Source organism: Planctobacterium sp. R6, assembly GCF_055755215.1.
Map to the genome: position 1 here is coordinate 1 of NZ_JBVTQY010000004.1, position 115,343 is coordinate 115,343.

94 protein-coding genes, 1 pseudogene and 1 riboswitch (1 of these 96 running past the window's edge) are annotated in these 115,343 nt (G+C 46.9%); of the genes and pseudogenes, 48 read left to right on the forward strand and 47 right to left on the reverse strand.

Annotation, left to right across the window (positions count from 1 at the left end; all coding sequences use genetic code 11):
* Positions 1-469: helix-turn-helix domain-containing protein (locus AC0J20_RS03905; protein WP_473020700.1), on the reverse strand; the 469-nt coding region annotated here is incomplete at its 3' end.
* A 326-nt stretch (positions 470-795) separates the two neighbouring features.
* Complete coding sequence (locus AC0J20_RS03910) at positions 796-1,587, reverse strand: substrate-binding periplasmic protein (protein ID WP_473020701.1); 792 nt, start codon at positions 1,585-1,587, stop codon at positions 796-798.
* A gap of 422 nt (positions 1,588-2,009) precedes the next feature.
* Here AC0J20_RS03910 and AC0J20_RS03915 point away from each other — a divergent pair, with 422 nt between their 5' ends.
* Positions 2,010-2,687: a TMEM175 family protein gene (locus AC0J20_RS03915; RefSeq protein WP_229530586.1), complete on the forward strand. Its 678-nt coding sequence runs from the start codon at positions 2,010-2,012 to the stop codon at positions 2,685-2,687.
* A gap of 67 nt (positions 2,688-2,754) precedes the next feature.
* Here AC0J20_RS03915 and AC0J20_RS03920 read toward each other — a convergent pair whose 3' ends face one another.
* Together AC0J20_RS03920 and AC0J20_RS03925 are read right to left on the reverse strand one after the other, a co-directional pair.
* Entirely contained in the window at positions 2,755-3,828 is a 1,074-nt protein-coding gene (locus AC0J20_RS03920; RefSeq protein WP_473020702.1) for a methyl-accepting chemotaxis protein, read from the reverse strand.
* Positions 3,829-3,909: 81 nt separating this feature from the next.
* Positions 3,910-4,656 (reverse strand): class I SAM-dependent methyltransferase, encoded by a 747-nt coding sequence (locus AC0J20_RS03925; protein WP_473020703.1) that lies wholly within the window; start codon positions 4,654-4,656, stop codon positions 3,910-3,912.
* A gap of 92 nt (positions 4,657-4,748) precedes the next feature.
* Between AC0J20_RS03925 and gloB the strand changes: the two genes are divergently transcribed.
* A complete protein-coding gene (gene gloB, locus AC0J20_RS03930; RefSeq protein WP_473020704.1) occupies positions 4,749-5,510 on the forward strand; it encodes a hydroxyacylglutathione hydrolase in 762 nt (253 codons plus the stop codon).
* Between the two features lie 31 nt (positions 5,511-5,541).
* The gene (locus tag AC0J20_RS03935) at positions 5,542-7,212 is read left to right on the forward strand and encodes a lytic transglycosylase (protein WP_473020705.1); all 1,671 of its coding nucleotides are present in this window, start codon (positions 5,542-5,544) and stop codon (positions 7,210-7,212) included.
* 116 nt (positions 7,213-7,328) lie between these two features.
* Here the strand turns inward: AC0J20_RS03935 and bioD are convergent, their stop codons facing one another.
* Genes bioD through bioB form a run of 4 tightly spaced genes read right to left on the reverse strand, consistent with a single transcriptional unit; the run spans position 7,329 to position 11,151 of the window.
* Positions 7,329-8,018, reverse strand: coding sequence for a dethiobiotin synthase (bioD, locus tag AC0J20_RS03940; RefSeq protein ID WP_473020706.1), 690 nt, complete (start codon positions 8,016-8,018; stop codon positions 7,329-7,331).
* A gap of 14 nt (positions 8,019-8,032) precedes the next feature.
* Positions 8,033-8,908 (reverse strand): methyltransferase domain-containing protein, encoded by an 876-nt coding sequence (locus AC0J20_RS03945; protein ID WP_473020707.1) that lies wholly within the window; start codon positions 8,906-8,908, stop codon positions 8,033-8,035.
* Positions 8,902-10,083: an aminotransferase class I/II-fold pyridoxal phosphate-dependent enzyme gene (locus AC0J20_RS03950; RefSeq protein WP_473020708.1), complete on the reverse strand. Its 1,182-nt coding sequence runs from the start codon at positions 10,081-10,083 to the stop codon at positions 8,902-8,904. The genes AC0J20_RS03945 and AC0J20_RS03950 overlap by 7 nt, the downstream gene beginning before the upstream one ends.
* Before the next feature lie 6 nt (positions 10,084-10,089).
* Positions 10,090-11,151 carry a biotin synthase BioB gene (gene bioB / locus AC0J20_RS03955; protein ID WP_229530578.1) on the reverse strand — a complete coding sequence of 354 codons (1,062 nt, stop codon included), beginning with the start codon at positions 11,149-11,151 and terminating at the stop codon, positions 10,090-10,092.
* Between the two features lie 123 nt (positions 11,152-11,274).
* Here bioB and bioA point away from each other — a divergent pair, with 123 nt between their 5' ends.
* Entirely contained in the window at positions 11,275-12,558 is a 1,284-nt protein-coding gene (gene bioA / locus AC0J20_RS03960; RefSeq protein WP_473020709.1) for an adenosylmethionine--8-amino-7-oxononanoate transaminase, read from the forward strand.
* On the opposite strand, the gene AC0J20_RS03965 is transcribed toward bioA, so the two are convergent.
* From AC0J20_RS03965 to AC0J20_RS03975, 3 genes are all read right to left on the reverse strand, one after another.
* Positions 12,543-12,920: a hypothetical protein gene (locus tag AC0J20_RS03965; protein WP_473020710.1), complete on the reverse strand. Its 378-nt coding sequence runs from the start codon at positions 12,918-12,920 to the stop codon at positions 12,543-12,545. The two genes, bioA and AC0J20_RS03965, sit on opposite strands and share 16 nt — an antisense overlap.
* Positions 12,921-13,003: 83 nt before the next feature.
* Positions 13,004-13,456 carry a GNAT family N-acetyltransferase gene (locus AC0J20_RS03970; RefSeq protein WP_229530575.1) on the reverse strand — a complete coding sequence of 151 codons (453 nt, stop codon included), beginning with the start codon at positions 13,454-13,456 and terminating at the stop codon, positions 13,004-13,006.
* Positions 13,457-13,472: 16 nt separating this feature from the next.
* Positions 13,473-14,051 (reverse strand): pyridoxine/pyridoxamine 5'-phosphate oxidase, encoded by a 579-nt coding sequence (locus tag AC0J20_RS03975; protein ID WP_473020711.1) that lies wholly within the window; start codon positions 14,049-14,051, stop codon positions 13,473-13,475.
* 99 nt (positions 14,052-14,150) lie between these two features.
* Between AC0J20_RS03975 and AC0J20_RS03980 the strand changes: the two genes are divergently transcribed.
* Positions 14,151-14,948, forward strand: coding sequence for a PhzF family phenazine biosynthesis protein (locus AC0J20_RS03980; protein WP_473020712.1), 798 nt, complete (start codon positions 14,151-14,153; stop codon positions 14,946-14,948).
* Positions 14,949-14,970: 22 nt separating this feature from the next.
* Here the strand turns inward: AC0J20_RS03980 and AC0J20_RS03985 are convergent, their stop codons facing one another.
* The 4 genes from AC0J20_RS03985 to smc all read right to left on the reverse strand — a co-directional run bounded on the left by AC0J20_RS03985 (position 14,971) and on the right by smc (position 23,251).
* Positions 14,971-15,795, reverse strand: a complete 825-nt coding sequence (locus AC0J20_RS03985; RefSeq protein WP_229530572.1) for a flagellin N-terminal helical domain-containing protein — start codon at positions 15,793-15,795, stop codon at positions 14,971-14,973.
* A 539-nt stretch (positions 15,796-16,334) separates the two neighbouring features.
* Positions 16,335-18,362, reverse strand: a complete 2,028-nt coding sequence (gene ligA / locus AC0J20_RS03990; protein ID WP_473020713.1) for an NAD-dependent DNA ligase LigA — start codon at positions 18,360-18,362, stop codon at positions 16,335-16,337.
* An 84-nt stretch (positions 18,363-18,446) separates the two neighbouring features.
* A complete protein-coding gene (zipA, locus tag AC0J20_RS03995) occupies positions 18,447-19,724 on the reverse strand; it encodes a cell division protein ZipA (RefSeq protein WP_473020714.1) in 1,278 nt (425 codons plus the stop codon).
* A gap of 59 nt (positions 19,725-19,783) precedes the next feature.
* A complete protein-coding gene (gene smc / locus AC0J20_RS04000) occupies positions 19,784-23,251 on the reverse strand; it encodes a chromosome segregation protein SMC (protein ID WP_473020715.1) in 3,468 nt (1,155 codons plus the stop codon).
* Positions 23,252-23,430: 179 nt separating this feature from the next.
* Between smc and cysZ the strand changes: the two genes are divergently transcribed.
* A complete protein-coding gene (cysZ, locus tag AC0J20_RS04005; RefSeq protein WP_473020716.1) occupies positions 23,431-24,174 on the forward strand; it encodes a sulfate transporter CysZ in 744 nt (247 codons plus the stop codon).
* A gap of 17 nt (positions 24,175-24,191) precedes the next feature.
* On the opposite strand, the gene AC0J20_RS04010 is transcribed toward cysZ, so the two are convergent.
* Positions 24,192-25,130, reverse strand: coding sequence for a GGDEF domain-containing protein (locus AC0J20_RS04010; protein WP_473020717.1), 939 nt, complete (start codon positions 25,128-25,130; stop codon positions 24,192-24,194).
* A 440-nt stretch (positions 25,131-25,570) separates the two neighbouring features.
* Here AC0J20_RS04010 and AC0J20_RS04015 point away from each other — a divergent pair, with 440 nt between their 5' ends.
* The 3 genes from AC0J20_RS04015 (at position 25,571) to AC0J20_RS04025 (ending at position 29,090) form a co-directional block, all read left to right on the forward strand.
* A complete protein-coding gene (locus AC0J20_RS04015) occupies positions 25,571-25,855 on the forward strand; it encodes an RNA recognition motif domain-containing protein (protein ID WP_229530566.1) in 285 nt (94 codons plus the stop codon).
* 256 nt (positions 25,856-26,111) lie between these two features.
* Positions 26,112-28,466: a carbohydrate binding family 9 domain-containing protein gene (locus AC0J20_RS04020; RefSeq protein ID WP_473020718.1), complete on the forward strand. Its 2,355-nt coding sequence runs from the start codon at positions 26,112-26,114 to the stop codon at positions 28,464-28,466.
* Between the two features lie 309 nt (positions 28,467-28,775).
* Positions 28,776-29,090 carry an isoamylase early set domain-containing protein gene (locus tag AC0J20_RS04025; protein WP_229530564.1) on the forward strand — a complete coding sequence of 105 codons (315 nt, stop codon included), beginning with the start codon at positions 28,776-28,778 and terminating at the stop codon, positions 29,088-29,090.
* A gap of 52 nt (positions 29,091-29,142) precedes the next feature.
* On the opposite strand, the gene AC0J20_RS04030 is transcribed toward AC0J20_RS04025, so the two are convergent.
* Positions 29,143-30,387 carry a cystathionine gamma-synthase family protein gene (locus AC0J20_RS04030; protein ID WP_473020719.1) on the reverse strand — a complete coding sequence of 415 codons (1,245 nt, stop codon included), beginning with the start codon at positions 30,385-30,387 and terminating at the stop codon, positions 29,143-29,145.
* 326 nt (positions 30,388-30,713) lie between these two features.
* Between AC0J20_RS04030 and AC0J20_RS04035 the strand changes: the two genes are divergently transcribed.
* The 7 genes from AC0J20_RS04035 (at position 30,714) to AC0J20_RS04065 (ending at position 37,547) form a co-directional block, all read left to right on the forward strand.
* Positions 30,714-31,487: an NRDE family protein gene (locus tag AC0J20_RS04035; RefSeq protein ID WP_473020720.1), complete on the forward strand. Its 774-nt coding sequence runs from the start codon at positions 30,714-30,716 to the stop codon at positions 31,485-31,487.
* Positions 31,488-31,607: 120 nt separating this feature from the next.
* Entirely contained in the window at positions 31,608-32,798 is a 1,191-nt protein-coding gene (locus tag AC0J20_RS04040) for an amino acid aminotransferase (protein ID WP_229530561.1), read from the forward strand.
* A 54-nt stretch (positions 32,799-32,852) separates the two neighbouring features.
* Complete coding sequence (locus AC0J20_RS04045) at positions 32,853-33,644, forward strand: FRG domain-containing protein (RefSeq protein ID WP_229530560.1); 792 nt, start codon at positions 32,853-32,855, stop codon at positions 33,642-33,644.
* Positions 33,645-33,691: 47 nt separating this feature from the next.
* The gene (locus AC0J20_RS04050) at positions 33,692-33,967 is read left to right on the forward strand and encodes an eCIS core domain-containing protein (RefSeq protein ID WP_473020721.1); all 276 of its coding nucleotides are present in this window, start codon (positions 33,692-33,694) and stop codon (positions 33,965-33,967) included.
* 246 nt (positions 33,968-34,213) lie between these two features.
* The gene (locus AC0J20_RS04055) at positions 34,214-34,978 is read left to right on the forward strand and encodes a substrate-binding periplasmic protein (protein ID WP_473020722.1); all 765 of its coding nucleotides are present in this window, start codon (positions 34,214-34,216) and stop codon (positions 34,976-34,978) included.
* Positions 34,979-35,156: 178 nt separating this feature from the next.
* Positions 35,157-36,554, forward strand: coding sequence for an asparagine--tRNA ligase (gene asnS / locus AC0J20_RS04060; RefSeq protein ID WP_229530557.1), 1,398 nt, complete (start codon positions 35,157-35,159; stop codon positions 36,552-36,554).
* 732 nt (positions 36,555-37,286) lie between these two features.
* Entirely contained in the window at positions 37,287-37,547 is a 261-nt protein-coding gene (locus tag AC0J20_RS04065) for a helix-turn-helix domain-containing protein (protein WP_229530556.1), read from the forward strand.
* 47 nt (positions 37,548-37,594) lie between these two features.
* Here the strand turns inward: AC0J20_RS04065 and AC0J20_RS04070 are convergent, their stop codons facing one another.
* Positions 37,595-37,801 carry a hypothetical protein gene (locus tag AC0J20_RS04070; protein WP_473020723.1) on the reverse strand — a complete coding sequence of 69 codons (207 nt, stop codon included), beginning with the start codon at positions 37,799-37,801 and terminating at the stop codon, positions 37,595-37,597.
* Between the two features lie 215 nt (positions 37,802-38,016).
* Between AC0J20_RS04070 and AC0J20_RS04075 the strand changes: the two genes are divergently transcribed.
* Positions 38,017-38,568 carry an NAD(P)H nitroreductase gene (locus tag AC0J20_RS04075; RefSeq protein WP_229530554.1) on the forward strand — a complete coding sequence of 184 codons (552 nt, stop codon included), beginning with the start codon at positions 38,017-38,019 and terminating at the stop codon, positions 38,566-38,568.
* A gap of 57 nt (positions 38,569-38,625) precedes the next feature.
* On the opposite strand, the gene AC0J20_RS04080 is transcribed toward AC0J20_RS04075, so the two are convergent.
* Positions 38,626-40,227 carry an FG-GAP repeat domain-containing protein gene (locus tag AC0J20_RS04080; protein ID WP_473020724.1) on the reverse strand — a complete coding sequence of 534 codons (1,602 nt, stop codon included), beginning with the start codon at positions 40,225-40,227 and terminating at the stop codon, positions 38,626-38,628.
* Positions 40,228-40,341: 114 nt separating this feature from the next.
* On the reverse strand, positions 40,342-42,372 hold the full coding sequence (locus tag AC0J20_RS04085; RefSeq protein WP_229530552.1) for an oxidoreductase: 2,031 nt from the start codon (positions 42,370-42,372) through the stop codon (positions 40,342-40,344).
* A 139-nt stretch (positions 42,373-42,511) separates the two neighbouring features.
* Here AC0J20_RS04085 and sppA point away from each other — a divergent pair, with 139 nt between their 5' ends.
* Together sppA and ansA are read left to right on the forward strand one after the other, a co-directional pair.
* Positions 42,512-44,371: a signal peptide peptidase SppA gene (gene sppA / locus AC0J20_RS04090; protein WP_229530551.1), complete on the forward strand. Its 1,860-nt coding sequence runs from the start codon at positions 42,512-42,514 to the stop codon at positions 44,369-44,371.
* A 285-nt stretch (positions 44,372-44,656) separates the two neighbouring features.
* Positions 44,657-45,667 carry an asparaginase gene (gene ansA / locus AC0J20_RS04095; RefSeq protein ID WP_473020725.1) on the forward strand — a complete coding sequence of 337 codons (1,011 nt, stop codon included), beginning with the start codon at positions 44,657-44,659 and terminating at the stop codon, positions 45,665-45,667.
* A gap of 74 nt (positions 45,668-45,741) precedes the next feature.
* Here ansA and AC0J20_RS04100 read toward each other — a convergent pair whose 3' ends face one another.
* The 7 genes from AC0J20_RS04100 to AC0J20_RS04130 all read right to left on the reverse strand — a co-directional run bounded on the left by AC0J20_RS04100 (position 45,742) and on the right by AC0J20_RS04130 (position 54,254).
* Positions 45,742-48,549 (reverse strand): DUF349 domain-containing protein, encoded by a 2,808-nt coding sequence (locus AC0J20_RS04100; protein WP_473020726.1) that lies wholly within the window; start codon positions 48,547-48,549, stop codon positions 45,742-45,744.
* Positions 48,539-48,820, reverse strand: coding sequence for a YeaC family protein (locus AC0J20_RS04105; RefSeq protein ID WP_229530548.1), 282 nt, complete (start codon positions 48,818-48,820; stop codon positions 48,539-48,541). The genes AC0J20_RS04100 and AC0J20_RS04105 overlap by 11 nt, the downstream gene beginning before the upstream one ends.
* Before the next feature lie 10 nt (positions 48,821-48,830).
* Complete coding sequence (locus AC0J20_RS04110) at positions 48,831-49,160, reverse strand: hypothetical protein (protein WP_229530547.1); 330 nt, start codon at positions 49,158-49,160, stop codon at positions 48,831-48,833.
* Between the two features lie 99 nt (positions 49,161-49,259).
* The gene (locus AC0J20_RS04115) at positions 49,260-50,936 is read right to left on the reverse strand and encodes an alanine/glycine:cation symporter family protein (protein ID WP_229530546.1); all 1,677 of its coding nucleotides are present in this window, start codon (positions 50,934-50,936) and stop codon (positions 49,260-49,262) included.
* 30 nt (positions 50,937-50,966) lie between these two features.
* Positions 50,967-52,094 (reverse strand): M14 family metallopeptidase, encoded by a 1,128-nt coding sequence (locus AC0J20_RS04120; protein WP_229530545.1) that lies wholly within the window; start codon positions 52,092-52,094, stop codon positions 50,967-50,969.
* 75 nt (positions 52,095-52,169) lie between these two features.
* Positions 52,170-52,700: a TlpA family protein disulfide reductase gene (locus tag AC0J20_RS04125; RefSeq protein ID WP_473020727.1), complete on the reverse strand. Its 531-nt coding sequence runs from the start codon at positions 52,698-52,700 to the stop codon at positions 52,170-52,172.
* Between the two features lie 105 nt (positions 52,701-52,805).
* Entirely contained in the window at positions 52,806-54,254 is a 1,449-nt protein-coding gene (locus tag AC0J20_RS04130) for a glyceraldehyde-3-phosphate dehydrogenase (protein ID WP_229530543.1), read from the reverse strand.
* 200 nt (positions 54,255-54,454) lie between these two features.
* Here AC0J20_RS04130 and AC0J20_RS04135 point away from each other — a divergent pair, with 200 nt between their 5' ends.
* The gene (locus AC0J20_RS04135) at positions 54,455-55,273 is read left to right on the forward strand and encodes a DUF2989 domain-containing protein (RefSeq protein ID WP_229530542.1); all 819 of its coding nucleotides are present in this window, start codon (positions 54,455-54,457) and stop codon (positions 55,271-55,273) included.
* A gap of 119 nt (positions 55,274-55,392) precedes the next feature.
* Here AC0J20_RS04135 and msrB read toward each other — a convergent pair whose 3' ends face one another.
* From msrB to malQ, 5 genes are all read right to left on the reverse strand, one after another.
* A complete protein-coding gene (gene msrB / locus AC0J20_RS04140; protein ID WP_473020728.1) occupies positions 55,393-55,779 on the reverse strand; it encodes a peptide-methionine (R)-S-oxide reductase MsrB in 387 nt (128 codons plus the stop codon).
* Between the two features lie 11 nt (positions 55,780-55,790).
* Positions 55,791-57,317, reverse strand: coding sequence for an NADP-dependent phosphogluconate dehydrogenase (gndA, locus tag AC0J20_RS04145; RefSeq protein ID WP_473020729.1), 1,527 nt, complete (start codon positions 57,315-57,317; stop codon positions 55,791-55,793).
* 169 nt (positions 57,318-57,486) lie between these two features.
* Positions 57,487-59,550 carry a glycogen debranching protein GlgX gene (gene glgX, locus AC0J20_RS04150; RefSeq protein ID WP_473020730.1) on the reverse strand — a complete coding sequence of 688 codons (2,064 nt, stop codon included), beginning with the start codon at positions 59,548-59,550 and terminating at the stop codon, positions 57,487-57,489.
* Between the two features lie 2 nt (positions 59,551-59,552).
* A complete protein-coding gene (gene glgB, locus AC0J20_RS04155) occupies positions 59,553-61,742 on the reverse strand; it encodes a 1,4-alpha-glucan branching protein GlgB (RefSeq protein WP_473020731.1) in 2,190 nt (729 codons plus the stop codon).
* 59 nt (positions 61,743-61,801) lie between these two features.
* The gene (malQ, locus tag AC0J20_RS04160) at positions 61,802-64,006 is read right to left on the reverse strand and encodes a 4-alpha-glucanotransferase (protein WP_473020732.1); all 2,205 of its coding nucleotides are present in this window, start codon (positions 64,004-64,006) and stop codon (positions 61,802-61,804) included.
* A 384-nt stretch (positions 64,007-64,390) separates the two neighbouring features.
* Between malQ and gap the strand changes: the two genes are divergently transcribed.
* The 9 genes from gap to AC0J20_RS04205 all read left to right on the forward strand — a co-directional run bounded on the left by gap (position 64,391) and on the right by AC0J20_RS04205 (position 73,690).
* On the forward strand, positions 64,391-65,386 hold the full coding sequence (gene gap, locus AC0J20_RS04165) for a type I glyceraldehyde-3-phosphate dehydrogenase (protein ID WP_229530536.1): 996 nt from the start codon (positions 64,391-64,393) through the stop codon (positions 65,384-65,386).
* A gap of 83 nt (positions 65,387-65,469) precedes the next feature.
* A complete protein-coding gene (locus AC0J20_RS04170; RefSeq protein WP_473020733.1) occupies positions 65,470-66,372 on the forward strand; it encodes a D-hexose-6-phosphate mutarotase in 903 nt (300 codons plus the stop codon).
* A gap of 267 nt (positions 66,373-66,639) precedes the next feature.
* A riboswitch (cyclic di-GMP riboswitch) is annotated at positions 66,640-66,734 on the forward strand.
* A gap of 21 nt (positions 66,735-66,755) precedes the next feature.
* Positions 66,756-67,256 carry a hypothetical protein gene (locus tag AC0J20_RS04175; RefSeq protein ID WP_229530534.1) on the forward strand — a complete coding sequence of 167 codons (501 nt, stop codon included), beginning with the start codon at positions 66,756-66,758 and terminating at the stop codon, positions 67,254-67,256.
* Positions 67,257-67,543: 287 nt separating this feature from the next.
* Positions 67,544-68,041: a Csu type fimbrial protein gene (locus tag AC0J20_RS04180; protein WP_473020734.1), complete on the forward strand. Its 498-nt coding sequence runs from the start codon at positions 67,544-67,546 to the stop codon at positions 68,039-68,041.
* 488 nt (positions 68,042-68,529) lie between these two features.
* On the forward strand, positions 68,530-69,030 hold the full coding sequence (locus AC0J20_RS04185) for a hypothetical protein (RefSeq protein ID WP_473020735.1): 501 nt from the start codon (positions 68,530-68,532) through the stop codon (positions 69,028-69,030).
* Between the two features lie 50 nt (positions 69,031-69,080).
* A complete protein-coding gene (locus AC0J20_RS04190) occupies positions 69,081-69,581 on the forward strand; it encodes a hypothetical protein (RefSeq protein WP_473020736.1) in 501 nt (166 codons plus the stop codon).
* Positions 69,582-69,700: 119 nt separating this feature from the next.
* Complete coding sequence (locus AC0J20_RS04195) at positions 69,701-70,417, forward strand: fimbria/pilus periplasmic chaperone (RefSeq protein WP_229530530.1); 717 nt, start codon at positions 69,701-69,703, stop codon at positions 70,415-70,417.
* Positions 70,407-72,782 carry a fimbria/pilus outer membrane usher protein gene (locus tag AC0J20_RS04200; RefSeq protein ID WP_473020737.1) on the forward strand — a complete coding sequence of 792 codons (2,376 nt, stop codon included), beginning with the start codon at positions 70,407-70,409 and terminating at the stop codon, positions 72,780-72,782. Before AC0J20_RS04195 ends, AC0J20_RS04200 begins: the two co-directional genes overlap by 11 nt.
* The gene (locus AC0J20_RS04205) at positions 72,779-73,690 is read left to right on the forward strand and encodes a hypothetical protein (RefSeq protein WP_229530528.1); all 912 of its coding nucleotides are present in this window, start codon (positions 72,779-72,781) and stop codon (positions 73,688-73,690) included. The genes AC0J20_RS04200 and AC0J20_RS04205 overlap by 4 nt, the downstream gene beginning before the upstream one ends.
* Positions 73,691-73,763: 73 nt before the next feature.
* Here the strand turns inward: AC0J20_RS04205 and AC0J20_RS04210 are convergent, their stop codons facing one another.
* Genes AC0J20_RS04210 through zwf form a run of 5 tightly spaced genes read right to left on the reverse strand, consistent with a single transcriptional unit; the run spans position 73,764 to position 79,407 of the window.
* Positions 73,764-74,420 (reverse strand): bifunctional 4-hydroxy-2-oxoglutarate aldolase/2-dehydro-3-deoxy-phosphogluconate aldolase, encoded by a 657-nt coding sequence (locus AC0J20_RS04210; RefSeq protein WP_229530527.1) that lies wholly within the window; start codon positions 74,418-74,420, stop codon positions 73,764-73,766.
* A 4-nt stretch (positions 74,421-74,424) separates the two neighbouring features.
* On the reverse strand, positions 74,425-75,378 hold the full coding sequence (locus tag AC0J20_RS04215) for a glucokinase (protein WP_229530526.1): 954 nt from the start codon (positions 75,376-75,378) through the stop codon (positions 74,425-74,427).
* Positions 75,375-77,204 (reverse strand): phosphogluconate dehydratase, encoded by a 1,830-nt coding sequence (gene edd, locus AC0J20_RS04220; RefSeq protein WP_473020738.1) that lies wholly within the window; start codon positions 77,202-77,204, stop codon positions 75,375-75,377. Before edd ends, AC0J20_RS04215 begins: the two co-directional genes overlap by 4 nt.
* Positions 77,205-77,213: 9 nt before the next feature.
* Complete coding sequence (gene pgl, locus AC0J20_RS04225; protein WP_229530524.1) at positions 77,214-77,894, reverse strand: 6-phosphogluconolactonase; 681 nt, start codon at positions 77,892-77,894, stop codon at positions 77,214-77,216.
* A gap of 22 nt (positions 77,895-77,916) precedes the next feature.
* Positions 77,917-79,407 carry a glucose-6-phosphate dehydrogenase gene (gene zwf / locus AC0J20_RS04230; protein ID WP_229530523.1) on the reverse strand — a complete coding sequence of 497 codons (1,491 nt, stop codon included), beginning with the start codon at positions 79,405-79,407 and terminating at the stop codon, positions 77,917-77,919.
* Positions 79,408-79,663: 256 nt separating this feature from the next.
* Here zwf and AC0J20_RS04235 point away from each other — a divergent pair, with 256 nt between their 5' ends.
* The 7 genes from AC0J20_RS04235 (at position 79,664) to AC0J20_RS04265 (ending at position 87,678) form a co-directional block, all read left to right on the forward strand.
* Entirely contained in the window at positions 79,664-80,509 is an 846-nt protein-coding gene (locus AC0J20_RS04235; protein ID WP_229530522.1) for a MurR/RpiR family transcriptional regulator, read from the forward strand.
* Positions 80,510-80,699: 190 nt separating this feature from the next.
* Entirely contained in the window at positions 80,700-82,136 is a 1,437-nt protein-coding gene (gene pyk, locus AC0J20_RS04240) for a pyruvate kinase (RefSeq protein WP_473020739.1), read from the forward strand.
* A gap of 126 nt (positions 82,137-82,262) precedes the next feature.
* Positions 82,263-83,381 carry a paraquat-inducible protein A gene (locus AC0J20_RS04245; RefSeq protein WP_473020740.1) on the forward strand — a complete coding sequence of 373 codons (1,119 nt, stop codon included), beginning with the start codon at positions 82,263-82,265 and terminating at the stop codon, positions 83,379-83,381.
* Positions 83,378-85,039, forward strand: a complete 1,662-nt coding sequence (gene pqiB / locus AC0J20_RS04250) for an intermembrane transport protein PqiB (protein WP_473020741.1) — start codon at positions 83,378-83,380, stop codon at positions 85,037-85,039. The genes AC0J20_RS04245 and pqiB overlap by 4 nt, the downstream gene beginning before the upstream one ends.
* 7 nt (positions 85,040-85,046) lie before the next feature.
* Entirely contained in the window at positions 85,047-85,655 is a 609-nt protein-coding gene (locus tag AC0J20_RS04255; protein ID WP_473020742.1) for a PqiC family protein, read from the forward strand.
* Positions 85,656-85,709: 54 nt separating this feature from the next.
* On the forward strand, positions 85,710-86,834 hold the full coding sequence (locus AC0J20_RS04260; protein WP_229530517.1) for a GGDEF domain-containing protein: 1,125 nt from the start codon (positions 85,710-85,712) through the stop codon (positions 86,832-86,834).
* Positions 86,835-86,964: 130 nt separating this feature from the next.
* Positions 86,965-87,678 carry a SapC family protein gene (locus AC0J20_RS04265; RefSeq protein ID WP_229530516.1) on the forward strand — a complete coding sequence of 238 codons (714 nt, stop codon included), beginning with the start codon at positions 86,965-86,967 and terminating at the stop codon, positions 87,676-87,678.
* A 262-nt stretch (positions 87,679-87,940) separates the two neighbouring features.
* On the opposite strand, the gene AC0J20_RS04270 is transcribed toward AC0J20_RS04265, so the two are convergent.
* Positions 87,941-88,651, reverse strand: coding sequence for a 1-acyl-sn-glycerol-3-phosphate acyltransferase (locus tag AC0J20_RS04270; protein ID WP_229530515.1), 711 nt, complete (start codon positions 88,649-88,651; stop codon positions 87,941-87,943).
* A 194-nt stretch (positions 88,652-88,845) separates the two neighbouring features.
* Between AC0J20_RS04270 and AC0J20_RS04275 the strand changes: the two genes are divergently transcribed.
* The 5 genes from AC0J20_RS04275 to AC0J20_RS04295 all read left to right on the forward strand — a co-directional run bounded on the left by AC0J20_RS04275 (position 88,846) and on the right by AC0J20_RS04295 (position 92,557).
* Positions 88,846-89,289: a hypothetical protein gene (locus AC0J20_RS04275; protein WP_473020743.1), complete on the forward strand. Its 444-nt coding sequence runs from the start codon at positions 88,846-88,848 to the stop codon at positions 89,287-89,289.
* A gap of 320 nt (positions 89,290-89,609) precedes the next feature.
* Positions 89,610-90,218: a glycine zipper 2TM domain-containing protein gene (locus tag AC0J20_RS04280; protein WP_473020744.1), complete on the forward strand. Its 609-nt coding sequence runs from the start codon at positions 89,610-89,612 to the stop codon at positions 90,216-90,218.
* A gap of 157 nt (positions 90,219-90,375) precedes the next feature.
* On the forward strand, positions 90,376-90,567 hold the full coding sequence (locus tag AC0J20_RS04285) for a PepSY domain-containing protein (RefSeq protein ID WP_229530512.1): 192 nt from the start codon (positions 90,376-90,378) through the stop codon (positions 90,565-90,567).
* The gene (locus AC0J20_RS04290) at positions 90,564-91,238 is read left to right on the forward strand and encodes a response regulator transcription factor (protein ID WP_229530511.1); all 675 of its coding nucleotides are present in this window, start codon (positions 90,564-90,566) and stop codon (positions 91,236-91,238) included. The genes AC0J20_RS04285 and AC0J20_RS04290 overlap by 4 nt, the downstream gene beginning before the upstream one ends.
* The gene (locus AC0J20_RS04295) at positions 91,235-92,557 is read left to right on the forward strand and encodes an ATP-binding protein (RefSeq protein ID WP_473020745.1); all 1,323 of its coding nucleotides are present in this window, start codon (positions 91,235-91,237) and stop codon (positions 92,555-92,557) included. Before AC0J20_RS04290 ends, AC0J20_RS04295 begins: the two co-directional genes overlap by 4 nt.
* A 24-nt stretch (positions 92,558-92,581) precedes the next feature.
* Here the strand turns inward: AC0J20_RS04295 and AC0J20_RS04300 are convergent.
* From AC0J20_RS04300 to pdsO, 3 genes and pseudogenes are all read right to left on the reverse strand, one after another.
* Positions 92,582-93,190, reverse strand: a pseudogene (locus AC0J20_RS04300) (class GN sortase).
* The gene (locus AC0J20_RS04305; RefSeq protein WP_473020746.1) at positions 93,183-95,312 is read right to left on the reverse strand and encodes a VIT domain-containing protein; all 2,130 of its coding nucleotides are present in this window, start codon (positions 95,310-95,312) and stop codon (positions 93,183-93,185) included. Before AC0J20_RS04305 ends, AC0J20_RS04300 begins: the two are co-directional and overlap by 8 nt.
* A gap of 10 nt (positions 95,313-95,322) precedes the next feature.
* Entirely contained in the window at positions 95,323-96,093 is a 771-nt protein-coding gene (gene pdsO, locus AC0J20_RS04310) for a sortase-associated OmpA-like protein PdsO (protein WP_473020747.1), read from the reverse strand.
* A gap of 274 nt (positions 96,094-96,367) precedes the next feature.
* On the opposite strand from pdsO, the gene AC0J20_RS04315 reads away from it, so the two are divergent.
* The 4 genes from AC0J20_RS04315 (at position 96,368) to AC0J20_RS04330 (ending at position 100,246) form a co-directional block, all read left to right on the forward strand.
* A complete protein-coding gene (locus AC0J20_RS04315) occupies positions 96,368-96,505 on the forward strand; it encodes a hypothetical protein (protein WP_229530505.1) in 138 nt (45 codons plus the stop codon).
* Positions 96,506-96,522: 17 nt separating this feature from the next.
* Positions 96,523-97,215: a proteobacterial dedicated sortase system response regulator gene (pdsR, locus tag AC0J20_RS04320; RefSeq protein ID WP_473020748.1), complete on the forward strand. Its 693-nt coding sequence runs from the start codon at positions 96,523-96,525 to the stop codon at positions 97,213-97,215.
* A 23-nt stretch (positions 97,216-97,238) separates the two neighbouring features.
* Positions 97,239-99,389, forward strand: a complete 2,151-nt coding sequence (gene pdsS, locus AC0J20_RS04325) for a proteobacterial dedicated sortase system histidine kinase (protein ID WP_473020749.1) — start codon at positions 97,239-97,241, stop codon at positions 99,387-99,389.
* Positions 99,390-99,475: 86 nt separating this feature from the next.
* Complete coding sequence (locus AC0J20_RS04330; protein WP_473020750.1) at positions 99,476-100,246, forward strand: type 2 periplasmic-binding domain-containing protein; 771 nt, start codon at positions 99,476-99,478, stop codon at positions 100,244-100,246.
* On the opposite strand, the gene AC0J20_RS04335 is transcribed toward AC0J20_RS04330, so the two are convergent.
* A complete protein-coding gene (locus AC0J20_RS04335) occupies positions 100,243-101,304 on the reverse strand; it encodes an AI-2E family transporter (protein ID WP_229530501.1) in 1,062 nt (353 codons plus the stop codon). The genes AC0J20_RS04330 and AC0J20_RS04335 overlap by 4 nt on opposite strands.
* Positions 101,305-101,456: 152 nt before the next feature.
* Here AC0J20_RS04335 and folX point away from each other — a divergent pair, with 152 nt between their 5' ends.
* Both folX and AC0J20_RS04345 read left to right on the forward strand, forming a co-directional pair.
* Positions 101,457-101,822, forward strand: coding sequence for a dihydroneopterin triphosphate 2'-epimerase (folX, locus tag AC0J20_RS04340; protein ID WP_229530500.1), 366 nt, complete (start codon positions 101,457-101,459; stop codon positions 101,820-101,822).
* A gap of 2 nt (positions 101,823-101,824) precedes the next feature.
* Positions 101,825-102,745, forward strand: a complete 921-nt coding sequence (locus tag AC0J20_RS04345; protein ID WP_473020751.1) for a TIGR01777 family oxidoreductase — start codon at positions 101,825-101,827, stop codon at positions 102,743-102,745.
* Positions 102,746-102,764: 19 nt separating this feature from the next.
* Here the strand turns inward: AC0J20_RS04345 and AC0J20_RS04350 are convergent, their stop codons facing one another.
* Positions 102,765-103,109: a MerR family transcriptional regulator gene (locus AC0J20_RS04350; protein ID WP_473020752.1), complete on the reverse strand. Its 345-nt coding sequence runs from the start codon at positions 103,107-103,109 to the stop codon at positions 102,765-102,767.
* A gap of 83 nt (positions 103,110-103,192) precedes the next feature.
* Here AC0J20_RS04350 and AC0J20_RS04355 point away from each other — a divergent pair, with 83 nt between their 5' ends.
* Positions 103,193-104,068 (forward strand): alpha/beta hydrolase family protein, encoded by an 876-nt coding sequence (locus AC0J20_RS04355; protein WP_473020753.1) that lies wholly within the window; start codon positions 103,193-103,195, stop codon positions 104,066-104,068.
* A 37-nt stretch (positions 104,069-104,105) separates the two neighbouring features.
* On the opposite strand, the gene AC0J20_RS04360 is transcribed toward AC0J20_RS04355, so the two are convergent.
* From AC0J20_RS04360 to AC0J20_RS04375, 4 genes are all read right to left on the reverse strand, one after another.
* On the reverse strand, positions 104,106-108,569 hold the full coding sequence (locus tag AC0J20_RS04360) for a S8 family serine peptidase (RefSeq protein ID WP_473020754.1): 4,464 nt from the start codon (positions 108,567-108,569) through the stop codon (positions 104,106-104,108).
* A gap of 209 nt (positions 108,570-108,778) precedes the next feature.
* Positions 108,779-112,756, reverse strand: a complete 3,978-nt coding sequence (locus tag AC0J20_RS04365; protein ID WP_473020755.1) for a reprolysin-like metallopeptidase — start codon at positions 112,754-112,756, stop codon at positions 108,779-108,781.
* Between the two features lie 191 nt (positions 112,757-112,947).
* The gene (locus tag AC0J20_RS04370; RefSeq protein WP_473020756.1) at positions 112,948-114,171 is read right to left on the reverse strand and encodes a hypothetical protein; all 1,224 of its coding nucleotides are present in this window, start codon (positions 114,169-114,171) and stop codon (positions 112,948-112,950) included.
* On the reverse strand, positions 114,158-115,343 hold the 3' portion of the coding sequence (locus AC0J20_RS04375) for a DUF6844 domain-containing protein (RefSeq protein ID WP_473020757.1). Its footprint extends 239 nt past the window's final position; the window shows 1,186 of its 1,425 coding nt (coding positions 240-1,425); its start codon lies off the right edge, out of view; the stop codon is at positions 114,158-114,160. Before AC0J20_RS04375 ends, AC0J20_RS04370 begins: the two co-directional genes overlap by 14 nt.

A 115,343-nucleotide genomic window follows, 5' to 3' on the forward strand; every position in this document is an offset into this window, starting at 1 on the left:
CACTCACCTCATCATCAAGCTTTTTCCGTTCCAGCGCTTGCACCTGGGACTCAGTCAGGATGATGTTGTTATCAGAGGCCATTTTGGCTTCTAATGCTGCCAGACGGCCTTTGAAATTAGCCAGGTCATGACGAAGCCAGATTGAACGTACACCGCTTGGTGAAACAAACACTCCTTGCTTCCGTAACTCGTTACTGGTTCTTGACTGGCCATGAGCTGGATATTCTATTGCGTAATCAATCACAGCCATCTCAATGGCTTCATCAACTCGATTCTTAACATTAGGAACACGACGGTTCTGATTGAGTAATGCTTCTACGCCACCTTCCTCTGAGGCTTCTTTGTACCGATAAAAAGTATCGCGTGATATGCCCATGACTTTGCAGGCTTGAGTGATATTACCTAATTCTTCCGCCAAATTAAGCAAACCGACTTTGTGTTTTATTACTGGGTTGTTAGTATGCAACATGAGAGTTACCTTTTTGTTTAAGTTGGATTCGACACCCATACCTTAAACTGGTAACTCTCTCTTTTAAAAGGGAAATGTCAGATTAGATTGGAACTTCTAAAGTTTAAAGCTCCCGGCACAAAAATTCATATCTCTAAATTCAATCAGACTGCCTAATGGACGGATTTGAGGACAATCCCCCCGCACTCTGAATCTGACGTGCTCTCCAATTAAACCTAATATATTACTTTGTAAATTTCGCCTGCTTTACATTTTCCAGTCATTGATTTTATGTAACTTAGCGAATTATTTCAGCGAACCTGACACCATTGTTCTTTGTGGTTCATTCACCATTCTGTTAACCCGTACTTTTCCAAAATGATGCGCAGTTTCCCCTGTGCTTTCAATTGGGCAACTCCAACGTCCAACAATTTAGCAAGTTGCTTTGATTCAGGTCGGTTTGGAGAAAATGCAATATACACGGGGTCAATACTGACTCTTCCTGCGGGCTTAATTTCGTTTTTATTTGGATGGTAAAGTAAGTGATTCAACATCACAGCCCTTTCCTCCACTATCACATCTACCCGTCCCAAGATTAGTGATTGAAGGATCCGCTCCAGGGCATCTTGACCTGAGATAGAGTGCAATGTTGCTTCGTTTAGTTTGTTGCTTTCAATGTACTTATCCAAGTCTTCGCCATAAGAGTAGCCCTGAATTACCCCCACCCGAAGGGCTTGCAAATCGGTAATTGATTGGTAAGCAAAATTAGACGTATTTGGCACCCAAAAAAGATTTTCCGTCATACCTAATGAGTTTTCCGGGAATACAAAACCGGGCGCATCGCCCTTAAGTGCTCCTATAATTCCATGCACCTTGCCTATGCGTGCATTCCGCACCGCCCGAGACCAATTGGTTTTTTCGTATATAACTCTATAGCCATGTGGAGAAAATACATCTTTAGCAATTTCCACCATAAAACCCGGAAGTTCCGAATCAGGATGACAGTTGTACGGGCACCACTCATCTGCCAGGAGGAAAATTGTCTTACCTGGTGCCGGTGAGCTTTCTTGCGCCAAACAAGGAATCATCAGGAACAGAAAACACACTAATGTCGTGAGTAAACGCTTTAGGGGATTCATGGAAACTCAGTTCACTTGATTTCAGAATTTAATTATAGCCCATCCAGAAAAACGAGCATTCAATGATGAAACAAGAAAAAGTCATGGATAACGCGCAGAAAACCAGAAGATATAAGACATAGCTAAGTTCCCCTGCTCCACTAAACCAAAATAGCATCCAAGGCCTACGGGACGGTAATTTTCACAATTCTCATGTTAATTGGAGCAATAGTAAGCCCAGCAATATGCCATGAAAAACAACTTACTTATATGGACCGAACATTACGAATAGCAAAACAGGTGCTTAAAAATAAAGATATTTAACCCAGGGATAAAATCGCGCAAACTCAGCTCCCGGATACTTTCCCTCCCCCTTCTCGTTCACCTGTGGCAAACTAAGTTCCGAGAAAAACAAAAATTACAACCAATAAGGGAACATACTCATGTCAGAGTTTCGTGGCGACAGCATGAGCCGCATAGAAACCTTTGTTGCAGCGGCGTTTGCCTTTGCAGTTTCTATGCTGGTAATTTCAGTAGATTCGATCCCCAGCACATTTGCTGAGTTACAGGATGCAGCCAAACACATCCCTGCCTTTGCGGCCAGCTTTGCGATCCTGGCCTGGATTTGGCACGAGCATGCTACCTGGTGCCGCAAATATGGTCTGGAAGACAACAAAACCATCTTTCTAAGTTGCCTGTTGGTGTTCCTGGTGCTGGTGTATATCTACCCATTACGACTGATGATGCAAGGTTTAATGGGCTTTGTGTCGCAAGGATGGTTCCCCTTTAATATGGATTTTAAAGCAGTCTGGCAGGTGCGTTTTCTGTTTGGATTCTATGCCGTTGGATTTTTTATGTTAAGTCTGACCTTTGCCGGTCTATATGCGCATGCCGCCAGCATGGCTAAAGAAATTCAATTGACCGAAGATGAAGGGTTTATCGCTAAAACAGAGGCGTGGTTATGGCTCAGTTCCGCCAGTATTTGTGTTTTAGCTTTAGTGTTGGCGATATTTGTGCCTACTAAATGGATTGGTTTTACAGGTTTTACCTACTTTTTGTTGTTCCCGCAAAACTACATTTTAAAAGATAAGCTGATTAAAAATGGTCTGAAAACAGCGTAGAGTTTTTAGGCTTAACAAGGTGCAAATCCGGTTGGAATTGCACCTTAGTTTTAGTGAAGATGAACAATCAGAGTTTGTTGCTTAAGCGCACCAGTGAGGACAGAAAATCATCTGCGGCACGTTCCATTTTTTGCACTGATTCAAGCGTATTATCGTTGACGCCGTGCGCTGCAGACGACACCACCTGTTTTGCCACGTCGTAGAATTTCTGCATAGTTTGCTGACTGGATTTAAACTCACTCAGTTTACCGTATTTATCCTGACCTTCGCGCTGCATCCAGCGTCCCAACTCAGAATCTTCTTTGCCCGGAACTGTGCCCCGGCCTCGCCCAGACAGACTTTCATAAACCAGCCCTTTAGCGTGAAACACCTCGACCTGGCCGACTGCCAGTAAACTCTTGTCCGAAGTAGATAAAATGGTGTCGCGCATAGTGCCAGACATACTCAGCACCTGCGACACCTTGCTTTTAACTTCACGGGTTTTTTCCACCAGCACCCGCGACTTTTCCGAAACGTCGTTAATATTCGATTCGATGTTACGCGTGCCTTCTTCAATTTTTTCTACCAGGTTATTGATTTCCTGAGTGGATTCAGAAGAGCGCATTGCGAGGTTTCTGACTTCTTCTGCTACCACGGCGAAACCGCGCCCGCTTTCACCGGCCCTGGCTGCCTCAATGGCGGCATTCAGTGCCAGCAGGTTAGTTTGTTCAGCGATAGAGTTAATCACACCAACAAAGTTGCTGATGCTGCTGGCCAGGCCGGAAAGCTCGCCCGCATGGGTAACGCCCTTGGCTGCTATGCTGTCAATTTGACTGAGACCACCAACAGCCTCATCTAACATTTCAGCGGAGCCACTGAATAAATCTTCGGTGTTCGCCAGACTGTCGGACTGTGATGCCAGTACATTGGCACTATCCTGTAACAGATCCCGCATATTGCTCAATTGAGCATTACCGCGTAACAGGCTTTCCGCCAGCTTGCTCTCGCCGGTATCTTTTTGTTGTGTTTCAGACAACAGCAGTTCGGTATCCGACAACTGTTTTTCCAGTGCCGAAAGGCGTTGATTTAGCGTTTGATTTTCATCGGTTAATTGTTTGATTTGACGCAGGTCGTCTTCGTTGCTTTTTTTTAACCACCACATAGGGCATTTTCTCTAGTTATTGAAACAATGTACGCGTGTTTTTACTTATCGTCTGAACTCGGGAAAGCATCAGACATTTTTTTAATAATTTCGTTCTTTTACTCGCAGGCTGGCACCGACAGGCGAGAACTTCCGCACGGGTTTCCAGGCCGGTTTTATTAAAGATAGTGGGTATTCTCGTTTTTTCCCGACAATCACATAAACAGAAGAGAAAAAAGATAAGTATTTTTCTGCATGTATGTGCCACTGTCTGGTTTTATTGAGGTCTTTACTGTACAGCAACTCTGAAAACAAGAAACGCTTTTCCTGGGTCACCTGATACCCCATTAAAGAGAGCCAGTCTATAACCCGTGACCGACTGAAAAAACGCGCATCATGTAAAGCGCTGTCTTTTTTGATGGGTAGCCAACGCGCCACGCCCGCCATACTGTAAGGATTAAAGCCCACAATCACCAAATGTCCATTGGGAATTAGGCAATGATCCACCTCCCGCAGCACCTGATGTGGATCGCTGGCATAATCCAGCACGTGAGCCATCAGCACCGCATCTACACTTTTTTCCCGATAGGGTAAATGAGTGGGCAAAGAAACCACCCCACCCTCCGGGTTTTGCTGATAGGTATGTGACACCTGGTGCTTTATGGGACAACTCTTTAACGACAACGACTGGCTCAGGCCCCCCAGTTTGATCAGGTGATAGCCAAAGCACTGCTGCATAATGTCAGACAATTGCTGCTCATACACTGCTCGCAACGCCTCTGAGTGAGGCATAGCTTGCCAGGATTGCGGAGCAACCAGTTTTTTATTAGTAAATGCTGGCCTGAACAACGTTATTCCGAATAAATCAAATTAGCAGTCTGAACTCAAGAACGTTATATTATGGCAACTTTGCCAAGAACTATAGTATTTTTAAACAGTATATGATCAGCGTTTTCCCAATTCCGGCCTTTACCGACAACTACATTTGGTGCCTGCACAACGACACCCATGCTGTCGTTGTAGACCCGGGTGACGCTGCACCTGTCCAAGCTTTTTTACAACAACAGCAACTGACGCTTACTCATATTTTGATTACTCATCACCACCCGGACCATATTGGCGGTGTGGCTGAATTGAAAAAGGCCAATGTGACGGTTATTGGCCCGGTGTCCCAACGTATAGCACATATCGATAAAGCAGTGAGTGAAGCAGATACCATCAAGCTTGAACCGTTAAACATCGCGTTTCAGGTAATGGAAGTTCCGGCACACACCAGGGAGCATATAGCATTTTATGGTGAGCCTGGTTTGTTTTGTGGTGATACCTTGTTCTCTGCCGGATGCGGCCGACTGTTCGAAGGTACTCCACAACAAATGCATCAGGTTTTACAACGCTATGCCCAGCTGCCGGAGCACACCAAAGTCTATTGCACCCACGAATACACTCAGGCAAACCTGCGATTCGCATTAGATTTATTGCCTGATGACGAAGCACTGTTGCAATATGCCACTCAGGTTAACCAGCTGAGACAGCAAAAAACCCCCACTTTACCGACAACTATTGCCCGTGAAAAAAAGGTAAACCCGTATCTGCGAGTTTCAGAACGGTTGTTGGCTGAGGCGGTGCAGAGAAAAACCGGAGCATTGCCGGTTAATGACACGGAAACCTTTGCCGCAGTCCGTCATCTAAAAGACCAGTTTTAATGAATATGCCACTAACCTACAGGATTATTGCGTGACCTACAGAATTCTACTTCCCTTACTATTACCTTTTGTTATTCAAGGTTGCCAGGTTACATCTCCGTTTGAAATCAGTGAGACTGACAACCCCAACTTCCTGGCGGCAGAATACACCGATGAATGCGACATTACCCCTGATGTAGCCGATCTGACCTTCGAATGTGATGAAAATAGTGAAGGTACGCACCCGATCATTCACCCGGTCACCGAGCTGGAAGAGCTGATTAGCTCTGTACCCCAGGTGGAAGAAGTGACAGAAGAAGATGTAATAGAGCGCAATGACCTATGGCAACAGGTACGCGACCAGCTATCTATGGACATTCCCGATGACAGACGTATCTGGAATCAACAAGCCTGGTACCGCAAGCATCCCGAATATATGCAACGGGTTAACAAACGCGCCGCCCCTTTCTTTAAACACATTGTTGCCAAATTAGAAGCAGCAGACATGCCAATGGAATTGGCACTATTGCCCATTGTCGAAAGCGCATTTGACCCCTTTGCCTACTCACATGGCCGGGCCGCGGGCACCTGGCAGTTTATTCCGGGAACAGCCAAACGTTTCGGTATTAAACAAACCTGGTGGTTTGATGGCCGCAGAGATGTCATCGCGGCCACCGATGGCGCCATTAAATACCTTACCTATTTGCACAAGTATTTTGATGGCGACTGGTTGCATGCCATTGCCGCCTACAACAGCGGCGAAGGCCGGGTAAGAAATGCCATCAGACGCAATAAAAAAGCGGGTAAACCCACAGACTTCTGGCATCTTGATCTACCGCGCGAAACCCGCGCCTATGTACCTAAACTATTAGCCTTGTCTGATTTGTTGAATCGGGCAGATGAGTTGGAGTTTGTCTGGCCTACACTGAAAAACGAAGACGTGACGCAAATTGTTGATGTGGGCTCACAAATTGATCTTGCCATGGCGGCAGAATGGGCCGGTCTGACAGTAGAGCAATTACATTCGTTAAACCCGGGTTTTAACCGCTGGGCCACCGATCCAAATGGGCCACATCGGCTGTTATTACCCGTTGATAAAGTTGAACAGTTTGAAATTGCACTGGGAGAAAAGTCAGAGAGACAACGGCTCAACTGGGTCAGACACAAAATTAAATCCGGTGAGAGCCTGTTAAAACTGGCAAAGAAATATCACACGTCAGTTGATGTTATTCAGCAGGTCAACGAATTGCGCGGTAACGTGATACGGGCAGGTGACTTCCTGATGATACCGGTCGCGCTAAAATCACTGGATTATTACTCTCTGTCACAGGAACAGCGGTTGTTGGCCAAACAGTCCGAAAAGCGCGGTTCATATCAACTACAACACGAAGTCAAAAGCGGTGATACTTTGTGGGATATCAGTCGTGAGTACAACGTTAATTTACGCAGTCTTGCCAGATGGAATGGTATGGCACCAACCGATCCCTTAAAACCGGGGAAAAAGCTGGTAATTTGGGTGAATAAAGTCAGTGAAATGCAAACCGATAATGCCGTAGTGCGCACCGTTACCTATACGGTGCGAAAAGGCGATTCACTGGCCCGTATTGCTGGCAAGTTTAATGTCGCTGTGAGTGATCTGACAAAGTGGAACCAGTTGAATAAGAACAAGTATTTGCAACCCGGTCAGAAATTGAAAATCTTTGTGGACGTTACCCGGACCTAGCCGGGCTCCACGCTAAATCACCCCACACCACCTGGCTGGCCGATTTTTGCGCCTGCAGAATCGGCTTTCACTGCATCATCACTCCTTACTATCCCGCGCCCGGTTTGAGGCGCTTCTCAGGCCACCATATCAAATTGCAACAGTGGTGTTACGTCCAGGTAATGTGCGGCTTCTTTAGGGCCTTTCACCAGAGGAACTTCCCCGAGAAAAGGCATGTCCAGATGCTCTTTTAACGCCTTAACATTTTCGGTTAAAAATGGCATACCCGCGTCAACATGATTGGCGACCCATCCGGCAATCTGTAAGCCGTCTTGCTGGATGATTTCAGCGGTCATACAGGCATGATTGATACAGCCTAAACGCACACCGACCACCATGACCACCGGAATGTCGTATTGCCGCACAAAATCAGACATAAACCGCTTTTCACCAATGGGTAATCGCCAGCCACCAGCGCCTTCGATAATGGTCAGATCCGCCTGTTTTTTTAACAGTTTTTCATAACTGTCAGCGATGGCTTTTAAACAAATTTTTCGCCCAGCGCTTTGCGCTGCAAGATGTGGGGCTACAGCCTCTCTGAAAGCGAAGGGATTCACTTCTTCGTACCTGAGATTAATGGTACTGGCGTCTTGTAAACACAGCGCATCTTCATTTCTCAGGCCTTGCGGTGTATCCACGCAGCCCGAAGCGACGGGCTTGAATCCCACGCAGGTTTTACGCTTTTGCTCGTAAATGTGCATTATCGTGCGTGAAATAAAGGTTTTTCCCACTTCGGTATCAGTACCGGTTACGAAAAAAGCGCTCAAGCTATATTCTCCGATTAAGGTTTGCAAAAACTAAGAAAAGCAATCTGCCAGGTTAACGGAAATCGTCCGTTTACAGCGAAGCTCTTCTGATATTGTTCATTCAGTGTGGTCAGCTTGCGTTTATTCAGGCGCCCCTGATTTTGGCTATTTAACACCACGCCGGCACCGATATCCTTTATAGAGTGCAGTACTTCGAAAATATTACTGTGCCATGAAGTAAACGCCTGTTGCTGAATTGTCACCTTAAAACCGGCGGCGGTAAACGCCTGATGCCAGACGTCAGCGGTCATAAAGTGATTGACCGGCGATGGCTGGGAAAGGCAATTCCAGCTGTCGTTTAATTCCATTAAGGAGCCATCCACCACCACGGCAATAACGCCACCACCCTGTTGCGACATCACCCGAAAACTTTCACCAGCCACCCTGACAGGGCTGTTTAGCCACTGCAGCGCCATACTGCTGTATAGTAAATCGACACTGCTGTCAGCAAGCGGTAACGCTTCGGCATCAGCTACCGCCCAGCGGATCGCACTGTTGTCATTTTGTGCTTTGGCATATTTAATCATGCCTTCGGATAAATCCAGCCCCACTACCTGTTGTGCAAAAGGCACTAAACGACGTGTGTAAGTGCCGGTGGCACAGCCAATATCAATCGCCTGCGTACAGCCCCTGTTGCAGTGCTTGCTTGTCAGGGTCAGGGCATAGTCGGCAATCTCCCGTTGGATCAGTGCATGGCTGTCATATTGGGCAGCGGCTTCGCCAAATCGACAGGCAATGGCCTGTTTAACAGATGCTGACTCAGCATTGTTTACTGGCGTTGAAATCACCTCGTTTTCCTGAAAGGTAGCCTCTGCGCAACAGTCTGACTGCGTACCATTTGCCATTAACATTGCAACACAGCTCCATTCACTTCATGTAGGGCGTTCGCCAGGCAGGTAACCATTGCGCTGATTTGATTCTCATTGTGTAAAGCTGTCAAGGTAATGCGCAAACGATCACTGTTTTTAGGTACGGTGGGATACCGAATCCCCGTTACCCAAAAGCCCTGCTGCTGCAAAATTTGACTGATGTGCATTGTCGCCCCGGGTGAACCAATAATCACCGGTTGAATCGCAGTATCTGAATCTGCCACAACAATGTCGTTTTGCTTACAAGCAGTTTTAAATGCCGCAATGTTTGATTGCAATTGCGCCAGTCGCTGTGGTTCTGCGTCCATCGTTTTTAAACTGGTAAGTGTGGCATGCGCATGCGCGGCCGAAAATGCGGTACTGTACACATAGTGGCGGGCAAAGTTTTGCAGGAAACTGATCAATGTTTTAGAGCCTGCAACAAAAGCGCCTCCGGTGCCAACCGCCTTGCCAAAGGTCGCCATAACGATTTGAGGTTTATGCCGCGAGCCGTTCGCGGCGATAGAAAACTGCTCGGGCCCCAACACACCAATACTGTGCGCATTGTCCAGCATCAGCCAGCTATTATGGCCTTGTGTCAGATTCAGCAATGCCGACAAGGGAGCCTTGTCACCATCCATACTAAATACCCCTTCGGATACCACCAGGATATCCTTAACACCCTGACGGCTTGCCGAGCTTAACAGTTTTTGTAAATGAATCGTGTCGTTGTGTTTGAAGCGCTTCAGTGTCGCTTCTGCCGACATTGCCCCATCGATCAAAGAAGCATGACTGAGTTTATCCGCCAGAATTAAACTCTCAGGTTCCCCCATCAGGGTTTTACACACGGCATAGTTAGCGGCAAATCCCGAGCTGAACAACATTGCACTTTCTTGCCCGGTGAGTTGGCAAAGATAATCACACAGTGCCTGATGATGTTGGCTAAAGCCGGTAACCACAGGCGATGCGCCAGCCCCCGCAGGTAACGCCTGAGCAAACGCACTCATCACCTTTGGATGCTGGCTCATGCCCAGATAATCATTGCCGGAAAAATTCAGGTACCACTTACCCTGTATCTGTAGTGATGCCCCCTGCATGGCGTCAACAATCACCGTTTGTCGCAGCAAATCTTGCTGTTGACGTTCAGCAAGGGCTAACTGAATGCGCTCGAATGGCATTGAAGTTTACAATGCCGCGTCGTAAAACAATTTGTCTTGTTTTTGTTCCTGAACAGCCTCAAGCAGCACAGCTTCGTGGGCTTCGTCTGAATAATCCCGGCCTTTCTCCGCGTTAATACCCAGCTTTTTAAATAACAATAAATCTTTGTCTGTCTCGGGGTTAGGTGTGGTCAGTAACTTGCAGCCGTAAAAGATAGAGTTCGCGCCTGCCATAAAACACATTGCCTGCATTTGTTCATTCATAGCTTCGCGCCCGGCAGACAGTCGAACATGTGACTTCGGCATCATGATTCTCGCCACAGCAATAGTGCGTATAAATTCAAAAGGCTCCAGATCTTCCTGATCCTGCAACGGTGTGCCCTCCACTTTCACCAACATATTGATAGGCACACTTTCAGGGTGTTGCTCAAGATTTGCCAACTGCATCAATAAACCGGAACGGTCATTGGCGCCTTCGCCCATTCCAACGATACCACCGGAACATACATTCATACCGGCTTCCCGCACGTTACTCAGGGTGTCTAAACGCTCCTGATAGGTTCGGGTAGTAATGATTTCGCCGTAGAATTCAGGAGAGGTATCCAGATTATGGTTGTAATAATCTAAACCGGCCTGCTTTAATGCCAGCGCCTGATCACGGTTTAACATGCCCAGGGTCATGCAGGTTTCCAACCCCAGCGCTTTCACCCCTTCGATCATTTGCACCAGATAAGGCATATCCCGTTCTTTCGGGTTACGCCAGGCGGCTCCCATACAGAATCGGGTTGAACCTGTGGCCTTGGCATGTCTGGCCGTTTCAAGTACTTTTTCAACTTCCAGCAACCGCTCTTTTTCCAGACCTGTATCATATCGGGCACTTTGCGGGCAGTATTTGCAGTCTTCCGGACAGGCACCGGTTTTAATCGACAACAGCGTGCTTACCTGAACCTGGTTGGGATCAAAATGCTGACGATGAACCGTTTGTGCCTGAAACAACAAATCGTTAAAAGGTAAATTAAATAGAGCATTCACTTCAGCCAGCGTCCAATTGTGACGCAATTGAGAAGCAGATTCGTTTTGTCTGACCATGGAGTTTCCTGTAAACACGCTTTCTTTTTTGCCTGCTTAGTCTAAAATCGCCATTTAATTTGTCAACTTAAAGAATAGCCCAAAGTTTACCTTTGGTTATTTTTTAATCAAACGGTGAGTATTTTGTCTTCTATTGATGTTCAGTTCGACACGCAACATATCTGGCACCCTTACACTTCGGCCATCTCCCCATTACCCTGCTACCCGGTCAAATCAGCGTCAGGGGTGCGCCTTACCCTGGAAAATGGCCATCAGGTTATTGATGGTATGGGCAGTTGGTGGGCGGCAGTGCACGGCTACAACCACCCGATTTTAAACGCCGCGGCACAAAACCAATTAGAAAAGATGGCCCACGTCATGTTTGGCGGCCTGACTCATGAACCAGCAATTGCACTGTGCAAGAAATTGGTGGAGATGACTCCGGAAGGATTAAATCGGGTATTTTTAGCGGACTCGGGGTCTGTCGCGGTAGAAGTGGCAATGAAAATGGCAGTGCAATATTGGGCCTGCCAGGGCAACCAAAATAAACACCGTTTTATCGCCCCACGCAATGGTTATCACGGTGATACTTTTGCCGCGATGTCAGTGAGCGATCCCACCAATGGTATGCATTCGCTATTTGAGCCGGTACTCAATCAACAGTTGTTTGCACCGGCCCCTCAAACCCGTTTTGGTCAGCCCTGGAATGAAGATGAAATGGGGCCGCTTATCGACATGCTGGAACAACACCATCACGAAATTGCTGCCATGATTCTGGAGCCGGTTGTTCAGGGTGCAGGCGGTATGCGCATGTATCACCCTGAATACCTGCACCGCGTCAGACAATTGTGTGATCAATTCGATATCCTGTTAATTTGCGATGAAATTGCCACCGGCTTTGGCCGTACCGGAAAACTATTCGCCTGTGAACATGCCGGTATCAGCCCTGATATTTTGTGTTTAGGCAAAGCGCTGACCGGCGGATATATGACGTTATCAGCCACCTTATGCAACGATGATGTGGCCATGGGGGTGTGTCAGGGGCAACCCGGGGTATTTATGCACGGCCCGACTTATATGGGTAACCCGCTGGCCTGCGCAGTAGCAGATGCCAGTCTGGGTATCCTGCAACAAGGACATTGGCAAACACAAGTCAATCGCATTGAACAGCAATTATTGCATGAACTGGCTCCCTGGAAACACTCAGCAGCAGTGGCTGATGTCAGAGTGTTAGGTGCCATTGGTGTCATTGAAATGCGTTCAGCCGTGGATGTCGCCACCGTTCAGCGCTTTTGTGTTGAACGCGGATTATGGGTAAGGCCGTTTGGCAAACTGGTGTATATTATGCCGCCTTATATCATCTCCGAGGATGATTTGGGTCAGGTAACTCAGGTGTTAAATCAACTGGTGCATCAACTTACCGCCTGATACACACCAATCACAAACGCCGTTGCTATAACGACCAGGAATATTAAGCCGCTGGCCCAGTTTTCGTTCTGGCGGCGGCTGCGATAGCGACGTAACAGCAACATGCCCAAACCAAACAGGATACACAAGGCAAACAGGGCATACAGCCATGGCAGCAAGGCATCATTCCACTCTTCTCTGCCGGTGACCCCCCAATAGCGCTGAACACCGGAAACCCGCTCTGGCCGGGCATAGTGAAACACTACCAAACCACTGACAAACAAAATCCAGGATACAATGCTACCAACACGACTCAAGCGGAAAAAAAAGTCGTGCTTTTTAGAAGTAACTCTTCGGTTGATACCATCCCATTTGTCAGCCATAACTCTGCTCTAACTGCTATTACTATTGTAACGGCAACTTTCGGAAAATATTTACGCCTCTGCTATCGTCACAATACGCCGGACTATTCCGACAGCTGTTTATAAATATCCGGACAGTGAATTTCCATGTGCGTGTCCGGCTTCTGCAATGCTGCAAAACCAAATTTTTCATACAACCCTCTGGCATCACTCGAGGTCAGTGTCATTCTTCTGAGCCCCTGCAAATGCGGATGCGCCATAGTAAAGCGCATCAGTTCCCGGGCGATTCCGTTGCCGCGATAAGCCGGCACCACAAAGACATCTTTGATATTGGCGTAAGTGGCATAATCCGTAATAACCCGCACAAATCCCACCTGGTGATTGCCTAAATAGGCACCAATACACAGAGAGTTTTCCAGCGACACCACTACGCGCTCCAGTGAAATATCTTTGGCCCAGTAACTTTGATTCGCTAAAAAGTCATGGATCAGTTCCACATCCAGTAACTGTTTATCGTCGCTTAATTCAAGTTTTTGCTGAGCATGGTTATCGGTCATCAGATTTACGCTGTATTCAGGGTTGTAAAACCTGATAATGCCATTGAGAACCTGTCTTTGTGAAGCATTCCCTGTAGTGTAATCGCGAGGCCTCAAAGCGCAACAGTTCAATTTGCTGTGGTATTACCCGATAGCCTCCCCAGTTTGCAGGTCGGGGAACCATCTTCTCCTGCCACTGAGCTTGTGCGTTTTTAAAGTTTTCCTGAATAGCCTGAAGCGAATCAGCAGGCAGGCTTTGCTGCATATGAGCCGAAATAATGCGGGCACTCTGATGTCGAGATTGCCAATATTTATCGGCCAGTGAAGAATCAATCTTTTCCGCCACACCAAACAGGCGAACCTGGTAATCCACCGGTTCCCACCAGGCAGTCATGGCGACTTTCGGGTTGCGCGCTATATCCCGGCCTTTTTGTGAGTCATAGCCGGAACAAAACAAAATGCCTGCTTGACTGATTTCTTTCAGGTCCACAAAACGCCCATCGGGGAAGCCCTCAGCATTTATGGTGGAGACACAAACCGCACTTTTTTGTTGTAGTAACGGGTTGTTTTTTGCCTGAGACCAAATCGTCTGTAAGCGTTCAATCGGATCGTACATTTTTACCTTCCATTGCTGCGAAAACGTCGTCGAAAATAGTACACTAGCATTTTTTATTTACTGTAACTTATTGTAAACATTTACTAATCGAGAATGCTGATGCTGCAAGAAATGCATATTATAGACGCCTTTACCAACCGCCTCTTTGCGGGCAATCCCGCTGCAGTAGTTATTCGCGATTCCTGGTTATCAGCGAATCTGATGCAACAGATAGCCAGTGAAAACAATCTTGCAGAGACGGCCTTTCTGGTTAAAAACTCAGAGTCTGAGTACAGCATTCGCTGGTTTTCTCCACTGACTGAAATCGATTTTTGTGGTCATGCTACCCTAGCGGCCTGTTGGGTATTATTTGATGCCACACCGGCGCTAAAAAGACTGCAAATACACACACAGACGGTGGGAACGTTAGATATTACTCAATCTGACGATGGCAAAATTAGCATGCGCTTTCCGGTGCGCAAATTGGAATCGGAGCCGGTCATTCCAATGGCGCTGGAAAACGCTCTGAAGCCAAAACCCACTCAAATATTCAGGAGTGTTCAGGCCTGGCACGCTATTTATGAATCGGAACAACAGGTCTTTGAATGCCAGCCAGATCTGGAATTGGTAAAACAACTGGCACCGCTGGATCTGGTCGTCACAGCTCCCGGGACGGAATACGACTTTGTATCCCGGTACTTTTGGCCCGCCAATGGCGGTGATGAAGATCCGGTAACCGGCTCCATTCACGCCAGTCTGGCCCCCTATTGGGCGAAGCGCCTGGGCAAATCACAATTAGTCGCTCATCAGGCGTCAAAACGAGGCGGTACATTATATTGCGATGTACAGGGGGAATGGGTTTATATTTCCGGGCAGGGCCAGCGCTACTTACGCGGTGTGATACAGATACCGGACTAATGCCGACTGAAAGCGGCTATGTTCAGATCAATAGTTGCAGAGCCGTTTGCGGGTAACTGTTTGCCTGACGCAGCACTGCAACTGTGGCTTGCTGGATTATTTGGTTTCGGGTGAGTTCGGAGGTTTCTTTGGCATAATCCGCGTCCTGTATGCGACTCATAGATGATGCCAGATTGGATTGCACATTAGTAAGATTGCGAATGGTAGACTGAAATCGATTGGTCAACGCACCAATATCCGCCCTTTCCCTGCCAATGGCTGAAACCGCACTGTCCAGGGCAGTTAGCGCCGCAGAAGCGCCCGCATTGGTGGTGATATCAACATTGCCAACACCAATGCCGGAAGGACCAAATCCGCCACTGCGGGACAGGTTTACCGATATCGTTTGGCCGGCAAACGTACCAATCTGAAAACGGGCAGAATAAGCACCGGACAAAATTGCATTGCCCGCGAAGTTGGTATCATTCACCACCCGGCTCATTTCCGATGTCAGTGCGGTAATTTCCTGTTGGATCGCTGTTCGCTCAGCAGAGCCGTTAATACCACTTTGCGACTGTACTGCCAGCTGCCGAATGCGTTGCAAAGATGCAGTCACTTCCTTCAGAGAACCTTCCGCAACCTGAGTCATAGAAATCGCATCATTGGCGTTGCGCACACTTTGTTCCAGGCCATCACGCTGCGCTACAAATTTATTGATAATTTGTAGTCCTGCTGAATCATCAGCGGCTCTGTTAATACGCAATCCTGACGACAGCCTTTCAAACGAAACACTCAACGCGGCATTTGCATCGAATAAGGTGTTTTGCGCAATCAAGGCTGACACGTTCGTGTTCACGAACAAGGCCACAAGGACCTCCCGTTATTTTTAATTATTTTAGACAGCGAAAAACCGACGCACTGTAAAGCGGCCCATAGTCATCGCAATTAATAATGATGACCGGCACTTCGTCCTCACAACGCGTGCACTTGTCATTTTGGAGAAAACACTACCTTCCTCATAAGAGCGTATTTACCTTTACTGTCCAAAATTTGTTCTAGATATAAGCGCTTTAATCGCGGAACAGTCCTACAGGCCTAGTGGCTCTAAGTCAAAGGGCTGTAACAAAGAGTAAAGCGCTTATATGACGAACCCTTCGGGCAGCGCCTGTGTGCAATTTATACTGTGTTGAGTGCTTTTGATTTAGAACCACTAGACCATCAAGCATTCGCCTTGTCTAAATTGCACACAGACTGCTGCAAAATTGTACAGAAAAGGTAAGTACGCTCTAATAGTATCGGCGTGGATATTGAGGTATTTAGTTTAATACTTGATATTTTTCGGGGAACGAAGTCTGAGGGCAGTGAAACTATCTGAGCAAGCACATAGTTTCACGATCAGATCTATAGCTAATACTGCGCAAATAGCGCCAGCATTTCTTCTTCTGTCATTACAGTAACCCCCAGCTCCTGCGCTTTAGTGAGTTTAGAGCCGGCTTTTTCGCCTGCAACCAGATAATCTGTTTTGGCACTGACGCTGCCAGACACTTTCGCCCCCAGGTTTTGCAAAATTGCTTTAGCCTCATTACGGCCCATCGCGCTCAGGGTACCGGTTAACACAAAGGTTTTGTTCAGCAGGGGTTGTGCTGTACCGGACTTGTCTTCGATGTCCGGCCAGTTAACTCCCAATTCCTGTAACTGCGCAATGACGATTTGATTGTGCTCTTCGGCAAAAAAGTGTCGGACATGGGCCGCCACCACTTCCCCAACGTCGTTCACTTCCACCAGTTGTTCCAGAGTGGCATTCATCACCGCATCCAGAGTTTTAAAATGATTGGCCAGATTTGCCGCGGTGGCTTCGCCCACTTCCCGAATCCCCAGAGAATACAAGAAGCGAGGCAAGGTGGTTTGTTTGGCTTTGTCCAGGGCATTAATGATATTGGTAGCAGACTTTTCGCCCATGCGCTCCATAGCGGCAATTGGTGCGACATCAAGACGGAAAAAGTCAGCGGGAGTTTTAACCAGTCCCATATCCACCAGTTGCACCACCAACTTATCACCCAACCCATCAATATCCATGGCTTTACGGGACGCAAAGTGTTTTAAGGATTCCTTCAACTGGGCCGGACATATCAGGCCACCGGTACAGCGCAATACCGCTTCCTCATCCAGTCGTTCTACGTGAGAATCACATTCAGGACAGGCAACCGGAAATACCACGTCCCGGGCATCGTCCGGCCGCTGCTCCAGGACAACGGATACCACCTGCGGGATCACATCACCAGCCCGACGTATTATCACCGTATCGCCAATTTTTACCTGTAACCGGGCGACTTCGTCCTGATTGTGTAAGGTGGCATTAGATACGGTCACACCGCCCACAAACACCGGTTCCAGTCTTGCTACCGGGGTAATGGCACCGGTACGACCCACCTGGAATTCAACATCCAGTAGCTTTGTCATTTCTTCCTGAGCCGGGAATTTATGCGCAATAGCCCAACGCGGTGCTCTGGCTACAAATCCCAACTCTTGTTGCAGCGCAATGTCGTTGACCTTGAACACTACACCGTCAATTTCATAAGGTAAAGCAGCCCGCTTTGTTGCCAAACCCTGATAATACGCATGACAACCTTTCGCCCCTTTGGCTACAGCCACTTCAGGACTGAGTGGCATGCCCCAGTGAGCAAGTTGATTAAGACGCTCTGCGTGTTTATCAGCCAATGCTTGTCTTTCGCCTTCCACAACGCCAACGGAATAGGCATAGAACATCAGAGGGCGAGACGCAGTGATACGCGAATCCAACTGGCGCAAACTGCCCGCGGCGGCGTTTCTTGGATTGGCAAACACCTTTTTTTCACTCGCTTTTTGCGCCGCATTCAATGCCGCAAATCCGGCAAGCGACATAAAGACTTCACCACGGACCTCTAAACGAGCCGGAAAGTCATCACCTCTAAGGCTCAGGGGCACATTTTTAATAGTACGCACATTGGCGGTAATGTCTTCGCCCACACGACCATCACCGCGTGTGGCTGCTCTTACAAACTGACCGTTTTCATACAGAATACTGACAGCCAGGCCGTCCAGTTTGGGTTCGCAGCTGTAATCTATCTCAACGTCACGCTTTAGCCGATCTTTGAGACGCTTCTCAAACGCGAATAGCTCTTCTTCATTAAAGGCGTTGTCCAGCGATAACATGGGTAATTCATGGGTGATCTGACGGAACGCATCCAGTGGCGCCCCGCCTACTTTTTGGCTGGGCGAATCGGCAGTAATGAGTTCTGGATGGGCAGCTTCGATTTCCTGCAATCGACGTAATTGCCTGTCGTATTCACTGTCCGGAACGGTCGGTGTGTCCAGCACATAATATTGATAATTGTATTCGTTTAGCTGAGTTTTCAGTAACTGTAACTCACTAATCAGGCTGTCATTGGCAGACATAATGGTAATTTACCTTAATCAATCTCTTGGGGAATTATAGCGTTTTTTCGGGCGGCTTTGCGCCGCCCGATGATAAAGTGGAGGTCAGGCGCGGCGAATCATACGGCGTCGCTCAAACTCTCTGATTTTTTCAACATACTGTTGCAAGCTCTGCTTGGTTAACACACTACGCCGGCTATCCAGTACCTGGGCACCAAATTCATCAGCCAGCTTTCTGGCCGCATTGTGCATCATATTAAAGACCTGATGTGCATCTGCTTCGATAGGCAAGGTCATAAACAACGATAACCCCCGGGTATTGAAGTTTTCCATGTTATCGATATCAAAGGTACCCGGGTTGAACATGTTCGCCAGGGTAAACAGGCGCGGGCCTTTACCATTACTGGCCGCATGACGATGAAACATATTGTGTTCGCCAAATTTAAAGCCCAGGGTCAACAATGACGGCAATAATGCCGCCCCCTGGATGGTTTTACCTTCAGGCACACGTACATTCAGGATAAGCACTTCGTTTTGTTGCGTATCCTCAGAAGCAGCATCAGCAGACAGTTTATTGTCGGTGGGTGCTTCCCGCTCTGGTGAGGTTTCCAAATCCAGGCCGAACTGATCCCGGTCTTTTTCCGCGTTCCTGCTCTTCTTCGCTTTTGCGTCATTGTCTTCTGATTTTCGGCCCACCAGCTTTTTAGCTTTGGCAGCAATGGAATCTGCATTGCGTCCCAGTTTATTGCCCCCTACCACTTCGGTTCGGGTATGTTCACTTTTCAGGGCACTGCCTCGACGTGGCGCATCTTCAATTTCGATTGAGGTATCGATCATGGGAATGTCATCGGCAGACACTTTGCGGCTTAGCGGTACGTCCTTTTTTAATAAACTGGAAGGCGGTTCCGGCATATCATCAGACTCAGCGACATCCGGCTCCGATACTGCAACGTCAGGGGTTGCAGCCTTTGGCTCTGGTTTCTGTGCCGGGGCATCAGATACAACGCGAACGGCACCAATCCCGTCTTCGTCATAATTTTCGCGTTTCGTGGATTCAGCAGCGGCTGGCGCTGGCGCACTCTGTTTAACAGAAGGTGATGCAATATCGCTATCCGTATACAAAGGCACATCGCCCACTAAAGGGTCGTACTCCGTGTCTTCGTCCTGCTCATACTGCAGGTCGTTTACTTTCTCATCGGCGGATAACAAAGGATCATCATCACTGATCACAATCCCCGGCTCGGCACGTTCTGCCTGGGAAAGACTGTCGGCTTCACTGTTTTTAGCCTTGTTATTTTTTCGTATAGTCCACATGCCATGAGCTAGTATGCCCACTATGGCAAATATACCGATACCAATTAGCGCAAGTCGGAATTCATCCATTTCTATGGTCACCCTTTGTTAAACAGCGCATATTTTATTATTGTTTGGCGCTTTCAAAATTATGCGTTTGCAATAGCAACAGCTTCTTCCACATCCACAGCAACGATACGGGACACGCCCGGCTCCGCCATGGTCACTCCGGTTAAGTGGTAAGCCATTTCCATCGCAATCTTATTATGGGTTATAAAAATAAACTGTACGGTTTTCGACATTTCGGAAACCAGTTTACAAAATCGGCCTACATTCGCATCATCTAATGGTGCGTCTACTTCATCAAGCAAACAAAATGGTGCCGGATTTAGCCTGAATATTGCAAAAACCAATGATAAAGCGGTCAGGGCTTTTTCTCCACCAGAAAGCAGGTGAATTGTACTGTTTTTCTTTCCGGGTGGTCTGGCCATGATTGTAACGCCCGTTTCCAGCAAATCTTCGCCGGTGAGTTCCAGCCAGGCGGCTCCACCACCAAACACCTTCGGGAACAGCATTTTAACGTCTTCATTGACTTTTTCGAAAGTTTCCTTGAAGCGTGTGCGGGTCTCTTTGTCTATTTTTCTGATGGCATTTTCTAATGTTTCCAGCGCCGCTTCCAGATCATCATTTTGTGTATCTAAATGTTGCTTTCGCTCTGACTGCACCTGGTATTCATCCACAGCGGCCAGGTTTACCGCACCAAGTTTTTGCAGCGCCGACGTGGTTTTTTCCAGTTCCACACGCCACACTTCTTCGTCACAATCATCGGGCAGATGCTCCAATATCTGTTTCAGCGACTGTTGCATCTCTTGCAGCTGTTCTACAAAGGTATTGGCGCGGGTGCGATTTCGCTCAATTTCCAGCTGCAGTGACTGGGCTTCAGCGCGCATTTTTTCCACTTGTTGTTGCACACCAACCTGCCCTTTTTCCGCGTCTGCCAGTTGTTCTTCCAGGGTTTGTAACTGTTGGTTGAACTGCAGTTGTGTATCAGCTAAAGCCTGCTTTTGTGCCAGCAGTTCATCCAGTTTTCCTTGCTGACCTTCGCCCGGTTCAAGCAGTTCATTTAGCTCTTGTTTAAGACGGCGTAACTTTTCCTGGTTGCGCTGAGCCTCCACATTGCCAGTGTGCAGTTTATTGTTATTGGCATCAGCCTGAAAACGCACATCCTGAAGCTTTAACGCCACACTGTGTTGCTGAGTTCGGGTGTTTTCCACTGCCATTCGGGCGTTTGCCAGTTTATCTTCGTACTGGTTGCGCTGCTGTTCTATATCGCCGTGCCCTTCTTCTAACTCAGCAATCTGCATTTCCAGCTCTTCTACTTCCATGGCCAGCTCTTCCAGTTGCATTTTTTCTTCTTCTAACTGTGCTTGCTGCTGGGCTAATTCCTCTTTGATTCTCCCTTGTTTATGAAGGTGTTGTTGTTGCTGGTTTTCCAGTAACCGGATTTGCTGCGTCAGGTGTTGCCTTTCTAATTTAGTTGACTGCAAAACAAGTTCCGCGTCTTTCAGCGCGGTACTGATAGACTCCAATGCCGCTTCCTGCTCACGGAAGCTGTCGTCTGCCTGCTGCGTTAAGTCCAGTTGTTGTAGCAACTGGGTGTCTAGCAAATCGATTTTTGACTTTTGCTGCAACGGGCTCTCATGACGATTATCTAAACCGGAAATGCGCCAGTCACTGCCAAACCATTCTCCCGCCTGAGTGATCACACTGTAACCGGGTTCCAGGGTTTCTCTGATTTGTATGGCCTGTTTGGAGTCATCCACCACAAAAATGTTATTCAGCCAGTGTGGCACGACCTTGTTAAGACACTTTTCAGCCAGACTTGCAGGCCTTTTTTCGGCACTCATGAGGTCAGAAAAAAACAGTGGCAAACCCTTTGGCAATGCATTATCCGCTTCCTGGCTTAGCAGCCAGGCGGTGCGCCACTGTTGCCCTGCGGTTTCAACAGCATATTGCCAGCCATCTTCTACCTGTAATGTTTGCCACAGAGGCCGGGCATCTGGCTGCGCTTCGAGCCAGCGCTGCTCTTCACCGGCAGTTTCAAATTGCCGTTGATACTGTATGCGGGCGCTTTCCAGTTGACTTTCCAGACGACTGAGTTGTTTGTGCTGCGCTTCTCGTTCTGTGCGCAGGGTTTGCAGCTGTGCCTGGCTTTGTGCCTTGCGTGTCACCAGTGAATCACAAGATTGCTGCGCCAGGTGTTCGGTTTCGTCGAGTTGCTCGCTACGCAACAGCGCTTCTTCCAATTCAGACACCAACTGAGGGTCCAAATCCTGGTTCAATTCTGAGTGCAGTTCTTTTATGCGCTGCTCGGTACGCAACTGAACCTGTAACAAGCCCTGAATGCGGCTGTGCCGATTTTGCGCCTGTTGTTTTAAGTGTGTAAATTGTTGATCTGCGCTGCGCCAGTTTTTTTGTTTTTCCAGCCATTCATCCTGCAGTCTTGCCAGTTGCTCTTCAGCATCCATCAACGCTTCGTTGAGAATTTCCGCTTCCGGCTCTAAAGCATCCAGTTGCTCGGCCAGAATTAAAGATTTTTCCTGTGCCTGTTCCAGTCCCATTGACAGTTCTTCGGCCAATGATTCTGCCGTATTGATTTCTTCGTTGAGTTGGCTCTCACGCTGCAAACGAAAAATTTTGTTTTGTTCCAGACGCGTTATTTCATTCCCCACCAGATAAAACTGATGTTGAATATCGGCGATTTGCTGTTTGACTTCCTGCTGTTGCTCTCGCAGTTCAGTGATTTCTTTTTCATCGCCACGCTGTTTGGCAATGTAAGCTTCGATGTTTGCTTCCTGTTGCTGCACCTGTTGCTCTAGATCGGCGATTTTTTCGCTGTGTTTTAACCACCGAATTGCGGCCAACTGACCTTTGTAGGCTCGTTCTTTGGCTTTGAGCTCAGTATAGCGTTTGGCAGCGGCGGCCTGCCTTTGCAGTTTGTCCAGTTGCTGTCCTAACTCGGTCCGCACATCGCCCAGGCGGTCCAGGTTGTCCCGGGTATGACGAATGCGGTTTTCGGTTTCGCGTCGTCTCTCTTTGTATTTGGATACACCGGCAGCCTCCTCAATGAACACCCGCAATTCCTGAGGTTTAGATTCAATCAGGCGGGAAATCATTCCCTGCTCGATAATGGCGTAACTGCGGGGCCCTAATCCTGTTCCTAAAAACAAATCAGTGACATCCCGGCGACGACACCGGGCACCGTTGAGGTAATAGTTGGACTGCGCGTCCCGGGTCACCACACGTTTAACGGAAATCTCGTTGAACGCCGCATATTCACCCTGAATACGCTGACTGCTGTTGTCAAATACCAGCTCGACGCTGCATTGAGAAACGGGTTTACGCGACGAGGAACCATTAAAGATAACGTCTGTCATGGCATCGCCACGCAGGTTTTTTGCAGAGCTTTCACCCAGCACCCAACGCACGGCGTCAATTACATTGGATTTACCGCAACCATTGGGTCCCACAATAGCGGTCATATCATCCGGAAATGGGATGTTTGTCGGGTCCACAAAGGACTTGAATCCAGCCAGGCGAATCTTATTGAGACGCATTTTATGATTGGCCTGTTTGAAGTAAAAGGAGTAGCACGCTAAATTGTTTTTGTTTTTCCGGGCTCAGTTTCAGTAATCTACCACTTCTCAATATCTGTAACAATTCCCTATAACGAACCGGTTTAATCCCATTCCGGCTTTCGTTATTATGGCGGCGATAGCATACTCACAGGGAAACTATGAATAATAAATCCGGATTAGACTACTTCTTTCAAGGCTTTGACCTGATTTCCAGACCGGGCGTGCGCCTGTTTGTCATCGTACCTTTGGTGGTAAACGTGCTACTTTTTAGTGTGGCATTCTATTATTTATTCGGACAAATAAACCCACTGGTGGAAGAAGTCACCGCCTGGATACCCGACTGGCTGGATTGGCTGAAAGACAGCCTGGCCTATATTATCTGGCCTCTGGCAGTGTTAATTATACTGCTCTTTTCAGCATTCATTTTTGGCACTCTGGCAAACTGGATTGCCGCACCATTTAACGGATTATTAGCAGAGCGTATAGAACTCATTCTCACCGGGCAACCTGTCGCCGGTGGTGGATTTACTGATCTGTTAAAAGACATTCCCAGAACCCTGGGGCGGGAGGTGGTGAAACTGCTTTACTATATTCCACGGGCGGTAGGGTTTTTAATTCTGTTTTTCATTTTGCCGGTATTTGGTCAGGTTATCTGGTTTTTGTTCACCGCATGGATGATGGCCATTCAATACTGCGACTACCCATTTGACAACCATAAAGTGGCTTTTAAAAAAATGCGCGCCGAACTGGCTGCCAATAAAAAAGACGCCTTTTTGTTTGGTATTACAGTCACCTTTTTCTCAATGATCCCCATCGTTAACTTTATTGTGATGCCGGTCGCCATTTGTGGGGCAACAGCCATGTGGGTAGACAAGTATCGCGCCAGTTATGGCGTGAACTAAAACCATGCAGGTATAAATCAGGCGAAACTGTTTTGGGTGCCTGAAACCACACAGTTTCGGCCCCGATTTTTTGCCTGATACAGCGCTTTGTCGGCGATATCTAAAGCGGCTTCAAACGAGGAGTGTTGCGGGATCTCGTACAAACCAATACTCACCGTTTTGTGCAATGTGCCATCTGCCACATCAAACTCAGCTTCCTGAAACTGTGCCCTGATCCGCTCTGCAACTTTATGGGCCACCTCGTGATGACAGTTCAAAACCACCAAAAACTCCTCACCGCCATAGCGAAACGCATAATCCTGCTGACGAATTTCCCTTTTAATGACATTGGCAATCAACACAATCAACTTATCCCCTGTGCCGTGCCCATAGTTGTCATTAACGGATTTAAATCGGTCCAAATCCAGTAACAACAGGGTTCGCGGGTTTTGTGCCTGCGACCCCAGCATGTTCTGAATAAATTCGTTGTTCAGGAATCTGCGATTATATAGCTTGGTTAAGGGATCGGTGTTGCTGGCATCTATGAGGATCTCTTTTTGCCTGTTTAGCAATTGCAGTTGTTCTTTGTATCGGCCTGACCAATGAAAGATAGCCACGGCCACAAGCACGATACCAACATTGGTTGCCACATTTTCTAACAGCAGCGCTATCCAGTCGGGCCGAATATTCACAAATTCATCCATCAGATCGTGGGCGTCTCCTACCAACATGAAACAAAATCCGACGAACAACATCTTAGATTCACGAGTTTCTGACTCAAGACGCAAATTCACTCCCAACAGCAGTAGTACAAACGAAATTGAGAATATTTCGCTCACGACATCGTAATAATTGATTACCAAAATGGGCGAATCGGCGTTGAAGTGAAACAGCAGCATCAGCCAGACACAAAGGGATACAACCAATGTAACCAAAGAGGATAAGCGTATAGTCTCTGGCAATTTGATAGGGGTCATTGAAACAGTTTTAAGTCAAAAATTAAGGGATTAAATTCCTTTAAAAAAATAAGAGAATAAAATGACGATAATGTGTCATTTGTGCTGCTGTTTGATGAATTTCGCCCACACGATTAAAATTGGCACATTTTTTGAGCAACCCTGTGTTAATTCGTTTTCTCCAACAGGTTTTTTAATTTACCCATCCCGATTACAAATTTTCACACAAAAATTTGTTGAACTCACATCAGCGAAAAATACTATGAGCCAGAGCGTACAAGGGATAGGTGTCATTTTGCATTAATAATTATTTAACAAAAATTGTGTTGCATTTTACCCTTAGCTGCATCAGACTGCGAGACGGGATTGGGTGAAGCATTGAGGCGGCACTCGCGGCATTAGGTGACTTTGATTGTTGGAGCCTTGTGGCGTATTACTACAACAGTCAAAGAGAAGAGATCATGAAATTATACGTTGGTAACTTGTCCTACCGGTTGACTGATGCCGAGTTGGAAGAAGCGTTTGCTCCTTTCGGTAATGTTTTATCTGCCAAGATCATTATGGAAAGAGAAACCAATCGCTCAAAGGGATTTGGATTTGTAGAGTTTGAATCTAAAGCAGATGGCGAAAGCGCAATTGAAGGCCTGAATGGCAAAGAAGTTGGCGGTCGAGCTGTTGTCGTGAATGAAGCTCGTCCACCGAAGCCACGCACTAACAATGGTGGTGGTCAGAGAAAACGTTACTAAACGTTTTTTTCCGGTTTAAGAAGAAACGCTCCTCCTGGAGCGTTTTTAGTATCTGCTGCTCTGCGTAGCAACTTCCTCCATAATGTCATAAGTTTAGATGGTTATGCGGTTTGCTGTCCTGAAATATGCCGCTTTGCATTTACAACTTCAAATATACGATTAAGCTTTTGCTTTTCCATTGCAGCGAAATCAAAGTTGCTGCTTATAAAAGAAATAACCTACGCTATAAAGCGACTAAGAACTGTTAAGGAAATCAATGCGACATTTTGTGGGGCTGTTGTGCCTGATATTTTCTGTTGGTGCCAGTGCTAACCCACCTAAAGTGCCTAAGGTTATAGATACGATTAAAATAGATGGCGTTTTGGATGATTCGGCCTGGCAACATGCCGCAAAAATACACTTAAACAACATCACCTGGCCACAGGAAAACACCCCGCCGTTAGTACAAACTGAGGTAAGTTATTTTGAAAATGGGGATACCTTGTTTGTGGCTTTTCAGGCTTATGATCCCAATCCCGAGGCGATCAGGGCCTTTTATAATGATCGCGACAAAGTCTGGCGCGACGATCTGGTTGGCATAAAGCTCGATCCCTATAATGATCATCGCCTGGTTTTCCAGTTTTTCGTTAATCCCCTGGGTGTCCAGTTAGACAGTATAGAAAACGTGATCAGAAATAGTGAAAGTGACGCCTGGGACGGCCTCTGGGATTCAGAAGGCAGAATACACGAAGAGGGCTTTACCGTTGAGATGGCCATTCCGCTGCGAAACTTTAACTTTAATCCAGGTCAGGGAGAACAAACCTGGGCCGTAGAATTTTTGCGTTTTTACCCCAGAAGTGAACGACAGCGAATTTCCAGCATGAAAATCGATCGAAACAACGATTGCTGGGCCTGTCAAATGGAAGAAATTCAGGGATTTGAAGGGATGCAACAAGGAAACTCGTTGGCGATAGTGCCGACTTTGGCGCTGGGTTACCGGCAAACCCGGGAACTGCAAGAGAGCGAAGACGTGGCCGGTGGTTATCAGTTCACCGACTGGCAGAGCAAGACGAATATTGAGCCGGGACTGGATATAAAATGGAGTATCAGTTCAGACATTTTTCTAAACGCCACCATCAATCCCGATTTTTCGCAGGTAGAGGCCGACTCTGCACAATTAGGGCTGAATAACAACTTCACGTTGTTTTTTCCCGAAAAGCGACCTTTTTTCCTGGAAAATCAGGATATGTTCAATAGCCAGTTTGACATGGTATATACCCGCAATATTGGCGCACCGGATGTCGGTGCCAAATTAACCGGCAAATCGGGTAAGCACACCTTTGGTCTGTTCGCGGCAGACGATAGCAATACCACGTTTCTGGTGCCCGGTAATCTGCGCTCAGACATAGCCGAACTCAATCAGGACAGTAACAATGCTGCGGTCCGGTATCGCTATGATGCCAATGCCGATCTTTCTGTTGGTTTGCTGGGCACCTTCCGGACTTCGGATGATTACCACAACTACACGGGCTCTGTAGATGTAACCTATAAGATAACTGCCCAGGATATTATCAAAGCGCAATTCGTTGTCAGTGACACTGAGTATCCCGAATGGCTCAGTAACGAATTTTGTGAACAGGAAGATTGTCGACAGGCAAACATTGAATGTAGTTTTTCCAACTGTATTACCAATGAACAGGTGTTGCGAACCCAAAATTATACCGGGCTGAATGATAACGCGTGGTATTTAGCCTACGACCATGAAGAAAGAGACTGGTTTATGTATGCGGATTTTCGCAGTATTGGCAGCGATCACAGAGCCGATTTAGGTTTTGAAAGCCGGACGGATTACAACAAAGCACTGTTGGGCGGAGGTTTGATCTGGTATGGCGAAGAGAGTGACTGGTGGACAAGCTCTGAATTAAGGTCCGACTGGGACATTACTCACAATGAAGCCGGTGATGTGATTGAACGAGAAGTGGAAGTCATTTTTAACTTTGATGGGCCTATGCAGTCTTTTGGTGAAATAGGTTGTATCGCAAATGAACACGTGGGAAAGCGTCAGGATGCATCAAGCCTGGCCATCGCGGGAAATACCACGCTGTTTAACCGCAACTTTTGTTTTGTTTACGGCAATTTTCAGCCTGCTGCCGGTTTGTTTTTGGAAAATGAATTTGTATTTGGCAAGCAAATTGACTTTGCAAACAACCGTCTGGCAGACCGTTTTACCTGGCGTCCGGCATTTGAATACAGCATCAATGCGCACCTGAGAGCAGAAGTACGTTATTTGTATGAACAGCTGGACGCTGATGAAGCAGAAGTATTTACGGCGCATCAGGCAGATGTGCGGATAAAGTATAATGTTGATGTCAGAAACTCCATCAAACTCAACCTGATCTATACACGTATTACTCACAATCTCGCCAACCAACCGGGTCGGGCTGCCGACGACTTGCCGGACGAATCCTATGCGGATATCGCAACGCAACTGATTTACAGTTACAAAATAAACCCTCAGACGGTATTTTTTGCCGGTTACGCAGACTACGCCTATGAGGATGACAGGTTAACGGATTTAGAAAAAGATGACCGCAGCCTGTTCGTTAAATTTAGCTACGCCTGGTTAATGTAAAGTCTGTTGATATTCGCAGTACACGTTGTGTTCTAACCAGGCGCGATTTCTTCGTGAAACAGACCCTGATACCAGCTCCATTCACTATGGTCCGGGATCAGGAAAATAGCTGAGTACTGGTCCGACCCCAGGTAAATAGTCATGCAGAGTCCAAAGCTGGCAACACAATTGCAAAATTCACACAGTAAACTGTTGCTTTCGCACCTTTTTAGTACTTTTATTACACAATAACAGTGATAATATTAGTTTTGTGCGGTATAAATAAGCACTATATGTAATTTTATTACAATTTAACTTAGGATACACAGCATGGCACTCACTAAAAAATATTTAAAATCAAAACCCGTTTGCAAAGTTACATTCAAATTGACCCAGGAAGAGGCACAAAGCGCCGATTCGGTGCAACTGGTGGGAGAATTTAATGACTGGGACAGTCAGGCAGCCCCAATGAAAAAATTAAAAAATGGCGGCTTTACCCAAACGCTGGATCTGGAAGCAGGAAAAGAATTCCGATTCCGCTACCTTCTGGATGGCGAAAGCTGGGAGAATGATTGGGCGGCCGACAAATATATTCCGTCACAATCGTCTTATGACGATGATTCTGTGGTGTCAACGCTGGGCTAACATAGCTGTGTTTGGGGAGGATTCCCCTCCCCTACATCATTGGCGTATTGTTTTATGCCAGGGCTTGTTCAAAGTCTGCAATAAGATCAGCGATATCTTCAATGCCAATGGAAAGACGGATCATATTGTCACTGATCCCCATTTCCGCTCTGACTTTCTCTCCCATTTCAAAATAAATGGTGTGCGCTACCGGAATGGCCAGTGTTCTGGTGTCTCCCAAATGCGTCGCGTTTAGCACCAGTTGCAGTTTATTCATAAAAGCAAAACAATCTACTGAATCAACCAGATCAAAACTGAGTATTCCACCAAATTGCGCAAAATATTGTGCCGCTTTGACATGTTGTGGGTGCTCTTCCAGGCCCGGGTAATACACATTGGCAACCTTAGGGTGACTTTGCAGGTATTTTGCAAGTTGCATCGCATTGTCACAGGTTTTATCCATACGTAATGCCAGGGTTTCCATACCGATCGAAATAGCATGTGCAGATTCAGAGGTTAAACATCCCCCCATATCCCGCAAGCCTTTCTTCTTAATTTGCATCAAACCCTGCATGGCGACTGGCAGTGATCTGAAACTGTCCTGGATTCCGGCATATTGTGCCCAGTCGAACAAGCCGGTGTCGACGACAACACCGCCGAGAACCTGGCCATGGCCAGCGTAATATTTGGTCAGTGATCCCATTAGTAAAGATGCTTTCACTGATTTCGCATCAAAGATGTACGCCGGCGTCATGGTATTGTCTACCATGTATAACAGCCCGTGCTGCTCACACAACTCGCCAATGGGTAATAAATCCGCAACCTGGGTGACCGGATTGGCTATGGTTTCTACGTAAACAGCGCGGGTGTTGGGACGTATTGCCTGTGCAACTTCGCTAACATCAGTCACATCCACTACGCTAATCTCAATGCCATAGCGTCGCATTGTGCCAATGAAGCTGCTGGTATTGCCAAATACAAACTGGCTCATGATTAAATGATCACCCTGTTGTAACAAGGCTAAAAACGCCGTGGTAATTGCCGCCATTCCGGAAGCAAAAGTCAGCGAGCCAACGCCGCCTTCCAGTTGCGAGATCATGTTCTGTAGCGCATCAATGGATGCGGAGGACTGTCTTGAATAGGCATGGCCGGCCACCTTACCCTGAAAAATATCCACCAGATCCTGAATATCGGGGTAATTAAATAATACTGAATTATTGGTTGCCTGGTGCACAGCACCATCCTGAGGGTCGTTCAGTAATCTGTCGGCGTGCACTAAGCGGGTGTTAAACCCTTTTTGTTTAAGAATATCGGACATGGTAACGTCAAAAAGTTGAATAAATACTGAGCTTTGTGGCTCTGATAATGAGAATCATCAGAAGCTACCATAAAAACGTTTAAAATACTGTTAAGAGTTGCTATTACATATACTCAAAGCACCTCAGACTCTCTGATATTGGCCAGGTAAAATACAGGTGCTGACAGAGTGCCATAAACCGGTAAATCCAAAACGCACAACACGCCCTAATAGTATAAATGATAATTTGTAAACTAGACCGGGCTCAATACAATAGGTGAAATGCTTGTGATTTTTACCCTGTCTATCAGGACAGTGTCGACGTTTGTTTAGGTTATCCACCACTTATGTGTATTTTATTCATTGCAGTTAAACAGCACCCCAACTATCCACTGATCATCGCGGCAAACCGCGATGAGTTTTATCAACGTCCAACCAGTGAAAGTCACTTTTGGGAAAAGTTTCCGGATTTACTGGCCGGTCAGGATTTAGAAGCGGGCGGTACCTGGATGGGCGTTACCAAAGGTGGTTTTATCAGCGCGCTGACCAACATTCGGGCTCCTCACTTAAACCGGGACGATGCCGATAGCCGGGGGCGATTGGTACTGGATTATCTGAGTCAACCTCAGCTCAGACCCGACTATGTGCAACGCCTGCATCAGCAGCGCCATCATTACAACGGCTACAACCTGCTGTTTGGACATTGGAATGATCTGGCGGTGTATAATAACCATGAAGATTCGCTACAGTTTTTAAGTCCGGGGTTTTACGGCTTATCCAATGCCAATCTCAACAGCCCATGGCCCAAAATTAACAAAGGTGTACAGGCATTGAAAACCTATTGTCAGCAACAACAGTACGTCGATTCGGAAAGTTTACTGGCATTGCTGCGCAACGAAGAAAAAGCCGCAGACCACCTGCTCCCCCAAACGGGAATTCCGGAGCAGTGGGAAAAACAATTGTCGTCGATCTTCATTCAATCTGAGGGCTACGGCACCCGAACATCAACGCTTTTTTGGGTCGATACACAGGGTGACGCCATGTGGCACGAACGCACATTCAACCCACAGGGACAAATAACTGGCAACAAAACAGAACACTTATTACAGTTTGTTCAATGATAGTCTTATTTTTACAGTCTGATCAGCGCAACAGTACTCGTAAATAAATAACAAAGTGTCATAATATCGCCCTTATTCATGCTTTCATTGGTCCGGTACCGAAATTCACAGAGGAATATTATGTTCGAAGTATTACCGCCCTTGCCTGCGGACCCAATTTTGGGACTATCAGCTGCTTACAAAGAAGACCAAAACCCGAAGAAAATTGATTTGGGTGTTGGTGTCTATAAAGATGAACAGGGCAACACGCCCATTCTAAAATCCGTCGCTAAAGCGCAACAAATACTTCTGGACACAGAAACCACTAAAACCTATATCGCTCCTCAGGGCGTTTCAGGTTTTCTTTCCGGCATGAAAGAATTGCTTTTTGGTGCAAACCACCCAGCTATTTTAGAAGACAGAATTACCGCAGTGCAGTCACCCGGTGGAACCGGCGCGTTGCGCCTGTTGGCAGAGTTAATCGCCAGAGGTAATCCCGAGGCGACTGTTTGGGTGAGCGATCCTACCTGGGCAAACCACATCCCTATTTTTGAAACTGCCGGATTGAAAATCGAAAAATACCCTTACTTTGACAAAGAAAGTCGCGGTATTCGCTTTGATGCCATGATGGAAACCCTGTTAAAAGTCAATAAAGGCGACATCGTGTTGCTACATGGCTGCTGCCACAATCCTACCGGTCAGGACTTAAATCAAGCTCAGTGGCAGGCAGTGTTAGAAGCGGCTCAAAAGACCGGGTTTGTGCCCTTTATTGACGTGGCGTATCAGGGGTTTGGCGACGGCCTGGACGAAGATGCTTACGGCATACGTTTGTTATCTGAAAACCTGCCGGAAATGATTTTGTCAGCGTCTTGTTCAAAGAATTTCGGCTTATATCGTGAACGCACGGGTATGGCGTGTGTGGTTACTGCCTCAAATGAAATTCGTCGCAACCTGCAAACACAAATTCAGTCAGTGGCCCGTGCCAACTATTCTATGCCACCGTCCTGGGGTGCTGCCCTGGTTGATATTATTTTGAATGACCCGGAGTTAAAAGCGCTGTGGCAATCTGAAGTATCTGAAATGCGTAACCGCATGCAGGATCTGCGCGCTTTGTTAGTGAAAAAGCTCCAGGAAAAAGGCGCAGCAATGGATTTTGGCTTTGTCACGCAACAAAAAGGCATGTTTTCCTTCCTGTGTATTTCACCGGAACAGGTACAGCAAATGCGTGCAGAAAGTGCCGTTTACTTTGTCGACTCCAGCCGGGTCAACATTGCCGGTATTTCACTGAGCAATGTGGACGATTTGGCAGAAGCCCTGGTGAAAGTCCTTTAAACGCAACAAAAGCCCGGATTTATCCGGGCTTTTTACTGTAGGTAGCCGGTAATCATGAACACCATAATTGCAGAGTCATGGGCACATTTACATGAATTACTGTTCGCGGGTTCATGGAATGATGAAATAGCCAGATACCGCTCTCCTTTTGCGTTCAGAGGGCAACCCTCGGAAAAGTTTGATTTAAAAACTTCACTGATGCGCCTGGGCGGCCAATATCAAACTCTGGAGAAACACCTGCTTCGCAATTTTCGCAAGTATGGACACGACAGTTTCGATACCACAGATGCTATCTGGCACTGGTTGACTATTGCTCAGCATCACGGTTTGCCCACCCGGATGTTGGACTGGACGTATTCACCGCTTGTTGCCCTGCACTTTGCCACTGCCGATATTGATTACGCCGAACAAGATGGCATTATCTGGAAGGTTAATTACCACGACTCCTACAAGCAATTCCCCAGGAAAATGCGTGACTGCCTGGACAATGAAGGCGGTAATGTATTCACTTTGGAAATGCTTGAAAGCCTGGTCAAAGACCTGGAAGAATTTGACTTGATGAGCAAAGAGGAGTTCTTCATATTTTACGAACCGCCTTCAACGGATGCCCGTATCGTTAATCAACATGCTTTATTTTCGGTTGCTTCAGGTGCCCATTTACTACTGGATGATCTGCTGGAAAAACATCAAATCGACAACATGGCCATTGTTATCCCCAGAGAAATAAAATGGGAAGTCAGAGATAAATTAGATCAGTCAAATATCACTGAACGAGTATTATTTCCCGGTTTAGATGGATTGAGTGCCTGGTTAAAACGTCATTACAGTCCCAGAACGCCTGAATAGCATTGCTTACAACACAGTGCTATGATAACCCAAAGTTGGAGAGCAATATGGCAAATGGCAGAAACGGGTTACCAAACAACCTAAGAACAAGTACTGAACATTTAGCAGGTACTGATCTGTCAAATGTCAGAATACGAACACATTCTGCACAAGCTGCCAGTGTTCAGGCTCATGCTTATGCGCAAGGCAACGCAGTGCACACTGCGCGTGGCGGCGAACGGCATTTGCCCCATGAAACAGCGCATGTTACTCAGCAAAAGCAAGGACGTGTGCAACCTACGACCATGGTTAACCCTCCCATTCAAAACACTGGCAGAAAATAAGTCAGATCGCCATTACACTGTGCTGCAAAAGTCTCAATCCGTGCCTTTGGGTATTACAAATCCGGCCTTACCCAAACTGCAACCAGGTTTATTTATCAGACAAAAGTAGCATTGCTTTCGATATCTCATCCTTCATAATTTCCCTTATGGTCTGACAAGTAGTCTGAATTAAACATTAATGCAATCGATTACAAAAAGATGAAGTTACTTCAATTTTCATCGCGTCAAATGCGGTGTATTTTCCTCTTGCTCCTTTGGCTCATTCCAGGCCAGGGTTATTCCCTGAGCTCATTTCCAGTAGTAAACAGCCCCACAGACGCCACTGCCCTGCGTTATGACATATCTGGTTCAAACGCTTGGTATCCTTATTTTATCCCGGATGCAAAACAGCCCGGTATCGTTGCAGAGCTAATTGACAAAATACTCAAACATGCAGACATCAAAGGATTACCGGTGTCACTGCCCCCTAAAAGAACTCTGTTGGCATTAGCCAACGGCGAGCTGGATTTTGATGTGGTTAGCCCGAGCTGGTTTCCAGGCCAGCAGGTTTCTCAGGAATTTGTGCTCAGTGATGGCTTGATTGTAATAAAGGAATACATTGTAACTTTGCCCGAAAACCAACACCGTTACCCGACGTTATCAGCCACCTTTGGCCAGAAGATAGGAACTATTCGCGGCTACTTGTACAACAATGATCATTTATTCGAGCGGGTTGATTTTAATTCCGAAATTCAACTCATCCAGGCATTGCGCAAAGGCAGAATACAGGCCGCAATATTAGGCGACCTGCCGGCGGTCTATTGGGCGGAACAATCACGAACCAAAATCGCATTTGCCACCCTGCATTCCGCCGGAGATTTACACATCAGGCTGAGAAAAGAACATCGCTACCTCCTGAGTCGAATTAACCGAGCCATCGCTGCCTTAAAAGACACTGGTGAACTGACACAAATTGTGGCGCATTATATAGGCCGCTCTGAGCATACTCTTTTGCAAAAAACCTCCGATTAACGCAATTACCCGACAATTCCATAAAAAATGTCACTTTTTCCTATGATTGTGCTTGTTTAACAGGAAACAAAAAGTAACATACGGTATCCAGACGCATTACAGCCTAAAACTGTACTGCAGCATCATTAACCAATTAAGTCGCACTCGCGACCTACATGATTCATAAGTGGAGATTTGAATGGCACACGCCGCCGTCGCAGAGGTACTGTCAGGTAAGTACCAAGCAGGAGACAAAATCGTAGTAAAAGGCTGGGTTCGCACGCGTCGCGATTCCAAAGCAGGTTTATCCTTTGTTGCAGTGCATGATGGCAGCTGCTTTGACCCGGTACAGGTCATCGCCTTAAATAGTTTAAATAATTACGCTGATATTCAAAAACTAACCACAGGATGTTCAGTATCTGTATCAGGATTACTGAAAGAATCAGAAGGTGCAGGTCAGGCTCTGGAAATTGAAGCCGAACAGGTTGAAATTTTGGGCTGGGTAGAAAATCCGGATACCTACCCTATGGCGGCTAAACGCCACAGTATCGAATTTTTAAGAGAGCATGCTCACCTTCGCGCCAGAACCAATGTTATTGGTGCCGTCACCCGTATCAGAAACTGTCTTTCTCAGGCGATTCACCGCTTCTTTCACGAACGCGGCTATTATTGGATCAGCACGCCAATTATTACAGCAAGTGATACCGAAGGTGCTGGTGAGATGTTCAGAGTGTCTACGCTGGATGCACTAAATTTGCCTAAAAATGATAAGGGTGACGTGGATTACTCGAAAGATTTTTTTGGTAAAGAAGCGTTTTTAACCGTTTCAGGCCAACTTAACGTTGAAACCTACTGCTGTGCCTTGTCCAAAGTATATACATTCGGGCCAACATTCAGAGCGGAAAATTCCAATACCAGTCGCCACCTTGCAGAATTCTGGATGATCGAGCCTGAAGTCGCATTTGCTGATCTGGCTGATATCGCACAACTATCAGAAGATATGTTGAAATACGTGTTTAAAGCCGTGTTAGAAGAACGAGCCGACGACATGGCTTTCTTTGCGCAACGCATCAACAAAGAAGCGATATCACGTCTGGAAAAAGTCATCGGGCAAGACTTTGTTCGTATGGATTACACCGATGCCATCGACATCCTGCAAAAATCCGGAAAACAATTCGAGTTCCCTGTGGAATGGGGCATTGACCTGGCATCGGAACACGAACGTTATCTGGCAGAAGAACATGTGGGTGCGCCTATTATCATGCAAAACTACCCCAAAGACATTAAAGCGTTTTATATGCGCATGAACCCGGATGGTAAAACGGTGGCCGCCATGGATGTTCTGGCTCCGGGAATTGGTGAAATTATTGGTGGTTCACAGCGTGAAGAGCGTCTGGATGTTCTGGATCAACGTATGGAAGAAATGGATCTGGACAAAGAAGATTACGGCTGGTACCGCGATTTAAGACGCTACGGTACTGTACCTCACGCAGGCTTTGGATTGGGTTTTGAACGACTGGTCGCCTACGTGACCGGAATGCAGAACGTGCGGGATGTGATCCCCTTCCCAAGAACACCTGGTACTGCTGAGTATTAATATCCGGCCATGTACAACTGAGGCACCGATTACGGTGCCTTTTTTTCAGCCATATTAGAAAACAGGTTAGCTACGACTTTGCTAACCTGTTCCGGGTAAGTCTGCGATTCATACTAACGGCCGTAAAATCGATAATACGGCTCCAAAGCTCCCCAACCAAGACTTCTCAATTAACCCTACCAATCGCAAGCTATCGAGCACGCTTAATTGTCTGCTAAAAACCGGACAACTAACCGACCTGTTGGTGCATGACTTCCCCTCATTACTGCTACCCGAATATGTGGGACAAAAGCGCCGAAGTTTGTAAGACATAGCCGAATTATATTGTACTCAGTTAACCCGAACCATGGGATAAAATCCACTCAATGCAAATAATAAAAATTAATTAAAATTTCGTTAATATACATATAAAGTATAATTTACATTGGCTACTTTTTAATCTCCACCCAGGCGTAAAAGGTCAATTAATCTCACCAATGAAACGAATGAGAGAAATTATCATTCCTAACAACACGATATTCGGTTACAGGCACAGGGCTTCAGAGGCCAGTAAAAACCCTAACACTGAACTTTTTTTAAACTATTTTTCACTATATTTCAGTCACTTAACAATTTTACGCTGTTTTTTTTAGGCATGTTAATCTCGTCCCACAAAATATTTTTTACCATTACAGTGCTGAGAAGAAATAATCGGTAATTCAAATTACACTTTATCGAAAGAGGATCGTTATTATGATTATCACTGGTACTGATTTGCGCATCATGCGCTTAAGAGCAGGTAAAACAACCGTTCAAATGGCCGAGTTTGCCAGCGTTAAAACGCGTAAAACTTATGAAAACTGGGAAAAGAATGTGGGTTCACCAAGCATGAACCAGTTTTTAGCGATGTCGATGGCGTGTGGCTTCAAACCAGCTGAGCTGATCAAAATGTATATTGAGAGAGATAACAGCGATGCAGAGATTGATTTAATGTCTGCGTCTGAGGGTGCATAACTCTTTCTCTGAATAGCGATCTGGGGCAGGTTCCCTGCCCCGATACGTTATCGCTTCGGTTTACGCCTGGGCGCAACACCGGCTTTATCTTTTTCATCCCGCGCTAACCACTCCTTTATCAAAACCGCAATTCGCTCCAAATCCTGTTCTGCATATTCAGATAACACATTTGCAACCGGCTTTTTAGGATTGACCTTTTTTTGGTGGCGAAGGAAGAAACCACTAAAACCACGCTGTTGATTTTGTTTTTTCATAATATTCATTGTTTTCGGGATCAGCTCAATATTTCAGCCACAGGTAAAGCACCCGATATTTAAACCACGTTGGGGGGACACACCGTTCCCGTTGCATATTTAATCAGATCAGCATTACTTCTCTTAACAGAATAGTCTTAGCCATTGAAAATCGTCAAATGATTCGCTATAAAGCAGCCATTACTGGTCCCAAATACATGGGAGGAATCCTCACAATGGACGCTATTGAACTACTCACTACCCGACAGTCTCAGCCAAGGCTAAAAGAGCCGGCTCCTGCTGGTGAAGCACTGGAAAACATTAAAAAAGCCGCACTGAGAGCACCGGATCATGCCTCATTAAAGCCCTGGAAATTTATCATTTGCGAAGGCAATGGCCGTAAAAAGCTGGGGGATTTGTTAGAGCAGGCGGCGATTGCCAGTGATATGAGTGAACGGGATATTGAACGGGCGCCGGAATTACCACTCAGAGCGCCAATGGTGATCATCGCTATTATGCAGTTTAAAGAGCACCCTAAAGTGCCTTGGGTAGAACAGGTGGCGGCCACAGCCAGTGCCATAAACTCAATGCAAATGGCGGCTGTCGCTCAGGGTTTTCAGGGCATCTGGCGTACCGGTGCTTACGCACAGGACGAGAACCTGAAAAGCGCTTTATTTCTGGAAGAACAGGACGAGATTGTCGGTTTTCTTTATCTGGGGACACCCGGGGCAGACAATATCGAAAAAGACAATGAAGTTGGCGAGGAGTTTTTCGAACACTGGTGCTAATCACACAACGCTTTTCAGGCAAAGGACAATGGCTTGTCCCTGCCTGATTCGCTCGTTTTATTCTGGTTCTACCGCGATAAGATCCATATCCCACCACTCAACCTGCTCTTTTTCCACCTGCTCGCTTACAGCGTTGGCCTCTGTCACCATTTGCATTCGTTGTAATACCGGTGCGGCCAGTGGCACATCCGTTGCCTGACGCCCGAACTGAATGCGCTCAATCAGGGAATCAGAACTGCGCAGTACATACTGAAATTGTGTTGACGGCCTGCGCACAGCCACATCAGCTTTTCCATCGCCATCGTAATCAGCCACGATTGGCACGTCTTCCGCCTGTTTACCAAAATTGATGCGCTGTAATTCACCGTCTGAACTATTCAGAATATAGAAAAATTGATTAGATGCTCTGCGAACCGCCACATCGGCTTTGCCGTCGCCATCGTAATCCGCGGGAACCGGGATATCAGCCTCATCTTTGCCGAATACCACACTTTCTAACTCACCGTCACTGGAACGCAAAATATACCAGGTAAAGTTAGAAGGTCTGCGCACTGCAATATCATCAATACCATCACCGTCGTAATCCGCCGGAACAGGAATATCTTCGGCCTGTTTACCAAAATTTACTCGTTGAATTTCACCGTCGCCAGAATTCAGGATATACCACATCTGATTGGAAGCCCGGCGAACCGCGACATCCGTAATACCATCGCCGTCATAATCCGCCGGAACAGGAATATCTGCTTCATCTTTGCCAAACTGAATGCGTTGCAGGGCATCATCTGAGCTATTCTGAATGTACCAAAAATAGTTTGACGGTCTTCTAACGGCAACATCTGCAATGCCGTCACCATCAAAATCGCCGGAAACCGGGATATCTTCCGATTGCTTACCGAAATGATGGCGCTGTGTATTGCCGTCAGATGAATTACTAATATACTGAAATTGTGTAGAGGGCCTTCTGACTCCCACATCCGCCAGGCCATCACCATCATAATCGTAGGGGACAAAATCACCGGGTTCTCCTGGCTCCTGAGGGGATTCGTCCGCCACAGTTAAAACCTGCTCAATACAGGCCGGAGAAGCATCATCACCGGTCTGGAAAAAATCATTGTTGGCTGGTTGAGAGCAGGCATACAGTGTCACACTGCCAGGCACTTCAGGTGCCTGCCATTGGAAACTAAATGTTGCGCTATTTCCGGATGTAAACTGAGGTGAAGAATGGGTCAGGCGGCCCAATGTATCATTCTTTTGTAATTCCCCCGGCACCAGGGAAGCATCACTGTCGGACAATTCAGCCTGAAATCCTGCAACGGGCGTCGACACTCCCGAGGGCGGACGAAAACTTAAAATCAGACTGATATCGTTTAAGCTGCCGGGTAAAACCGTTGTTTCACCACTGAAAGCCAGTGAGGAACGATAATCCTGGCCCGAAATATGACATCCTGATTGCGCGCATGTCATGCCGGTTCTGCCGGTTGCATTATCGCCACTGCCCAATCCAAAACGATTGGCCTGAGCTTGTGTTGCAAACAATCCTGCCAGTAAAGTCGCCGCGACCACTGCTCGTGATTTACATAGGTAACCTGTTTTTGAAACTGTGAATGATGTCATCTTCGCCTGCTCGGTTATCCCTACCTGGCGTAGGGAAATATTCATAATCTCAGTTTGGCAAGTGAAGTTATTTTATTCAAAGATATTTGGTTATTTTGTGAAAGAGTTCCGGAATATGATAGCAATCAGAGGGCAATCGCCCTCTGTGTTCTGCCCGGTTTAAATCACAGCGGCCAATTCTGCGCCTTGTCGTATAGCGCGCTTGGCATCCAGTTCTGCTGCGACATCAGCACCGCCAATAATATGGACTTTCACGTCAGAAAGCTCCGTCAGTTCCCGATGGAATGCTTTAAAGGGCTCCTGTCCGGCACAAACAATCACATTATCCACTTCCAGCAATTGCGGCTGTTCATTAACCACGATATGCAGTCCCTGCTCATCAATGCGCTCATAGGTGACACCTGGCATCATTTTCACGCCTTTTTGCTGCAACGTAGCGCGGTGTATCCAGCCGGTGGTTTTACCCAGCCCTTTGCCCACTTTACTGGCTTTGCGCTGCAGCAGATAAATTTCCCGCTCACTGGCTGTGTGAGTAGGTTCAGCGAGTGCACCACGTTCCTTATAGTCTTTATCTATTCCCCAGTTCTTAAGCCACTTCTCCGGGTCCACCGTTAAAGAGTGCTCTTCGGCAATAAATTCTGCTACGTCAAACCCAATGCCACCAGCACCAATAATAGCTACTTTACGACCAACGGGTTTATTGTCCCGCAAAACATCCAGATAGGTCATGACTTTTTCATCTTCTATGCCTGGTATATCCAGTTGCCGAGGCATAATACCGGTTGCCAACACCACTTCATTAAAGCCCCCCTGGGCTATACTTTGCGCAGTTTGCAAACTATTGAGATGCACATTGACACCGGCGTCTTGCAGGCGGTGCTTAAAATAACGCAACGTTTCGTAGAATTCCTCTTTGCCGGGAATGCGTTTGGCATAATTAAACTGGCCACCGATATCCCCGGCCTTGTCAAACAGGTGTACTTCATGTCCTCGCTCAGCGGCATAACATGAAAATGCCAGTCCGGCAGGCCCTGCGCCCACTACGGCTATCTTTTTCTTGTGATTGGTTAATGGGAAATTTAACTCGGTTTCATAACCGGCGCGCGGGTTCACCAGACAGGAGGCACGTTTGCGCTGAAATACGTGATCCAGGCAGGCCTGATTGCAGGCAATACAGGTGTTAATGCGATCCGCCAAACCTTTTTCGGCTTTATTCACAAAATCAGAATCCGCCAGAAAGGGGCGTGCCATGGACACCATATCAGCCTGACCGCTGGCCAGAATCTGCTCTGCGACTTCCGGGGTGTTGATTCGATTGGTGGTAATAAGCGGAATACTTACCTCCCCTTTTAAGCGCTCAGTTACCCAGGTAAATGCGGCTCTGGGTACCGAGGTGGAAATCGTCGGTACCCGGGCTTCGTGCCAACCAATTCCGGTATTTATTATGGTGGCCCCGGCAGCCTCAATCATTTTTGCCAGTGCGACAACTTCCTGCCAGTTGCTACCGCCTTCCACCAAATCCAACATTGATAACCGGAAGATAATAATAAAATCGGTACCCACTCTTTCCCGAACAGCTTTTACTGTTTCCACGGCAAACCGCGCCCTGTTCTCGAAGCTACCTCCCCATTCATCCTCGCGATGGTTGGTTCTGGGACATAAAAACTGATTGATCAGATAACCCTCAGAGCCCATGACTTCCACACCGTCATATCCGGCTTCTTTAGCCATCAGTGCACTTTGGCCGTAATCCTTAATAGTTTGCCTGACGCCCCGTGAGGACAAAGCTTTGGGCTTGAACTGATTTATCGGCGCTTTCAGGGCCGAGGGAGCCACGGCAAAGGGATGATAGGCATATCTGCCGGTATGCAAAATTTGCATACATATCTTACCACCGTGGTCATGCACAGCCTGCGTAATAACTTTGTGTTTTTTGGCGTGGCTTTTTTTCGTCATGCGTGCCGCAAACGGCATCACCCATCCCTGATAATTAGGCGCAATACCACCGGTAACGATTAAACCGGCACCACCAGCCGCCCTTTCAGCGTAAAACGCCGCCATTTTTTCATGGCCGCCTTTTTCTTCTTCCAGGCCAATGTGCATCGATCCCATAAGGGTTCGGTTTTTAAGTGTGGTGAACCCCAAATCAAGCGGTTCAAACAAATGAGGGTAATGAGGATTTTTATTCATAACTAACTGGTCTTACCTGTATTTCAAAACAGTGTATCTAATCTGACAAGGTTCACAACATAAAAAATTACATTTCACATTGTGTTATTGTTTTGACATTAGGTACGATTATAGACAGTTGTTTAAATTAGAGAGAATTATGTCTAGAGATAGAAGTTGGACTCAATCTTTTTTTACCGGCATATGGACACTATTAAATTTCTTTAGAAATTTGGTATTTAATATTGTGTTTTTAGGGATTGTTGGTTTTATCGTTTACGCACTGATGTCAGGTGAGGAACAAATCAGTGTTCCCAAAAATTCCGCATTAGTGATGAATTTGTACGGTGATGTGGTTATTCAAAAACAAACCGTTGATCCTTTTGATGAGTTTATGCGGGAAGCCTTTGATCAACGGGAAGAAAACCCGGAAGTATTGCTCAGAGATGTATTGTGGACCATTGAAAATGCTAAACAGGATAATCGCATCAAAGCGATGGTACTGGATCTGCACGGCCTGGGTAACGCCGGTATGGACAAGTTAAAACAAATCGCCATGGCCATCGAAGACTTTAAGCAGGCTGATAAGCCCGTCTACGCCATTGGGGATTTTTATTCTCAAGGGCAATACTACCTGGCAAGCCATGCCGATCACCTTTACCTCAATCCGATGGGATTCATGTTCCTGGACGGATTTGGTCGATATCAGGCCTATTTCAAGTCAGCACTGGAAAAATTAAAAGCCAAGACTCACGTATTCCGGGTTGGTACCTTTAAATCGGCAGTTGAACCAGTATTACGGGATGACATGTCAGAAGAAGCTAAACAAGCCAACGAAGCCTGGTTAAATAGTCTCTGGTCACAATACAAACAAGACATCGCCCAGGCACGGGGTTTTACCGTGGAAAATTTTGATGAGCAGATCAATGATTTTATGCTCAAGTTTGAAAACGCCGGGGGTGATTTTGCGCAATACGCATTGCAAAACAATTGGGTTGATGCCTTAAAAACCCGCGAAGAAGTGCGCCTCGAGTTAGTGGAATTAGTCGGTAAAGACAGTTCTAAAAAAGGGTTTTCCAATATCGACTTTGAAAAGTACTTACAGGTTGTAAAACCTTTACCGCTGCTTAAAAACGATACCGATAAGGTCGGCATTGTGGTGGCAAAAGGCACCATTTTAAACGGCAATCAAAAAGCGGGTACGATCGGCGGAGACAGCACCGCCCGGTTATTGCGGCAAGCCCGTCTGGACGACAATATCAAGGCAGTAGTATTGCAGGTTGATTCGCCGGGAGGCAGTGCATTTGCGTCAGAAATTATTCGCCAGGAAGTCAAACTGCTGCAAGAAGCCGGCAAACCTGTCGTAGCCTCAATGAGTTCCATGGCCGCATCCGGAGGTTACTGGATATCTGCCAACGCGGATGAGATTTGGGCTGCGCCATCGACTATCACCGGCTCCATCGGCATATTTGGTATGTTTCTGACTTACGAAGATACTTTAGGCTGGCTGGGCATCCATACCGACGGTGTGGGTACGACTGAGTTTTCAGGCGCCTTTTCACCGGCCAGAACATTAAATCCGGCGATTGGCAATATATTTCAGCGCAGTATCGAGCATGGTTACGAGCAATTTATTGAGCTGGTATCCACCGCCAGAGATATGCCTGTAGAGCGGGTAGATGAAATCGCTCAGGGTCGCGTTTGGATTGGTGAAACAGCAAAGTCCCTGGGGCTGGTTGACAATCTGGGTTATCTGAACGATGCCGTGCAATCCGCAGCCAACCTCGCCAGCATGGAACGTTACGACATTCAATACGTTGAACGCCCACTTTCCGCGTCTGAACAATTTTGGAAAGAGTTTTTTGGCGGTGCATCCGCACTGGTGGGCAAAGCAATTACCGTTGACAGTGATCACCGCTTAATGAATATGGTTCAACAATTGGTCAGTGACTATGACAAACTGGGCAGTCTGAATGATCCCAGAGGCATGTATGCGCTTTGTTTTATGTGTGAGTATTAACACTTAACCCTTTATCAGGATAAAGACCAGGGAAAGGTTTTATCCTTATTGTGAAAAATCTCACGCTGTATAAAAAAAGAGCTTTAAACTTGAGGTGAATTGGTGATAATATCACCACTGGTTAACGTATTATCAATTCTCTTTTACCGGGCAGTGAAGCCCGGATTTTTCTGTCTGGTTCTGCAGTTTTTACCTCTAAACACTTTTATCCCCTTGCCTTCTTTATCCCCCTTGCCTTCAATGGCATAATTTGCGCGCCTCGTCCCTAAACATAAGATTGCAAAAATGCAGAAGAAAAGAATATATGTAGCCTATACCGGTGGCACCATTGGTATGCAACCTTCAAACAAGGGATACGTCCCGGTTAAGGGCTTTTTGGCAGATACGGTTCAAAAGATGCCGGAATTCTATCGCAGTGAGATGCCGGAGTTTGTCATCCATGAATACGATGCACTGATCGATTCTTCAGATATGGACCCTTCACACTGGATGCAAATCGCCCAGGACATCCAGCAAAATTATCAACAGTTTGATGGTTTTATTATCTTACATGGCACCGACACTATGGCCTATACCGCCTCTGCGCTGTCTTTTATGCTGGATAACCTGGATAAACCTATCATCGTAACCGGTTCACAGATCCCACTGGCAGAGCTGCGCTCTGACGGTCAAACCAATCTGTTAAACGCACTGTATATCGCTGCCAACTACCCTATTCCTGAAGTATCTCTGTTCTTCAACAATAAACTGCTCAGAGGTAACCGCAGCCGCAAGACAGACGCCGATGGCTTTGATGCATTTACTTCGCCAAACTTTCCGGTGTTGTTACAGGCGGGTATCAATATTGAGGTAGTTGCTGGAAAAGTGTCTCTGGCGAAGGGCAATGAATTAAAAGTACAGCCTGTGGCGCCTCAACCGGTTGGGGTTATCACTCTGTATCCGGGTATCAGCGACAAGGTTATTCACAATACGCTAATGCAACCGGTAAAAGCCTTAATTTTATTGAGCTACGGCGTCGGTAATGCCCCGCAAAATGAAGGCATATTGCAGGAACTCAAACGGGCCCATGACAAACAGATCATGGTTGTTAATTGCACTCAATGTATGCATGGCAAAGTGAATATGGAAGGTTATGCAACAGGCAAAGCGCTACAACAAGTCGGCGTGGTGTCAGGTATGGATATGACCCCTGAAGCCGCGTTGGCGAAGTTGCATTTCCTGCTGAGTACTGGCCTGGACTTCGAATTATCAAGAAAGAAGATGAGCAGCAATATCAAAGGTGAATTAAGCGAATAATTTGCACAGAACAGCAAATCCAGACGAAGGTGTCACCAGAATAGCCTCTGGTGACACAGTGTACAGAGGGATAGTCAGATCCCAAACAAGGTTTTTAGCCGGGGTAATAACTGTGCGTCAGACCCGGACAGCGGCCCCAGTGAAATCCATACTTTCAATATTTCATCCGTATCCAGATTGATGCCTTCCTGCAGCTTTAATGTCATGAGTTGCAATTGCACCTGTTTGCGCTCGGCTTCATCGTTGTCAGGTGAGGTTTTATCCTGCAAAAGCTCCAATAAAATCACCAACTGATGGCGGTTAAAATCGCTGAGCTCATGTTCCACCAGCGTGGCCGTATGAAAGGCCTGACGCCAGTAGTTAGGCAATTCAGTGGCAGACTCTGGTACCTGAGATTGTTGCCATGCAGCCAGTGCTTCAAATACAGCCTGATACTGAGCCGTGCGTTGACTGTCTCCCAAATAAAGTAATTTTTCCTGCAATTCGGATTTTATCTGCTGAGATAACCTGAAGACATCCGCATTTAATTTACGAGGCAGAGACTGAATTTCCTGAGACAACACCTGCCACTGGTCATTCAAAAACTGCTCTATTTCTGCTTTGTTACTACTGTCATTCAGGGTCTTTTGAGCGTCTTGCAAAATTCGCTCTATTTCTGTCAAACGCGCCTGGGCAGCGTCATTTTGCTCATTAACAGCGCTCTCCCGTTTAGCAAAGATTTTATCGTTGATAGCTCTGAAATCTGACCATAATTTGTTTTCGAGCCGTTGCCCGGCAAATTCAATTTGCTTCCACTGCTGCTGGATTTTCTTTGCGGTTTCGGTGGCTTCTTTCCAGTCCTCCAGCGATAACAGCGCCTCAGCCTTTTGCAACAGGTTTTGTTTTAATTGTGCATTGTCCTGATAGAACTGATTCACTTTATCTTTTAGCGGATTAACCACCTGCTGATAGCGCGCATTCAGGGGTTCCAGATCCTTGTAATCTACTGCACCAACTTGCTTCCACTGGGTTTGCATTTGACGCAATGCTTTACTGAGTTCAACAACGTCATCCGTAGGCTTTTGCTGTAACTCTGCCAACAGTTTTTGCTTCGCCTCTAGATTTTCCAGTCGTTGTTTCTCCTGCTCGGCGTAATACTCACGGCAGGGTTTAAATGCCTCTTCACAAGCCAGATTGAATGCATTGTTCAGCACATCATCGGTTTCATTGGCCACGACACCCAGGGCATTCCATTCCTTTCTGAGCTCTTTTACCCGCTCAGCCTGAGTTTCCGGGTCCAAAGGATTGAGTACCAGTTGCTCAATCTCTTTTAATAACTCAGGTTTGCGGGGAGTGGCAATATAAGCCTGCCAGTCTTGCAGGTTTTCAATTTGCTCTTTGACTTTATCAAACTGTCTGGACAGCCTGACTTGCTGCCCTTCCGGCAAGCTCAGATAATCTTGTTTAATCTGTTCATAATTGCGCATGGCATTTTTAAACCGGCCCTGTGCGATAGCTTTTTCAATACCATTCAAGCGGCCTCGCACCCTGGAAACTTGCTCCTGCAGTTCTTTGCGCAATTGCTGCAATGCCTTTTTCCATTCTTTCTGACTCTCAGACCACCTTTGCTGCAAAGCTTTTGGCCAGATAGATTTAAAACCGGTGGTTATATCTTGCCACCGTTCAGCCGTCTCATTGAGGTACATCTGAGCCGCGTCAATCTGGCTGACATCATCAGGCAGGCTGAGTTTTTGAATCTGTTGCAGCACCTCTTCACCTTGTGTCAGGGCTTGTTGCAATGCCGGTAGTGAGTCCAGACTGGTTCTGCTGGTCATCAGTTTATTGATTAAATCCTCGATGCCACGTCGCTCTGCATCTGTCAGCGGTACTGACAGCATATCGTTCAGGTCCTGCTCCGCCTGGCTGATTTGTTCGTTAAAGGATTCCAGCTCGCCCAGAGTTATATCCGCTGCATGACTGGACAGCGCACTTTCCACCTGAGATAAGACGTTTTCACATCGTTGTGACGCGGATTTCAGTGCCGCACTGGTGCGAGCGAGTTCCTGTTGAACATCCCAGTCACCACGCAATCGACCAGACTTATTCTTTAACTTGTGTTCTATTTCCTGATATTTGCCAAGCAGTGATTGCGCCTGTTCCGTTGCCAACAGGTTAAACTGTGCCTGTTGCGCCTGAAACTCGCTTTGCAGTGCCTGCCAGACATCCTGAAACTTTTGAAAATCGGACTCTTCGGCTAGCGCCAGTAATTTTGACAGCGTTAACTTAACCTCTTTTTCCAACTGAATGGGCTTTAGTTTATCTGTCTGAATACGCTCCAGGCGCTGTCGCGCTTGTTCAACCAACGCGCTGTCCTTTGCCTTTTTTACGATCCTGGCCAATTCAGCTTCATCATACACCTTGTCAAATAAGGCTTCCTGCAACGCCTTATTTTGCGTGTTTAGCAAAGTACGAAGAGTTAACTGCGCTTTATTCAGGCGATTCAGCACACTCAAAAATATATCGGTGTCACTTTCCTCAATAGCGTGTTTTTGCAACAGGGTTTCCAGCAGCGAATTATTCTTACACTCTTTGATAAAAGCATTGCGCGCCTTCGGTGAAATGGCGATGTCATTTTTACCCAATAACGCGTCTTCTACTTTGCTTCTGGCGTGCCTGGCCAGGCGCTCGTCTTTGGAGATTTCCATCATTTTCCACCAAAGATCAAAGTTGTTGAGCTTATTTAGCGCCGCAACACTAACGCGGTTGTCACTGTCGTTGAAGGCCAGCTCATGTAACACCGATTTGTGCTGTGACTCTTCTGCAGAGAGCGTACCAATAGCCTGAATACGAACTAATGGGTCCTTGTGCTTGTACTTGGGTTGAAAAAGTTTGCTAAAAATCATCTTGCTTAAACCGGGCAATATCGCGCTGCGAGTTAAATTGTTTTTTAAATTCCTGTTTTGACAGGTGAACGATTTCGCCGTTTTCGTCAACCGTCATGTGTTCTTTACTGGCCAGCACCTTTGATTGGTAAATCATGATGGCCTGCATACAGGTGTTTTTTTGTTCTTCAGACAATGGTTTCCCATCCAACCATTTTCCGGTTTCAACAGACTGTCGAAGCCGCTCATAAATGTCGGGGGTCATAGCCCTGAGAAGTGTTTCGGGAGTCATGGCGTGGTTGCTATCTCTTAGAACGTTTCACGATCACCATTCGAATCCGATTGATGATATACCAAAAAAATCCAATGCCAGAAACACTCATTGCAATATACCACTCTTTTTCACTGGGGCTAACACCGCCCCAATACATGTAGGCAAAACCGGCAACAAAGAGCAGTACCGCTAACGCAGCCTGATTATTAATGGATTGCACTTTCAGAAAATGTTTGTGTCGCTTTTTACGTTCCTCATCATCCTGAGTCATACCGCTTGTGGAAAAGCCACAATGTGGGCAAGACTCAGCACGACTGGAAATTTTTTTGTTGCAGGACACACAGTTTACGATCGACATTAAAAAATAATACTCCGAATTTGGTTCAGATAAGGTAACTATACGGGTTAAAACTGTCTCAGTATTAAAGCAAAAGCGCGGCTGTGGCCGCGCTATCTGTTATTTTGAGTTTTGCTCTTTCTCAAAGTCTTGCCAGTATTGATCCACAGTTTCACGCATCTCTTTACGTAACATAAGGATGCCGAACAGGTTAGGCAAGGTCATAACCACAATCGCGACGTAAGACAAATACCAGATTAACGTTGTATCTGAAAACGAAGCCCAAAAGAATCCGGCTATATAAAATACGCGGTATGGCATTATCGCCCGGGGACCAATCAGGTAAGTCATTGCCCGGTCGCCATAATAAGACCATGAAATTGCCGTTGAAAAGGCGAACAATAAGAGACCAATTGATACGATGTATTGCCCTGACTCACCAAAGAATCCCCGTGTAAAGGCTTTGGTTGTCAGTGTTGCCGAATGGATCAATGACTTGCCGGTGACAACGATATTTTCTTTCACCAACTTACCATCCACGACATTCAGAGTTCCCGTGAATGGGTCATCGTTGCTGCTCAGGCTAAAGCTGATATTTTCTGCGATAGAACGGGCATTGATAATGGTGAAATCGTTGCCCAGTGCTTTGCCGGCAACCACTTCAATTTTGCCGTTAAACGGTTCAACGGTGTGCGCACCATCGTCATTTAAGAATTTGTACAGTTCAACTTTATTGGCATCATCGTCTTGTTTGTATTCGCCTGCCACAATAAGCATGTCAGTGCGATCAAACTGATTCTCGAACTTTTCATTCCAGACACCGGACGACAAAATAACCAAACCGGTTAACGTACAGATCAGGATGGTATCAATGAAAGGTTCAAGGATGGATACCATACCCTCAGAAACAGGCTCGTGTGCTTTAGCTGATGCGTGAGCAATCGGCGCTGAGCCCTGACCAGCTTCGTTAGAAAACAAGCCGCGATTAACACCGCGATTGAAGGCATAAGCAAAGCTGGCACCTAAGAATCCACCTACCGCGGCAGAGCCGGTAAATGCGTATTCAAAAATCGAAACAAATGAAGGACCAATATTTTCAATATTGTAGAAAATAACCGCCAGCGCACCAATGATGTACAGGCCAGCCATAAAAGGTACGATTTTGGATGTTACCGCAGCAATACGGGTAATGCCGCCCAGAATAACTAAGGCCAGTAAAATCGATAATACCCCACCGGTTAAAATGGGTTCGATGCCAAAGGTGGCTTCCATACTGGTTGAAATGCCATTAATTTGGGGTAATGAGCCGGTACCAAATGAGCTGACGACGGTAGCAATGGCAAAACCCACTGCCAGCCATTTCATGTTCAGGCGCTTATCCATGAAATACATGGGGCCCCCTGCCATGGTGCCATCTTCGGTTTTTTCACGGTATTTATGAGATAAGGTGACTTCCACAAACTTAGTGGTCATCCCCAAAAATGCCGTAACCCACATCCACAACAGTGCCGCAGGGCCACCTAAAAAGATAGCTAATGCCACACCACTGATATTACCGGTACCGACAGTACCGGAGAGCGCCGTGGCCAGTGCCTGAAAGTGAGAGGTATCACCTTCGTCGGTTTTCTTGTCATACTTACCGGAGACAATGCGCAGAGCGTGTCTGAAATAGCGTATCTGAGGAAACTTCAGATACAACGTAAAGTACAGACCGGTGCCTAACAAGACATATGGGAACCACCATGAACTCCCAAGATAACTGTCCAGCAATAATAAAAAATTTCCTAATGCTTCCAAAGCTTTACCCTCTTACTTGTTATTCCGTTCTTATTTTAATTGTTCTTTGATATTGAAAATGGCGGTGAGCATATCTTCGCCAAAACGTTTACTACGCTCAGGGCTCCAGCCGTAGGCAGGATCTGGCAGTTTATCATTGTCTTTAAATGGCATTTCAACCGTAAGCGCCAGGCAGTCAAAATAATTACATACTGCGTTTGAAGCGACGGTCATATTCGCTTTGCCAGGAGCATCTTTAGCATAACCGTGCGTGGTTTGGAATTCCGGTGTTACGCTAAGCAGAATTTTACTAAAGTTTGCCTCGAGTTGGGCAAGGCGCTCGCTATAGTCCGGATTCCCCTCACACCCTGCAACAAAATTGTAGGGGATGGCTTCATCACCGTGTATGTCCAGGTACAGGTCTACACCGGTTTGATGCATTTTTTGCAGCACGTGAAAGACTTCCGGTTCGGTTGCTTCTTTGGGATCGTGCCATACGCGGTTGAGGTTTACACCGTTAGCGTTGGTGCGCAAATGACCGCGAACAGAGCCATCAGGGTTCATGTTCGGCACTATGTAGAATACACATTCCTGCAGCAACGCCTGACTCATCGGATCGTCTTCGTTGAGCAACCGCTCCAGTAATCCTTCGATAAACCACTCGGCCATGGATTCACCCGGGTGTTGTCTGGCCGTCAACCAAACCCGTTTTTTGCCCTCGCCTTCACTGCCAACCGTCAGCAATGTCATGTCCCGGCCATCAAGCGTGTAACCGAGAAATTCAGCACGACAGGCAGTCTGAGCCTGAGACCAGGCGATTAAGTCCAGGTGGCGGTCATAACTGTAAGGCGCGAAGTAGGCAAACCAGGTACATTCATTTTCCGGCGTAAATTCAATGGTTAAGGTGCCATCAGAAAAACTGCTATCGACGCGAAACCAGGTTTCGCGGTCATATGAAGCGACGGCCTGATAACCTTCCCAGGCATCGGGGTAAGCAGAGTTTTTAAGATTGGTGATTCGAATAACATGGGACTGTAAAGCCGTGGACTCCAGACAAAAATGGAACCACTGGAAAAAATCGGAATTATTATCTTTGTGAATTTGCAGCTCGATATCATCGGCTGCCTGCTGTTTCAGCACGTTAATGTTGCCACTGTCGAAGTTGGCGCTTATTCTCATTATTATTATTCCCGGAATTTAAACGCGGAATAATCTAGCACAAAAGCCCACCAAGCCCAAACAAAACAGGGCTTATCAGGGTTTTTCTGCACTTTCCCGGAGTTGTGCAAGCCAGTTGTTCATTTTTATGCCCACAGAAGTATTTAAGCCATAACTTTTGGCGACAATCTTGCGCTGTTCGTTTACAAGGTAATAACTGGGATATCCCAGAATTTGCAGGTCCTGTTTAATCGCTTGCGTACCCAATAACACCGTATTTTGTACATCGTGCTCTGCAACAAATGCTGCCACTGATTCAACAGAATCATAATCCATTGCCACAGTAACTACATGCAAATCTTGTTGTTCGATATTTTGTAAACTGCCAATACTGAGCGCGCAAATCTGACACCATGGCGCCCAAAAATAAATCAGGGTACGTTTACCCCGCTCTGCGAGCGGCAGTACCTCACCGCTCAGGCTCACAAGGCGGGCTTCAGGGACAGTGCTGCTACCATCAGCAGACAGCATATCCTTGCTTTGCAAGGTAATGACTGCACCGACAATGAGTACTAACAGCGATAGCTCACATCCCCAGCGGAGTAACTTTTTTTTATTTAGTGGCACAGTGTCACCTGTTTTTAAAATGCAGAAGCTCAGATAGCAAAAAACCCGGCAAACCGGGTTTTTATTTCAACTTTCGCGCATTTTAACGCAGACTCGTTTTAACGCCTACCACTTTGGCACGTGTTCAAATGTCAGACCAGCCATTTTCTGGGCAACTCTGACCACCTGACAGGTATAACCAAACTCATTGTCATACCAAACGTAGAGGGTAACGCGATCATCGGAGGTGATTGTCGCCTGAGAATCCACTACAGATGCTGCGCGAGACCCAACCAGGTCGGTAGAGACAATCTCGGTTGATGCGGTGTAATCAATCTGATCCTGCAGTTCAGAGTTCAATGAGACTTCTTTCAGGTATTCATTGATTTCTTCTCTTGATGTGGCTTTGTCCAGGTTCAGGTTCAGGATCGCCAACGAAACGTTCGGCGTTGGTACCCGTATTGCGTTGCCAGTCAGTTTACCCGCCAACTTAGGATAGGCCTTAGCCACGGCTTTAGCTGCACCGGTTTCAGTAATAACCATATTCAGAGAAGCACTGCGACCGCGGCGTTCTGCCTTGTGGAAATTATCAATCAGGTTTTGGTCGTTGGTGTATGAGTGTACCGTTTCAACGTGGCCGTTGCGGATCCCGTACTTTTCATCCAGCGCCTTTAACACCGGCGTAATTGCATTTGTGGTACAGGACGCAGCAGACATTATTTGATCAGAGGCAACGATATCGTCCTGGTTAACCCCATACACGATATTTTTGATATCGCCTTTACCTGGGGCTGTTAACAGTACTTTTGCCACACCTTTAGAGGCCAGGTGCTTTGACAGTCCGTCGCGGTCGCGCCAAACACCGGTGTTGTCTACCACCAGCGCATTTTTAATTCCATATTGCTCATAATCCACTTCTTCAGGACTATTGGCATATATCACCTGAATGTATGAGCCATTCGCCTTTAACGCATTTCTTTCGTGATCCACCGTTATACTGCCGTTAAACGGACCATGTACCGAGTCACGACGCAACAGACTGGCACGTTTTTCCAGATCGCCGTCTTTACCGCCTCTGACTACGATAGCGCGCAATCTCAGTTTATTATTCTCGCCCTGTCTTTCGATTAGCAAACGCGCCATGATACGTCCGATACGACCAAAACCGTAAAGCACGACGTCTTGTGGTGCGTGATTGTCCACACATCCGGCCACACCTTCCAGTTCCCGGGCCAGGTAGGCTTCCATATCCAGACCGTTAGCGCGATCCTCGTGATAGAAGCCATAAGCCAGCTTTCCGATATCCACTTTCGCCGGAGACAGCGTCATTTTTGATAAAGCTTCTAACACGGCAAAGCTATATCTGACTTTTAATTTTTCTTCTTTGTGCAACCGAACGCTACGATGCGCTTTGATAATATCAATGACACTCGCGCCCATTAATGGCTTCCCAAAAACGGTCACTTCAACAGCGAAATTACGGTATAGCTTGCCCAGCAAGGGAAGCATTTGCTCCGCGTATTCCTGACGTTCCTGCCAACTATTTAATAACGCCTGTTCTAACTGCTGATTCATGTTTGTTGTTTACCTCATGGTCATGAAAGAATCGTAAAAGCTGATTTCTTCCGGTTTTTACATTGCTAATCACTTGAAGGGCGGCTATTTTATGGGAAGCTATGCTTTGCACAAAATTGTGCTAAATTTTCACGTTTGACCAATAACCAGGGTTAAACCAGCTTTATGTTTGTAAGTTTTCTCCAAAGGGTGCCAGCTCAATGCGTTTACTTTGTCTTCTGACTATTTGTTTTTTTCTGACTGCTTGTGAAAACGCATTTTTTGGTGAAAAGACCATTTCGCAAATCTGCCGCGATTATCCGCAGATGTGTCAGGATCTTAATACTGACGCTCATTGCAGAAAGGAAAAAGCAGAGATCATTCGCACCCGCTATGCCAATCTACAGGCCCCCTCTGACCCACTTAAGTACCAATTGTTGTTGCAATTTGAAGATTACAAAGTGTGTATCGGCAAAGCTGCACAGATAGAGCACATTAAGCGCAAAGAAAAGAAAACCGACCGGGTTAAAGGGGTGATCACTGCCAGACGTCAGTTAGCACAGTTAGCAAGGGATACTAAAGATTCTAAATACCCTTATCTGCTGCACTACCACTGGTCACGCTTTGGCAAAGAAGAATCAATGACGCAGTTTTTGGCGCTGGAAAACACCGGCGAGTTAGAGAAACCGGATCTGCAGGTCAAATTAGCAGAATACTATGTTAAAAAGGATTTAGACAAAACCGTGAATCTTCTCTACCACGCCCTGGAACTCTATGAATCCGGCGATACCATTGAACCCGAGATATTCTACAGTCTGTCTACCATTTTCTTAAAGCAGGAACGCTTTCCCAGAGCATATGTATGGGCTTATATCGCCAAGGAATATGGAGTTAAAGATTTAGATCTGGCACAAATCGAGGCCCTGGTGCGGCAAGTTGGAAAGCGTCCCAACCGCCTGGAAGACATCGCTGATGACTATATCAGCGACATTCGCTCCGGGAAGTTTGTTGCACCAGAACACAAGCCGTTTGTCTATTAAATACCATACGGGCAATGCATTTTGACACTGAGTTGCCGGTAATTTTGAAAGAGAATTACAAAAATTAATTTTCTTCTAAATTATAACCACAATGTATAAATATCTGTACAGATGGCAGGCTACTCTTTGGCGCTGAATGCCATGGATACAGAATTCACGCAATAACGCTTTCCGGTGGGTTGTGGACCATCCGGAAACACATGCCCAAGGTGGGCGTCGCAGCTGTTACACACAATCTCGATTCGGTGCATACCATGGCTGTGGTCTTCGTGATAACCCACATTGCCCTGCTGCGCTTCTTCAAAAAATGATGGCCAGCCACAGCCGGCATCAAATTTATGCTCTGAACTGAACAACAGCGCGCCACAACACTTACAACAATAATCGCCCTGCTCGGTGACATTGAGCAGTTCACCGGTAAAAGGTCGCTCTGTGCCCTTTTCCCGACAAACGCGATACTCCTCGTTGGTCAGCTTATCTCGCCATTGTTGCTCAGTCAGTTTCATAATACCTCAGCTTAGCGTTTAATCTTTATTTGCGGTTGCCCTGTCATATTCCATTCTGTGTGATACTTTTTACCGGGCGTACAATCCACGCGTTCATAGGTGTGCGCGCCAAAATAATCCCGTTGTCCCTGCAGCAAATTAGCCGGTAGGGTTTCCCGACGATAGGAATCAAAATAATTTAATGCCGAAGACATCGCTGCACAGGGGATCCCCATCAGTGTGGCATCAGCAATGGTTTTTCGCCAGTGCCCCTGTAAGTTGATAAGCTGCTCAGCGAAAAAAGGATCTAAAAGCAGATTGGCTAAGTCATCATCGCGCTCATAGGCGTTGGTAATCGACTGCAGAAAAACAGCACGAATAATGCAACCTGCTCGCCAAATTTTTGCGATTTCAGCAAATTCCAGCTTCCAGCCGTGCTCTTTCGCTGCCATGGCCATCAACTGAAAACCCTGAGCATAAGAGCATATTTTGGAGCAATACAGGGCATCGCGTAATGCCTCAATCGCCGCCGATTTGGCGTCATTTGACAAGGGAGCCGGTTCCGGGCCGGTCAATACCGATGCGGCCTGTGTTCTCTCAGCTTTTAGGCTGGATAAACTTCTGGCAAATACCGCCTGAGTAATGGTTTGCGTGGGTGCACCAACCTGCAGAGCACTAACTGCCGTCCATAAGCCAGTGCCTTTTTGTCCCGCTTTATCCATGATCAGCTCCACCAGAGGCTGTCCGGTTTCGTCGTCGATCTTAGATAAAACTTCGGCACTAATTTCCATCAGGTAACTGTTGAGAATGCCTTTGTTCCATTCTCTGAATATTTCGGCAATTTCCAGGCTGGTCATACCCAGTCCGGTTTTCATTAAATCGTATGCTTCGCAAATCAACTGCATATCGGCATATTCAATGCCATTGTGTACCATTTTGACATAGTGACCAGCGCCAATCGGACCAATATAAGTCGCACATGGCTCGCCACCCTGAATCGGTTGACCTGGCACATGGGATTCCATTGGCTTACCAGTTTCGGGGTCCACTTTTGCGGCGATCGCGGTGAAAACCGGTTCGATACGGGTCCAGGCGTAAGGATCGCCAGAGGGCATCAGCGAAGGCCCAAAACGCGCCCCAACTTCGCCACCGGAAACGGCTGTCGAGAAGAAGATAAATTTACCTTTGTATTTCTTTTCCCGCTCAACGGAATCCGTCCACAAGCTGTTACCGGTGTCAATGACAATGTCATCCGCCTCAATACCAGCATCTATCAGATGGTGACAAACGTGATCAACGGGTTCACCAGCCGGTACCGACAAAATAATAAGGTGTGGTGCAGTGAGTTTTTGCAATAACTCAGTATAGGAGTAACAACCCACTATACGGGATTCACCTTGCGGATTTTCATGTTTATCGGTGGCAATAAGATCATCTATCTTACTGCTATCCAGATCAAAACAGGCGATTTTAAAACCGTGGTCAGCCAGATTAAGCGTGAGGTTCTTACCCATAACCCCCAAACCGATAAAGCCGATATTACAAAGTGAATCAGACATGTACTGAGAAATCCTTAGTAGGAGTACCGGTTACCCGAAGACAGGCAAGGTACTAATAATGTGCAGTGTTATGGCGTTGTATTATAACCATTACTGATGTCTTTTGCAGCCAGTGATAGCGATTTGAACTGTAAACAATCCCTGTCAGTGAGTTTAATTCACCGAAAGCCTACTTCTTTCGTTTACGAAATACGCTGATGCTTTTTTCAGACTGCAGAAAATGTCCGGTTACCGAGATTTCCGGTAGATCACGTAATTTGTTGTAGCGGGTATCCAGTTTGAGTCGCCAGGCGATATCTGCAGATAGCTCTGGCAAGCTAAACCTGACATCGTGATCACTGGCATTAAACAGCAATAACCAGTGTTCATCTGACTGGTCATCCCCTTGTAATTCCACCGCAAACGCCTGGTTGTCAGCGTCGTGCCAATCATCCTCAACTTTGCGACGACCATCAGGACGATACCAACCCACACTGACCACATTGTGCCGGTTGCAAAAACTATCATCTTCCAAATTTAAATTGCGCAACAATACGCTGTTCTTACGCAATGCCACGACCGCCTGACAAAAGTGTAAAAAGTCTTGTTTCCGCTCGTTCAGCTTCCAGTGATACCAGCTGATTTCGTTATCCTGGCAATAGGCATTGTTGTTGCCCAACTGTGTACGGCTTAGTTCGTCGCCACCGAGTAAATGTGGAATGCCCTGAGACAACAATAAAGTGGTAAACAAATTGCGTTTTTGTCGCTCGCGAATTGCGATGATTGCAGGCTTGCGGGTTTCCCCTTCGACACCATAGTTTTCCGATACATTGTGGCCGTGACCATCCCGGTTTTGTTCCCTGTTGGCTTCGTTGTGTTTCTCGCGAAAAGTAACCAGATCATGCAAGGTAAAGCCATCGTGGTAACTAATAAAATTGACGGAAGAATGTATAGAGCGATGTCCCTTTTTAAAGACGTCGCGGGACCCCAGTAAACGGGTGGCGAATTCGCTGGTGAGGCCTTTGTCACCGCGCCAGAACGCGCGTACATTGTCACGGTATTTGTCATTGCACTCGTGCCAGTTGCTGGGGAAGTGACCGAGGCGATAACCACCATGACCAATATCCCATGGTTCAGCAATTAACTTGGCCTGTTGCAGCACGGGATCTTGTCGCAGGGCTTTAAAAAATCCCGAAGATGCCGAAAACTCATGAGGATCTCTGCCCAAACTGGCCGCCAGGTCGAATCGAAAGCCATCCACGCCCATTTCTTCCACCCAATAGCGCAACGAATCCAGTACCAGGCGCATAGTATAAGGATGAGAAATATCGACACTGTTGCCACAACCTGAATTATTGCTGTATTGCAGAAAATCCACTGCGCCATGCTCGTTCATTTCAAAGAGGTAGAACGCGGAATTATCGATACCTTTAAAGGACAAGGTAGGCCCCTGATCTCCGCTTTCAGCTGTGTGGTTGTAAACCACATCCAGAATCACTTCAATGCCAGCCTGATGAAGTGTTTTAACCATAGTTTTGAATTCATTGACCGGGTCTTCAATGGCAAAACGACTATCAGGAGAAAAATAATTAATGGTGTTGTAACCCCAGTAATTAGTCAGCCCTTTTTCGGTGATAAAGGGTTCAGGCATGGCAGCCATAACCGGTAGTAGTTGCACAGCCGTTACCCCTAAGGCCTGCAAGTGCTTGATCACCGGTGCACTGGCAACGCCCAGATACGTACCCCGCAATTTTTTGGGAACCTCAGGGTGTTGCTGTGTTAAGCCTTTGACGTGAGTTTCATACAGAATGATTTCGTCGGGGCCATACAGGGGTTTTTCAACACCATCCCAGTTAAAGTCGTTGTCACACACGACAGCTTTGGGAATCATCTCAGCACTGTCTCCTTCGTACTGAGCTTTGTTCCAGACCAGTGGTCTGGTCAACCTTTTGGCATAGGGATCAATCAGCAGTTTTTGCGGATCGAAGCGCAACCCCAGTTGCGGCATATTCGCACCATGAACCCGATAGCCATAACGTTGCCCGGGTTTTATGCCTTTTACCAATCCATGCCATACCTTACCGGTCTTTTTAGGTAAGGGTAATTCAGCAATGGGCTGTTCAGCCTGGTTGTACAAACACAAATGGACAGCTTCTGCGTCAGGTGCATGTAATGAAAAATTACACCCTTCGCTACTCAGTGTCGCGCCCATCGGCAGCGGCGAACCGGTTTCAAGTATCCATTTTTCGTCCATAGCTATTTTTCTTTATGTAAAATGTATAAGGTGGCCAACGGCGGTATATTAATACAAATTGACTGCTCGCGGTCATTCCAGGCGACGCTTTCAGATTTGACGTTGTCTTTACAGTTAAAGCCGCTGCCCCAATAATCTTTATCATCAGAAGTCAGCAATAACTGATAGTTGCCCTTGTCCAACACCCCTAATCGGAATTGTTCGCGAGGAATCGGCGTAAAGTTACTGACTATATATACCTTTTCTTTGCCATCTTTTGATTTTCGGACAAATGAAAGAATACTTTGCTCAGAATTGTGATGGTCTATCCATTCAAAGCCCTCATGATGGCAGTCTTGTTCATGCAATGCAGGTTGTTGCTGATACAAGTGATTTAGATCACGGTACAGGCTTTGAATTCCTTTGTGTTTATCAAATTCTAACAGATGCCAGTTAATCGAGCTGTCGTGATTCCACTCAGCAGACTGCGCAATCTCGTTCCCCATGAAGTTTAACTTCTTACCCGGATGGGCATACATAAACGCGGCATACAGGCGCATATTCGCCGCCTGTTGCCACTCATCACCGGGCATCTTGCGCAGCAATGAGCCTTTACCATGCACAACTTCATCGTGAGAAATCGGCAATACAAAATTCTCATCAAAGGCATAAACCATAGAGAAGGTAATTTCATTGTGATGGTAGCGTCGATATGCGGGGTCTTTAGCAATATAATGCAAGGTATCGTGCATCCAGCCCATATTCCACTTAAAGCCAAAGCCAAGGCCACCGTCATATATTGGACGAGATACTTTGGGGAATGAAGTGGACTCTTCTGCGATGGTAATGGCATGAGGGTGTTTCTGGTAAACTTCCCGGTTCATCCATTGCAACAGACTGATGGCCTCGTAATTTTTATTGCCGCCATCAACATTGGGGATCCACTCACCGTCGTTACGGGAATAATCCAGATATAACATTGACGCTACCGCATCAACTCTGAGTCCGTCGATATGAAACTTATCAACCCAATACAATGCGTTGGCCACCAGAAATTGACGCACCGTATCTTTACCAAAATCGTAGATGCAGGAATTCCAGTCAGGATGCCAGCCCTTGCGCGGATCTTCGTATTCATAAACGTGCGTACCATCAAACCTTGCCAAGCCGTGACCGTCTTCCGGAAAGTGTGCTGGCACCCAGTCAATGATGACTGAAATATCGTTCTGGTGGCACTGATCGACAAAATATTTGAAGTCGTCAGGATCGCCAAAACGACTGGTTGGGGCAAACAAACCTACCGGTTGATACCCCCAGGAACCATCAAAAGGATGTTCGTGAACCGGCAACACCTCAAGGTGCGTGTAACCCATGTCTTTTAGATAAGGGATCAATTCGGCTGCCAGTTCTTTGTAGGAGAGATAGGCAAGCTGGCCGTTCTCGTCAGTCTTTTTGCGCCAGGACCCCAGATGCACTTCATAAACACTCATGGGCTTTTCGTAAACACTGCCCTGCTCTCGCTGCATCCATTTTGTATCTTGCCATTGATAGGATTGGTGATCGTACACCACTGAGGCATGAGAGGGGTATTGTTCTGCCTGAAACCCGACCGGATCGGCCTTGTGTGGCAATCCGTTTCCATGGCTGTCTTTGACGTGGTATTTATACTTCACGCCGGCCTGCACTCCCGGCACAAACAAAACCCAATACCCCATGCTGGTTTTTTGCATGGGATGCGTGGCTCCGTTCCACCAGTTAAAGTCGCCCACCAGGGCCACCGAAGAAGCATTGGGCGCATACACCGCAAACCGCGTACCGGGCACTGGCTTTTCCAGACCGATGTCTAAAGACAACACCTGAGCGCCTAACTGGTTGTAGACGTTCTCCGGCTGGTGATCAACAAAATGCACCGCGTGATAGGCCTGCTCCTGAAACTGGTAAGGATCTATTTGATTAAACCCCCCGTCTTCATTTTCGACATCCAGCGAATAGTAAAAATCGTCTTGCTGCGCAAATTCTGCAACGAACAGCCCGGTTTTGTTGGCCGGGGTCATGTCAGCCAGTATTTTGCCCGTGCTTAAATCCTTCACCTTGATAGATTTCGCACCTGGCTTCCATACTGTTAATGTTCGGCCTTTTTCAGATTCTTTTAAACCCAACATTTCAAAAGGCGAACCACAATTGGCGACTTCTAACTTTTCTACTATTTGCATTAATCTACCCATTTTTGCTCATTGTGGATGATGTTTGCCGGAGGCAGTTTAGCGACACACTACTTTTGTTCTGACGCCTTCTTTCTGGTTTCGGTCAACCCTAAGGCTAGACTATTTAATACCGGATCTGAAAAAATTTGCTCCAGATTGCGAGTTAATTTACGCTTCCAGTTTGGATACTCTTTGAATGTTCCCGGTATGTTCACCGGCTTATCCATTTCCAGCCAATCTTCCAGCTGCAAACTCAGCAATGCACTGCTGCCTTTAGCCATGTGGTACTGCATGCCGTGATTAAGCTCTTTGACCATACCCACCTGCTCTACCTGACGTCCCATCCAGTCAGGGATAGAGAAGTGACCGTGCAGCGTATCTAATATCTGCTGTTTATTATCGTGTCGACTGCTGTAGAGTTCTTGTAATATTTCTTCACTTGGGTAAAGCCCCAGCTCCTGGCCCTTTTCCAGATCCAGGCAATGCCAGAAACCGGTCAGCGTCGGCATATCGTGGGTTGTCAGTGTCGACATTGATTGCACCGGGTAATGATGCGGAGAGTAAAAGCCACCGTCTTTTGCCTGTTCAAAGAAAAATACCCGATAGGAATGCACGCCATTTTCCGCCAGTTTAATACGGATTTCATCCGGAACCGTGCCCAGGTCTTCACCGATCACCAGGTTTTCATTGCGGTGGCTTTCCAACGCCAAAATACCAAGAAGGTCATCAACCGGGTAATAAACATAGCCGCCTGCTTTCGCATTTTCACCTTTGGGAACCCACCACAAGCGCAATAACGCCATAACGTGATCAATTCTTAATGCCCCGGCTGACTTCATGTTAGAACTAAACAAGTCGATAATTGGCTGGTATTTTTGCTGATACAGGGTTTCCGGATCCATAGGCGGTAAGCCCCAGTTTTGTCCCAGTGGACCCAGCACATCGGGTGGCGCACCAACACTGGCTTCTGTGATGTACAGATCTCTGTTTCCCCAGATTTCAGCACTGCCCTCACTGACGCCTACGGCCAGGTCTCGGTAGATGCCGATACTCATGCCCGACTGATACGCGGCGTTTTGTGCAGCATCTAATTGCAGCGCAGCCTGCCACTGTAAAAACATATAAAACTTAACCGTTTTACTGTTGGCTTTAAAAAACTTTTCAACACCCGGTTTATGAAACTCACTCAATTCCTTAGGAAAAACCGGCCAGCCCCACGATGCCTTACCTTCAGACGCTAACTTTTCCTGAATAGCATCGTACGTTGCCAACATTTCAAGACTTTCACCGCCTTCTTCAATAAAGCCCTTAAAGGCCTTGTTGAGTTTGGTATTTTTGCTCAGTGACTTTTTCCACTGAACTTCAAATACGGCTTTCAGCACCTGCAGCTTTAATTTCACTACCGCGTCATAGTCTACGTAATCCACATTTCTTACGTGTTCCAGTGCGGCCTGAAATTCAGGCGCTTTCACTATCGCCTGGACACTTTCATTGCTGTACCCATCCAGTCTGGTGACATCAATATAGATAAAATTAAGCCAACGACGAGACGAAGGACCATAAGGACTGCAAGCTTCGGGATCAGCGGGATACAAGGCGTGAATAGGGTTCAGGCCGACAAATTGCGCTCCCTGACGACCGCTTTCCTGAATCAGATAGGTCAGATCAGTGAAATCTCCAATCCCCCAGTTCTTCTCACTGCGTAAACAATATAATTGAACACTTAGCCCCCACACTTTATTGCCATCGGCAATATTGTCGGGCTTGTAACATGATTTGGGCGCAATGATTTGGCGCATGTCGGCAATTTTATCGCCATCATCACCCAGCAAGTGTACATCGTGATAGCCCAGTGGTAATACGTGCTGAATATCAATGATGTATTCCTGAAACTCAATATCGTCGATGTGTGCCACATTGATCAACTCACCATCAGAAGGGATAAGTATCTGATGCAGTTCCGTGCCGTCTTCTAACACAAAGCGCAGATCATAACTGTCGTTGACCAATTCAATTGGCAAACGGAGGGCGCAAACAACTTGCTCACCTTCGCGATTTACCTGCACCGGATTTAACGGTTGCATCCAGTTGTTAGCGACAAACTCTTTTAACTCCGTTTGCAGAGCCGTCTCATCAGAAACGGTATATCCCATGGTTTCCAGTAGTCTGGCTTTACTGGTTTCACTGACCGTAGCGGGTTTCCCCCAGGCGTCGACGTAATTCGACTCAATGCCACGAATTTCTACCAATTTTTCAATCACAGATGGGGTCATGCTGGCTTAGCTTCCTATTCATTGCTAACACTGGACATTGTGGTCTCAGCGGTACTTACGACAACGATATCTATCAGATGTCACAAAACCATGGTCCAAACGTTTAAACGTTAGCTTGTATCAAAATCGTTTAAGTGGGCTATTCTATCAACACCCGCTAGCGATCCGAAACAGCTGCGGCTGTGACTGCAAACGTATTCAGACAACAAATTTTAAATAATAGACCAATTTAACCAGTCTAAAATAAAACAGTTGGAAGAAATTTGCATTACGAAAAACTGTAATTAAACAACATTTATTGAAATTATTTTGCTATATTGTCGGTATTAAGACATAATTTCCGTAATTTATTTTCATTTTATACCGAGATCGCGAGGAATACTCATGGCAATTAACGTAGGTATCAATGGCTTTGGCCGCATCGGTCGATTTGTTTTTAGAGCGGCATGTGAAAGAGATGATATAGAGATTGTTGGTATTAACGATCTGTTAGACGCTGAATACATGGCGTACATGCTGAAATACGACTCCACACATGGTCGTTTCAAAGGCACAGTTGAAGTCGAAGGCGGGCAATTAATCGTCAATGGCAAACCCATTCGCATTACTGCTGAACGTGATCCTGCCAATCTGGCCTGGGGCGATTTAGATACAGATGTCGTTGTTGAGTCTACCGGTTTGTTCCTGACTGACGAAACAGCCCGTGCCCACATCAAAGCCGGTGCTAAAAAAGTCGTACTGTCAGCACCTTCAAAAGATGCCACGCCGATGTTCGTCATGGGTGTTAATCACAAAGAATACGAAGGCCAGGACATTGTTTCCAATGCCTCCTGTACGACAAACTGCCTGGCACCACTGGCAAAAGTTATCAATGATAAGTTTGGTATTGTAGATGGCCTGATGACGACAGTTCACGCCGCCACTGCAACGCAAAAAACCGTCGATGGCCCGTCAATGAAAGACTGGCGTGGTGGTCGTGGTGCGTATCAAAACATCATTCCATCATCGACAGGTGCCGCCAAAGCAGTCGGTAAAGTTATCCCTGCGTTAAATGGTAAGTTAACCGGCATGGCATTCAGAGTACCTACACCGGATGTATCTGTGGTAGATCTGACAGTAAACTTGGCAAAACCTGCCAGTTATGAACAAATCTGTGCAGCGATTAAAGAAGCATCCGAAGGAGAGCTGGCCGGTATTTTGGGTTACACCGAAGACGAAGTGGTTTCTCAGGATTTTATCGGAGATGTTCGCACTTCCATATTTGATGCTAAAGCAGGTATCGCACTAACAGATACTTTCGTTAAATTAGTCTCCTGGTACGACAACGAAATTGGCTACTCAAACAAGGTTCTTGACCTGGCGGCACACATCGCGAAGTAATCAGCACTAATCTGCTGTACTATAGAGGCAGTTGGTCTCTGTAGTACAAACTTTGCAGAGAACAATACGCTCTGAGGCGACATATGTCGCCTTTTTTATTGGTACGCCAGTTACCCGTCAACCGCTTTACTAAAACCAGAAATACTATGCAGACTATCTCAATCGATACGCTTTCCCACAATCAAGTTATCCATATCGAAAATCAATTCGCAAAAGCCAGTATTTCTCTGGTTGGCGCTCATGTGTTTTCTTTTATTCCGAAGCAGGACAACAAAGAACGCTTATGGCTCAGTCCTCTGGCTAACCTCGAAGGCAACGAAGCAATCCGCGGTGGCACTCCCGTATGTTGGCCATGGTTCTCCAATCAGTTTCCCGACAATTCAGCAGACCTACCTGCTCATGGTTTTGCCCGCACCAGCCAGTGGACGATTGCTCATATTAATAGCCTGGCATCCGGTGAAACAGAGATACAATTGCAGTTCAGCTGTAACCATCAGCCAGGTTTTCCCTATTCAGCTACACTGGTGTACAACATCGTTATTGGTAACAAACTAACAATGTCACTAACCACACACAACACCGACACGCAGACCTTTACTGTTACCAGCGCACTGCACACCTATTTTCGTGTCGACAACTTAAATGATGTGATCCTGACCGGCTTAACAGGACCATACCGGGACAAGACAAAAAACTTTGAAACATTTGAAACACCGGCACATTACAATTTTGATGGCGAAGTGGATCGGATCCACGAAACCCAGATAAACCAGGTCACCATTAAAGATAAAGACGCTCACACCGTCACAGACAATGCTGGCCATGACAGTCTGGTAGTTTGGAATCCCGGTGCCACGTTAGTGACAACGATCAATAACATTCCGGATGAATCAATACAGCATTTTGTCTGTGTTGAAGCGGCAATAACATCACCTCTTTCCATCGCACCGGGCCAAAGCCATACGCTAACGCAGTCGATCTCATGATCGACTGCGCCTAAACTCTATCCGTCCCTTCGCCTCCGGCAACAGTAAAAGCGGCAAAATCACGCCGTCAAAAAATTGAAATCCCACTCTTAATATTAGGCTTCGAAACCTGCCGCCAACTTGACCAACCAACCTGGACAAAAGTATTAGACACCCATTTTTATCCAGTAATTTCATACAGTTAAATATCACACCCGAAGTTTCAACACACCGATTTAGGTGTCAATTTAAAAGTTGGCACACCACCTGCTAAGGAAGACCCGAACGCTTTAAACCTGCCAAACTTATCGCGAGGTAAGGACGGAAATCCACGGGTCTCTCAGTTTTTAGGAGAACGAGCAAGAGACAGCCGGGCTGCAATTTCAACCTTTAGGAATAAAACAATGAAAAAATTTATTAAAACCGTTGCTTTACTTTCTGTGACTGCAGCTTTAAACACCAATGCCGCGATATCGGTTGACGATACCGCAGAAACGTCATTCGAAATTGGCGGAACCATTTTACCCGAGTGTAAAGTCAACAACACTTCCTCTTCTGGCGCCATGTCATTGAACCTGGCATCGACAGAAGCTCAGGGCGTTGCCACTGTTGAAATCTGGTGTAACACCGGGCAAAGCACTGCTAATACCACCTATGAATCGCTTAACGGTGGTGTACTGAAAAATGGTACTCACTCCGGAGAAGATATCGCCTACCTGTTAGATATTTCTGATACGCAAACCGGCATTGACCTTTCTACCGCGCAAACTGTATCCCAGGGTTCTGGCGCAGATATCGAAGGCGCATCAATCGCACGTACGGTGTCAATCAGACCGCAGGTTAACGGATTTGAATACGAAGGTAGCTATTCCGATACCATCAGCATTACCGTTTCTTACGAGTAATTCTGCAAGGCCTCTGACGAGGCCTTTGTTATTTCAATGTTGGCTGCAACCTAAGCCGATATTGAAATAACAAATGTTACAGAGAACAAACAAGATGAGGAGTGTACCCGGAACTAAAGTTAGGAAATTTGCAAAATTGTGACTTGAGAACCAGAATTTTTGCCGATATAGTCTTTAAGGTGTGAAGGTATCAGGCAATGGTCGCGTTTATCGCGATATGTTGCTCAGCGTCCCGTTTATATTGTTTGACAACAATATAAATGCGATGCGATTTTAGAGACAAGTCAATGAAGAAACCAGGAGTGCTTGCTGCTGTGCTGTGTTTATCCGGTTTAGCGATAAACGCATCAGCCCAAATGTCGCTCGACGCAACAGAGCAAACGTCGTTTGATATTGGTGGCTCTATTGCAGCAGAGTGTAAAGTAGCCAACGCCACAACGGAACAGGCTGCGAGTTTAGACTTAAGCAATGCTTCTGCGCAAAGTGCCGCTACCATTTCAGTCTGGTGTAACACCGGACAAAACTCAGCGGATACCACTTATTCTTCAGCAAACAATGGTTATCTCGTCAACGAGTCTGGCAACCAAATCGCTTACAATATTAATGTCGGTGACAATGCCAGCGCACTGTCGTTGAGCTCTCCTCAGACGGTACAGCAAGCCAGCGGTACCGGTGTACAAGGTGGAGTACAATCCAGCAATGTTGCAATTATTCCTCAGGTTAGTGGATTTGAAAACAGCGGTTCGTACAGCGATACAATAGCCGTTACCGTATCCTATAACTAAACAGTTCTGCTTCTGCTCCCCCAATCTTGTTTGGTTGCGTCCGAATCAAACAAGGAAACTGCCTATCGGTAATTTTAAAATATAGGGTGCCCTGCGCCGGGTTATAAACATACGACGATACAAACGACAGTCAAATTTGTGTATGCCAATGGCAATGCGATAGCAGTGTCATGTTTTTGACTGCCAAAAATATGACAGCTGGAATATTGTCTGTTGTGCCGGTAAACGTGCGTCAAATTTTTGCTCGCCAAGTCGAGCCGATCTGCGCTTCGCACCACAAATTTAGAGCCATTCAAAATAATTTCAAAAAATTACGTTATAAATTTAACAGTTAACGTATTGTTTTTTATATCTTTTATTTGGGCGCGAATTGATTTTCGAGAAATCCACAGCATCATTTAAAAAAGTTGGCACCACTCCTGCAATGAGTTAATCAAACGGGGAAATCCCCAAAAACAAAATTAACCGAATGCTTGAGAGGCCATACAATGAAAACTATCAACAAAACACTTATCGCTATCGCTGCTTTTACTGCTTTAAATGCCAATGCCAATGCCACAATTTCCGTAGATGATACCGAGCAAACCTCATTTGATATCGGTGGCGAGATTTTACCTGAATGTAAAGTCACTAATAATGCAGCGACCACAGCAACCGCGCTGGACCTGTCATCAGCCGAAGCGCAAAGAACAGCTTCTATTTCCTTGTGGTGTAATACCGGACAAGGAACAGCCAAAACGACTTATTCTTCGATCAATGGTGGCTACATGGTCAGCCAGGAAGGAAAGAAAATCGCCTACTCTATTGATATCTCCGGCACCGCCAATGATTTATCGCTAACCAGAGACCAAACCGTCAATCAGGTTTCGGGTAAAGGTGTGGACGGTGCAGAAGCAACCCGTTCGGTTTCAGTAAAACCTTTAGTTACCGGATTTGAATACGCCGGAACATACACTGACACCATCGAAGTTACCGTTTCTTACGAATAAACCAACAGAATCAAAACAAAATTAGTTAACAGAATTTTAGGGGAATACAAATGAACACTTTTATTAAAACAATTGCTTTTGCCACACTGGCTACATCACTGAACGTTGCTGCCACCATTTCAGTAGACGACACTGAACAAACCTCGTTTGATATCGGTGGAGAAATTCTCCCGGAATGTAAGGTGAACAGAACTCAGGCAAATGGTGCTACCAGTCTGGATCTGGCCTCCACGAATTCACAGGATGTTGCCAGCGTCGAAATCTGGTGTAACACCGGGCAAGGTACCGCCAATACTACCTATTCATCGGCGAATGGTGGTGTACTAAAAAATGATACCCACAGCGGCAAAGACATTGGCTACCTGTTAGATATTTCCGATACGGCGACTGGTTTAAGCCTGACTTCCGACCAGGAAGTTAATCAAAGCTCGGGGAGTGATGTCAAAGGTGACTCTGTCGCTAAAACAGTGTCAATCAGACCACAGGTATCCGGTTTCGAATACGAGGGTTCATATTCAGATACCATCACGGTCACCGTATCCTACAACTAAGGTAGCAGGTGACTCAATCCCCATTTTGAGTTATAAATGTGCATACCAATTTAAGCAAAAGTCGGCGCCCTGCCGACTTTTGCTTTCCTGTATAAAAATAAAAAAAACGGAGTGCACACATGCTTCACTTACGCCATGTTATATGGGTAATTTCTTTTCTGTTATCAGGCCTCTCCGTCAGCGCGTTCGCCTATCAGGTGCAGCCTATGGTGGCAGAGCTTCACACCAGCGGAAATCGTTCCGCAGTCACCTATCGCGTTATCAACCCCAGTGACACCCCGGTCCCCATTGAAGTCGTCGTTTACAAGCGCAGTTTTGATGAAAACCAAAAGGAAATACTCACCGAAACTGAAGAAGACTTTATTGTGCTGCCTCCCCAGGTTGATGTGCCTGCCAATGGCTATCAGGTATTCAGAGCACAATTTCTGGGAGATCCGGATTTTGAAAAAACCCAGTCTTACCGCATTGTTTTTAAACAGCTCCCTATCGAACAACAAGGCCAGGCTTCTCAGGTTAATATGATTTTTAACTTTGCGACGCTGGTATTTGTCTCTCAACCTGACACTGTTGGACAGTTACTCCAGACGCTGGACTGTACAGACAAAGAGCACTGTTACCTGAACATCGTCAATACCGGTGATGCAGTGGTCAATCTGGTACAAAGCACTATTCACATCAATGGTGAAATGACCGGGAACTGGCAGTGGTTACAACAAAATATGCCGGTGACCTTCCTTATGCCGGAACATAAGTTATCCATCAATATTAAAGAACTCATTGCTGAATCTCCTCTACCCGCGCAAGTCAATTTGGTGACTGCCGACAATGCGCAGTAATGCATTACTCATACTGCTTTTTTTGACCCTAAATGCCCATGCTGCCATGTACAGCATGGGCTTGCCTGTTCAATGGCAGGAACGGAAAATCGGTGAAGTCACCTTTGTATTAGATAACTTTAGCCTGCACAGTGTCGAAGGGGATGCGCTTGCCCTGCCGCTGGCGGAGTTAATCAATGACGACCTGAAACGGTTTTTGAATAATTACCAGGGTGAAATTCCTATTGCAGAATTAGCGGAGCGTGGTATCAGCCTGGCGCTGAACACCAAAGATCTGGTAGTACAATTGACCTTAACGCCAGAGGCTATGGCGGTGGATCAGTTAACTTACGGCAATCGCAATTATTTAGCCAAACCCAGTCCGTCGGCCCGCTGGTCGGTGCTTAACAATTTTAATCTGCGCATAGACAAATCCAATCAGGAAAACGATGCCCTGGCATTTGACTGGATTGCACAAAGTAATTTCGGCGGGCACGATGGCTATAACCTGGACTGGTCCGCATTTTTTGAAAAAGATGATAACAACAGCGAAGTATATCGCGGCGAGATAACACTGTTTAAAGATGACTTTGTCAAACCCAGGCGCATCGAAGTGGGTGACATTTCCAGTTTTAACAAAGGCCACCTGCCTGCCCTCAATGCCGGCGGACTGAGCATTTCCACGCCATACCAACAACTACAACCATTGAAACGAATCAGCCCCACAAATTCTCAAGAGTTTTATATGAAACAGGCCGGTGAAGTGCAGGTCATCGTCAATAACAACATAGTTGCCAAGGTCAGACTAAACCCGGGCCGCTATGATTTAAACGACCTGCCGCTTAGCACAGGGCAAAATGACGTAGAAGTGGTGGCAACATATGCGAACGGCGAACGCGAATCTTTTACCTTTAACACTTTTTTTAACTCCCAATTGTTGGAAGAAGGGCTATCCGTTTGGGCATTCAAAATGGGATATCCCAGTCAATTTCGCGATTTCAGCTATGATTATCTCGATCCTTTAGTCATGACAGGTTTTTATGAGGCAGGACTTAGTAATACGCTGACCGCCGGTATTAACGCGCTATACAGCGAAGGTAACTTCCTAATTGGCAGTTCAGTTACCACCGGGACGCAATACGGCAACCTGACTCTGCGCATGACAACCAGTGAATACCAGGATACACCGGGTTCAGCGATTTCTCTGGATTCAGAACACACGGTATTTGGCAGTTCCAGTTTCGGCGTGCCCAATCTCAGATTGAGCTATCAAAAACGCAAGAACTTTGTCCAATCGCCCTGGCTGGAATCGCCCACCTCACTGAACGATGAAAGCTGGTCACTAAATTACAGTTGGTTTATCACCGAAAAGATGGATTTTAACATCAATGCCAGACGGGCTAAGAACAATCAAAACCGCACTTCGGAAAACATTTCGGCGCAGTTGAACTGGCGGTATCAAAACATGCGAGTCAGTATCCAGTATCAACGACAAAACAATGATAGTCTGGTCACTCAGGATGAAGACAGCCTGTTTATCAATTTTAACTGGTCAGCGTTTGACAACCGCAGCCTCACGCGAAAAAGGATTGATTACCGCAGTCAGAATAATAACTTACGAGCCAGTTATGCAAAAATAAACCGAAACTATCAGGACGACTGGGGGTATAGTCTGGAGGGTAATAAATCCGATGACCTGGAATCAGTTAACCTGGCAGGAAGCTATACTCACAACAGATTTAGACTGGATGTGAGCGCCAGAACCCAGCAACGCAGCAATTTATCCCGCAGCAACGATTATCGGGTTAACCTTTCCAGTTCGTTGGGTATAGCGGATGGTAAAGTGGGCGTTGGCAGCAATATCAGAACACCTTTTGCCGTAATCGAAACCCATAAAACGCTGCAAAAAGCAGACATTAAAATCAACCCATCCCCCACCGGATTGAGTTTAGGCGCTTCCAGTTCAGCACTTGGCGGATTAGTAAATGTGGGCTCAGGTTATACCGAAGGGATCATTAATATTAACGCCCTCAATGTGCCGTTTGGTTACGACTGGGGGCCTGGTACCTATAACATCGTTGGTGGCGCAAATACCGGTCATGTGTTAACAATTGGCTCGGATCTTTCATATACGGTATTAGGCTACGTCAAAGATCCGGACAACAACCCGTTATCATTGCAACGAGGTACCATTACCGGCGAGAATTATTCCGCAACCTTGTTTACCAACCGAAAAGGCCGGTTTGTTGTTGAAGGTATCGGGGTGGGTGAATACATCATTAAGTTTGGTCAGCGGCAGGCCAACATAACAGTAACCGCAGGAGAAATCAGCCTGATTAGACTGGGAATAGTGAAACTAAAAGACAGCGAGAAAGTATCAGAATGAGCGTTAACACTGGCAGATTCCCCTTAAAACAAGCAATGCTGGTTGGCACAGTATTGCTCTGGTTATTTGCACTCAGCATTAAACCCGGCCTGGCGGATTCGTACTACTATGACTTCTGCCCGACGGACTTTACTGTCAGTACCGATCCACTGTCATGGCGAGCCAACAGACGAAACCAACAAACGATCCCAATCACAGTCAGATTCTCAGACAGAACAGATGATTGTGTAACCCACATTCTTTTCTACACAGATAACAACACGTCACTGGTATTAAGTTCAGGTCAGGACAACATGGAAACAGACCTGGTAGACAGACACCGCAATCATTTTGCGCAGTATTCAATAAACGGGCGTATTGCCTGGGCAGTGCCGGTATATCGGGTAAAAAACCTGAAAGTCTGGGCACAACTGCGCAGTACTGATGCACAAATCGCCGGAAATTACACAGGTATCACCAGTATTGTCGCCACCTATTACGGCTATCACATTTCGCCGGAAGTGTGGGCGACGGTGTCAGCTGAAGTTCCTTCTGTATTGGATGTCAGTGTGCCCACCAACTCGAAGGTATCAGGCTCAGGCAGTTACTATTATGTGGAATTGGGAAACCTGTATAACGGCTCCAGCGCCAGTTGGAATGTTGATATCTACTCCAATGTTCATTACACCGTCTCTGTTGCTTCGGAAAACAGAGGCCTGAAACATCAAAATAGCTCAGCCCTGATCCCCTATCAGGTAACGATGGATGGCAGTACCTTTGATGCCGCCGGCGGATTTTCAAGAGGCTATACCAATTACAACCCACTCTCCACCAGCTCAATTCCGTTTAAAGTTAAGGTTACTGATGTGGACTTTAAACCCGCCGGGCGCTATATCGATAACCTGATAGTCACGGTCAGTGCCCGTTGACCAATGAGCAACCTGCAGATGCAAAAAAACCAGCAAAACTGCTGGTTTTCTGATCTCTGTTGCCAGACGCCAATTAGTTTTGGCTGACTGTCTTTGCACCCGCAACGGCTTCTGCTGCCAGCTCAGTGATGCGCTGCCAGTTACCTGACTCCATGGCATCTTCCGGCGCCAACCAGGAGCCACCAACACACTTGATGTTAGATAACGCCAGATAGTCCAGATAGTTATTGGGGCTAATGCCACCGGTAGGACAAAATGTCACATCCGGGAAGGGTCCACTGATGGATTTGATGGCTTTGATGCCGCCCGATGCTTCTGCCGGGAAAAATTTGAAATGATCATAGCCGTGATCCAGGCCCACCATTAACTCAGAAATGGAGGCTATTCCTGGGATCAAGGCAATAGACCCCTCCTGACCCGCTTTCAGCAAATCAGGGGTTAACCCGGGACTGATAGCAAACTGCGCACCCGCTTCGGTAACAGCCTTTAACTGCTCACGATTAGTTACTGTGCCAGCACCAATGACAGCTTCAGGCACTTCCTGAGCAATTTTTGCGATGACATCGATAGCAACCGGTGTGCGCAATGTCACTTCAAGCACCTTAATGCCGCCAGCGATCAACGCTTTTGCCAATGGCACTGCGTACTCCAGTTCTTTGATTACCAATACCGGAACAACCGGACCTTGGGCGAAAACATCCGCAGAGCTGCGGAGCCAATTATTACTCATAGTGTTAACCCTTAAAATTCTGTTCCAGATATGCAGCAGTGCCGATCAAACCGTGGTCAGGCTCTGTGATAACAAAGGTTGGAATATCTGCCACGTATTGCTGAAACCGACCTTTGGCTTCAAAACGTGTTCTAAAATCACTGGATTTAAGAAAATCCACAAATCGTTGTGCAATGCCACCGGCAATGTAAACTCCGCCATGCGCAGCAACATTTAATGCCAGATTACCGGCAAATGTCCCCATGAGTTCACAAAAACGGTTCAATGCAGACAAACACACATTGCAACTGCCATCCAGTGCATTTGCGGTGATTTCTTTTGGTTCTGTAAAACGAACCGCCAGTTTGCGATTCAGGGCAATGGCTTCATAAATTTGCACCAGTCCTCGCCCTGATAAGGCTTCCTCTGCAGAGGCATAACCGTATTTGTCCCGCAGAAATTCCCAAACCACCAAATCGTCTTTGTTATAGATTGGCAGGTCTACGTGACCACCTTCACCATCAAGGCACTGCCAACCTTCGGAAACCGGCACCAGGTGACCAACACCCAGTCCAGTACCTGGCCCAAATACCGCAATATTTTCTCTGGCTTTAACTTCACCCGGACCAATCTGAACTTTTTGGCTAGCGTCCAACACCGGTAAAGACATCGCTACAGCCGTGTAATCATTGATCACATGCAACCAGTCTAATTCCAGTTGCTGCTGCAACTCCTTAACGGAAAAGCGCCAGGTGTGATTAGTCATGATGATCAAATCACTGTTAACCGGACAGGCGATACCAATACAACCGGCAACGAATTTCTGCCCCGGAAACTCAGCCATGTACGCTTTTATCACGTCGGCAATCGTTTCGTAGTCGTTACACAGGTATTTTTTGATGGATGTCAGCTTACCGTTTTGGCTCTGAGCCAGACGGATATTAGTGCCGCCGACATCGGCTACAAAACTCGCAGTCATTCCCCCTGCTCCTGCTCAATAAACAAGGAACAGGCACCTTCTTCAGCCTTACTCATGTGGGTTCTCATACCGCCGAACAGCTCGCGCCCCATACCAATCTGGTGATGTGCAATGTCGGCTGTTTTGGCCTCACGCTGAGCCAACTCGTCTTCTGAGACATGTAAGGTTAACTCACCGGTATCAATATTAAGTTCAACCACATCGTCATTTTGCACTTTGGCGATTAAACCTCCGTCCCAGGCTTCCGGTGTCACGTGAATGGCGGCCGGTACTTTTCCGGACGCACCCGACATACGACCATCGGTGACCAGAGCAACGCGGAAGCCCTTGTCTTGCAACACGCCCAGCGGTGGTGTCAGACGGTGTAATTCCGGCATACCAATCGCCTTTGGTCCCTGGAATCTCACCACAACCACACAATCTTTATTCAGTTCACCGGCTTTAAAGGCGGCATCTAATTCAAACTGATCTTCAAACACCACAGCGGGTGCTTTGATATGTTCAGAACCGGCTCTCATGGCCGAGTTTTTAATGACTGCACGGCCCAGGTTACCGTTAAGTACCGTTAAACCACCATCAGGCTTAAAGGGCACAGCCACCGAAGCAACAACCTCTTTGTCCATGGACTGTGTCGGACCTTCCACCCAGGTCAGTTCACCATCCAGGATTCTGGGTTCCATTCGATACTTGTCTAAACTGTTACCACAGATAGTCTTAACATCATTATGCAGTAAACCGGCGTCTAATAATTCTTTAAACAACAACGACATACCACCGGCAGCAGTAAAGTGGTTGATATCGGCAGAACCGTTGGGATAAATGCGAGTCAATAATGGCACCGCATTGGAAATATCAGAGAAGTCATCCCAGTTAATGATATAACCCGCCGCTCTTGCTACCGCCACCAGGTGCATGGTGTGGTTTGTTGAACCGCCCGTTGACAACAGGCCCACCAGACCATTAACAATAGATTTGGCGTCAACAATCTCGCCGATCGGCAGGTAGTTATCCCCCAGATCGGTGAGTCGGGTTACCTGCACTGCTGCAGCTTCGGTCAGGGCATCGCGTAACTCAGTACCCGGATTAACAAACGAAGAACCCGGTAAGTGCAAGCCCATCATTTCCACCACCAACTGATTGCTATTGGCCGTGCCGTAAAAGGTACAGGTTCCCGCAGAATGATAGGACTCAGATTCGGCTTTTAACAGTTCATCGCGCCCTACTTTACCCTCGGCAAACAACTGGCGAATTCGCGCTTTTTCTTTATTTGGTAAACCAGAAGGCATAGGTCCGGCAGGCACAAATACCGTGGGTAAGTGCCCAAATGCCAATGAACCGATAAGCAATCCCGGGACAATTTTGTCACATATACCCAGCATTAATGCGCCGTCGAACATGTTGTGCGAAAGCGAAATGGCGGTTGCCTGAGCAATGACGTCACGGCTCATCAAACTCAAATCCATGCCCGGCGTCCCCTGGGTTACCCCATCGCACATGGCCGGTACGCCACCAGCAAACTGAGCAACACTGCCCACTTTGCGCACGGCTTCTTTAATTCTTTGAGGGTATTCTTCATACGGCTGATGGGCAGACAACATGTCATTGTATGAAGATACAATAGCGATGTTGGCCTTCAACATGCTGGTTAAGTCGGCTTTTTCTTCTTTGCTACAGGCCGCAAAACCATGCGCCAGGTTACCACAGGACAACACGCCACGGTGAGGGCCTTGCTCTCTGGCATCAGAAATTTTCTTCAAATAAGCAGCGCGCGTTTTTTTGCTACGCTCTTCGATTCTCTGAGTTACTTCCTGAATAAGGGTATTCATGAATTCCTCCTATGGAGCCCATACTAATTCGATGTCGGAATTTTGAATTACCGCTCGAATGGGCATTTCTAGTGCATTATCACCAGCCAGAGCCTGCTCAATTACAGCTTTTTTGCTCTCGCCAGTCAGGTGTAAAAAGATATTTTCACTCTGCAATAGAGCGCTGAGTGAAAAAGACATGCGTTGATGTGGTGCTGTAGTGGGTTGCACCGCCAGCAATTTCGCTTCGGTTTTAAGCCCTTCCTGAATTTGCTCAGAACAAGGGAATAATGACGCAGTATGACCATCCTCCCCCATTCCCAGGATAAGAACGTCTACCGGCCAACTCATTGCTGCATAGCGCGATTCCAGTTCAACAACGGCGTCGGCAGCATCTTCATGGGCAGTTTTCATACTGATAAAGGTGGCTGATGCAGCCTTGTCCTGCAATAGATTGGCTCTGACCAGTTTTTCGTTGCTGGCATCATCCTCCGCAGCAACCCAACGCTCATCCGCCAGACTGATCACTACTTTAGACCAGTCAATGTCCGATTGTGACAACGCTTTGAACAAAGGTAATGGCGTGCGGCCACCGGAAACCAGTATGCTCGCTTGCCCCTTACGCTGAATCGCATCATCTAAAATTGCGGTGATTTTACCGGCAAAATGGGCCGTTAATTCTTCAGCGTTTCTGTAAAGTGTTTGTTTCATATACCCCTCGTCACCAACCGATCTACTTCTTGGTTATCTTGCTCTCGTACCAGGCGCGGTCCTCACGCGCCAACAACGCGATAGACGCCACCGGTCCCCATGTTCCGGCCTGGTAAGGCTCTGGTTTTTCGTTGCTCTTATTCCAGGCTTCCAGAATGCTGTCTACCCATTTCCAGGCTTCTTCCACTTCGTCCCGGCGCACAAACAGTGACTGGTCACCCAGTAAGACTTCCAGCAACAGCTTTTCGTAAGCGTCAGGAATGCGCTTGGTATCAAACGCTTCAGAGAAGCTCAGGTTGAGTTTAGACTTTTGCAGATTCATCGAGCCTGAACTGGTTAAGCCAGGCACTTTGTTCATTACGGTGATTTCAACCCCTTCATCGGGTTGCAGACGAATTGTCAGCTTGTTTGGCGGCAGTTGATTAAAACTGTCTTTAAACAAGTTGTGAGGCTGAGGCTTAAAGTAGATCACAATTTCACTGACTTTGCGCGGCATGCGTTTACCGGTACGCAGATAAAAAGGAACGCCTGCCCAGCGCCAGTTGTCCAGTTCGACTTTTAAGGCCACAAAGGACTCTGTTTCGCTTTCGGTGTTAGCGCCCTCTTCTTCCAGATAACCAGGGACTTCTTCGCCACGGACAAAGCCGCTGGTGTACTGGCCGCGCACTGTGTTTTCGCGAATATTAGAGGCATTAATCGGACGCAAAGACTTTAAGACTTTTAGCTTTTCATCCCGTACGCTGTTGGCGTCAAGACTGGCGGGCGGCTCCATTGCGATCAACGTCAGAATCTGCAGAAGATGGTTTTGTACCATGTCCCGCATTTGTCCTGCATCGTCGAAATAGCCCCAGCGTCCTTCAATACCCACCGATTCAGCCACCGTGATCTGTACGTGATCAACACAATTGTGATCCCAGTTGGTTGCAAAAATCGAATTGGCAAAACGCAGTGCCATCAGGTTCAGTACAGTTTCTTTGCCCAGGTAATGGTCGATGCGATAGATCTGACTTTCTTTAAAGAACTCAGCCACCTGATTGTTGATCACCTTGGAGGTTTCCAGGTCATGACCAATGGGTTTTTCCAGCACCACTCTGACACTGGGATCAATAAGACCTGCGGCATTCATGCCTTTACAGATATCACCGTAAATTGAAGGCGGCGTAGCCAGGTAACAGACCATAGTGCGGGAAGCATCGATACAGCCCTGCAACAGGGAATAGCTTTCGTAGTCCTGCATGTCGATTTGTACATACTCTAATTTTGCACTAAATCTTTTCCAGGTATCATTGCAAAGGGTATTACCGGTAAATTTTTCAATATTGGCTTTTACCAGTTCAACATATTCGTCTTGGGAAACTTCGTAGCGAGCCACACCGATGATCTTGGTGTGCTCGTGAATCAAATTGGCCTTTTCAAGCTCATATAAGGAAGGCAGTAATTTTCGACGAGCCAAATCACCTTTGGTTCCAAACAATACAAAATCACAAGGCTCAATTACTTTATTAGGCGCCATAGAATTAACCTTTTGTAGTAAAATCAGTTAGGTACAGATACGTGCTGTAATTTTACTATATTTTAACACGTTTACCCCAGCCACATGGCGACAGTAAACTATATTTGTAGTAAATTTACAACTAAATGCATATAATTTTGACGAAGCGTTCATTTAATGTCAGCCTTAGTTTGTAATTATGTGACATTTTCATGTCAAAGAATTACAGCCGAAAAACGCAGTAAACAACAAGTATAATTAATTATTTCGAGAGCGCATGAATATTCTAGAAAAGATTGCTCAACAAAAAGGGGCTTTCAGCAAGTCTGAACGCAAGGTAGCTGAAATCATCCTGGCTAATCCACAAACCGCGATCCACTCCAGTATTGCTACGCTGGCCAAGATGTCAGACGTGAGCGAACCCACGGTGAACCGCTTTTGTCGCAGGTTAGATACCAAGGGCTATCCGGACTTTAAGCTGCACCTGGCACAAAGCCTGGCGAACGGCACGCCGTATGTCAACCGGCATGTGGAAGAACATGACACTCCCGAAGAATATTCCAAAAAGATTTTCGAATCTACGATGGCAGCGTTGGAAGTTGCCCGCCAGTCTGTCGATATACAGGCAATCAATCGCGTTGTTGATCTGTTGACCCAGGCCAAGAAAATCTCGTTTTTTGGTTTGGGCGCCTCTGCGTCTGTTGCCCACGATGCACTTAACAAATTCTTCCGTTTTAATGTCCCGGTTATTTATTTTGAAGATATTTTAATGCAACGCATGAGCTGCATGAACTGCAGTGAAGGTGATGTGGTTGTTCTTATCTCTCACACTGGTCGCACCAAAAGCCTGGTTGAACTGGCGCAGTTGGCCAAAGCCAATGACGCCACGGTTGTGGGCGTTACCGCAGTCAATAGCCCACTGGCCAATGAGTGCAGCCTGGTGTTGTCTCTGGAAGTCCCGGAAGATACTGATATGTACATGCCAATGGCATCGCGTATTGCGCAGTTAACGCTTATTGATATTCTGGCCACGGGCTTTACCCTGCGTCGCGGCTCAAAATTCAGAGAAAATCTGAAACGGGTCAAAGACTCATTGCGCGACTCGCGTTATGACAAGCGATAGCTGAATAAGTCAGCATTTCGCGTGACAACTCATCCGATGACTTGCGGAAAAATCTCAATTTATTTCAGATGAGTTTCACAAACCCTTCATTTTAGACTAGTATTTTGTAATAAAATTACAAAACTGGATACTCAGGTGCTTTTTTTAGGCGCCTGACCCTCTTCATATCCACCTAAGCGAGCAGAAAAAGATGTTAAGACGAACCAAAATTGTGGCTACTCTCGGTCCCGCCACCGATACTGACGAACGTATTGAAGCGGTTATTGCCGCGGGCGCAAATGTTGTCCGGATGAACTTCTCTCACGGCACAGCGGAAGATCACATCAAGCGCGCTCAGAAAGTCAGAAATGCCGCGAAACGCTTAGGAAAATACGTGGCAATCCTGGGAGATCTGCAAGGTCCCAAAATTCGCGTGGCAAAATTCAAAGACGGGCCGATTCAATTAGCCGTTGGTGATGCCTTTACACTGGATGCTGAATTAGATCGGGAAACCGGTACACAAACAGAAGTTGGTATTGATTACAAAGAGTTACCTAACGATGTTGGTCCCGGTGATATTTTGCTACTGGATGACGGCAGAATTCAGCTAAAAGTCACCGCTGTTGAAGGCGCTAAAGTACGCACTGAAGTAACGGTTGGCGGCAAACTATCCAACAATAAAGGGATTAATCGCCAGGGCGGAGGATTATCGGCTGACGCGTTAACCGAAAAAGATAAGGAAGACATCAAAACCGCCGCGAAGATGAATGTTGATTATCTGGCCGTGTCTTTTCCGCGTTCAGGTGCCGATTTGAATTACGCCAGAGAACTGGCAGTGGCAGCAGGCTGTCACGCTAAAATTTGCTCCAAGGTTGAGCGCGCCGAGGCCGTTGCAACCGACGAGGCAATGGATGACATAATTGCGGCCAGTGACGCAGTTATGGTGGCACGCGGCGATTTAGGGGTTGAAATTGGCGATGCCGAATTAGTCGGTGTACAGAAAAAGCTGATCTCCCGTTCGCGTCAGCTAAACAAAGTGGTGATCACCGCGACGCAAATGATGGAGTCAATGATCACCAGCCCTATGCCAACACGGGCAGAAGTCATGGATGTTGCGAATGCGGTATTGGACGGCACAGATGCGGTAATGCTGTCTGCAGAAACAGCAGCGGGCGATTATCCAATTGAAACCGTTCAGGCCATGGCTCGCGTCTGTGAAGGTGCAGAAACCCATCCCAGCGTTAAAATCTCCAAGCATCGTGTTACTGAAGAGTTTACCACCATCAGCGAAACCACGGCGTTGTCCGCAGTGTATGCTGCCAATCACCTGAAGAGTATTAAAGCCATCGTGGCACTGACAGAAAGTGGTAATACTGCCAAATTGATGTCACGTATTACCAGCTATCTGCCAATTTACGGGTTATCACGTCACGAGCACTCACTCAATGAAATGGCGTTATTCCGGGGTGTCAAGCCTGTGTATTTTGATTCCAGTCACAGTGCACCGGGTGAATTGAAGAATGATGTAATTGCCTGCCTGCTGGAGAAAGGTCTGGTGGAGTCAGGTGATCAATTCATCATGACCTATGGCGATGCGATGGAAACGGTCGGAGCCACCAATGGCTGCAAGATTGTAACTGTCCCCTAACCGTGTAATATCAGTGTGAAAAAGCCGACCCTGTGTCGGCTTTTTTGTTGCAGGTCAGATATTTGCAGTTTGCAGGCACGGGAGATTTAATGCACACTCAGGATAAAGCTTCAATCATCCGGCGCAATGGACAACCAAGCTCACACTATTCATTGTCACGAATGTGCAGCCAATGTTCGCATTGAAATGCTGCCGCCAAAGCACAGGGTTATCTGTCCTCAGTGCCGCTATTTGTTGACCGCTAAACGTACTAATGCGGTGCAGAAAGTCGCTCTGTTCTCCCTGACCTCAATGCTGTTTCTGTTGCTTAGCCTCCCTTTTGAATTCATTTCATTTTCCGCGGCCGGGAAAACACAATCCATTTCTATTCCGTCCGGTTTAGCTGTGTTGGTCAGCAATCAATATTTGATTTTGGCCATCATTGAGTCATTTTTTATTTTGTTTATTCCGGCCATTGTGCTGGGCACGGTGTTTTATTTGTCGATGTCTGTGCTGCTCAATAAACGACAACCCTATCATCGCCGCCTGACTCACATGGTGTTTCAGCTACTCCCCTGGAGCATGGCAGAAATATTCTTGATCAGCGTATTGGTCAGTCTGGTAAAAATAATATCATTGGCGGATGTCTCTTTTGGTCCTTCCTTTTTCACGTTTTGTGCTTTTGTGGGCTTCAGCACCCTTACGGTGGTTCATCTCGATGAACATGAGTTTCGCGCTATCACTCAGGCTTTGATAAAACCCCGCCACAAAAGCCGTCAGAAAAGCATCAATCAAACCTGGGGCCTGCTCATAGTTGCCTGCCTGTTGTACATTCCGGCCAACCTGTGGCCGATAATGAAAACACAATTTTTAGGACAATCAGAATTATCTACGATCCTGGGAGGCGTTTATTTGTTGTGGGAGTCAGGCTCTTACCCGGTTGCAATTATCATTTTCACCGCCAGTGTAGTCGTGCCGGTGGCCAAGTTACTTATATTATGCTGGCTAAATGCGACGGTGCAGCACGGCATCATCACAAAACCTGAGCAGAAGATGAGTTGGTACAGACTGACAGAGTTAATTGGCAAATGGTCTATGGTGGACGTTTTTGTGGTGGCAATTCTGGTTAGCCTGGTCCAGTTAGGAGGTACCATGTCCATTTATCCCGGTCCTGCGGCTCTCGCCTTTTCAGGTGTTGTCATAGTGACTATGTTCGCAGCACACAGTTTTGACTCTAAGTTACTATGGAAAACAGACTCACGATGACAGACAACAACAAACAAGAAGTCATTCACGAAGCCCACGCTGAAGAGCTGCACAATATTTCCAAATTATGGTTATTGCCTATTGTCGCAATATTTATCGGGGCCTGGCTGGTTTATTATCAGATCAGCAACCGCGGACAAGAGATCACCATTTACTTTAGCTCCGCTGAAGGGCTTGAGCCTGGTAAAACCAGAATAAAAACCCGGCATGTCGATATTGGTACCGTAACAGCCATCCAGTTGCGAAAAAACAGCCCCGGCGTAGTGGTTACCGCCCGAATCAATCAGGATGAAACGCACCTGTTAAGGGAAGATACCAATCTTTGGATAGTTACGCCGCGAATAACATTGTCCGGCGTATCCGGATTGAGCACCATATTATCGGGGCCATTTATAGAGCTAACGCCAGGTATGTCGGGCAAAGAGCAATTTACCTTTGAAGGCCTTGAAGATCCTCCGGTGACACCAGCAGGCACGCCCGGGCTTCATGTAACCCTAAACAGTGATGATGAATTTGCCTATAAAGAAGGCGATCCCATTATCTACAAAGGTCTGCAGGTGGGGCAGATAGAAGATATTTATTTCAATCTGGAGGAGCGTGTTGTCTATTACAATGCCTTTATAGAGGCCCCCTACAATCAACTCATCACTTCCAACACCCGATTTTGGGATACCAGTGGGGTCAGATTAGAGCTGGGCGCCGAAGGGCTGATGATTCACACAGGTACAGTAGAAACCTTACTAACCAACGGCGTCACCTTTGGTATCCCTGAAGGCTTGTCTCAGGGTGACACCATCCAGCAACGGGCTTATTTTGACATTCATGCCAGTCAGACAGATGCCAATGCCCGCCGCTACAAACACAAAGCGCGATTTGCATTAATGATAGAAGATTCTGTAAGAGGGCTGAAAGTCGGTGCGCCAGTTGAATACCGGGGGCTCCCCATCGGTGAGGTGGAGCAAATCAACGTTGTCACCGAACAAAAACCAGGACTGCTGGAAGAAGGTTACAAAATCCCTATCATTATTGCCATATTTCCGGGAATGGCGTCCTTCGAAGATTCCCCCGAAGGCGTGCAATGGGTTAACGAACAAATCACCCTATGGATTCAAAAAGGACTCCGGGCCACCCTGGAGACAGGGAATATCATTACCGGTGGGCAATACGTAGATTTGCAAAACTATGAAAACCTCGAAACAATCGAAATCACTGAATCATCCGGTTTGCCGGTTATTCCAACCATCTCGAATGAATTTGCCCAGCTTACTCAAAAAATTTCTTCAATTCTGAACAAGGTCAACGAATTGCCTTTTGAAAGTCTGGCACAAAATCTCAATCAAACCCTGCAGCAACTTCATACTACAGCTAAGACGTTTGAACAATCGGGACAAGAGATAAATCAGCTACTACAACAAACTCAGGAACAAGCGCTGATTTCCCAATTAAACGATGCTCTGCACGCCCTGGAGGTGCTGGCAAATACCTATTCGGGTCACTCTCAAACCAATGCCGGAATTAATGAACTCCTGCTGGAATTCCAGGCACTGATGTTGGAATTAAAGCCGGTATTACAGCGTCTTAACGAAACCCCCAGCAGCCTGGTATTTCCCATAGAAACCGGCCAACCCGACACCTTACCCAGAGCTAAGAGGAATTAACCCAGCCATGAAACAACTCTTCATAGTAATTCTGTTAATCATGATCAATGCCTGTGCAACTCAGCCAGGCAATTTTAACTACTATCAGCTGGGTCCGGACAATGCGCACAACCTCCCGGCCAAGACCAGCGATTTAAGCAGCAAACACTCTGTACTATTAACTGTAAAAGTACCGGATTATCTGAAGCAAAATAAAATGGTGGTACAAACAGGACAACATCAGCTGCATTTTGCCCAATTACACCTCTGGGCCCAGATACCATTGAAGAGTATAAAGGCTGCGTTGGTGAATGAAATTAGCCCTCATGATGCCCCCTGGTATATGGTGGAACACTATAAAAATGCGCCGGCTCAACCCCATTATCAGTTGGACATTAACATTCAACAGTTTTACCCCACAGACTCCGGCAAAGCCGTATTACAGGGAACCTGGTTGTTTTTTGTGGATGGTAAAGCACACACCAAACAACACTTTAATTACACTGAAACGCTGGCAACCGATGGATTTTCCCATGCAGTCAGCCAGCAATATCAATTATTGCAACAATTAAGTGCTGATCTGAACTTATACTTTGGTCAAAAAATACAGTCAGCGCCAAGACACCCAAACCAATAATTACTATACTGCAACAATGTGAATAAATTTCCGCTCCGGTAAGCATTGATTAAAATGATCAAACAACTTCTATCTCGATACCTGCACACAGGTATGCAAGATAGGTACGACTTCGAATCAAACCGCAAGATTTTCACTGTTAATCTGTTCGGATTAGTAGGGTTAAGTATCACCGCAATAATGTCGGTGTCGGCGTTTCTTAACCAGCAATGGCTGTTAGCTGTTGTGTTGCTGCTCGCCAGCAGTGTTTATTTGTTAGCGCACCTTTATCAAAAGTTCACCGGCAACTTTCGGCTGGCATCAAACGTCATTTTATACAGTTTGTTTGCGTTGATGATTTACCTCGTTTATTCAGGTGGAAAAGACAATACCGGGCCACTGTGGATATTTATGGTTTCACCGGTTGCGCTGTTTTTTGGTGGATTAAAAAAGGGGTTATTTTCCATTTCTCTGTTCGTCGTAATTATCAGTGTCATTATGTTTTTCCCCAATGAGCAATTACTGGCGACGTCATATAGTATTGAATTTAAAACACGACTACTTTATTCGTTTCTCACCATTACCTTTTTGTCGGCGTTTTACGAACATTCCCGGCAACAGTCCTTTGATTTTATGCAGGAAATGAGCAACAAATATGAGCAGATGGCAAAACTGGACCCATTGACGCAACTGTCAAACCGACGGGATGCTATGGATAAACTCCACTATGAATTACGACGGGTGGAACGCAACAGTACCCCACTTGCGATTATTTTGTGTGATGTCGACCACTTTAAACTGGTGAATGATAATTACGGGCACGATGCCGGTGACAAGACCCTGGTGTTATTGTCTAAATTGTTTCAGGAAACGTTGCGCAAACAGGATATCGTGGCACGGTGGGGGGGCGAAGAATTTCTGTTTGTATTGCCCCAAACCACCAGCTTGCAGGCGCAAATCGTGGCCAACAAGATTCGGGACAAAATAAAATCAACCGCTATCGAACATGAAGGCGCGATTTTTGAAATTACGGTCAGCATGGGGATCAGCGAAATTACCCACAATAAAAGCGATATCGAAAACGCAATCGCCAAAGCTGATGAAAATCTCTACAAAGCCAAATCAAACGGCAGAGATCAGTTTCAGCCAGCCGCGCCAGATTCAACCAACGCCCCAATATCACTGGACGCCTCAGCCTGATCCCGGACGGTGATTTTATCGCCACAAATCGCGTAAAATCTGTGTTTTTATCGCTTAATAGGTTGCCTAATACACTGAACCGTTTAGTATGTGCTCCTGATTTTTTAAAGTTCAATGAGTTGGAGTGGCAATGGCCAAGATAGAACAACTAAACAATAAACTACATCAAAACCTGCGCGTTAAACCTAATACAGATGTCAGTGACCTGAAAGAGCAAAACCTGTTACCTTTGGTCATTGCTGAATTTGCTAGTGCCGCAGTTGAATTTCCAATTTGCTTCGTACAAAACCCAAACAATCAACGTTACCAGGTCGTTGCGCTGATGGGCATCGAACGCGGCGAAAACCTGTTTGTTAAAGAAGACAAGTGGGACGCGTCCTATATGCCTGCCAGATACACTCACGCCCCCTTCGGTCTGTTGAGAAATCCTGATGATGATACACAATATGGCATTGCTATTGATGTTGAGCACACCCAGGTTTCTGAGACAGAAGGTCAGGCATTATTCACTGAAGATGGTGAAGAGACTGAGTTTCTGAAAAAGCAAAAAGAAGCAATGGCTAAGTATTTAGAGCAGGAACACATCACCACTTTATTTGCTAAAGAGCTGGCTGAAAAAGAGATGCTGGTAACCCGTAATATCTCCGTTAACATTGGTGAAAAGCGCATGTCTGTTGACGGTGTTGCTATGGTAGATGAAGAAAAACTCAACAACATGTCCGATGAAGACTTCCTTGAGTTGCGTAAAAAAGGCATGTTGCCTTCGATTTATATGCATCTTAACTCTATGCGCCAGGTGAACAACCTGATGAAAAGAAAAGCAGCGGTTTTAAACAACGCTTAATTTTCACTGCGAAAGAAGATTCTAAAGCACTTCACCTTTGAAGTGCTTTTTTGTTTTTTGGGTTACCAGAAAATAAACCTTCCCCAACTTGAAAACACTCCCCCTGGTGACACGACAATACAGTCGTTACAAGGTCCTGGCCGACAGTAAAGTTGATAGCTCTTTCTCACTATATCTTGCTGTAAACAGGTAAGTTTCGGACAGTTAACCCAAAACCAATCCGGTTCTTCGGTTAACATTACAGGCAATCATTCACCTAAGCTCAGTTGCCGGGTACGCACTCTGTCAGCCGACGATTCATGTCCTCAATAACACGCACCTTGAATGCCTTTTGTCGTTCAATAAAATTATCTGCGGAGTTTAACAACTGCTGTTTGTAATCTCTGATATTAACCAACTCCATGTTGGCTTTTAACGTTTTAAACAGATTGGGCCATTTGTCGCCCGGGGCCTGAATGTGATGCAAACCACCGGAGTAAACAAACAGAATTTTCCCCTCATCCAGACATTCTAAAATATCGGCCACCCCACCCCGGACACTCATGGGTTTACCAAACTTATCCAGACCATTGCGCCGCTTCATCCTGCCCTCGGGCAGGATTGCTGTGACTTTTTGGTCATTGACCTGACTCAAAAAATACAGCCATGAATGATCATTTTTTCGGGTAATTGGCACACATCCGGGCATCAGTGCTTTTAAAATTCGTCCGGTCATTGGTCGTTGCAGGGTAATATCCGCTCCGGGCACTACCAACTTATGCGACAAAGTCCACAACCACGACCAGGGGGCAAAACGTATGAAAAGCGGTTCAAACAAACTGGTGTGATTTAAAAACACCAGTAGTTTCACCTGCTGCATCGCCTCCTCTTTTTCGGCACTTAACCAAACCGGCCTGCCCCGGTAAAAAACACTGGCAAATACCTTTATAAAGGCCAGACACATAAAACTGAAAAACCGAAAAACCCTTTGCATACCAATCTGTTTAAAAATTTCTATGTAAACAACATAGTGTTTAAGACCCACTTTCTCCAGAAATTATCCCTCAAAGCATATAACAAATAACACGAAATAACCGCCTGGATATTTCTCGTTAATATAAATATTCGCTTCAGAGTTTTCCCTAATGGCCGATAGAAAAGCACTATGAAAGACTTCAGAGCAGTAAAATGACCATAGTAACGGCTTCCACTAACAAAACACTGAAATGGGTTTTCACCATATTGACAGTTGCCGCCAGTTTGACGCTGTCAGGCTGTATGCAAAGTAATGCCGCAACACAAATCAGCTTTGATTCTGAAGGAACCGTAACCGAGCCCATGCTCAGAAGCGTCAATGCCGCTTTTCGAACCACAATATTGGGTGGTAACTGGTATTATCAGGGTGCACAGGCGGTTAACGGAACAATCAACGCCTACATCCAAATCCCGGATAAACTCAATATGAGTCGCAGTGATCAAGAAAAATACCTGCAGATGTCACTCTGCCCTTCGTCCAGCAAACACGCTATGTGGCAGCAAATTAAGGATATTCCGCTGTCAGTACACGTTTATACCTACAACAAGAAACACACCGTTTACGCCCATTGTGAAAACCCCATGAGCAAAGCCTGAACCGGGCTCCGACACACAATACCGAATTATCTCAAGTCTCTGTAGACGCAGTTATCTGCGCCTGCGAGTTTTTTGCGTGGTGCCTGATGGTTTAATAAAAGTTCAGCAGTTATTCAGCAACACTGACCTACAGTATAAACATACCCAGAGTACTTAAAGATGCTCGAATTCGGCGCAATATAACGCGTTCAGGCAAACAACAGTGAGCTGACCATGCTGGTAGTCGAGTATTGTTTTATGCGTTTTTGGCAAAAGGCGCAGCGATCACTCAGACATAAAATCTTGCGGTAATTTGGGTCCATATACTGAGGAGAGTCACTATGAAACGCATATTGCCAGCTTTAACATCACTGCTGTTAATCATCAGTACAACAGCGTTCGCAGGCCACCACAGCCGTTATTATGATTATGGGCGAGTGATTAAGGTTACGCCCGTTTATCACGGTGGTGATGGATACCATTCACATTCTCACTATCAATGCCGTAAGAAATACCGAAGAACCCAACACCACTACCAGGGTCATCGCTCTGATGCTTCCACTATCACCGGCGCGGTACTGGGTGGTGTGGTAGGCAACACATTGGGTAAAAACAGTAAAAACAGAGGTATTGCTACGGTTGCCGGTGCCCTGGTTGGTGGCGTCATTGGGCACGAAGTGGGTCGGGATAGCGATCCGCATGTTCGCCATTACAATGACGGGTATTCAGACGACTATTACTACGTCAACAGCCATGATTCTCATGTCAGGGAGTACGACGAGCGTTGTTACGACAATGTGCATCATTCTCGCTACAGTAAAAAACTGAAAGGGTATGAGGTAACCTACCGCTATAAGGGGGAGCGTTTTACCACCTTTACCCGACAACATCCTGGCAATCGGATTCGACTGGAGGTGAACTTATCTCCGACCATGTACAAAAGAAAATAAGCAGTTACACTAGAGGTTGCCAAACAGGTGAATCACATAAGTTAACGCGCCCGGTGGCGAGTTTAATTCACCAGGTAACCTGAATTTTTCGGACAAATTAATGCAGTTTTTGAGGTATATAACGCTTTTCACAATGTTGTTTTTCGGCTTTCAGAGCATGGCGTCTGAATCTGCCGGCAGCAAAGCGGAAGCGGCTAAATTGGCGCAGCGCCAGGTATCTGGACGGGTGCTGAAAGTAGAAAAGTACGGTGATAAATACCGGGTTAAAATATTGCAAAGCTCGGGCCGCGTCATTTTTATTGAAATCAACAGACGCGCCGAAGAAGGACAAGAAGGACGTAGCACATGAGAATATTAATTGTTGAGGACGACGCCCGACTACTGACTCAGTTAGACCAACTGATGCAAAAGCAAGGATACAGTGTTGATTTGGCTGACGACGGCAAAAAAGCGCAATTTTTATTTGAAGAATACCCCTACGACGCTGCCATTGTTGACGTAGGCTTACCAGAAATCGATGGTTTTGAGCTGTTAAAACGCATTCGTCAAAAGCAAATCAGTTGCCCGGTACTGATTCTTACAGCCCGGGATCGCTGGCAGGAAAAGGTAGAAGGCCTGGATGCTGGCGCCGATGACTACCTGACTAAACCCTTCCAGGAAGAGGAACTACTGGCCAGAGTTAACGCCCTGATAAGACGTTCGTCTGGGCAATCCAGTCCGAAAGTGGAAATTGGCCCAATTACCCTGGACACTGTCACTCAGGAGGTCCTGGTTGGTGGTGAGTCTTTAGATCTGACGGCTTACGAGTATAAAGTCATAGAATACCTGATGATGAACCCGAAAAAGATCATCTCAAAAACAGAGCTAACAGAGCACATTTACGACCAGGATTTTGATTTAGACAGTAATGTTATCGAAGTGTTTGTGGGTCGTTTACGGAAAAAACTGGATCCGGACAATAGTTACAAGCCCATCGAAACACTGCGCGGCCGGGGATATCGCATTAATCGCCAACTATGAAACCCATCTCGTTAAAGGTACGTACTTTCACAGCAGCGCTTATAGCGCTGCTGTTTTTTATCCCACTGATGAACTACGCCTTGCAACAGGCCTACTCTGCCAGTATTCACCAAGCCACCTTTGAACGCCTGCGATTATTGAGTTTAACCCTGATTTCTGAGTTCGAAATCGAAGGCAAAGAAGTGTATATGCCTGAGTTAATGATCCATGGCGAATTTAACCTGCCCGACTCCGGTATCTACGCGATCATCCACAACTACGATAACCTGGTGTGGAAATCCATGTCGGCGATAAATTGGCGCTGGCCCAAAATCCAAACCTTTCCGTTACCCGGAAAATCGCAGTTTGTGGTGATACCCGATGACGAAAACAAAATAACCTACTTTCGCTACAGCTACACTGCCGAGTTTGAAACTGACCTGGGGCTTTCCCCGGTAGCTTTTCATGTGTTTATGGATAAGGCCACCTACGATGAAGAAATCGCACGCTTTGAATCGACCTTGTTAAACTGGTTGGGCATTATTGCTGCACTCTTGCTTCTGTTATTGCTCTTCACCCTGAATACCGCGTTGCGGCCTATCAATAAACTGGTTAATGAAATCGCCAGTATCAAAAAAGGCAGCCACACCCGCATCACCCACCAATATCCTCCGGAACTGGAAACCTTAAAAAACAATCTGAACCATTTACTCAGCACCGAGGAAAATCAAAGAGAGCGCTATAAAAACAGTTTAGGTGATTTGGCCCACAGTCTGAAAACCCCGCTGGCCGTGTTGTCCGGACTTCGGAATTTGCCGGACGAAGGCAGAGAGCCGGTCACCCAAATCGATCAGATCATTCAACGCCAATTAAAACGCGCTGTCGCCGGTGCCGGTAGCCGTTGGAACCAGAGCACCCCAGTGAACACTGTGATTGAAAAACTCACTATTGCTATGGAAAAAGTATACGCAGATAAATTCATTCTTATCGAGCACGACATCGCCCCCAATACTGAGTTTTGCGGTGATGCCACGGATCTGATGGAATTGCTGGGGAACCTGATGGATAACGCCTGTAAAGCCGCGAAACAAAGGGTACTGATAGAAGTCCGGCAAACGGATAAGTACCTTGAGCTATCTGTCAGTGATGACGGTCCGGGTATCCCCGAAGACAAACAACACCTGTTGTTAGAACGGGGCAAACGCCTGGATAGTTACGAATCCGGTCAGGGCATTGGTATGGCCATCGTTTCTGACCTGGTGTCAGCCTACGAGGGCCAGTTAGCCATGGGCACATCAGAATTTCAGGGTGCCAGGATTACAGTAACATTCCCGCGCTGATGCAATACCATGCATCAGCCCAAATTACTCACTAATTTTATTCGCAGTCACGATAAATCTCATGTCAGTACCTGCCTGTACAGAATTAAAGGGATAGCAGGTGATTAGTGTCAGAGTACTCGACAAGGTTTCTTCGACAACATCCGCCTGAGATTCATGGGCAATTCGAACCGCATCGACGCGATACAAGGTTTAACCGTATCGGGTTTCCACTTCAATCAATTCGCCAGGTTGTATTGCTTCCAATATGGCGAAATGGGTATCGCGATGACCCACAAATACGCTGTTGCCCGGTTGCCCAGGAAACGCTGATTGCACCAGATGACCAGGGCCAAAGGCGATAATCGCAGGAGAGCTTCCCGCCAGGCCATACAGTGGTTTGCCATGTGCCGGAATACTCAGTTTGGCTACCGGCCAGGTGTCCGCCCAGGGCCAGGGCGGAATGGGTTGTTCAGTGCGCAGTGTTTCCTGCCACGCTCTGGAAATCAGTAGTTGTGCCACTGATGCTTTCGCCTGTATCCACATACCTTGTCCGAATTGCCACGCAGCAGCGGCAATCAACAATAAGATCAACGCCTTACGCCAGGTCACAAAAGGCTTTCGGGTCTCATAATAGGTTTCACTGCTAAACATGAGTAGCTCCCGATTGCCTGAGACTTTGTTCTGACCGCCAGTGCCAAACAGAAAGGCACAATCCCATGAGCAATAAAATTCCGGCCAGCATAAATCGTCTGGGTGAGTCCAGCGCGGTTGAAGGCATTTGAGCCAACAAAGGAGTATTGTTGGGGCGACCGTTTTCAGCCAGATCTACCGCAATTAAACTGGTGTAAGGGCTGACCAGATTGTGTTGCAACGCCACTTGCAGAATCTTTTGCTGGTATGGCGCCGTATCGCTGCTGGCATCGAAAACCATGAACCGCTGCTTCGCCAACAGGTCCTGAATTTTTTGTTGTGCCCAGTACTTTGCCACACCGGGTCGGTCCGGCAAATAATCCAGGGTCAACGTCTGTTGCCAGGCGGCTTCACCCAGCACACCGGTAAAATGCACATCGGTTACCGCTGTCGGCGATTGATAGGCAATAACGATGGGCTCACCATAATACAGATCAGGTATACGTTCAGGATAAAACGCCATTGCCACGTCAGATTGCAAGTTGATGTCGGTCAACGCCGGCTGTGCTAACTTTTTAAGTAGCTCCCGCATCCGCTGCTCGATTTGTTGTGGCGAGGAGATGTAGGTATAGGTTCCCCTGCCAGCCTGTGCTGCCTGCACCATAAAATAACTGTTTGGCGCGGCGCCAATACCCACGGTAAACAGCCGGGTCTCACCAAGCCGGGACTGAATCTCGGTAAGAATACTGTTTTCGTAACCGATAGCACCGTCAGTGATAAACACGATTTGCTGTAAAGCTTGCGTAGCATGTTGGGTCAGCAGTGCCAGATCGATCGCCTCGTATATGTTCGTCCCGCCATCCGCTTTTAAGCGGGTGACAAAATCTTTAGCGGCCTGCTTACTGGTCGCATTTGCAGCGCGCGGTGAACCCCACAACGAAGTTGCCGCTGAGTTGAATTCAATAATGTTAAAAGCATCGAGTTCAGTTAACTCATCAATCGCCAGTAACAATGCCTTTTTAGCCTGTTCTATGGCCTGTCCGCCCATAGACGAAGAGGTATCAATAACCAGCGTGATTTCTCGTGACAAGGGCATACGCGCGGATTCCTGACCCGGTAACAGCATTAGTAATCCATATTCGCCATCTGGCAAAGCTTCCCGGTAATGCAAAACTGTCGGCTGCGGATTTTGGTAGCGCCAGAGCAATTCAAAATCCCGATCAGCAATACTGGCTTGTGCGAGGTTGATTGCATAGCGATACCCGCCGCTTTGTTCTGTCCGGATTGGAAAGTGAGGACTGTTCAGGTAGGCCAGTTCAGCCTGTGCATCCAGGGTCAGGCGAATATCGATATCAGGTCTGTTCCGGGGTGCAAATACCGGCTCATGCGCCGAATCAGAGCCAAAGCGAGGAATAAAAGTGGTCGGCAGACGCAGCCGGAATTCACCATCAACAATACGCACCTTTTGTTGAAACTGAATTTCTATCTCGATGTCTTCAAACGGGCCAATATTGGCCAGTTGCGTGGTGAATAAGTTTGGTCGTTGCTGGCTCACCAAAGAAGCGCGTTGTCCATTTTGCTGCGCCTGTTTAAAAGCGGCTTGTGCCGCGCGCTTTTCTTTGATGACGCCCTTGATTTCCCGTTGACCTATGCGCATGGTCAGGCTGTCTACTGCCGCGTCTTCAGGCAGCGGAAATTGATAACGCCCTTGCAGCCAATCTTCACCAGGGTTTTTGAACCGCTGCACCAGTGTAGAACGGGCCACCATCCCGGAAATCTCAGTGTTGTATTGGCTGTGCTGCGACACCAGCACCATGGGTTCATGGTGCTGTTCAACTGCGCGATTTTGCTGTTTAGCAGCGTCCTCGCTTCCGGGTTTAATATCAGTGCCAGTATCGGTTGTGGTTTCCTGTTTAAAAACCAACAGCCCATTAATGACAGACAGCTCCCATTGCGTCTGACGCCGCTCGCTTTGGCTGGCTTCAGCAGATGAAGCCAGCCACACAGCCAATAACAATAAGCCCAGAAATGCTATACCTTGTAGCATAGCGGCAGAGAAAACTAATCTGGCAAAAGCCACTGAAAACCACCGGGAAATGGTGGGCGTTTGCCCACGTTCCCATTCTGAATGATTGCTGCGCACTACAATTCCCCTATTGTTTCGCTGTCATCACAGAATCATCGGAGGTCAAACGCACCACCACCCGGCGATCAAAAAAGTCATCTTCCCAGGTTTGCTCAACCGTTACCGGTTGGGCCTCACCATAGCCTGCGGTCTCAATTTGGGCTGCATTAACGCCTACCGATAACAGGTAGCGTTTAACCTGGTCGGCCCGTTTTTCAGACAACTGCAGATTGTAATCTTCATCGCCGCGACGATCGGCATAGCCAAACAACTGAACCATGAGTTTTGGGTCACTTTTCAGTTGCGCTGCAACCTTATCCAGTTGTTCGACATAGTGTTGCTCTAGCTGCCAGGAGGCGGTTTTAAACTGGATATTGGCCTTGGCTGCCAGCAGATCGTCGAGGGCCACAGGTGAACGGCTCTTTTCCATCGCGGCCACCTGCACCTGACCTTGCTGCTTCTGCAGTTGTTGGTAAGCAAACAGGGTTGCCTCGTAGTCTTTTTGCATTGCCAGCAGGGCCGTTTCTGAGTGTTGTAGTCGTACCTGTAAATCTTGATTTTGCTCTGTTTTACTGACGTCATCCCCAATGAACATTCCCAGAACACCGCCAATGATGCCGCCCACCGGTCCGGCAACCCCGGCCCCGATCAAAGCACCGCTGCCCATGCCCACCAAAATATTCTTCTCTTCCTGCTCCTGATAGGATGTCTGCGGCGCAGCATGGGCAATGCCCGACAGGCTCACGGCAGAGATAACAGATACGGCCAATAGTGTTTTTTTAACGTTGATGTTTTTCATAATGCACCTCAGTGGTTTTTGCTTTGTGTGCCTATCATTAAAAACCTCACAAATGGCCGCTGTATGGATAAAAAATGGCAATGTGGCGAGCAATTGTGGCGAGAATATGCCCCCGGCTGCGGCCTGTTAAAAGTGTCAACGAAAGGCCAAATTGTGGCGAAAAAATGGAAATTGTGACGGTTCGTCATTTAACTCTGGTTCAGGCCGAATTTTTTATTATGCTTACGGTCATATAGATGTCACTTTGACAGCAACCTGAAAAACGAGAAGAAACATGAGCAGCAAACGTCATAAAGGATTACTCTTGATGAGCTTCGTGATTGCTATCGCATTTTTGTTTTATTTAAACCTTGAGGATTATCAGGAGCAAAGACTGCATTTGTTAATCAACGATATTTTATTGTCCTGGTAACCTGAGTACGTATCACTATGTCAAAAAGAATCGCCCTGGTAGAAGATGATTTCGCCATCAGGGACAACTATCACGCGGCGCTGAGTAAACAAGGCTACGACGTACTTTGCTATGAAGACCGACTCAGCGCATCAGATGCCTTTCAACAACGATTGCCGGATTTGGCCATCATTGATATTGGTCTGAAAGAAGAAATCGACGGCGGCTTCACCTTGTGCCAACAATTGCGGGGTCTGTCCCCTTCCCTGCCCATTATTTTCTTTACCGCCAGAGACAATGACTATGACACCATTTGTGGATTGAGGATGGGGGCGGATGATTACCTGACCAAAGACATTAGTTTGCCTCACTTACTGGCCAGAATTGCCGCCTTGTTTCGCCGCACCGAACTGCTAAAAATGCCGGTAAACCAGGAAGATATCCTGGAATCGGGCGATCTGAGTATGGACACAAATCGCATGACCATCTGCTGGAAGCAACAGCCTGTTGGACTGACTGTTACCGAGTTTTGGATGTTGTTTGCCATTGCCCGCCATGCCGGTCATGTGAAAAGTCGACAACAGCTTATGGATGAATCCCGCATGGTGGTGGATGACACCACCATTACCTCCCATATCAAGCGTATTCGACGCAAATTCCAGCAATCAGATGCCAGTTTTGACCGCATAGAAACGGTTTACGGTATGGGCTATCGCTGGAAAAGTCACTAGCCTGTGAGTCGGGATACTCTGTAATGTGGCACTTTCGCGTTGGTATTCGCTTTAAACTACTCGTGCTTTCGTCATTTCTGTTTACTATTCCCTGGCTGGGATACAAGTACATGTGGGAGCTGGAAAATTACCTGTTGCTGGGACAGGAACAAACCCTGATGGGAACAGCCCGCGCAGTTGCTACGGCGCTGCACGAGCGACCTACCTTATTCGATACCCAGGCCAGCTATCAACAAGATGTATTCCCAGGACGGGATCTGTACGCTCATCGCATTGTTGATCCCATACGCCTGGATGGCGGACTCGCGGACTGGCTGGACTACAAACATCTGGCCATCAATTATGGTGAATCCTATGTGTTGGGTGAATCTGAAAATTATCAGCGCGAAGATTTGCACTTTACCCATATGGTGGGCATTTACGATGCCTACCTTTACGCGTTTTTCGAGGTCACTGACGACTACACCGTAATGCGGGACAAAAACAGTTTACGTGTGGACCGCAATGACTTTTTGCATATTGCCCTGACTGACAGGGAAAAACGCTTTCACCGCTATCTTATCTCAAATTACAGCTCTGGCTGGGTAAATGCCTGGGAGTTACCGCCCGTCAACGATTCGTTTCGCCCGTTGGGTATTGAGTCGCGTATACAGGGTCATTGGGAAACAACGGAACAGGGATACAACATTGAATTGCGTATCCCACTGGCGATGCTATCCGATAAAATTGCGTTTGAAATTAACGATGTTGACGATACTGAGGCACCTCAGGTTAAACTCAAAATTGGCACCGCTAACCCAGCACAACCGGATTCGCTGGGCACAGTGCTGGTCCCCTCACCGGAAATTGAACGCATCGTGAAAGGACTTCAACACTCCGGTGCCAGGGTATGGGTGGTGGACAAACACAAACGGGTGATGGCGCGTTCAGGCGATATTTTTTCCTCCGTGGGATTGGAGGCACGCCTGGCTAAACCGCTGCCGCCGGAAAACCTCTGGGAAGAATTTGAACAGGAATACCTGTTTCCGCTGTATTACCACATTCTCACCCGGCCACCGGATGATTTTGTAGATGAACTCACAGATGCTTACGCACTGGAAGGCCAGGACATTGACAATGCACTGGCAGGTGCCGCAGACAGCTTGTGGCGGCTGACGCCCGACAACAAGGCCGTCATTCTGTCGGCAGCACACCCGGTCTATCTGGATGACAAGGTACTGGGGGCGGTTGTTGTTGAGCAAACCACAAATGGCATCCGTAGTCTGAAAAATAAAGCCCTGGAAGACCTATTCAATATCATTTTACTGGTGATGATATTAGGCACACTGGCGCTGTTTTTGTTTGCTTCACGTATCTCCTCCCGGATCAGAAAACTGCGCAACGAAACAGAGCAAGCGATAGACGGCAATGGCAAAATCCTGTCGAATATTCCGGTGTCCGGTACCCGTGATGAAATCGGCGATCTGTCCAGAACCTTTCACAGTGTCCTGGATAAACTACAGCAATATCACAATTACCTGGAAAAGATGGCGTCACGCCTGTCTCATGAACTACGCACTCCCGTCGCCATTGTTAAGTCCTCAATGGAAAATTTAAGCCTTGAATCTCCCACGCCACAACAACAACCCTACATCGACAGAGCACAGGAAGGCCTGCAAAGGCTCAGCAAAATACTCACTAACATGAGTGAGGCTTCGCGCCTGGAAAATGCGCTGCAGGCCACAGAGCCGGAAGAGTTTGATCTGGTGGCATTGCTACATAGTTGTTCTCACGGTTATCAGTTGGCGTATCCGGAACGGACCTTTTATTGTGATATCCAGTACAAGGAATTGAAACTTTGGGGCGCACCGGATTTGTTTGTGCAGATGTTGGACAAAATCACCGCGAATGCGGTTGACTTCAGCCCCCCTGGTGGCCGCATTGATATTTCTCTTATGACCGAAAATCAAAAACCCGTTTTGCGGGTGAGTAATCAGGGCAAATTACTGCCTGAAGATATGCAGGAACAGTTATTCGACTCGATGATTTCGGTCCGCCATGAAGAATCGCAGGAAACTCCGCATTTAGGGCTGGGATTGTTCATCGCCAGGATAGTGGCTGAATATCACAAGGCGAAAATTCGCATCCGCAACCTGGCTGACCAGTCCGGTGTGGAAGTGATTTTGCAATTTTAAGCATTGCTACGTCATTGCCGGGAATCACTTGCGAAATTCGGCAAATGACAAATACTTAATGCGATAGCAGATGATCGGCAAACAACATGCAAGTGCTCAGGGTTTTATTATTTTTATCGGGTTTATGGCTGGTTTCAGTGGGTCAATGCCAGGAACCTGTTCAGGTTTACGCCGGTATCACCTATGGGCTACAACATATTCATGAGGAACAACCTGCCGGCAGAGCAACAGATGCGGTAAAAATGTTGTTAGATGCCACCGGGCAACCTTATGAAATACTGATGATGAACTGGGCACAGGCGCAGCGACAATGTCAGGACAATGGCAACTCATTGATCTATGCGATAGCCAGAACACCTGAACGCGAAGCCCACTACAAATGGTTAATACCCATTGCCGGATTGCAGTTGCAAATTGCCAGGCTCAGCAGTCGCCCTGAGCTTAGCATCAATAGATTCGAACAGCTAAAGCACTATAAAGTGGCAGCTGTGCGAGCACTATCTACCCACCATATGCTGGAGGAAGCCGGTTTTCTGGAATCTGAACAACTGCTTCTGGTTGATTCATCATCGCGACTGTTAAAGATGATCACCGCGCAATTGGTGGACTTTGTATTTTATGAACCTTCCATCACACCGCAAATTCTGGCTCACTTTGGCTATCAACAGGATCTGCTTACCGTAACAGACATACCAGTACCTGTGCCTGATCCAGTGTTGTACTTAGCAGCCAACCCAGCAATCCGGGCTGATATCAGTGAGCGAATCATCGAAACGCACCAACAGTTATTGCTGAATGAACAGTATCAGGCGTTACTCAGACAAGTGCTACCTGACTCTCAAAAGCGCCACTTTTAAGCTTGCTCCTCAGGCGCTTCGGCAACCTGATTACTGATATCTCCACCGGCCAACAGTAGTGCAATCCAACGGGTATCCTGATTGGATTCCAGCACAATTTTGCCAATCATAGTGAGCGGTACCGATAATAGCATGCCTACGGTCCCCAATAGCCACCCCCAGAAGATCAGCGATAAAAATACCACTAACGTAGACAATCCCAGCCCTTTACCCATGTACCTTGGCTCTATAACGTTACCCATCACAGTATTAATAATTATGTATCCGATAGCCACTATACCGGCGGATGCCGACCCCAACTGAATCAGAGCCAGTAGTACCGCTGGGACTGCGGCAATCGCGGAGCCAATATTAGGTACATAGTTGAGCAAGAAGGCCAGTACGCCCCACAGGAAATAATGATCCAGGCCGAGGAAATACAAAAATGTGCCCGCCAGTAAACCAGTCCCCAGGCTTACTACCGTTTTGATCACCAGATAATTTTTGACTGACGCCAGTACCTTATCGACCTGATTCATGCGCATAGCCGGATCATCCAGCGCAATATGGACCTTGTGTGGAACGCTGTCAGCTTCCATCAACATAAAAATAACCGTCAGTAAAATCAGTAAAAAGTTACCCAGCACACCAGACAGACCGGACAACAGATTGGTGGCCACGTTCATGGCCATACCGGGATCGAGATAGGAGAGCAATTGCTCTTTGTTGATCTGGATGTTGAAATTCTGAAGCTGTGTCACCACCCAGACAAACTCATTTTCCAGTTGCAATTTATACTGCGGCATTTTCTCGGAAAAATCATTCATGGATTGCCCGACTAATCCCGCCAGCATAAATCCAAAAACCACAATGGTGAGTATAACCAATAATACCGATATACCTTTTGGGATGTGGTATCGGCTCATCCACTTAATAATCGGATGGCTGGCCATGGCAATGAATATCGACAACAAAAAGGGCACAACAATACTGCTCGCCGCTTTGACCCCGGCAAGTATTATCACCAGTGCAGCACAAACTAATAGTACCTTAATTGTTGTAGGTAGACGGTTTTCCATGTAGCTTTCCCAGAAATTGTTAGCACGGGCGCGATTACCCGGGGCCTGTTCATTTTTTTGCAAAAAGTAGCAGATAGCCTTTGTGTTAACCAGTGATATTCAGATTTTATGGTTTAAAATGTCATAGAAAAAGCAGGAAGTTGATTACCAGAATGAATTTAAATCAAGCAGTTATAAGAATTAAAAATTTACGCCTACGAACCTACATTGGCATCAAAGATGATGAGATCAACAACAAACAGGATGTTGTTGTAAATGTCATTATTCACTATCCCGCAGACAACGCCACCGATTCAGATAAAATGAATGACGCGCTGAACTACCGGACCATCACCAAGAAAATTATTGCGCACGTTGAAAATAACCGTTTTTCACTTCTGGAAAAACTGACTTCAGACGTATTGGAGATTGCCAGCGAACACGAATGGGTAACCTATGCTTCAGTCGAGATAGACAAGCCCCACGCCCTGCGTTTTGCCGACTCCGTTTCATTGACATTGAGTTGCTATCGAGAATAACCATGAAAATATTGCTGACTGGCGCATCAGGCCTGATAGGCCGGGAAATCATAAAACATGCCGTGATTGAAAAGCATGAAGTTGTGGGAGTCAGTAGAGATGTCAGTGCCGCCAAAAAACGATTAAAAAAGTACTACGGGCCTCAGGTTGCCGCTAAAGCAGAATGGACCAGCAACCTGGACAGTTTCAAAGATTTGAACGAGTTTGATGCCGTTATAAATCTGGCGGGCGAGCCCATAGTCAACAAGCGTTGGACGGACGAGCAAAAACGCCTTCTGGAAAACAGTCGCTGGTTGATCACCAAACGCCTGGCTGATCTGATAAACGCCAGTGATATTCCGCCAAGAGTGTTTATCAGTGGTTCTGCAGTGGGGTATTACGGACGCCAGGGTGACGCTGCAATCTCAGAAGATTATGAGCGCATTCACGATGAATTTAGCCACCGGCTTTGTAAAAAGTGGGAAACGCTGGCGCTGTCGGCCTCAGCACATAGCCGGGTATGTTTGCTCCGTACCGGTATAGTATTGAGTAATAAAGGCGGGGCGCTGGACAAAATGCTACTGCCCTTCAAATTTGGTCTGGGGGGCCCCATCGGTGATGGCAGCCATTATATGCCCTGGATTCATCTGGAAGACATGGCCAGAGCCGTACTGTTTTTGATAAAAACCGCCGGTTGCCAAGGTGCTTTTAATTTAACAGCACCCATTCCGGTAACCAATAAGGAGTTCAGTAAAACGCTGGCCGGGGTAATTAGCCGACCCGCTTTTCTGCCGATGCCTGAAAAAATATTGCAGGTGCTGATGGGAGAGATGGCCGATTTGCTCATCACGGGACAAAACGCAATCCCTACCAAACTCAGCGAAGCAGGATTTTCCTTTATGTATCCTCAGCTTAAAGACGCGTTACAGGATCTAAATCTATAGCTCACCACGGGGTCACGGATCACTCCAGGTGGTACTCCATCCAGTGGCGTAGTTTCGCTTTTGACTGGTTCAGTTCTTCTATTCGCAGTTCAATTTCAGTTAATTTGTCTTCTATTGCCTGACGTAACCTGGGACAGCCCGGCTGTGGATTATTCACAAAAGCAATGGCAGGTTTAATTTCATTTAAAGTGAAACCGACGGATTGTGCCAGTTTGATAAATTTCAATTCGTTCAGATTTTCTTTGGAATAGCGCCGGTAGCCGTTGGCCCCTCTTGGTGGCGGCGTTAACAAACCGATTTTTTCATAATATCTGAGCGTATCTTTGCCCACGTTGGCTATTTCAGCTAATTGTTCGGAGCGCATCAGGCTTTTCCCATGTTGTCTCTTGACTACGGAGTATACTCCATAGTTTATCATGCAGCTAAGTATTTAATGGGAGAGCCATAATGGCCACTGTAACAGAGCTGACGATTACCACTGACGATTGCGTGCAACTGGGTGCCCTACACTACCATCCTGCGACCACATCAGCGCATGCCCCTCCACTTCCTTTGATCGTTCTGGCAGGAGCAACAGGCACCCCTCAGGGTTTTTACAAACGCTTCGCCCTTGCTGCCGTTTCCCGAGGTTGCCAGGTAATAACCTTTGATTATCGCGGAATTGGCCGTTCTAAACCGGAGTCATTAAAAGGCTATAAAATGAATTATCTGGATTGGGCGAGAAAAGATCTGGCAGCGGTAATACAATTTTGCGCCCGATTTGAATCTCCGCTTTATATTGTTGGTCACTCCTATGGCGGTCATGCCATTGGGTTGCTTCCCGATTTAACCCCGGTTCGTGGCGTTTGGACATTCGGTACCGGCGCGGGTTGGCATGGTTGGATGCCAAAGTCAGAGCAAATAAAAGTGCGCTTTATGTGGCATGTTGTTGCCCCGCTAATCACTCGCTTGTACGGTTTTTTAGCCTGGAGTCGTCTGGGAATGGGGGAAGATCTCCCGCTAAATGTTTATAAACAGTGGAAACACTGGTGCAGTTTTCCCAATTACTTTTTTGATGATCCGGAAATGTCGGAACTCAAACAGCACTTTGCGCGGGTAAAGTTTCCTGTCACCGCGATTAATGCCACTGACGATAAATGGGCACCACCCCGTTCCCGGGATGCCTTTATGCGCCATTATCAGAATGCCCAACTTTATATGGAAACCGTCGATTCACGCCAGTTTGACAAACAAATTGGTCATATGGGTTACTTTCGCAGTCATTGTGAATCGTTGTGGAACAACATCTTTTGTGCCATTACTGCCAACCAGTCACAGCCATAAAAAAGGCCGCAATAGCGGCCCCTGATAAATTAACTGATTAGTCGCTGGCTGCAGCGGCCATCGACATTCGGGTGAGTACCGGACCAGCCAGTGGAATATCCGCTGCATCTTTGCCAAACCACACTCGCTCTGTGACCCCATCGCTACTGCGCAGAATATACTGATACTGGGTGGACGGACGCCTTACCGCGACATCTGCTTTGCCATCACCATCGTAATCCGCCACTATCGGAATATCTTCCGACTGCTTACCAAAATTGATGCGTTGAGTCTCGCCATCGGAGCTGTTCAGAATATAGAAATACTGGTTCGATGCACGTCTTACCGCCACATCCGCTTTGCCGTCACCGTCATAATCTGCCGGGACCGGGATGTCTGCCTCATCACGACCAAACACAATGCGCTCTATTTCACCATCGCTGGAGCGTAAAATGTACCAGGTATGATTAGACGGGCGACGCACTGCAATATCCGCTTTGCCGTCGCCGTCATAATCCGCCGGTACCGGAATATCGCCTGCCTGCTTGCCAAAATTAAACCGCTGAAGTTCGCCATCACTGGAATTCAGAATGTACCAGTATTGATTCGACGGGCGGCGCACCGCAATATCGGTTATGCCATCACCATCATAGTCTGCCGGAACCGGAATATCCTCGGCCTGTTTACCAAAATTAACGCGTTGAATTTCACCATCTGAGCTGTTTTTAATATACCAGTACTGGTTGGATGGCCGTCTTACTGCCACATCGGCAATACCGTCGCCATCAAAATCCCCCGATACCGGAATGTCATTTGCAGATTTTCCAAATTGCTCCCGCAACAGCGCGCCATCGGATGACTGACTGATATACTGGAAATAATTGGACGGGCGGCGCACTCCCACATCGGCTTTACCGTCGCCGTCGTAATCAAAGGCAACCGCAGATGCACTTCCCAGCGGAAAAGCATCTTCAGCATCTGGAATACCATCACCATCGGAGTCAGAATTCACCATGGAGGTGCCCAAAAGATACTCTTGCAGGTTGCTCAAACCATCATTATCTAAATCCCCGGCCGCATCACTGGCATCTCGGGGGTCCAACTCATTAGCTTCTTCAACCTCATTGGGAATGCCGTCGCCATCAATATCGTCATCTTCAGCATCAACAATGCCATCACCGTCAAGATCGTCTGTAACACTACTGGCGGGGGCTTGCAGCAAATAGCCACCATTGATTTCCTGAGTTACACTTCCCAGGTTACCGTTATCGGTATAGCTTATGCGCAATGACAGCACCTGACTTTCCAACTCCCCGGTAGGCAGTGTCGCCATGTGATTAAACTCAACCAAATCTGAGGACTCGGTAGTCAGCGACTGCCATTGCCCGTCATCCAGTTTGTACTCTAATGAGCTGAGATTCAGGCTGTTAAAGTTGGCATCAGATGCCAGATATACGGTGTTTTGCTGACCACTAATAATCAGATCCGTAGTCACTTCACCATCCTCAAAAATAGCGCTAATCAAGCCGGGAAAAATGGGGCCCGTATTGGCGGCGATGTCATAAGTTGCACTGCTTTGATATGACTCACCATTTAAACTGGTTTGCCAGTCTATGGTCACAGAACTAACATCGCATTGGCTGGTGTTGAGATATAAACTCAGGGTATCAAATGGCCCGGTTAATTCACCGCCATTTCCGCAGGCCACACTGTACTGTGCATTGACTCCTGCATGGTAAGCCTGGCCGCGCCCGTTGGTGAAGTGAAAACCACGCAAATCCATCAGGTAGTCCGTTCCCACTTCAATCGGTTTACTCATGGTTAAACCAGCGGCATTAAATTGATACTGAAAATCTTCAATAACATTGGTTTGGGATACCGGGTTGATGTCAGATTGCAGGGTAAAGTTGAAACTTTCACTGCTGGCATAGGGGGTCATCCAGCCTGTTCCTAACTCGCTGGCAAAGCCCAGATGCAGCCGCGCCGCAAAATCCGGTGAACTGCCTGTAAGCTGCGTGAACTGTATCTCGTTTTTATCCGTTGCCAGGTAAAATGAAGGCAGCAATGTGCTATTCGCGCTCAGATCAGCAGCCACATAGGGAATATCAGTATCCGCGAAACCCGTAAGGGTAATTTCGGGTTTTTCTCCCTGAGTAAACGTTTTAAGCAGATCCTGAGTGGAATTTAAGTCGTGTACGAGCTGAACAAAGGTGTCTGAATCGTCACTGCGCAATGCCGGAAACCGGACTTGTTCCACAAGACGTGAATCAATCTTGTCCTCAATGCTTCCCAGGGCGGTGTAATAGGCCACTCTTTCTGCCGGATCAATAGAATCAAAAAATAACTGGCTGCGATATTCAACGCTGACAAACCCAATGTTTTGTGAAAATTCGATAAAACTGAAAAGGTTTGTGGTTGCGGTTAAGGCCGAGGGCAGAATATCAACCGATTGCTCATCGACAGCTTCTCCCAGACCGACAAGATGGGTTAAGTTCGATGGCGACAGGTTGAGACTTTTATTGTTATCCATAACCAATACGTGCTCTTCGTAGCCGTCCACCAAAACCGTGACGTCTTCACCCCGTTCCGGGATATTCAGATGGGCAATCTCAGAAGGTTCAAGTTCATGCTGAACACGAATATAAACCTCTGTTTCAGGTGTAAAAATAGTGCGGGTTTCTTCAGGAAAAATATAGTCATACGCAAAATTAAGCCCGTCGACACTGTCGACAGACAAACCGGCCGGATTTAATCCGTCATGCGTTAAGGTTAACCGGTATCCTCGTTCCAGCGTAGCCGGGACGGTCAGACTCAGGTCCGGTGAAATTAATTGCAACGCTGAAAAGTAGGTTGTTGAGATATTGTCCGGAGTGGCGATATCGCCGGGAGAGCTTACCAGCACGGTAAACTCAAACCGCTCCTGGCTGTTTGCCGCAACCGTAAGTTCCGTTTGTGCGGTTTGAATTTCTACCTGTTCGGGCAATCCATCAGGTAACACCAACTCAAACGTTACAGCCTGCGCACTGTCGTTTTTAATATCCACAAAAGCACTGTATTGAATTTCAGACTGTGAATCATCAACATGGCCAAACGCCAATCCGGCATCAAAAATAGTCACTGCCTGAGCCAGTGCGCCTGTGACATCCAGGCGACCATAGCCTTGTGAATAGGCATCAGCACCGATATCTATAGCAGAAGAGATCATCTTAGCTTTGATATCCTGAGGCGTGGCATCAGGAAACTTTTGTTTTAGTATCGCAGCTGCACCGGCCACATGAGGAGCAGCCATACTGGTACCGCTCAATGTTACATTTCCGCCTCCCACCTGCAATGACACGATATCAGAGCCTGGTGCAATAATTTCCGGCTTAAGTTGCTGATAACTGGCACCACCCCCTTTGGAGCTAAACCCGGATACCTGATCCTGTTTGGTACTGGATGCCACCGTAATAGCCGATAATGCAGAGGCCGGAGAAAGCGCGGCAATATCACCATAACTGCCATAGTTTCCTGCGGCGGCAACCACAACAATGCCAGCAGCGACGGCATTTTCCACCGCAACATTGCCAGGTGATTGATACTCGCCAGGTCCTCCAAGACTCAGGTTAATGACATCGGCACCATCATCCGTGCTTAAATCATCATCCGGGTCCACAGCATACTCTATTGCCGCAATAATGTCAGAGGTGCTGCCAAAGCCTTCATCATTTAAAACCCGAAGCGCCATAATGGATGCTCCCGGCGCTACACCTTGCAAGCTGCCATTTGCCGCGATAATTCCCGCCACATGCGTTCCATGACCATCAACATCCATGGGATCATCGTCGTTTTCAACGAAATCATATCCGCTCTCGACTTTACAACCTGCGCCAAAACAGCCCCCCAGGTCTGCGTGGTTGTAATCAACCCCGGTATCAATAACCGCTACGGTGATGCCAGTGCCTGTGAGGCTGCGATTTGCGCTGTCGGTTTGAGTCCAGGCATCATCTGCATTGATAATTTGGGTGCTGTCCTGCAGGAACTTTTGCACCATTCGCACAGGATGAATCGCCTTAACCACTGGGTGCTTATTCAAATGACGGATTTTTTGCCAGTCACCCTGTACCACTACAGAGTTGTGAACTTTGCTGTTTTGACGAACGACCTTGTCGATTAACTGGCTTTGTTTTAACTCACTGATCAGTACTGCTTGTGCCCGCTCAACTCGCTGACGATGCTGAACCAGTTTCTGCTGGATATGGCTTTTTGCTGCACGGCCTTTTCCTACCGCACGTTGCGTTTGTTGTTTAATTTGGATTAATGGCTCATCGTGCAACTCGATAATATACTGCGACACCTGCATCCGGTGCTTAATCTGAACATTCTCGTTGTCACTGGTGTGCAGAATTCTTGCGCTTTGTGATGATACCGGTAATTGCGTTTGTAAATCTGTCAGTGAGGATGGAGAAGCACCTGAGGATGCTGTGAAAACGGCACTGACCGCAACCGCAATTGTGCACAATTTCTTGCCATGTAATACCATTTCTTTCCTTTATTGTTGAAATTTTACCTGCCCCAATATAAGAAAGCTGCTCTGGTCTGTCCACACAAAACTATGCCTGATAATAAAAATAATCCTTTTAAATCATGCATATAGGTAAATTTTGTAAGCGGTTACAGATTATTGTTCAATAAACAAACAAGGTAATGCAGAAAAAAGGCCGCAATAGCGGCCCCTGATAAATTAACTGATTAGTCGCTGGCTGCAGCGGCCATCGACATTCGGGTGAGTACCGGACCAGCCAGTGGAATATCCGCTGCATCTTTGCCAAACCACACTCGCTCTGTGACCCCATCGCTACTGCGCAGAATATACTGATACTGGGTGGACGGTCGCCTTACCGCGACATCTGCTTTACCGTCACCATCGTAATCCGCCACTATCGGAATATCTTCCGACTGCTTACCAAAATTGATGCGTTGAGTCTCGCCATCGGAGCTGTTCAGAATATAGAAATACTGATTCGATGCACGTCTTACCGCCACATCCGCTTTGCCGTCACCGTCATAATCTGCCGGGACCGGGATGTCTGCCTCATCACGACCAAACACAATGCGCTCTATTTCACCATCGCTGGAGCGTAAAATGTACCAGGTGTGATTAGACGGGCGACGCACTGCAATATCCGCTTTGCCGTCGCCGTCATAATCCGCCGGTACCGGAATATCGCCTGCCTGCTTGCCAAAATTAAACCGCTGAAGTTCGCCATCACTGGAATTCAGAATGTACCAGTATTGATTCGACGGGCGGCGCACCGCAATATCGGTTATGCCATCACCATCATAGTCTGCCGGTACCGGAATATCCTCGGCCTGTTTACCAAAATTAACGCGTTGAATTTCACCATCTGAGCTGTTTTTAATATACCAGTACTGGTTGGATGGCCGTCTTACCGCCACATCGGCAATACCGTCGCCATCAAAATCCCCCGATACCGGAATGTCATTTGCAGATTTTCCAAATTGCTCCCGCAACAGCGCGCCACTGGATGACTGACTGATATACTGGAAATAATTGGACGGGCGGCGCACTCCCACATCGGCTTTACCGTCGCCGTCGTAATCAAAGGCAACTGCTGATGCATCCGGTGTTGTTACTCCGGGCAGTGGTAAGCTGACACTGTCCAGATAAACCCGATCATCGCCATTCGACACGGATTCATCTTTGGTATAAGTCCAGGTCAGTGTATGAGTACCTGCTGATACAGGCTGTGAAACCAGTAAGAAATCCTCTTCACCTGACCACCGTTTAATAAACTGGCCATCCACATAAAAACTAAGAAAATCATAATCGTATTCAGTTGAAATCTTAACGTTAAAAGTGACCGTGCCCGCCCCAAAGGTATTGGTGTAGCTTATCGTGGAGGAGCCGCGATCCTTGATTACTCCTGAGCCAAGGCTAAAAGTCCCTTCCCCGGCAGAGCCAAGTGCAAATCCCCATCCGCCGAGATCCCAGTCTTCCAGGCCCAACGGACTCTCAAACTGGAACGGTTCACCTGCGGTTGGAGCTTCGAGATCAGTTACATAAGTTCGGCTATTTATCGGCACAACGATGTTATCAATCCAGGCGCTATCCTCGCCTGAACTGACACCTTCATCCTTTTGATATTGCCAGCTAATAACGTGTGCTCCGGCCTCGATGGGGATGGTGTAAGTTTCCCAGTCTAGTTCACCTGACAGATTTCTGACCGCTCTGCCATCCAGATACACCACCAAATAATCATACTTTGCTTCGCTGGACACCTTGGCGTCAAAACTCACGAAACCTCCTGAGCTGACAATCAACATATCCAACACACTGATTTGATTGTCTGATATATCAGCAGCTTGAAGACTATTATTGCCAGAGGACGCTGCACTGTTCACCCGGGTCCAGGGGTGTTCCCCAATAAAGTTAAATCGGTTTAGCTCAGTTTGAGTTTCAAAGTCAAAGTTTACCTCTCCCACAAAGGGGTTTGAATTGGCATCATTTGGGTCGGTACCGGCCAGATATTCGTCCATGTTGGAGGCGCCATCCCCATCTGCATCATCACTTATATCTGTGGCATCCTGAGGATCAAGAAAATTGGCAACTTCATAGGCATCAGGTAGTCCGTCATTGTCTGTGTCAGTATCATTCACCGCCGTGCCAAGCAAAGCCTCTTCAATATTAGACAATCCGTCAGAATCCAGGTCGCCGCTGGCATCTGATGCATCATTGGCATTAAGACCGTTTAAGGTTTCAAAACTGTCTGACATGCCATCGCCATCGCTGTCGGATGTCACGGCAGCCACCACAGAAACACTGGTTTGTGAAACACTGAAGAAAATATTGTCTTCGCAGGATAATCTGAATCGATAGTCTCCCGTTTGTTGTGGCGCGGTCACCACTGCCAAACCGTCGTTGGTCAGACCCGTTGCTACCGTTGTAAAACTGTTGCCGTTATCGCTTGTCACATCCAATGCGATTCGGCTGCAGTCAATTGGCGCATTTTGAGTACCCGCGGTGTTCCAATACAACAAAGATTGGCGCGCAGCTTCCCATTGCAACTGGGCATCAGGTTTTAGCAATCGAAATTGCTGGCCTGAATTAACCGTAGATACCAGCATCGCATCTGTTGTTACGCCACCATTCCCGTCTCTTGCCGTGAGCCTGAAATTGAGTTCGCGAGAGGTTGTTGCGTAAGTCTCACCTATAGTACTGGTGCCGGACATGACATCCGACATTTTCGGTAATGTCCTGGCGGGTGTGCTTAGCGGGGTAAATGAGCGAAACAACGGGCGACTGCCGTTATCTACCATAGTTTCAGGGCTGGAAGAGGACGTTCCGATATCCAATTGCTCCCAAATGTACGTTAACGAATCACCATCGGGATCACTGCCAGAGCCGGTCAATGTAAAGGGCAAATTTACCGGTATTGTATAGTCGTTACCCGCATCCACTGATGGCTGAGTATTGTTTAATGCTGAAGTACTACCACAATTCCCCCCGGCGCCATTATCGATGAAATCACGGATCTCTTCGATAGAGCCAATATGGAAAATCGGATCGGAGTTTTGCTGCAAATTTTGTGTCGCGCAAATGCTGGCATAAGCCATAATGGTGGAACCACTTCCGGGCTCCCAGGCCGTTCCACCATTGCGATTGCCATCACAAAAGCCTGCCGTGCCATTAAAGGTGTGATTTCCTCGAAATTGATGGCCTATTTCATGGGCGACATAATCAATATAAAAGGAATCGCCGCTTGGAACAGGAGCTCCCGTCACCCCTGACGCTTTACTCGCCGTACATACGACTCCCAATCCGGCGAGGCCGCCTCCTGCCGTGTTTACGATATGCCCAATATCATAATTACTGAAACCAATGGCTCCATTGATGACGCCCGCATTCAAATCTATATCGTCTGTATCATTATTGAATGGATCGGATGTGGCATCCGTAAATACCAGTGCATCATTACCTGCCACCAGCTCAAATTGCACCGCCAGATCCACCAGATAGACTTGATTGACTCGATTGACCATGGCATTAACAGCGGCCAGACCGTGTTCAACCGTTCCGCCGTGATAGGCCGTGTATTCTGCTGCGGCAGAGACCGCCAGACGATAGGTACGCAATGTATCACCGGTGGCGATGCGTTGCGCAGAATCAAACTTGCGTTCGCTGATATAGGGTTTCAGTTTCGAAAAATCTTCAGTAAATCGGTGGGTTGTATTAGGAATAGCCTTGCTGCGCAAATAACTGATGTAGTGACGGGTTTGGTTGCTCACCTGCGGTTCCAGAAATGCCCAATCATTCTTGTAACGATACATGCCATGCAGCCCAAGCAGGCTAAAGCTGAACCGACCAATATTTTCGCCAAATTGGTTTAACGCTTTGTAGGACCTGATACCAGGATATCTGGCAGCCAGTTCCGGAGCCATAACGCTATCTTCAATCAAAGTAAGCGAGATGTTTTTGCCATCTGGTGCGGGGATCAAGAGTTCAACCTGACTTTGTCCCAACATGAATTGCTTGCGCATTGGTTCATGTTGAAAATTAATATAGCGCGCGTCCAAAGCCCGGGCATTCAATACCTTGCCGGTCAAATCCATTTTCTGGTTGTTTTCCTGCCAGAATTGATTGGCAGACACAACAAAAGAACAAAAAGCGGCCAACGCTGCCAGTATCTTAACCCTGCTAAAACCCATCTAAAATCCCTACCTGTATTCTAAAACCAAAGCATAGTGCAAATTGCCGGCATTATGTAATGCGTCATATCACCGATTAAACGTTAACGAGATAGCCACCGCGATTATTCCCTTATTGGTTTAAACAAAAAAGCGCTCGTTACTGAGCAACGAGCGCTTTTGCAACCTGATAACATGCAATCTAACAGGTGCTATTGATCATCAATGATCACCCCACCCGCCGGTGAGGGCTCAGGTTTCTTTTTAGCTGCGCCAGGCAGCACAATACCACCGGCAGCAGAGGGTTTGTGTGTGGCGTTCGCAGGCGGTACGGGTTGATTTTCGCCTTCATGGTAAAGCACAACATCATTATTCAGGCGCACAATGGAGCCAGCGACCATATCTTCGATATTACCCGATACCACACTGGCATAGGACAGTTTCGAGGTCACCCTGACAATGCTCACCTGTCCAACGGGCAACTCCACGCGCCCAAGAGACTCCTTTGTATAAGGGTCTATAAGTTTTTCACCAAGCACAAAAACATCATACAATTCGCCCACTTCCAGACTCTTACCGCCCTGATTCAATACTACAGCGTTGTGACTGTTGGAGACCACTTTCAGTGGATAAATGGCATTAACGATATCCCGGGATATCTTTGACGCTGTGTACAAATCGGTTAAGTCAGTATCCAGCATCGCCTTGTCCTGCCACTTCACCTGTCTGGTAGACAGATTAATGATCTTGTAACTGACCTCGCTATACAGATCGAGGATATCTTTGCGCTCTCCGGTAAACTCGTTGATTTCGGTACGTGAATCATCAAAAAATGCCACTTCCCCTACCACCAGATAATCCAGCCCCAATACCTGCGATAAACGCACTTTTTCACTCAGGGGCGTATCCGCGCTCATCAGCAACGCTTTTTCTTTCTGGTATTCAGCATTGTGCTCACGGTCTAGCACGGCAAAACGTCGGGATTGCACTAAATGGGTTTGCAGATTCTCGGCAAACTCTTTGCCGTAACGGCCATCAAACGGCGCAACTACCAGCTTACGTCGCTTGTCTGGCGACAGTCCGGGACTGTCATACTTTGGAATAATCACGCGTAAATCTACTTCGCACTCTTCATCACAATAACTGTTGAGCACTTCATAACTCTTTATTTGTCCCCGGGTTTTCATGGTGGTGATGTTTTCCAGTGCAATACTGGTAATGGCATCACCATTGACTTTCAGTTGATTGGCCTGACGCCATGACTGACTATTGACGTCAACCCCATGTACCTGTGCAATTGCACTCACTAATCCCTTTTCGATTGCAGTTTCTTCGGTCAGCCCCCTGGCAGTTAACTCCACCGCAACATCCTTCGCCAGAACCAAATGGCTGCTCAGCAGTAACGCTGCGCAAGCGATAGTCTTAAAAGTCGTCATCATCGGCTCCATCACTTTCACCTGAAACAGGGGTTATGGTTGCTTTACTGCCTGATGGCTTATTTTTCTTTAGTTCTTTATTGTTTTTGAATGCGCGAGTGGCCTGCTCTGCCATCGGATGCCACATCAATACAACGCCATTGATTTCACGATTGGTTACCGGATGTTTGCTGCTCCAACGCTTTACCTGTTGTAACCCCACCAATCCCTTCACATTTGAGCTAACTTTTGACATCTGGCTAATCTCTTTGATCACTTTAGCCACTGTCTGCTCCTGGGTTTCAATATCGCCCGGTGAATTCATAGTTGCAGAAGCCGTTCTGGATTTGTCACTGGTACTGCTACTGGCTGCTTCCACTCTGCCGACTAAATTGTAAGTTTCCGCGATGTGAGCAAATGCATTTAGCTCGGCATCCAGGTAACTGAATTCACGATTATCTACACATTCCTCATAATCTGCCGGGTTGCAATCATTGCCTGCCATTCCAAACGACAGCAGTACCGGATAGCCTTTTTCATCCCAGTGAATTTTAGTCCCTATCTGATACATCAGGTTGTCCTGATGTTGCTCCAGATAATCCAATACCGGCAGTTTTGCCTTTTCCGGCTCCGGTTCAATATTGCCTTTGCTCTTGCGCAGCGATGCCAGGAAGTTCTTTTTCCTGACCGAAGTGGCTATAACAACAGATACGGCGGTGTTACCATTGCTGTCTGTTTTCTCGTAAGACTTCATAATCTGGGTGCCGGTTATGTCCCCCATAGACACAGTTTCAACCGTCTGAGTAACGGCTTTTTGCATCATGGTTTTGCGCTTTGAAGGCGGGGCCGCATCATATTCCTCAGGGTTAACTCCAAGTTCCCGCAATTCACCATCCACCGTAGCATCAGCCAGGGCTACAATCTTATCCAGTAAAGCTTCAAACTGACTTTGCGCCTGAATTTCCTCAGGTGTAAACTCAGGTAACTGATTGCTTTTAAAACTCTTGCGAATCGTTTCGGTAGCGACATTGGTATACAGCTGCTTAAGCATGGCTTCACGCGCTTTTTGCATTGCCTCAGTGTAAGCCAATACCCGGGCATCCCCCCAACCTGATTCGGTGGGACGCAAACTGATTATAGCCGTACCGGCGTGCATGAATACTTGTTTATTTTGTGTTGCAAACTTTCGGCGC

What these genes read in the sequence shown, in the direction of transcription:
- AC0J20_RS03975 (WP_473020711.1), bottom strand. Translation starts at nt 14,051, where the DNA reads ATGTACGATCCGATTGAACGCTTACAGACGATTTGGTCTCAGGCAAAA.
- ligA (WP_473020713.1), bottom strand. Translation starts at nt 18,362, where the DNA reads ATGTCTGCCAATGACAGCCTGATTAGTGAGTTACAGTTACTGAAAACT.
- AC0J20_RS04290 (WP_229530511.1), top strand. Translation starts at nt 90,564, where the DNA reads ATGAGAATATTAATTGTTGAGGACGACGCCCGACTACTGACTCAGTTA.
- AC0J20_RS04245 (WP_473020740.1), top strand. Translation starts at nt 82,263, where the DNA reads ATGGACAACCAAGCTCACACTATTCATTGTCACGAATGTGCAGCCAAT.
- AC0J20_RS04040 (WP_229530561.1), top strand. Translation starts at nt 31,608, where the DNA reads ATGTTCGAAGTATTACCGCCCTTGCCTGCGGACCCAATTTTGGGACTA.
- AC0J20_RS04275 (WP_473020743.1), top strand. Translation starts at nt 88,846, where the DNA reads ATGACCATAGTAACGGCTTCCACTAACAAAACACTGAAATGGGTTTTC.
- AC0J20_RS04210 (WP_229530527.1), bottom strand. Translation starts at nt 74,420, where the DNA reads ATGAGTAATAATTGGCTCCGCAGCTCTGCGGATGTTTTCGCCCAAGGT.
- AC0J20_RS04120 (WP_229530545.1), bottom strand. Translation starts at nt 52,094, where the DNA reads ATGAGAATAAGCGCCAACTTCGACAGTGGCAACATTAACGTGCTGAAA.
- AC0J20_RS04195 (WP_229530530.1), top strand. Translation starts at nt 69,701, where the DNA reads ATGCTTCACTTACGCCATGTTATATGGGTAATTTCTTTTCTGTTATCA.
- AC0J20_RS03945 (WP_473020707.1), bottom strand. Translation starts at nt 8,908, where the DNA reads ATGTTAATGGCAAATGGTACGCAGTCAGACTGTTGCGCAGAGGCTACC.
- AC0J20_RS04070 (WP_473020723.1), bottom strand. Translation starts at nt 37,801, where the DNA reads ATGAAAAAACAAAATCAACAGCGTGGTTTTAGTGGTTTCTTCCTTCGC.
- AC0J20_RS04215 (WP_229530526.1), bottom strand. Translation starts at nt 75,378, where the DNA reads ATGACTGCGAGTTTTGTAGCCGATGTCGGCGGCACTAATATCCGTCTG.
- AC0J20_RS04370 (WP_473020756.1), bottom strand. Translation starts at nt 114,171, where the DNA reads ATGACGACTTTTAAGACTATCGCTTGCGCAGCGTTACTGCTGAGCAGC.
- AC0J20_RS04080 (WP_473020724.1), bottom strand. Translation starts at nt 40,227, where the DNA reads ATGAATATTTCCCTACGCCAGGTAGGGATAACCGAGCAGGCGAAGATG.
- AC0J20_RS04285 (WP_229530512.1), top strand. Translation starts at nt 90,376, where the DNA reads ATGGCGTCTGAATCTGCCGGCAGCAAAGCGGAAGCGGCTAAATTGGCG.
- AC0J20_RS04110 (WP_229530547.1), bottom strand. Translation starts at nt 49,160, where the DNA reads ATGTCGATCGTAAACTGTGTGTCCTGCAACAAAAAAATTTCCAGTCGT.
- sppA (WP_229530551.1), top strand. Translation starts at nt 42,512, where the DNA reads ATGTCTAGAGATAGAAGTTGGACTCAATCTTTTTTTACCGGCATATGG.
- gndA (WP_473020729.1), bottom strand. Translation starts at nt 57,317, where the DNA reads ATGTCTGATTCACTTTGTAATATCGGCTTTATCGGTTTGGGGGTTATG.
- gap (WP_229530536.1), top strand. Translation starts at nt 64,391, where the DNA reads ATGGCAATTAACGTAGGTATCAATGGCTTTGGCCGCATCGGTCGATTT.
- malQ (WP_473020732.1), bottom strand. Translation starts at nt 64,006, where the DNA reads ATGACCCCATCTGTGATTGAAAAATTGGTAGAAATTCGTGGCATTGAG.
- AC0J20_RS04025 (WP_229530564.1), top strand. Translation starts at nt 28,776, where the DNA reads ATGGCACTCACTAAAAAATATTTAAAATCAAAACCCGTTTGCAAAGTT.
- pqiB (WP_473020741.1), top strand. Translation starts at nt 83,378, where the DNA reads ATGACAGACAACAACAAACAAGAAGTCATTCACGAAGCCCACGCTGAA.
- AC0J20_RS04085 (WP_229530552.1), bottom strand. Translation starts at nt 42,372, where the DNA reads ATGAATAAAAATCCTCATTACCCTCATTTGTTTGAACCGCTTGATTTG.
- folX (WP_229530500.1), top strand. Translation starts at nt 101,457, where the DNA reads ATGAATTTAAATCAAGCAGTTATAAGAATTAAAAATTTACGCCTACGA.
- AC0J20_RS04315 (WP_229530505.1), top strand. Translation starts at nt 96,368, where the DNA reads ATGAGCAGCAAACGTCATAAAGGATTACTCTTGATGAGCTTCGTGATT.
- AC0J20_RS03980 (WP_473020712.1), top strand. Translation starts at nt 14,151, where the DNA reads ATGCTGCAAGAAATGCATATTATAGACGCCTTTACCAACCGCCTCTTT.
- AC0J20_RS04045 (WP_229530560.1), top strand. Translation starts at nt 32,853, where the DNA reads ATGAACACCATAATTGCAGAGTCATGGGCACATTTACATGAATTACTG.
- AC0J20_RS04010 (WP_473020717.1), bottom strand. Translation starts at nt 25,130, where the DNA reads ATGACCCCTATCAAATTGCCAGAGACTATACGCTTATCCTCTTTGGTT.
- AC0J20_RS04280 (WP_473020744.1), top strand. Translation starts at nt 89,610, where the DNA reads ATGAAACGCATATTGCCAGCTTTAACATCACTGCTGTTAATCATCAGT.
- AC0J20_RS04180 (WP_473020734.1), top strand. Translation starts at nt 67,544, where the DNA reads ATGAAGAAACCAGGAGTGCTTGCTGCTGTGCTGTGTTTATCCGGTTTA.
- cysZ (WP_473020716.1), top strand. Translation starts at nt 23,431, where the DNA reads ATGAATAATAAATCCGGATTAGACTACTTCTTTCAAGGCTTTGACCTG.
- AC0J20_RS04255 (WP_473020742.1), top strand. Translation starts at nt 85,047, where the DNA reads ATGAAACAACTCTTCATAGTAATTCTGTTAATCATGATCAATGCCTGT.
- AC0J20_RS04205 (WP_229530528.1), top strand. Translation starts at nt 72,779, where the DNA reads ATGAGCGTTAACACTGGCAGATTCCCCTTAAAACAAGCAATGCTGGTT.
- smc (WP_473020715.1), bottom strand. Translation starts at nt 23,251, where the DNA reads ATGCGTCTCAATAAGATTCGCCTGGCTGGATTCAAGTCCTTTGTGGAC.
- pdsS (WP_473020749.1), top strand. Translation starts at nt 97,239, where the DNA reads ATGTGGCACTTTCGCGTTGGTATTCGCTTTAAACTACTCGTGCTTTCG.
- pgl (WP_229530524.1), bottom strand. Translation starts at nt 77,894, where the DNA reads ATGAAACAAACACTTTACAGAAACGCTGAAGAATTAACGGCCCATTTT.
- AC0J20_RS04030 (WP_473020719.1), bottom strand. Translation starts at nt 30,387, where the DNA reads ATGTCCGATATTCTTAAACAAAAAGGGTTTAACACCCGCTTAGTGCAC.
- AC0J20_RS04170 (WP_473020733.1), top strand. Translation starts at nt 65,470, where the DNA reads ATGTCGCCTTTTTTATTGGTACGCCAGTTACCCGTCAACCGCTTTACT.
- AC0J20_RS04355 (WP_473020753.1), top strand. Translation starts at nt 103,193, where the DNA reads ATGGCCACTGTAACAGAGCTGACGATTACCACTGACGATTGCGTGCAA.
- AC0J20_RS04360 (WP_473020754.1), bottom strand. Translation starts at nt 108,569, where the DNA reads ATGGTATTACATGGCAAGAAATTGTGCACAATTGCGGTTGCGGTCAGT.
- AC0J20_RS04335 (WP_229530501.1), bottom strand. Translation starts at nt 101,304, where the DNA reads ATGGAAAACCGTCTACCTACAACAATTAAGGTACTATTAGTTTGTGCT.
- ansA (WP_473020725.1), top strand. Translation starts at nt 44,657, where the DNA reads ATGCAGAAGAAAAGAATATATGTAGCCTATACCGGTGGCACCATTGGT.
- gloB (WP_473020704.1), top strand. Translation starts at nt 4,749, where the DNA reads ATGATCAGCGTTTTCCCAATTCCGGCCTTTACCGACAACTACATTTGG.
- AC0J20_RS04075 (WP_229530554.1), top strand. Translation starts at nt 38,017, where the DNA reads ATGGACGCTATTGAACTACTCACTACCCGACAGTCTCAGCCAAGGCTA.
- AC0J20_RS03970 (WP_229530575.1), bottom strand. Translation starts at nt 13,456, where the DNA reads ATGACCGATAACCATGCTCAGCAAAAACTTGAATTAAGCGACGATAAA.
- AC0J20_RS03950 (WP_473020708.1), bottom strand. Translation starts at nt 10,083, where the DNA reads ATGCCATTCGAGCGCATTCAGTTAGCCCTTGCTGAACGTCAACAGCAA.
- AC0J20_RS04295 (WP_473020745.1), top strand. Translation starts at nt 91,235, where the DNA reads ATGAAACCCATCTCGTTAAAGGTACGTACTTTCACAGCAGCGCTTATA.
- AC0J20_RS04345 (WP_473020751.1), top strand. Translation starts at nt 101,825, where the DNA reads ATGAAAATATTGCTGACTGGCGCATCAGGCCTGATAGGCCGGGAAATC.
- pdsO (WP_473020747.1), bottom strand. Translation starts at nt 96,093, where the DNA reads ATGAAAAACATCAACGTTAAAAAAACACTATTGGCCGTATCTGTTATC.
- msrB (WP_473020728.1), bottom strand. Translation starts at nt 55,779, where the DNA reads ATGAAACTGACTGAGCAACAATGGCGAGATAAGCTGACCAACGAGGAG.
- AC0J20_RS04235 (WP_229530522.1), top strand. Translation starts at nt 79,664, where the DNA reads ATGAATATTCTAGAAAAGATTGCTCAACAAAAAGGGGCTTTCAGCAAG.
- pyk (WP_473020739.1), top strand. Translation starts at nt 80,700, where the DNA reads ATGTTAAGACGAACCAAAATTGTGGCTACTCTCGGTCCCGCCACCGAT.
- AC0J20_RS03965 (WP_473020710.1), bottom strand. Translation starts at nt 12,920, where the DNA reads ATGGCTGACAAATGGGATGGTATCAACCGAAGAGTTACTTCTAAAAAG.
- AC0J20_RS04270 (WP_229530515.1), bottom strand. Translation starts at nt 88,651, where the DNA reads ATGCAAAGGGTTTTTCGGTTTTTCAGTTTTATGTGTCTGGCCTTTATA.
- AC0J20_RS04350 (WP_473020752.1), bottom strand. Translation starts at nt 103,109, where the DNA reads ATGCGCTCCGAACAATTAGCTGAAATAGCCAACGTGGGCAAAGATACG.
- AC0J20_RS03920 (WP_473020702.1), bottom strand. Translation starts at nt 3,828, where the DNA reads ATGTGGTGGTTAAAAAAAAGCAACGAAGACGACCTGCGTCAAATCAAA.
- AC0J20_RS04135 (WP_229530542.1), top strand. Translation starts at nt 54,455, where the DNA reads ATGCGTTTACTTTGTCTTCTGACTATTTGTTTTTTTCTGACTGCTTGT.
- AC0J20_RS04265 (WP_229530516.1), top strand. Translation starts at nt 86,965, where the DNA reads ATGGCCAAGATAGAACAACTAAACAATAAACTACATCAAAACCTGCGC.
- asnS (WP_229530557.1), top strand. Translation starts at nt 35,157, where the DNA reads ATGGCACACGCCGCCGTCGCAGAGGTACTGTCAGGTAAGTACCAAGCA.
- AC0J20_RS04105 (WP_229530548.1), bottom strand. Translation starts at nt 48,820, where the DNA reads ATGACTCCCGAAACACTTCTCAGGGCTATGACCCCCGACATTTATGAG.
- AC0J20_RS04100 (WP_473020726.1), bottom strand. Translation starts at nt 48,549, where the DNA reads ATGATTTTTAGCAAACTTTTTCAACCCAAGTACAAGCACAAGGACCCA.
- AC0J20_RS03915 (WP_229530586.1), top strand. Translation starts at nt 2,010, where the DNA reads ATGTCAGAGTTTCGTGGCGACAGCATGAGCCGCATAGAAACCTTTGTT.
- AC0J20_RS03910 (WP_473020701.1), bottom strand. Translation starts at nt 1,587, where the DNA reads ATGAATCCCCTAAAGCGTTTACTCACGACATTAGTGTGTTTTCTGTTC.
- AC0J20_RS04130 (WP_229530543.1), bottom strand. Translation starts at nt 54,254, where the DNA reads ATGAATCAGCAGTTAGAACAGGCGTTATTAAATAGTTGGCAGGAACGT.
- AC0J20_RS04035 (WP_473020720.1), top strand. Translation starts at nt 30,714, where the DNA reads ATGTGTATTTTATTCATTGCAGTTAAACAGCACCCCAACTATCCACTG.
- AC0J20_RS04175 (WP_229530534.1), top strand. Translation starts at nt 66,756, where the DNA reads ATGAAAAAATTTATTAAAACCGTTGCTTTACTTTCTGTGACTGCAGCT.
- pdsR (WP_473020748.1), top strand. Translation starts at nt 96,523, where the DNA reads ATGTCAAAAAGAATCGCCCTGGTAGAAGATGATTTCGCCATCAGGGAC.
- glgX (WP_473020730.1), bottom strand. Translation starts at nt 59,550, where the DNA reads ATGGACGAAAAATGGATACTTGAAACCGGTTCGCCGCTGCCGATGGGC.
- edd (WP_473020738.1), bottom strand. Translation starts at nt 77,204, where the DNA reads ATGAATACCCTTATTCAGGAAGTAACTCAGAGAATCGAAGAGCGTAGC.
- zwf (WP_229530523.1), bottom strand. Translation starts at nt 79,407, where the DNA reads ATGGCGCCTAATAAAGTAATTGAGCCTTGTGATTTTGTATTGTTTGGA.
- AC0J20_RS04015 (WP_229530566.1), top strand. Translation starts at nt 25,571, where the DNA reads ATGAAATTATACGTTGGTAACTTGTCCTACCGGTTGACTGATGCCGAG.
- bioB (WP_229530578.1), bottom strand. Translation starts at nt 11,151, where the DNA reads ATGGTCAGACAAAACGAATCTGCTTCTCAATTGCGTCACAATTGGACG.
- AC0J20_RS04260 (WP_229530517.1), top strand. Translation starts at nt 85,710, where the DNA reads ATGATCAAACAACTTCTATCTCGATACCTGCACACAGGTATGCAAGAT.
- AC0J20_RS04365 (WP_473020755.1), bottom strand. Translation starts at nt 112,756, where the DNA reads ATGGGTTTTAGCAGGGTTAAGATACTGGCAGCGTTGGCCGCTTTTTGT.
- AC0J20_RS04330 (WP_473020750.1), top strand. Translation starts at nt 99,476, where the DNA reads ATGCAAGTGCTCAGGGTTTTATTATTTTTATCGGGTTTATGGCTGGTT.
- AC0J20_RS04050 (WP_473020721.1), top strand. Translation starts at nt 33,692, where the DNA reads ATGGCAAATGGCAGAAACGGGTTACCAAACAACCTAAGAACAAGTACT.
- zipA (WP_473020714.1), bottom strand. Translation starts at nt 19,724, where the DNA reads ATGGATGAATTCCGACTTGCGCTAATTGGTATCGGTATATTTGCCATA.
- AC0J20_RS04200 (WP_473020737.1), top strand. Translation starts at nt 70,407, where the DNA reads ATGCGCAGTAATGCATTACTCATACTGCTTTTTTTGACCCTAAATGCC.
- glgB (WP_473020731.1), bottom strand. Translation starts at nt 61,742, where the DNA reads ATGCAAATAGTAGAAAAGTTAGAAGTCGCCAATTGTGGTTCGCCTTTT.
- AC0J20_RS04065 (WP_229530556.1), top strand. Translation starts at nt 37,287, where the DNA reads ATGATTATCACTGGTACTGATTTGCGCATCATGCGCTTAAGAGCAGGT.
- AC0J20_RS04185 (WP_473020735.1), top strand. Translation starts at nt 68,530, where the DNA reads ATGAAAACTATCAACAAAACACTTATCGCTATCGCTGCTTTTACTGCT.
- AC0J20_RS04190 (WP_473020736.1), top strand. Translation starts at nt 69,081, where the DNA reads ATGAACACTTTTATTAAAACAATTGCTTTTGCCACACTGGCTACATCA.
- AC0J20_RS04020 (WP_473020718.1), top strand. Translation starts at nt 26,112, where the DNA reads ATGCGACATTTTGTGGGGCTGTTGTGCCTGATATTTTCTGTTGGTGCC.